This is a genomic window from Catenulispora pinistramenti, assembly GCF_018274385.1.
Classification (GTDB): domain Bacteria; phylum Actinomycetota; class Actinomycetes; order Streptomycetales; family Catenulisporaceae; genus Catenulispora; species Catenulispora pinistramenti.
This window is the reverse complement of record NZ_JAAFYZ010000002.1, coordinates 1-115,343: the sequence shown is the minus strand read 5'-3', so window position 1 is coordinate 115,343 and position 115,343 is coordinate 1. Positions and strand designations below refer to the sequence as shown.

Here is a 115,343-nt window from a genome sequence, read left to right as displayed (position 1 = left end):
CGCTGCTGCAAGACGAGCGCATCGAGAACATCTTCGTCAACGGCGGCCAGACCTGGGTCGATCCGGGGAACGGCCCGATGGTCCAGATCGGGCCGTTGGCTGACACCGATGCCGACCTCATCGAGCTCGTCCAAGACCTGGCTCGTACCAACGGCAACAGCGAGCGGGTGCTGTCCACCGCGCAGCCTCTGCTCGGTCTCCGACTCGGCGACGGTTCACGTCTGCAGGCGATCACACATGTCACCCCCCGCCCGTACGTCACGATCCGTCGCCACCGAACGCTCGCCATTACCCTCGACGACCTGATCAGGCTCGGGGCGATCGACAGCGTTCTAGCCGGGTTCTTGTCCGCCTGCGTCCGCGCTCGTCTCAACGTCATGATCTGCGGCAGCCAGGGTGTCGGCAAGACCAGCCTTCTTCGTGCCCTGATCGCTGAGATCCCCGCTAGCGAACGGTTCGCGACGCTCGAGACCGAATTCGAGCTGTACGCGCACGAAGACAACTACCACACCCAAGTGCTGCCGATGGAGGCGCGGACGGGCAACGGTGAAGTCGTCGACGGCCGCGCCATCGGCGAGATCACGCTCGCGGACCTGATCCCGGCCGCACTCAGAATGTCGCTCACCCGCCTGATCGTGGGGGAGGTCCGCGCCGCCGAGATCCTGCCCATGCTCGACGTCATGCTCAACAGTGAAGGCGGATCCATGTGCACCCTGCACGTCCGCCGCCCCGAGCAGGTGTTCCGACGCATCGCCACACTCTGCGCGCGCTACGCTCCCGGTGGCATGGGCACAGACCTTGCCTTTGAAATCGCCGCCGACGCCCTCGACATCATCGTCCACGTTCGGATGTGGGACGAGTCCGCGATCGGCGGGAGCCGGCATCGCTTTGTATCCGACGTTTTGGAAGTCACCGGCATGGGCGACCATGGCAGGCCCGCCACCAACGTCATCTTCGGTCCCAGGGATCCAGAACCGCGCGCCGTACCGCGCATCCAGCCATCGTCCCGGTTGCAATCCACGCTGGCTCGTGTCGGATTCGATGTCACCGAGTTGGATCGGCAGTACGGCGCCTGGGCCAAGCCGTTGCAGACCCGGACCCAGGTGGTTTGACATGGGTGTCGGAGCGTTGATAGCGGCCCTGGCCGGTGGTGCGGTTATCGCCGGCGTCTTCGTAATCGTCGCTGGAATCAGGGGAACGGAGTTCGACCCTGCCGCACCGCCCAGGCCTTCGGGCCTTGCCCGCGCGCTGGCCGCGATCGGTCTGTCTCGCCAATCGAGCCTGGGCCGACGCTGGCAACTGTGGGTCGCCGCTGCGGTCTTCATCCTTGTCTTCCTCGCCACCCATCTGCTGCTGTCAGCAGCGCTGCTGACCTCCTTCATATGGGTCCTGCCGTGGTTGATGGCCCCGACTCGCAGCGACAAGACGTTCATTGTCCGCCTGGAGGCGCTGGAAGAATGGACGCGTCGCTTGGCAGCGATGGCGCAAATCGGCGCCGGGCTGGAGCAGTCGCTCCACGATTCGCTGCCGACCGCGCCAACGTCTATCAAACCTGCGATCGCAGACCTGGTGGCGCGGCTGGATTCGAAGATGGCACTGCGGGACGCACTGATGTACTTCGCCGATGACCTGGCGATGGTCGGAGGCGACACAGTGGTTCTTGCGCTCGTCGCAGCGTCGGCTGACCGCGGTCCGGGCCTCACGGCGACGCTGAACTCCCTGGCTGATTCGCTGTCCGAGGACTCGGCGATGCGCCGTGAAGTCGAGGCCAAGCGGGGCGAGTCCCGCACCACCGTTCGCTATCTCACGCTGACCCTCGTCGCTGTCGTCGGCGTGGGCGCGCTGGACACCGGTTACGTACGGCCTTATCAGTCGCCAGTGGGGATAGCCGTTCTTGCAGGCTGTCTTGCCGCATTGTTCGGAACCTTCTGGTGGATGCGCAGCCTCATCCAAGGACCGCCGGAGCCCCGGATCCTTCTGCAGAAGGACGGTCGCTGATGATACCGCTGCCATACCTCGGCGCCGGCTGCGTCGCTGGGCTCGGTCTCGCTGTGCTCACCTCCGAGTTTCTTCCTGCGCCGCCGAAACTGACGACCGCCTTGGACCGGATGCGTCAGACCACCGCACCGCAACCCACTTCCGATGATCGCGGGCTGCGCATGCGGTTCGGGGCATGGCTGGCCGAACGTGCAGATGGACTCCCTGGGCTTACGGTCCCCGTCAAGGATCTGGCGATCCTCAACAAGCCACGTGAGCTGTGGTTCTTTGACAAGATCGGCTCAACGGTCCTGGTGCTGCTGGGTGTGCCTTATGCCATGGCGATGTTCTACCTGATCGGCTTCCAACTCCCGCCGGTGCTGGCACTGGTCATTGCGGTGGTGGGTGCCGCCGTCGCTTGGTTCGGGGCTGACTACGATCTCGCAGCCAGAGCTCGCAAGGCCCGCCGCGAATTCGACTGGGCCTTGGCTTCATACCTCGACTTGGTCGCGCTGCGCAGGCTTGGTGACGCGGCCGCCGCTGACGCACTTCAAGGTGCCGCGGAGCTCGGCGAGGGCTGGGTCTTCGTACGCCTACGGGAAGCGTTGCACCATGCGCGATTGGAACGCGTGCCCCCATGGGACGGCCTGCGCAAGCTGGCCGATGAAGTAGGCGCCGGCGCGCTGCGAGACGTTGCGGACATCATGTCCTGGTCCGGGTCTGATGGCGCATCGGTCTATACGGCGCTGCGGGCTCGCACCAAAGCGCTGCGGGTGACCCTGGGCAACGCCCAGGCGGAGGACGCCGCGGCGGCAACTGTCCGACTCACGATGATCGGCGCGTTCCTCGCTCTGGTTCTCATGATCCTCATCGGCTATCCGGCGTTCTCCCGCATTCTCTCGACCTGATTCACACAGCCAAACCGTCAACCCAGGAGTAGGAGCACTGATGTCCGACAAGATGTTGAAGGCGCAAGTCAAGGCCACGATGCTGCGTGCTCGGCTGCGGCAAATCCGCGACGACGATTCCGGCGAGATCCTCCCGTGGGTGTTGCTCACACTGGGCCTGCTCGGTGTCGTCGCTACCGTAGTCGCCGCCATCACGACCTGGGCCACCACCAAGTCCGGCGATATCACCAGCCACTAGGCCGGGGCTACTCATGCACTCCGCACGGCGGATCATCCAATGGATGCGTAGCGACGATTCTGGGTCCGCGCCGATCGAGACCGTCCTGCTGTTTCCCGCCTTCGCTCTCATCACCCTGATGATTGTGCAGGGGTGCATGTGGTTCTTCGCGCGGGAAGTCGCCATCGCCGCGGCGACCGAAGGCGCCCGCACTGGATCTGCTTACAACTCGGGGCCTGCGGCAGGGGTAGATCGCGCGAACGACCTTCTGAACCGCACAAACAACGCCAAGCTCTTGTCCGCTCAAGTCTCCGCGGCCGGCAGTACGGCGACCACTGTCCAGATCACAGTGTCTGGACATGCACCCTCCATCCTCTTCGGCTTCGCTGCTCCGTCAGTGACTGCGGTTGTTGACATGCCCGTCGAACGACTCACCTCGGGAGCGAACCCGTGACCCGCTTTCGTCGCGATGACGGCAGCGCAGCCATCGAACTAGTGCTTGTCGCACCTGCGGTGATGATGGTGTTTTCTATCGCGGTCGCAGCCGGACGGATCTACGTGGACCACAACGCCCTGGACACTGCAGCCCAGGCCGGTGCACGACAGGCATCCATCAGTCGCGATGCGGTCACCGCGGATGCTCAAGCTCGTGCTGCCGTAGGTGCCTCCCTCTCGTCCGACGGGCTGCACTGTTCCGGTGTCCCGGACGTCACCGTCGACACCAGCGGGTTCTCCGCTCCCATCGGCCAACCCGCGACCGTCACCGTCACTGTGGCGTGCACTGTCCCACTATCTGATCTTGTAGTGCCGGGACTCCCGCTACCCGGCACCCACTCCGAATCTGCATCCTTCACGTCGGTGCTCGATCTGTACCGGAGCCGCTAATGCGCGTACTGCTACGCCGCCTAGCCGGCGACGACCGGGGCAGCATCTCGATGATGGTCGCCGTGATGTTCTTCGGATGGTCGGTCATGATCGGGCTGGTCGTGGACGGCGGCGGCAAACTCGCCGCGATCGAGCACGCCGACGCCGTAGCCAACGAAGCAGCCCGCGCAGGAGGCCAGGCCATCGACCCGACGAAAGCCATACCCGGAACGGCCATCGTTGTCGACCCGACCGCCGCGGTCAGCGCCGCCCAAACCTTCCTGGCCAATGCCGGAGTCAACGGCACGGTCGTCCCGGCCGCCGACGGCAAGTCGATCGACGTCACCGTCGACACCTCCTATCAGCCGCTGTTCACCGGCGCTTTCGGTGTCGGCTCGTGGTCGGTTACCGGACACGGGAGTGCACAGCTACTCACGGCGGTGGTCGCGCCATGAGCGCCCGTCAGCCCCGTCGAAGCCGATTTGCCGAGATCCTCGTCGGACTCGCAAGCCTCATCGCGTTGGCCGCGATGCTCGTCGGCTACCCGATCGCGATGCTCGCGGCGACCCGGGTCCTGGCCCCGGCGCTGCCTTCGCTCAGCCACCCAGGTGACCTCTTCCACCGCACCGACTCCGACATGTTGGTGTTGGTGATGCTGGCCGTCGGCTGGCTTGCCTGGGCGCTATTCACCCTGACCGTCATCATTCAGATCCCGGCGACGATCCGCGGTATCCGCGCCCCACGACTGCCGGCGCTCGGCAGCATGCAACGCACCGCCGCGGTTCTGCTTACTGCGATCGCGGCCATCTTGCCCGCAGCGGGGTCTGCGATGGCCGCCGATTCTTCCTCCGGCCTGCCGATCACCCACAGTCCCGGGTCTCAGGTCGTGGCGTCCGCGCCCGCGCGCCCGGCACCTGCCACGACAAGCAGCATCGAACACGAGAGCCGGCAGGGTCAGAGCCGCGCAGCAGCGACAAGGTCCTACACCGTCCAGGACCGGGACACCCTTTGGAGCATCGCGGAACACGAGCTCGGCGACGGTGCGCGTTGGCGGGACATCGCCCAGGAGAATCGTGGCCGCACGATGCCGGGTGGGGCCGTCTTCAGCCCTAGAGAACCGATCCACGCCGGCTGGGTCCTCTTGCTACCTGAGCATCAGGGACCGACACCGCACTCTGCCGCTGATAATGGACTCCAGCACACTGCGTCCCATGCGAGCCCAGAAGCCCGGCACGAGGTCGTTCCTGGTGACACCCTGTCGAGCATCGCAGAACGAGACTATGGCGATCCCACCTTGTGGCCCGTGATCTTCGACGCCAACAAGGGCGCCGCACAGAATGGCGGGCATTTCGACAACCCGAATCTGATCTATCCCGGGGACGACCTGACCATCCCGCATGCGGTCGTGCCGACCAGGGAGGACCGTCCATCGCCTGCACCACCGACAACGCCTGTGACGGCATCGTCGGCGACGGGCTCACCCCGGTTTGAGGAACCGATTCCGTCCTCATCGCCGGCAGCCCCGACGATGGGATCTACACGCATGGAGACGTCGATCTCGTCTTCGTCACTGGCAAATGGAACGGCGTCGGTAGCCTTGTCGGTGGATCGATCCGATCAGGCCATGATCGAAATAGGGATCTCGGCCATCTCGGCGGCTGCGTTCCTGGCGCTGTTGGCAGAGCGCAGGCGTCTGCAGCAAGTTGCGCGCCGCGTCGGACAGCGAATCGCGATGCCCCCGCCACACCTCGCCGCTGTCGAACACCGACTACACGCGGCGGCGGACCCAGCTGGCCGTGAGTTTCTAGATCGAGTCCTGCGCTCCCTGGCCCACCACTCCGCCACCACCGGCCGGCTGATACCGGAGGCCAACGCCGCTCTGCTGCGCAGCGATGGCGTCGAACTCAGGCTGACTCAACCGTGTCCGCCGATAGCCCCCTTCAGCGCGGTCAGCGAGACCGCATGGTGGTGCCCGCGGAGCAAGGCAGATCTGCTTCCGCGCGCCGTTGCCAGAAAACAGCCTCACCCTTACCCGGCGCTGGTCACTATCGGAACCACCGATGATGGCGACGGCGTCCTCGTTGACCTCGAGCATTATGGCGTCCTCGAAATCGGTGGTGACCGGGCGCAATCCGCCGATGTCATTCGCTCGCTCGGTGTGGAGCTGCCCTGGTCGGAATACGTTGCCGTCACGTCCGCCGACCTGGAACTGTCAGAGCATTTGACGCCGAACCCGGTGCACGTCGACCCGGACACGGTGTTGCCCGCCTTTGAACAGTGGACGTCCTCTGTGAGCGGGGTACTTCCGGACGGCTCGGGCAGCGAGCCGCTTCGAACGGCGAGGATTGACCAAACTCATCCTGACGCGACTACCTCCCAAGTGGTGCTGGCAACTGCGGACTGGACCACGCCGCAGGCTGTCGATCGTCTGAACGCTGGAATCGGCCGCGACCCCCGCCCCGGCGCAGCGGCTGTTGTCGCCGTCGGCGACGACGTCCCTGCCGGGACGCATCGCGTCACGATTGACGCGGAAGGCAAGGCGCTACTGCCAGACCTCAATCTGGCGGTGACCATGCAGCGCGTAAACGAAGGCCAGTACGGTCAGTTGCTGGGCATCATGGGAACCACAGCGGGGCAGGCCGTTGAAGACGCTGAGTGGCATGACTGCGTCGTGGCGTTTGCTGAGGGTGCGTCACAGCAGATGCGCCTGAACAAGCTGGAAGCTCGTCCTGTGGCCACTACAGGCGCGGTTCGACCGAGCGTTCATCTCTTCGGGACCGTAAATGTAGTGGACACCGCCCCGATCGTCGATCCGAGACACCTGGAGATGGCCGCCTACATTCGCCTGAACCCAGGGGCGGACATCCGGACGATGAGCGCCGACATGGTGGCCACCGTTCCTAGCGTGGGTACGGGGCTGGCTCAACTGCGCAATCTACTCGGCAACGACGCCGACGGGTCGGCATTTCTCCCCCTGACACCAGACGGCCGCCTCACCTTCACCGGTCGCATGGGCTGCGACTGGACAGCCTTCGAAGAGCATCGCCGGGCCGGGCGGTTCTCCGAAGCGCTGATCTTGGTGAGGGGAGAGCCGTTCGCGGATGCTTGGTCAGGCCGCTTCGGATGGGCTGAGCCATTGCGTCAGTCGATGGTCTCCACGGTCATCGACGTCGCCCACGTTCTGGCCGAGTCATACCTGGCAGCCCGCGACTACGAAGCCGCACGAGCCGCGGTGTCGCGAGGGCTGGTTGGCGTTCCGTTCTCCGAACTGCTCTACCGGGACCTAATGCTGATCGTGACTGCCGAAGCCGGCCGAGACAGCAATGATGAGTTCGCAGCGCTTCTCGCAGCCTTCAACACCATGTGTGCCGACTACAACGTCAGCCCATCTCAAGAGACGGTGACGGTCATCAATCGCATCGGGAGCCGAGTCCGATTCACTCATGAGTCCCATCTTGGGGCGCCGACCCGCCGATGACTACGACCTCGCTGCCAAGGCTTACGCCCACGGGTACCGTGTGTCCGCGGCCGCGAAGAGGATTAGTAGCCGCCCGCGTTAGCGACGACTGCAGGAGGATCGAGCGCATGCCGGAGGTAGTGAACCTGGTGCACTCGCTGAACGGGCGTGTCCGTAAGGCCGCGCTCGCCATTCTGCGATCACGGTCATGACCTCCGTCGATGACACGCCCGCGCTCGGCAGTGGTGCAGCGGTTGCCTCCGAGACAAAGCCGGCGGGACGAGACCTTGTGGTTTCGGTGCTGACGCGGCGTTGGCCGGTGCTTCTGGTTGCGGAGATCGGGTTGATCGCAGGCCTGGTGCTGCGTGGGGCGCCGGCACTGATGTGGCCTGTGCTCGCCTACGTCACGGCGGTCTGCGTAACGCTGGCTGCCGTAGACGTGCGGTATCACCGCCTCCCAAACGCCCTTACGGTCGGGTCCTATCCGCCAGTCGCTGCCTTGTTGCTCATTCCCGCGATGGCCGACGGCCGGTTCCAGGCGTGGGATCGAGCGTGTATCGCGTGCCTGGCGGTGATGATCGTGCTCGCGGGTCTGAGCCGCGTGCTCGGCTACGGTGCAGGAGACGCCAAACTTGCCGGACTACTTGCGATGCCGCTGGCCTGGCACAGCTGGGGAGCGTGCCTGGCTGGAATCTGGGTCGGATTCCTGATGACGAGTGTCTTCGGTGCGGTGCTGCTCATTACACGCAGAATCGGCCGCCGCGATCGAATCGCCGCGGGGCCGCCCTTGATGGCCGGAGCGTATCTCGTGCTTCTGGCGATCCTCTGAGTGGATCATCCACGGGTAGTCGGATGCGTAGTCCGGCGTTCACTGATGGTGGTTTCGGCGTTGCCAGTCCGTCAGGTTCTCAACTAGGTTGGTCGGCGCTGCCTGACGGGAACGTGAGTTTCGAAGGCTTCTGTGATTCGGGGGAGAACGTGGCAGATCTATATATCGATGGTCAAGCGCTAGCTGACTTCGCAGGCCAGCTCAGAGGGTTGCTCGCGGACTTCTCAACGTCCATTATGCCGTCCTGGCAAGGGGTGTGCGACGGATCGATGCTGGACGAGCTCACGAGCCTGTCCACCACCGACCACACCTGCGGCGCCCGTCTGAACAGCTACCTCACAGGTCTGGCCAAATACACCGACCAAGCTGCACAAGCCGCCGAGAAGGCGGATGGCGACATCGCGCGAGCGGCTCCTTCGGTGCCGCACGGTCGATTGGCGGCGTCGTTTTGAAGCCAATCGATCCCGACGGCACCACGACGCTGCCCACCTACGACCCCTGGGACGGGGATCCGGCTCAGTTCGACACTGTCGTTGCCAACCTGGTCAAGCGCGAGGGCGACGTTACGGAAGTCCGCCTCGGCATCGCCAGTCTGCTGGCCGATCCGAACCTGTCGCTGTGGCTCGGTAGGAGTGCCGACGCGTTCCGCAACACACTTGGTCCTCTACCGGCGATGCTCGATCAGATGACCAGCGCCTACACCGACGCCGCAGACGCCGTTCGGGCCTATGCCCAGGCTCTGCGCGACGGCAAGGCCGCGTTCGCCAAGGTCCAGTCGAATCTGCAGGCGCAGGCGTCTACAACACCGGATGGGCTGTCGACGCTGCTGGCATCCCAGGCCAGTGACGCGTCGGCCGAGCACGACACGGCGAAGCGGACGTGCGCGAACAAGCTGGCAGTGGCGGATCAGGACCTGCGCGGCGTGGCGGCCAAGCTCGCGGCGACGAGTTTCAATGATTTCGACGCGGCCATAGTCGCCAACGGCGGGAGCCTGGCGGATCTGGCCGGCTTGGCGAGTATGGGGATGGACCGGTACAACGCCCAGGTGGATGCGGTCAGGTCGGCTCTGGCCGGCGACAAGGGAGCCATCCCGCCAGACGTGCTGAGCACCGAGGTCGAGAACATGCTCAACGCCTACGGCGGAAACCCGGACTTCTGGGTTGCGTTCGGGCCGCTAGTGGGCAAGTTCCCGGCCTATCTACTCAGTCACGACAGGTTGCCGGACGGAAGCCTGCCGCCAGCGGACCAGGCGCTGCTCACACAGCTTGGCCAGGCCGCTGCGAAGGCCGCGGATGCCGGGAGCATGGCCTCGGTGGTCGCCGCCAGCAGCGTCTCGGACCTGCTCGGGCTCAGTACCGTCGTGGCCGCAGCCGGCGGTGGGCAGGCGTTCGGGAAGGGCCCCGGCGCCATGTTCCTGAGCGACCTGGTGACGAAGCTCGTGAATACGAACACCTACAGCGACCCAATCAGCTACAACACGGCCCTGACCCAAGCGCTGCAGGCCGCCGCAGAGAACGGCGACGCCGTTCGCCTGGCTCTTTCCAGCGCCGAAGGGCAGCAACTGGCTACAGAGCTGTTGCAAGGATCGGTCTCGCTAAAGGAGCAGGTCGGCACCGTCGGCGGCTCCTACACGAACACCGTGGGGCCGAAGTTCACGGACCCGGCGGCGATTTCGGCTTTCCTGAACGCCGGCCTGATGGGAAAGCGCGGCTCCGATCCTGTGGCGATGCAGGAGATCCAGGCTGCGCTGAACGTGGTCCGGGCGGCTGCGGCGTTCCACGGGTGGGATCCGTCGGATCCTTCTATGCCAGCCGAGGTTGGGCCGCTGCCGGAGTCCATCACGCAGGCGCTCATTCACTTCGCGAGTAACAACTCGCTAGATCTGGCGTTGTCTACTCAGGGTAGCAGCGACGGCCTATCAACGGTGCAGTACGGCCCAAATGCACCCTTCTACAACTTCACTGTAACCCAGGATGAATTGAAGTCCTTTCTCAGCCTGGCTCTGGCGGATCCGAAGAACGCTGCCGCCTACCGGGGTTGGCTTCAGGGATCGTATACAGGGCTGGTGCAGGCTGCCATCCAGGATGGCCCGAAGAGCGACTGGACGCAGCCCTACTCACAACTCATCATCGCCACTCAAGCGGTCATCGATAAACAGCAGCTCGACGCGGCCGGGCATGCGGACGCTATGGCAGCCAATCACGTAATGGTGTTCAACATGCTCACCGGCGCCCTCGGCAACGCACCCGGCGGGGAAGCACTGGGCATCGCGCAGACGGTCGACGGCTTCCTGCAGCCACTGGCTGGATCCCCGCCGACGACCGACGGTGGCCTGCTCCACCAACTATTCGACCAGTCGCACACCGCGACGGTAGCGCTGGGCACCCATCAGGACGACATCAACCAGATCCAGCATATGCAGGTTCTGGTGGCTCAAGGAGCCCTGGACTCCGGACGGTTAACACCTGACATGCTCAGCCCCGGTGTCGTCGTGGACGGCAAGGTGCAAGACAACACCGCGTTTCAAACCTGGTATGGCACGCTTGGATCGAAGCTAGTCCTGGGCCCGCCGGCGCCCCCACACCCAGACGCTCTCGACAAAGCGCTCACACCGCGTTCGCTACAGGAATATGTCAATGAATTTACGAACGCGCTGGAGCTTCACTGATGATTACCATCCATCGCCGTAATCTCACCTGCGTTGCTGCGGTGATAGTGGTGGCGTCTTGGACCACCGGGTGCGGCGGCGGGAGCCAAACCGGTGGGTCGCAGCCGTCTGCAACGATCAAGATACCCAGTCCGGATTCGACGGTGGTCGTCACGCAACTGGTTTTGGACACCGGGGTTCTGCCAGTCAATGATGTTGATCCCGGGGTTGTGGTGGATGGCGTCGTCAAGGATGGCAGTCAGTTCACCACGTGGTATGCAACCACAACGTCCGACATGTTGTTGTCCCAGAACTCAAAGGTGAAGCTCTGGGACGAGGCCGGCAAGGTTACAACGGCGATCAACAGCATGGGGAAGGGGCGGACCTCGGATAGCCTGCACTCCACGGCGTTGGGGATTCTTGCGCAGGAGCTGGTCGACGCGAATTTGATCAATGCTCAGACGCTCGGCGGTGCCGTCGACTCTGCGGGCAAGGTGAATCTCGGCAATGGCTTGAACACCTGGTACTCGGCACATCAAAACGACGTCCTGCCCGGTGGTACGGGCGTGACCTACGCGACCGAGGTTACGCGGATCGTCACAGTGCTCCAGGGCGCGCCTTCCTGACCGTACTAATTCTCGACGTACAGGTTCGGCTAGACGATTGATTCCTGGGGGTTCCGGCATACGAGACCGCCAGCCGACCACGAAAGCTGCGAAACGGCTCAGCAGCAAGCATGGGCGACCTTGGGCTGTCCGCGTTCGGTTGCTTCAATCACAGCTACTCATCGTGACGGCGGGCGGCGCGTCAACTGGTCTGCCAACGTGTACGTGCTCGGATCGACCTCGAACCCTGCCGCCTCGTACCGTACGTCGAGCAGATTGAGAGTCCGGCGGACGGCATCGCGGCGGCCGAGGCTTGCCTGGGCTCTCATAATGCGACGGTACAGGTCCTCGTTGAGTAGGTCCTGTTCCAGCAGCGCGTTGAGTGTGGCCAGGCAACGGTCGGGATCGTCATGGCTGTAGATGCGGGCGAGGTCGCCGGCGGCGTCGCGGTAGGCACGGAGGCGTCCCTCGCGGTGTTCGAGGAGCCAGTCGGCCTTGATGCTCTCGTCGATCGGCCCTCGGTAGAGTGCGCAGGCTGCCTCCATCAGGCCGGTCTTGTCTTCGTCCTGGTGAGCGGTGGCTGCCTTGGCGATGAGGCTGTCGAAGTACGCGAAGTCGGTCGTGACTGCGGCCGGGTTGAGGCGGACGATGCCGCTGCCGCGTTCACCAGTGATGAAGTCGGCGGTCGCGCCTGCGGCCTCTCGTAGTTGCTTGCGGGCGATGGATAGCGCTGAGTCGAAGCTGGTAGTTCGGAGCTTCTGCTCGACGTTGGGCCACAGGGTCTCGGCCATGTTTGCTCGGGCGACGCCGCGCGGGTGTAGGGAGAGGTAGAGCAGGAAGGTGCGGGAGCCGACACGGATGGTCTTGCTGACGTCGCGGCCGTCGATCGCTGCTGAGAACGGGCCCATCAGGTTCAGGACCAGGGTTCCGGGCGGGGCCTGGACTCGGCAGGCGGCGCGCTCAGGCCGCGGTGGGGTGGTTGGTCCCCAGATTTCTTCTTCCTTTGTGAGCGTTCGAGGTGCCAGCGAGGCGGCGGCCTCGGCGTCTGTGAAGGGCTCGGACGTCGTTGGCTCGGGCGGCAGGATGGCTCGCAGCAGTTCGCAGGCCTCATCTGCCGAGAGTGTGAACGCGCGAAGCCCAGCGAGTTCGGCGGATCCAGCGCCAGTCACGTTCGCCGCCGCATCGTTGGCGTAGAGCGTTGTGGCGGCGTTCCATGAGCCGAGACCGACGACGCGGATATCGACGGTGCGGCTGGCGGCAGCCAGTGCTTCGAGACCAGCCATCCCGGATGTTGCCTCATCGGCGAGGACGACCAGCGGAACGAAGGGCTGCTCGTGTGCGTAACGCCGGACCTCGTCGGCGTCGTTGTAGCCGTACTCGGCGACGATTTGCTGACGTGCGTTCATCTCGATCGAAAGCGTCGCGAGCAGATCCTCAGGATTCTTGGCCACGACGAGCCGAGGTGTTTCGGGAAGTACGGTGCTTGGTCCGAGTAGGCGTTGCAGCAGATCACCAGTGAGTCGGACTTCAGCGGTCTGGCGGGTCTCGCCGGCTCCGCCAGCTGCCAGTGCAGATACCAGAAGCGCGCGGGCGACCTCCAGAGCCTTGTCGCCGGCCAAGCCCAATCCACCCGGGGCTGCCGTGTCCAAGGAGATGGCGGTGTTCCCACGTGTACCGATGCAAACGTCGGTCGCCGCGTCGAGGGACTTCATCAGCGACGAGAGCGAGGGGGCGTGGGGTGACCGATCGTGTGAGTCGTCGGGGACCTCGGTCAGGGCCGGCTCGCCAGCGGCTGTCATCTCGATGCCGTCGGCAGGCAGCAGCTCGTCGTCGACGTACGGATCGGTGACGAAGTCCTGCTCGTCCTGAAAGTATCCGCGTCCCGGTGCGCACAGTGTCAGATAGTGGTCCCGTTCGAGGACGGCCACGGCTTCGCGCGGCTCCAGTGGCGGGGCGTCAACGCCGCACGCTTGGGCAATATCGCGGAATCTGTCCAGTGAACGGTTCCGCAGTCTGACGAACGCGAGAGCGGCTGCAACACCCGAGGCGAGTTCGATGCCAACGTAGCCGCCGCCCGGGAGCTCGATGCCAGTCCGGTCTCTCGGAGCGACATGGTGCTGAGTGCGGACCACCACCGCCCTGTCAGTAGCCGGTGCGTGCTGAGCTGCCTGCGGCTGGAGTGTCAGGGGAGGTGGAGCCGGGACTGTGATCGAATGCGGCGCAGCAATGGAGGTGTGCGCTGAGGACGAGAGCGCCTGCGCGTACGCGGTGTTCGAGGCCACGGCTGCCGGAGTGGCTTCGGTATCCGGCAGTTCCAGGACCCAACCGGGGACGATCACCTTTGGATCGGTGAGTGCACGCCCGTCGCTCTGCTGTCGGCCTCGGTTGAGATCGAAGATCTCCAGCCAGCGGTTCGCCTTCCCCAGGTGATGTTCGGCGATGTCCCACAGGGTGTCGCCGTGAACCACGGTGTAGGCGTTTTGCGCTTCCGTGGTCTCCGTAACGACGGCCTCCGAAGGTTTCGCCTCCTCCCGGGCACCGGGGACTGCTGGAGCCACAGAGACCGGCCGCACCGTGCCGACGTGGAAGTCGACGGCGGCTTTCGCCACAGCTTGCGGGGCGACGGACCGCGGCGTGATCAACGCGATGGTGAACGCCGCGATGAGCCCGCGCACCAGCGTTCCGCCGGGGCCGCCGGCCATATCACGACGCAGCGGCTCACGGTGCCGGACCACGCGCAACAGGTCGGCGATGACGCCCGGGATCTGTACGGCGATCTGGACGACGAACACCACCCAGACCAGCCACAGCAAGTACACGACGATTGCGAGGAACACGTGGATGTCGACTCGGGTGGACAGCCAGTTGCTGACCGTCGCCGTCGTCGGCACGCGCTTCGGGATCGGGCTCCCGATGTACGTCAGTAGCGCCCAGGGAACCCCGGCGCTGATCCCGACGGTGACGGCCAGCGCCGCGACGGCCCTGGCCAGTCGCCCAAGCAGGCTCACGAAAGCCTCCCGGTCTCGGGCCGCACGGTCGCGGTGACGGTCTGGCTGATGGAGCTGAACCCGACCATGAACAAGAACTGGGTCTTGACCGTCCGTGTCACGGACACCGTCACCGACGGCCCAGATGTCGCCGCGCCCGTTTCGACGGTCCCAGGCAGCTCCTGCTCGATGTGGACAGTTGCTTTGTCGCCGGTGGAGGCGATGTAGTCCTGCGCTGCCTTCTTCGCCGCTTCCGGGTTCAGAATCACTGTGTTGTCCCGCAGCAACGTGTCGGCATCGATCATCTGCGCGGCAGCCCGCCCGGCGGCGGTGGCCTCGTCCAAAGCCTCGGCGCGAGCGGACGCGACCGCCCCACCGTCCACCACGAGCCCGATCACAAGCATCAGCGCGGTGGCCATGATGACGACGAACAGCGTCGCGAAGCCTTCGTCGTTGTTCCGGAGCTGCCGAAGGCTCATTCCGTGACCTGCCGGAATCTGTCGATTGGCTCGGAGGACGACCCGGTGATCGCGGTGTTGAGCGGGAGATAGCCCATGCCTGCGAGGTCTCCGAGTTCGGCGTGGCAGGTCACAGCCACCTTTACTGTCCCGCCTGCTCGGAACGACGAAAGGTCGATGTGGACTTCTCGAGTTGTGCAGGCGACGCCGGAGCTCGCCAGCGACTGTTTGACCTCGGCCTCGGCGTCCGCCCGCGCGTCGTCGGGGCTTCGGGCCAGCGATGCCGTACGAGCTGCCATCGAGGCTGCGGTGTCGACGTGCATCTGTGCCGATTCGAATCGTGCGACGGTGACCAGGACCAGAAAGAAGATCATCAGTGACGGAACCAGAATGGCCAGCTCTAGCGTGATCGAACCTGCCTCGGGATCGAGCGGCTCACCCATGACGGTCTGCCTGTGAGTACTGCTCAGTCGGTCCGGACGAGGCAACGATGACGCGGCTCGGAAAGTACGGCAGGAAGTGCGGCACGTCCGCTGCGACTGTCACAGTCACGGCGCGGCCGCCCCGCCCCACCTGCACTTGGGCATTGGTCAGTGTTCCGTCGCCGACGAGGTGCAGCACGTGCTCAGCCTCAGATTGGCCGAACTGGGAAGATCCCTCGTAGCTGCGCGCTGCGGCGACGGCTCGGTCAGCGACGAGCTGAGCGATCTGCTGGGCGTGGAAGTAGGCGCCACCCTGCACAATCAGCATGATGGCCAAGACCAGCACTGGCATATTGATCACAGCCTCCAGCGTGGTGGAGCCGTCGTCGTCACGGAGTACAGCAAGTAGTCGCATCGGCTCAGAAGTGCAGGCTCTGAGCTTTGCTGATCACCAGGTTCTTGACGATCTCGCCGACCGTAATGGCGATGAACATGATGATGCCGATCCAGATGCACATCTCCAACGTGGAGTTGCCGGCGTCCTCGTGGAACCGCTCGTGGAGCGCGGCGTTGCGGACCTTGATACCGATCCACAGGCGGGTTGCGGTCTTGGACAGGTGGCTCTTCATGGGGCAACTTCCTCGTGTGCGTTTTCAACAGGTTGTGGATAAGTAGTCAGGCGTGTCTGGAGGCCGCGATCAGCACCGGGTAGATGAGGAAGAGGATGAACATCATCCCCATCAGAGCTCCGGGCATGGCCAGGCGTGTCGTTGCGGATTTGGCCTGAGCGACGCAGCAGGCGAGTTCGCGCTCGCGCATGGAACGGGCCTTGGCAGCCAGGGATGACTTCACCTTCGCGCCTTCGGTGCCGGCCAGCGTTCCGGCCGCCGCGAGCTCGGACAGTTCCTCGATTCCTACCTCGCGACCGAGCCGGTCAAGGTGGGGCCAGGCGCTCTCACGGTGCAACTGCGCGGCGTCCAAGGCGTCTCGGATGCGTCGGAACATCGGGCCCCGTCCGTCGGCTGCGGCGGCGACCATCGACTGCTCGATGCCGCCACCTCCGGCCAGCGAGGTAACCGCTTGGTCCAGGAACACACGGACAGCCAGACGTGCGGAACGGCGGAACTCCTCGGCGTCGGTGTGAACAGTCAGGTCGAAGATGAAGAAGCCCGCCGCGCCCAGCACGGCTGAGCCTGCCGCGACTTCTGCTACATCTAGGTGGATTCCGAGTGTGGCCAGTGTCAGCAGCGACGCGACGGGGATCATCGTCCCGAAAACGGCGGCCACGGCCTTGTCCGACAGCACCTGCTCGACCGAGCGTTCCATCAGCTCTAGCTCGGTACGTACCCGATCTCCTGGAACACCGACGCGCTGCAGTGGCCTGACCGCGCGTCTTCCGAGACGACTCAACGTGGAGGCCTGCGAGAACGAGGCCTGAGCTGACTGCGGGGCTGGTGTCCCGGCTTGCGCCCGAGCCAGGATCTCCGTCACAGACAGTGCGGCCGGAAACAAGCCGGCGATCATCAGCCACAAACCGACACCGAGGCCGGCAGCCGCGAGGAGGAGTGTCAGCATCTATCGGCCTTTCCAGTCGTCGCCGACCAGCAGCCGGGGGAGTGGCTTCGGCCGCGTGATCACACGCATCCACGCAAACGACGCTGCGAACCCGGCGACGATGACGAGCATCACCATCTGACCGGAGAAGGTTCCGTAGGGCTGGAGGAACTTCGGTTCGAACAGCTCCAGGCCGAAGGCGATTACGAAAAAAATCCCGATGACGCCGCGCTGCGTCGTGCGGTGCTGTGCACGTTCGGCATCGACTTGCACCGCCAGAGTCACCTGGGCGCGAGCGGCAGCGGCCAGTTCGCCAAGCAGGTCGGCGAGGTTCTTCGCCTGGTTGCGTTGGGCATTGACCAGGGCCATCACCACCTGGTCGGCGATCGGGTCCGCCAGCCGGTCGCCGAGCGCCGTCATCGCATCGCTGAATGGTTGGCGTGAGCGTAGGTCCGCTCCGAGGGTCGCCATCGGCTCGGCCAGTGCCTTCGGGGCGACGGAGGTCGAGGCCAGAACGGCTTGCTCAAGCCCAGCGGACGACGACAGCGTGTCCCGCAGCAGCTCGGACCAGTTGGCCAAGCCCTCGACGTTTGCAATCCGGGACTTTTCGGCGACGTCCTCGCCAGCTAGCACCGGCGCGAACCAGACCCCGCATGTGACGGCGAGCGCGGCCACCGGCCAACCGGTGAACAACCCGGCTGCCAGGCCGACGCCTACCGACACGGTGAGCCTCATGGGCTGGCGGATCACCGAGCGCAGGTCGAGGCGCCGATGCCACGCGCTCCCGGCGTCTCGGATCGTCGGTTCGCGGAAGGCCGACACAAATAGGAAAAGGCCGGCAAGGAGAGTGAACGTCGCACTCCCGACGGTCAGCAGCAGAGTTCCGTTCCCCACACTGATCACCACGGATTTCGGGCGACCAGGATCCGCCGATCGAGCCCGGCGGCCTCCAGTCGCTTGGCCCGGGCGGCGGTCAGCGCTCCGGTCGGCTCGGCACGTCCTGCCGGGTCCGGACGGTAGACCTCGTTCGTGATCAGCTGCGACCCGTCCGCGTCGACGATCTCTCGGATCGAGGCTACGACGCGGGTGGTCAGGTCGTCGGTGTAGTCCAGCTGCACGATTAAGTCGATGGCAGAGGCCGCGTAGAGGTTCGCCTCTTCCAGACGCAGCCCTTCCGGTCCCTTCGCCGCGTAGGCGGCGATCCGCATGAGAGCTTGGCGTGAGCTGGAAGCGTGGATTGTTGCCATCGAGCCGTCAGAGCCCTGGGACATCGCCGCGAACATGGGCAGGATCTCTTCGCCGCGTACCTCGCCGACGATCACTCGGTCCGGTGCCATCCGAAGCGCATTGCGCGCCAGGTCGGCCAAGCTGACCGCGCCTTCGCCCTCGATGTTGTCCAGGCGGGCCTGGAAGGACTTGACGTCGGGGTGCTGCTCTGGATCGGCGCCGAGGTTCAACTCTCGGCTGTCCTCGATCGTCACCAGGCTTTCCCACAGCGGGATCTCCGACGCGAGCGCACGGAGCAACGTCGTTTTGCCAGTCTCTGGGCCACCGGATACCAAAATATTCATCCGAGCCTTCACAGCCGCGGCAAGGAAGGCCGCGAGGTCGGGGTCCATGACGCCGAGCTCCACCATCGTTGCCATGGTCGCTGTGGGGAACCGATGGATCCTGATGCTCAGGCTCGGGCGGTCGACGACCCAGCCCGAAGCGTTCAACCGGGAGCCATCTGGCAGTTGCAGGTCAAGTAGCGGGGAGCGACGACTGAACAGCCGTTCTTCCTCCCCGGAGTGTGCGGCGATCTCACGAATCAGCTCGATCAGCTCCTTGTCGGAGCGTGCGACGGGCCATTCACCGCGGGCCCGCCGGTTGCCGCTGAGTCGGAGGAAGATCTTGTCGCAGCCGTGGGTGTTGATGTTCTCGACGTCCGGCATGTCCAGATAGGGCTGCAGACCACCGAGACCGAAGAGGTGGTTGCGCGCCTCTTTCGCCCAGGAGCGCTCGGATTCTGCATCCGGCAGCGGTCGGCCGGCGGCTAGCTCGGAGCGGGCATACGCCTCTAACTCCTCGCCGAGGAACGCCTCGGCGATCTCGTCACGGCGACGCTTGTCGATGTGGCCGTCGATTGCAGCCTCCTCGACTCGCACTTGCTCTCTCAGGCGATTCCTGACGTTGCGAATCAGCGTGGGCGCTACATCGGGGTTGGCCTCTGCCTTCGTCCCCTGCGATGGAACGTGTCGAGCGGTGAGGGCGTCAGCGGTCATCGGTGGATCAGGCTCCTGGCATTGGTATCGGTGGGTCGGAGAAGCGCGAGCTGAGATGCGAGGCCGTCCGCTTGGGTGCCGAAGGACTGCCTCGCCTTCCGCTCCGACCAGCGGGTGAGGATCGATCCGGAGACGGCGATGGACGGAATCGTCGCGGCGATAGGGAGCCCGGTCAGGTTGTGGATCTCCCTGGCCTTCCCGCCGCCGACCAGGACGACCTTGGTGCTCTTGTTCACGGCTAGCAGGTCCTGAGCAGCCGACTGGACACGTTGCACCTGATCCGGTGCCGAACGGCTGACAACCAGCACGACTGCGCAGTTGGTGAGGAGGTCAGCGGTGTTCAGATCCTTCGGGTCGATTTGGCCCAGGTCTAGTAGGGCCGGCTCGGGTGTCTCCCGTAGCAGGTCCAAGAGCCCGTTCAGCGCGGTCACCGCGTGCCGTGCCTGCTCCGTCTCATGGGGCGCGGTGACCATGGGGAGTGCGGCCGGTCCGAGGCGCCGCGTGTGAGCATGAAGGAGCGCCGCGTCTGGCTTCAACCGCGAAGCAGCGGCAAGTGAGCGGAGCCCGGGGTCCTCTGCAACATGGAAGCGCACTGCGATGTCGCCGCCATGTGCGTCCGATTCGATGATGGTCGGCTTCGGATCAGTGGCTGGCCACGCTGCAGCCAGCGCGATGGCGGTCGTGGTGACGCCGGGCGAGGACTTTAACGAACACAGGCCGATTAGCACGTCAGCCTCCCGCCGGCTGGAGCACCAGCGCAAGCGTGTCTGTCTGGGCCGCGCCGACATGCTGCGCAGAGGTCGGGTCCGTTAGGACACTGACGACTGCCGAACCCTGGTCGTCGGGCGTGGAGATCTTCGTGACCGTCGCAGTGTCCGCGACGATCTGCACGGGACTCGTCGGAGATGCGGACGGTGCAACGACCTGCACGTGGCTTCCCGGCGTCAGATCGGGCGGGAAGGAGCCGGATTTCAGGTGCATCGAGGCGACGGCCTGATCGGTGGGTGGGAACTGTGCCACGCCGATGAGCGACTGCGTCAGCACCTCGCCGGGCACCAAAGGTACGGCTGCGGGCTGACCGAGGATCGTCGCTTCGCGCTCGGATGGCACAATGCCGGTCAACGTTCCAGGTGCGATCTCCACGACCTGCAGGTCTGGCGCGGTGAGGACCTGGCCCGCTGGTACCGACTGCGCGACGACGAGAACCGGAATCCGGCCACCGACCTTCAAGAACAACATGCCCAGCACGCCAATCGAGCCGAGCGTCACCACTGCTCCCGTCGCGGCGCGCGGGATGCTGCGCAGCCGCTTCGGTGATGCGGCCCGGACGGGGTCGATAGGAGTACGCGCAGGTGGGACTTTCTCCCGGCTGCGGGAAGGCACGCTGAACGGTGGCACGGAAACAAGACCTCGATGTTGACGAATCACTGCGGAGCTATCAGGGATGGACGTTGGTCACGAGAGCCTGGATCTCGGAGACCTTCACGCGTGTAGTGGCTGTCGCGGTCAGGTCGGGTTCGGCCCCCGATAGGCCGCCGGACGTCGACCATGTCACCTTCCAGTGCGTCGTCACCGACACAGGGAACCTGCTGTCGGGTTGCGAGGACGATGGTGTGGAGTACGTGTAGCCGCAGTCCGGCGACTGAGGCAGGTCGCCCGCCGGCCGGGTGGCCGGATACGGAGTTCCGGGTCCGCTGCACGTCATCGAGCCACCGTCGCCCATCGACCAGTCCGAGACGACCGGTGCCGTGGTCATAGTCAGCGTTACGCCACCAGCTGTCGCGGTCGTCGCCTTCGGTTTCCAAGCTGAGGCCGGGGACCAGGCCCATAGCGGCATACCGACGTACTGCGTTGCGTCGGTGGCCGGGGCCATCACGATTGGCGGGGCCAGTATGCGCAGGGTCGCGTAGGTCTGGTCAGCGAGGGATTTCGCCGCTGCCGCAGGGCTTGTCGGCGTTACCGGTAGAAGGTTGATCGGTGGTCCGACGTTGGTGGCACCGTCTGGGCACGATTCGGCCATTTGGACATCGACCGGTTGCGATCCGACCGTCCCATCCTGCTGAATCGCGGGAGGAGGCGTGTACTGGAATGTCGCCCCGTAGCCGCAGCTTGGAGGTGGTGGAGGAGGGGGCGACGGCTCTTTCGGAACGGCTTTGTGGACGGGAGGCGCGACCGTCATCTTGTACTGGCAGAATGCGCTGCTTGGATCCTGCTGGCAGACATGGCTGACCACGGTATTGGTATCAGTGGGCGACTGGTTCTTCTCGTTGACGGTGTTGCCGCTCGCGTTCGCGTTAGGCGAGACGAGAATCGCAGCCAGTAACGGGAGCACGCCAACCGATACTCTCTTCAGCACGATCCGGGCTGACCCATCGTGATATCCGAGACCTTCCAGACCCCGTCCTTGAATGTCATCTGGGCTTGCACGAGGTGCGTGCCGCCTGGGGCCGAATCCTTCAGGGCGCCGGTGGCTGCGACATACTTCAAGAAATTCGTAAGATCGGCGCAGTCCATCACGCTTGCAGCCGTCGGATAAGTGCTCGGCGTCATGGAGACTACGGCCGGGTGCAGCATGGCGTGCCCTTTGCCGATCCACCCGAAGTGATGGTCCGCCGCGAGGCTCTCGTCGAGTGATAGCAGAGCCTTGCTGGTCGCGTGGTTCACCACAGTCGGGTGCTCCCAGTTCGCGGTCAGCTCGTCTTTCTCGTAGTCGCTCCACATCCCGCTGTAGCCAGCGAGGATGGCCTGCTTTGCCGCTGCCGTCGAATCCGTTGGCAGTGTGGACGAAGCCGGTGTCGGGATCGGTGCGGCCTTCTGCGTGGCATCGGAGCATCCACCGACGAGGCCGCAGATAGCGGTCGCGGCCGTAACCAGCGACTTCCAGGTCTCGTCCCTCACCGCCGTGCCTTTCGCTGCCGCGTGTCCACCGAACGTCTCGCGAGTAACCGTCACATCTCGAAAGCGGCGCTGATGGGCGACACGCCGAAAGGATCAACCTTTGGTGTGATCGATTACTCTTCTAACGGAAAGGGAACGATCTGGCATCGAGTCTGTCGATTCTGGCGGCCATACCTATCGTGACTGCGTGTTCGTGGACGACGTGCTTTGCTAGACGCCGGCACCGTGGAATGATTCGGGCGCAGCCGCAGCTAAGCCCCGCCTGCTCCTGGAGGCGCTACTGCTGTACAGCTGTTCCTACAGGCCACGCCCGACACCGTGCGGCGCAAAGGACTGCTGCGCGCATTCTTGAGTAGCTTCGTTCCGTATGTCCGTCTCAGTGGTTACGGCCGATGCTCGCCCGAATCCGTGGCGGAGCGTCCGTCTCGGACGCTCCGCTGCATGGCTGGGTGCAGATATTCGGAACCCCTTACGAAGATCTTTGTCTCACTTCGATCTGCCTTCGAACCTGGCTTGGTGGAGAGCTCGGAATCTCTGCGTAATGATCTTGTGGGCCCGGGGCAGGAGTCCGAGACTACGTGCCGGCGGGGCCCAGCCGCGTCTCGATCAGCGCCATTGCGGCTTCTTCCTGACCGTCTAAGCACTTCGCGTAGACATCCAGCAGCATCTTCACGCTGTGGCCGGCCCATACCGCGACCTGTGCAGCTGCCACACCGGCGTTCAGCCAGGTCGAGACCGCGGCGTGTCGCAAGTCATAAGGGCGTCTGCCCAATGGAGACCGGACTTGTGGAGGGGTGAGAGCGACGTTGCGTGCGGCGTGCCAGACCTTGTTGTAGGAGGCGTAGGTGTACGGCAGGTCCCGCGTGTTACGGAACAGCCGGCCATCGTCGGTGATGCCGAACGCGGCGATGTGCGCGTGTAAATGCCTGACCAGTTCGGGATGGGCCGGAACGTGGCGCTCGTCGCCATCTACGCGGTGCTTGAGAGACTTGCGCTGGTGCCCGGTTGCGTTGTCGGTCCAGGCGGGGCCGGTGTACGGCGTGGCGCCGTCCAGGGTAAGCCAGCCCCATCCGGACTCCGGCAGCAGGCAGTCATCGATCCGGAGGGCCAGGATCTCGCTGGGCCGCAAGGCGGCGAAGTACATGGTTGCGAAGAACGCGACCAGACGTTTGCCCGGGAGCCCTTGAGCGGCGACGGCGTCCAGAAGAGCCCTGGCTTGGTCTGGGTTGACTACGCTGCGCCGGTCGACGCCCGCCGCGCGCCAGGTCATGGCGTCTTTGATCCGGTCCATCGGATTGCGATCGAGCAACTCCAGCTCTACTGCGTAGTTGAGTGCTGAGACGAGTACCGAGCGCTTGTTGCGGCGGGCCTTCGTCGAGTACGGCCGACCGTCCAGCGTGGTCAGGGTCGTCGCGAACGCCGCGCGCGCGATCCGGGGATCCAGCAGGTCGGTCAGCGGGCGTGAGCGTTGTTCGATCCAGGTGATCGCGTCGGTGTACATACTCGGTGGAGGGCCGGCTTCCCTGGCGGTCTTGTTGAACGACCAACTAGCCAGCGCACGGAACAGCGTTCTTGGGTTGGGCGCGCCGACCTCGCTCGTGACGATGCCCGCAGTGACGGTGGCCAGACACTCTGCATAGCTGCGACGTGAACCGCACTGCAGGAATGGCCACTTCATGTCGTTGAACGCAATCGCGTGCTGGTACCACGTCAGCTCCCGCTCCTCGACTGGCTGGGACGTGGGCGCGCTGACGACTGTGTCGAAGTAGGTGCTCGTGGCGGATCCGGAGCGTCTCGGCGTCGGCCATGAGGGGATGTCGCGTTTTGTCATGCCCAAAACCTGACATTCGCGATTATTCAGGGCAAGGCCATGCGTGTTACGAGTGGGCCAAACGTGGGCTGCTCGGTGGCGTGGCGCAAGCCGGCCTCGAACTATAAGACGATGGGTGTCAGGCTGTTGGGCCTTTGGAAGCGATAAGTGGGGCGCCATTGGTGCCCTACTCGTAGGGAAGACCCGCGCCTTCGGAGCATACGTCGCGCATCGGGCAGCAACGCGTGGGCGCGTACCTCGGCTGGAGTTCGCCCATGGCCTGCTGGTAGGGAAGATCCTCGCGCCTGCGGGCTGACGCGCGAATCGCAATGCTCTACGCCGGCGGCTTCGGAAGATCTCTACGCCTGCGGAGCCGACTCCCGGACCGAAGGCACCACCGGCAACATCGAAGGAGATACCCGCGTCTGCCGGGCAGACGCAGCCTATGCGTGGCTGTGGCCGCTGGGAATGGGAAGATCCCGCGTTTGCGGGACCGACCAGGTCCGCGCCGGACGGCGAGTTGAACGACACGAAGATCCCCGCGCCTGCGGGACCGACGGGCATCCGGTCTACAGCGAGCTGATGGTGTACGGAAGATCCCCGCGCGTGCCGGGCCGACATGACCGGTCAAGGCGCTGCCCGTCTCGCGAGGAAGCTCCCGCGCCTGCGGGGCCTACACCATGCCGTTCACCGTTGCGGAGCTGCAGGAGGGAAGACCCCTGCGCTTGCGGGGCCGGCCACGGAAGGAGTCCCTCTCCAATCCAAGTGATGAGCCGGGAAGCCCCCCCCGCGCCTGCGGAGCCGACGGATACCCGTAGACCGACACCAACGACGGCATGGGAAGACCCCCGCCCCTGCGGGGCCGACCAGTTCCGGGCGTACCGCGCAGTGCGGAACCGCGGAAGACCTCCGCGCTGGCGGGGCCGACGTAGTCGACGAGCGCAGCGCGGGTCTCGCGGAGGGAAGAAAGACCCCTGCGCCTGCGGGGCCGACAAGCACACCTGCCACGTCGACCGCCGCTGGCGAGGAAGACTCCCGCGCATGCGGGGCCCACAACCCCGACGTGTTGCTCGCGACCGGGGACGAGGGAAGATCCCTGCGTGTGCGGGGTCGACTGCCGGAAGCAAGGCCGCCTCGTCACCGCTGCAGGAAATCCCTGCGGCTGCGGGGCCGACGCGGGACCGGCACAGGATTTGGATGTCGTGGAGGAAAGATCCCCGCGCCTGCGGGGCTGACAGCTCGTTCCGGGCCAGCCACTCCACCAGGACAGGAAGATCCCCGCGCCCGCGGGTCGACGTGGGATAAGTGCTCATCCATGAGCCGGGAAAGATCCTCGCGTTTGCGGGGTCGACACGGGCGAAGAGCTCGCGCAGTTCTTCCACGGGGGAAGATCCCCGCGCCTGCGGGGGCCGACGTCTGAACGGCAATCGCCATCAGCGTGCCGACGGGAAAATCCCCGCGCCTACGGGGCCTGCACGTCGATGCTCTGGTTGAACGTGTCCTGGATCGGAAGATCCCCTCGCTTGCAGGGCTGACGGTAACAGCGCGCCAGGCATCCCCCCGGCAGTGAACACCCCGCACCTGCGGGGCCGACGGGCATCCGGTCTACAGCGAGCTGATGGTGCATGGAAGATCCGCGCGCGTGCGGGGCCGACAAGAAGGCCGAAGCGGCGATCACCTTCATGCTGGGAAGCCGCCCCGCACTTGCGGGGCCGACGAGGTGCTGTTCTTCCCCAACCAGTACCAGCTCGGAAGACGCCCGCGCCTGCGGGGCCCCGGCAAGTGTCAGGGTGCCCTCGGCAACCTGATCGAGGGAAGATCCCCGCGCCTGCGGGGACTAACGGCTGACGACGGACCGTGTCAGACAGAACAGCGGAAGATCCCCGCGCTGGCGGGGCCGACTTTTTCCTTAGTTTGGGCCTCGTCCAGCGTGAACGGAAGATCCTCGCGCCTGTGGGGCCAACTGTAACCGGCGCCAGACCCGACTGGCGGTGATGGGAGGATCCCCGCGCTCGCGGGGCCGACGCGACGAAAGTCATCGGATTGGTGGCGCCGGCAGGCAGATCCCCACACCTGCGGGGCAGGCAGGCGGTGCGGACACCGGCGTGTGGGCCCATCCAGTACGGAAGATCCCAGCGCCTGCGGGGCCAGTCACGGCGGCTGATGCCCCGACTACGACCCGGATGGAAGATCCCGGCGCCTGCGGGGCCGGCCCTGCGATCTGAGCGCCCTGCGACTCGGCCAGCGGAAGATCCCCGCGCCTGCGGGGCCGACAGCGACCCGAACCAGTTCTTCGCCGGGAACGGGGGAAGACTCCCGCGCCTGCGGGGCCGACTACATGGGCGAATGTGACAAGGACGCGGGGAACGGAGGATCCCCGCGCCTGCGGGGCCGACGAGGCGCAGTCTCTCGGGCTCGACATCATCCAGGGAAGACTCCGCGCCTGCGGAGCCGACAAGTGTCAGGGTGCCCTCGGCAACCTGATCGAGGGAAGATCCCCGCGCCTGCGGGGACTAACGGCTGACGAGGGACCGTGTCAGACAGAACAGCGGAAGATCCCCGCGCTTGCGGGGCCGACACGCGACCGGTGTTGTTCGCTATGCAAGGCACTGGAGGATCCCCGCGCCTGCGGGGCCGACTGAGCCAGGGCCTCATCGAGCCGACCAGTCATCGGAAGATCCCCGCGCCTGCGGGGCCGACCTGTTGCTGCCGGATAACATCGACGCCGAGACGGGAAGACCCCCGCGCCTGCGGGGCCGACGAGGTCCGGGGCCGGGCCGCGTCCAACGCGAGCGGAAGACCCCTGCGCCTGCGGGGCCGACGACCGACCCGAGGCGAACCCATCATCGATAACGGGGAGACCCCCGCGCCTGCGGGGCCGACTCCGGCCCGTTCGCACTCGTCGCCTCCTACGACGGAAGACCCCCGCGCCTGCGGGGCCGACCTGACCGAACTGTGGAACGACACCGGCGGGAAGGGAAGATCCCCGCGCCTGCGGGCCGACGGCATTCCCAGCATCATCGCGGGCACCTCCGTGGGAAGATCCCCGCGCCTGCGGGGCCGACCACAGCGGCAAGATGAGGAAGAACCATGTCGACGTGTCGACGGAAGATCCCTGCGCCTGCGGGGCCGACACCATCATCGAGGAGGTGAACTTCTGTACCTCGGGAAGATCCCCGCGGCTGCGGGGCCGACTTGACGAACTTCATGATCCCCATCCACAGCACCGGAAGATCCCCGTGCCTGCGGGGCCGACGGACCTGAGTACAGCCATGCCGTCGCCACGTAGGGAAGATCCCCGCGCCTGCGGGGCCGACACCTCGATCGAGCACCCGCGTACGTCGGTCCTGGGAAGATCCCCGCGCCTGCGGGGCCGACAGGGCGTGCGCGGAGCGAGCCTCGGCATCCGGGGGAAGATCCCCGCGCCTGCGGGGCCGACACCTCGGTCACGCTCATGCCGGATGCCGGATCAGGAAGATCCCCGTGCCTGCGGGGCCGACAACGTGGTCGCGGAGCTGGAACCGAGAACGAGGGGAAGATCCCCGTGCCTGCGGGGCCGACGGCTTCACAAGCCTTCGCTTCAGGTCGTGCATGGGAAGATCCCCGCGCCTGCGGGGCCGACTCCTGATCGTGATCCTGTTCGGCTTAGGCACGCGGAAGATCCCCGCGCCTGCGGGGCCGACGGCGACAAGGGCAGTGCTTTTGCCCGCGCTGGAGGAAGATCCCCGCGCCTGCGGGGCCGACGCGGTCCGCCTTCTGGCACATCGCGACGATCAGGGAAGATCCCCGCGCCTGCGGGGCCGACAACGGGTCGGTGTGGTCGGCGTCTATCCCGGAAGGAAGATCCCCGCGCCTGCGGGGCCGACCGCACCTGCTCACCCCGGGTGGTGGTACATGAGGGAAGATCCCCGCGCCTGCGGGGCCGACCGCGGGAAGGGCCTGCCCTCCCGAATGCACAAGGGAAGATCCCCGCGCCTGCGGGGCCGACGTTCCGCGAGTAGCCGTCGTAGGGGCCAATGGGGGAAGATCCCCGCGCCTGCGGGGCCGACTTTTTGCCTGCATCATCCAGGCTGCGGCCTGCGGGAAGATCCCCGCGCCTGCGGGGCCGACCCGCAACCGTTACCGCCGCCGTCGCGGCTGGCGGGAAGATCCCCGCGCCTGCGGGGCCGACGAGGCGCACCGGCTTCTCGCCCACGCCGACGAGGGAAGATCCCCGCGCCTGCGGGGCCGACAAGAAAGCCGAGGCCGCGATCACGTCGATGTTCGGAAGATCCCCGCGCCTGCGGGGCCGACAGGTTGTGTAGTGGTCATCCCGACCTCCTTCTGGGAAGATCCCCGCGCCTGCGGGGCCGACACCTGAAGCTGGAGCTGGCGGGCGGTGTCCAGGGGAAGATCCCCGCGCCTGCGGGGCCGACTGAGCATGCCCCCAAACTACTCGATCAGCTACGGGAAGATCCCCGCGCCTGCGGGGCCGACGCGGTGGCGGCGTCATTGACGGCCAGGGTGTGGGGAAGATCCCCGCGCCTGCGGGGCCGACGCGGTCGCGTCGTTCCAGCCACCGATGGCCAAGGGAAGATCCCCGCGCCTGCGGGGCCGACTTCGCCGACGCACGCACCGCACGCGTCTGCCACGGAAGATCCCCGCGCCTGCGGGGCCGACACCGGCCTGCGGTACACCAGCCCGCGACACACGGGAAGATCCCCGCGCCTGCGGGGCCGACGGCCCGCATCACCGTGTTCTGATGCGGCACCGGGGAAGATCCCCGCGCCTGCGGGGCCGACGGCCTCGGAGACGGTCTGAACCCACGCGTGGTTGGAAGATCCCCGCGCCTGCGGGGCCGACACTTCGTGAGCTGTGGCTTTTCTAGGGAGGCCGTTCGTTCTTCTTCACTGCGAATTTAGCCACGGTGAGCCAGACTCTTCTGTTGCCTCGTGTGATCCTGCTGGCGTGCGGTAGACGGCTCGGAGCGAACGGGCACGTGTGATTTGTCACCGTCGTTGACTTGTGGCCCTGACCAGCAGTCCGACCTTTTGGTCGTACTCGACGTGGAAGGTTTTGCGTCCGTCGACCAAATGTACTGCGTTGTGCTCGTCGAGCTCTAGAACACTCAGGTACTGCAGCCAGGGGTGGCTGCAGCCGTCCAGCGGTCGTAGATGCTTCGTGGCAGCGGCGACTCTCCTGGGTAGTCGGACCGTGTCGGCGAGGACTTCGTCGATGGCGTCGGAGGCGGCTTCGCCGTTGATCCCGAGGCGTGTGCCGCTCAGCGTGGTGAGTCCGTGGGGTGTCCGGCGGACAAGGAGCACTTCGATCTCGGGTTCGGAGTCGCGGACCAGGTTGCTGATCTCGTTGTCGTCGGCTGGGTTGGCGTCCATGTGGTGCAGCCCGGCCAGTGTGGGTGATTCACGGTTGGTGTGGTTGGCCAACAGGTGTGGTTCGGCCTTGGCCGCGCGGCTGGCCTGGTCGGCGGCCCAGTCGGCGGCTGCGTCGGCTGCGAACTTTGCCCATCCTGCGGGGGCTATGTTGTCGTCGCTGTAGCCGTGTGCGACGAGGTCGGGGATTTGGTTGGGGATCAGCCAGCCGCTTTCGGATTTTTCGGCATGGAGGACTTGCGCTGCCGCTCGGGTGAGCCGGTGGGGGTGGTAGATGTATTCGCTGCCCGGATCGGCGTGCGGGCCACCGGGGCCGGGGGCGAAGCCGGTGATGACGGCGTGCGGTTGTGTCGTTCCTGGCGGGCGGGGGGTGCTTTCGAAGCGGTGCAGCCGGCCGATGCGTTGCAGCAGCAGGTCGATGGGGGCCAGGTCAGTGATGAGTAGGTCGGCGTCGATGTCGAAGGATTGTTCGGCGATCTGGGTGGCGACGACGAACAACAACTCGGGACGGTCTTTCCCGGCGTCGGGTCCGAGGAGACGGAGGCATTCAGCGGTGCGGTCGGCGCGGGCGCCGGTGGTGAGCCTGCTGTGCAGGAGCCGCACGTGTTCGTGCCCGTATTTGTGGTGCAATGCGGTGTAGGTGTTCTGTGCGCGGTCGACGGTGTTGCGGATGATCAGGACTACTCCGTGCGGCGCGTTGTGGTCGAAGTACCCGGTCAGGGTTTCGCCCGGCTCTGCCTCCGCGGTCTCGGGCAGGACACTGATTTTGACCGGTTCGGGTGTTCGCCACGGTTTGCTGGAGGTGGTGATGGCTCCCAAGCCGCGGCCCGGCGCGGGGTCGTCGAAGACTGCGGTCACGCTCGGATAGCTGGACGGGGCTGGCAGCATGATGTCTTCGGAGTTGTCAGGCCCGGCGGCGCCTGCCAGATAGAGGCGCATCAGGGTTTCCCGTTGCCGGGGTGCAAGGGTGGCGGTGAGCAGGATGACGGGGACGCGGGCTTGGCCGAGCCAGAACAGGGCTTCGCCAAGGAACTGTTCCATGTAGATGTCGGCAGCGTGGACCTCGTCGATGATCACAACTTTCCCGGCCAGGCCGGCGAAGCGCAGCATTACGTGCCGGGTGCGGGTGGCGGCAAATAGCAGTTGGTCGATGGTGCCGACGCCGATTCGGGCCAGCAGCCCGCGCTTGGGGCCCAGGAACCACTGCACCGGGCCCGTGGCACTGTTCGTCGCTGTGCCGTCGGTGCTCGGGCTCATTCCGTATTCGTCGCAGCCGTCGATGCCGATGTCGACGAACGTTTCGGAGGGCTCGGGGCCGGCTTGGTCCAGAAGACGTTTCCAGGCCGGGTGGAACATGTTCTTGCCGTGCAGCAGGACGACGCGGTCGGCTTCGGTGCCGCCGAAGGTGCGGGTCCATACGGTGACCGTGTCGTACATGGGATTGCAGGTGGCTTGGGTGGGCATGGCGACGAACAGGCCGTGGGTGCCGAAACGGCGTGACAGGACTTCCGCCGCGCCGAGAGCGGCTTTGGTCTTGCCTTCGCCCATCGGAGCTTCGATGACGATGAGTCCGGGGGCTGGGATGGCGTTCGCTGCATCGAGCACCGCTTGTTGCAGTCCACGGGCCTCGTGCCCGAACCGGACGGGGAACAGCTCCGCGCCCGGATCGGACAGGTCCCGGTCGTCGGGGAGCATGTCCAGCTTCCGCCAGGCGGTCTCGGCTCTGTGTCGGGCCGAGGCGATGCTGATCTGGCTCAGGTCGTCGATGCCTTCGAAGAGTTTGTTGCTGGCTATCCAGTCGGCCATGACGATGTAGCCGGCCAAGGCCAGCTGTTCGGCTCGACTTGGTCGGGCGGACGGCTGGACAGCGGCCGTGTCCGGGTAGCCGAGCAGGACGCTGATGGCGTCCACGACCGCGGTCTGTGCTTTCTTCCAAGCTGGGCCCAGGCCGTGGGCATCACCGTGGGCTTCCCGGCAGTCGAACACTTCCAGCCCGTGGCAGCGGCCGTGGTGGGAGATCGCCAATGGCCATACCCAGTCGGCTTGCTCCTTGCTCCACAGCCCGCCTTTGCGTCCGCCGAGCATGGAGCGCAGTAGTTTGCCGCCGGCCTTGTCGTGCCGCCAGGAAGCTCCGGCCAGCTGGCGGGGATCCCAGCGTAGCCCGTGCTCGCGTACCCGTTCTGCACCGTGCTGCCACATCGATTGGAAAGCCGGAGTGGCCTTGCCGCAGTCGTGCACCGCGCACAGCCACTGAAACAGTCGCCGCCCCTCGCCGGGCGCGGCGCGGTCCATCATGGTGCGAACTGACGGCTGTAGATGTTCGTCCCACATACAGCCCGCCACCATCGCAGTGTCCAGCAGGTGGCTGATCAGTAGGTTGGCCCGGCCGCCTGCGTTCTTCGGGGACTTGCCCCAAAGCACTGACAACGCCGTGATCGCGTTCTGAGTTAGGCCGCAGGCCGCCAGGTAATCGGGCAACGGCGAGGCATCGCTCAACCGACCCATCAGCCCACCCCTCAAGAGCGCCCTCGGCTTGTCCGCCGGAGGTTGTCAGTACGGTCTGCGAACATGAAAACACCAGCGGTTACCTAGAAGTCTAGACATAACAGGTTCCCTCAGGCGTAGTGTATAGCCACCCTGCTCCATCGCAGGGCTCTGAGACAAGGGGGTGGGCTGCTTGCGCTTCGACCTCATCGACGACCCGTGGATACCCGTCATCGACGGCGACGAGCGAATACGGGCCGGGATCCGGCAGGCGCTGCTGGAATCCCACCGGTTCACCGGCCTCGCGCCGGATGCGCCGATGCAGGAACCTGCGATCCTGCGGCAAGTGCTGCTCCCGGTCATGCTGGCAGCGCTCGGTCCGTGCCGTGACCACGACACCTGGGCCGACCGCTTCGAGCAGCCCGACGGGTTCAGCCCGGCCGAGCGAACCAAGATCGAGAACTATCTGGATAGGCATCGCAACCGGTTTGATCTGTTCAGTGCGACTGCCCCCTTCGCGCAGGTGGCCAGGTTGCAGGCGACTAGCGGCCAGGCCAAATCCGCGGCGTTACTGATCGCCAAGCTGCCCAGCGGGAACAACGTTCCGTTGTTCGCAGCGACAACCGAAGCCGACCAGGTGGAACTCACCCCGGCCGAGGCAGTGTGCTGGCTGCTGAACACCCTGTGCTGGGACACTGCGGCCATCAAGACCGGGGCCGTCGGCGACGACAAGGTCAAAGGCGGCAAGACCACCGGGAATCCGACCGGGCCGCTTGGCCGACTGGGCCTGACCTACCCCGTCGGCAGCACCCTGTACGACACGCTTCAGCTCAACGCCCCCATCGCCCCGATACGGAAGGGCGATGTCCCGGTGTGGGAGCGCGAGCCGGCCACCGCCCAATGGAACCCCCGGCCGGCGACGGGAATCCTGGACCTGTTCACCTGGCCCTCACGCCGCGTCCGCCTGATCCCGCAGCAGGGCATTGACGGGATCGGCGTCTCGCAGGTGGTGGTCGCCGCGGGCGACCGCATGTTGGCTGTCCCCGAGTTCGAGCCGCACACCCTTTGGCGTCGTGAGGCCAAGCCCAAGGCTGGCGAACCCACGTGGCGGCCTCGCCGCCACCGCCCCGGCCAGACGGCCTGGCAGGGCCTGGCCGCGCTACTCGCCGTTGACCCCGGTAACGACGAGGTCGCCACCAGCGGGATGCTGACACAACTTGCCCGGCTGCGCGTCGATGAATGTATCGACGTGGCCTACCCGCTCCAGATCCGCACCGTCGCGGTCGAATACGGTGTCCAGTCTGCCGTCATCGAAGACATCGCCATCGACCAGATCCCGCTGCCGGTCGCGGCTCTGCTGACCGACACCCAGGTCCGCTACGAAGTTCTGCAGATCGCCGAGCAGGCCGGGCGCCTGGCGCGAGCCGTCGACCGGCTCGGGGCGGACCTGCGCCGGGCCTGCGGAGGCCAACCGCTTCCCTGGGATTCCGGCGAGCACCCCGGAGACCGACTGTTGTATGCCTTGAACGTGCCCGTTCGTCGAGTCCTGGCGGGGATCCAATGCCACGCTGACGACGCCGAAGCGATCGCGGCCGGCGTCCGGGCCTGGCAGCAGGTGGCCCGCGCTGCGGCACTGCGTGTCGGGACCGAGCTTCTCGACGCCGCGCCTCCCGAGGCGTTCGCCGGCCGAACCATCGCGCCCAAGCCTCGCCCTGGCAAGGCCAGCGTCGCCAAGACCTACCGCAGCTCGACCGCTGAGGCAGGGTTTCGGCGCGAGATCAACAAGACGCTGCCGTTGGCCGCGCCGCCGACGAAGGAGGAAGAAGAGCCGTGACGACCCTTGAACACCGCGGCAGATGGTTCTGGGAGAGCTTCGACCCCACCAGTAGGAGCGCTGGAGCAGACCTGGCTGCTATACGTAAGGGGGCGAACAAGGCCCCAGGCGATGTCCCGGGCATGTGGCAGCACTACCGAGTCGTGGTCCCCAACCCGAGTCAGCAGAACCTGGAGCCGCACCCGGCTCTGAGCGCTGAGCACGCCACCCTGGTGATCTTCAGTCTTCACCAGCAGTCCCAGAACACCCGCATGCACAAGTCCGGCATGACGCTCGGCAAGGCACTTCACCAGCTGAAGAAGGCCGACAAGTTCTCCGAGGACGCGGTTGATCGGCGGGTTAACCGCATGGCCACCGCCGGTGATGTCACCGAACTTATCGAGCATCTGCGCCACCTCATCAGCCAGCTGCGCACCGTCGCCCAGCCGTTGGACTACAACCAACTGGTCCAGGACCTGCACGACTGGCACCGCCCCGAACAACGCCCCCGAATCCGGCGCGCCTGGGGCAGCCAGTACTACCTCTGGTCCGGTGCCAAAGCCACATCCGACTCCGACGCGCCAGAGCAAGACGCCGACGGCGCGGCCGATTCGAATCCCTGAAGCTCTCCGACCGCCATTTCACCAAGGAGCACAGCGTGTCCTCTCGCCTGTATCTCGACGTCCACATTCTCCAGACGGTCCCGCCGGCGAACCTGAACCGGGACGACACCGGCAGCCCGAAGAGCGCCATCTACGGCGGCGTCCGACGCAGCCGTGTCTCCTCCCAGTCCTGGAAGCGGGCGACCCGGCAGATCTTCGCAGACGAGCTGCCGAAGGCAGACCAGGCCACCCGCACCAAAAGGATGCAGGCACTGCTCGCCAACCGCCTGGCGGCCAAGTTCAACCTGCCGGATCCCGCGGCCACCAACCTGTCCGAGGCACTAGTGAGCCAACTCGGCATAAAAGCCGGCGCCAAGAAGGGTGACACCAGCTACCTGCTGTTCTTCGGCTACCAGCAGCTGGACGCCATCGCCGATCTGGTTGCCGACCGCATCAGCGAGCTAGCAGCCCTGCAAGGGGACGCGCTGGCCGAAGCTGTGAAAGACCTGCCGGTCAAGGAACAACTTGGCAGTGGACACCCGCTGGACGTGGCCTTGTTCGGCCGCATGGTCGCCGATGTGAAGGGCCTGAACGTCGATGCCGCCGTCCAGGTCGCCCACGCCCTGTCCACCCACGCCGCAGCCGTCGAATTCGACTACTTCACCGCCGTCGATGACGAAAACGCTGCGGACGAGTCCGGCGCCGGCATGATCGGCACGGTCGAGTTCAACTCCGCCACGCTCTACCGCTACGCCACCGTCGGACTCCACCAGCTGCGCGACAACCTCGCAGACACCGCCGCGGCCGTCGACGCCCTGGACCTGTTCACCGACGCCTTCGCCCGCTCCATGCCCACCGGCCACCAGAACACATTCGCCCACCGCACCCTGCCCCACCTGGTCATCGCCTCCTTGCGCGAAGACCAGCCGGTCAACCTCGTCTCCGCTTTCGAACGCCCCGTCCGCACCGCCGACGGCATCGCCGAGGCTTCCATGTACCGACTGGCCGACGAGCACAAGGCCGTGACAGCCAACTGGTGCAAGGCCCCGCGCCTGCTGGCTGCCACCGGCCACACCACCGACCCCAAAACCGAGGCCGCCCTCGCTGACGCCTTCGGCCCTCTGGTGACCTTCGCCGAGTTGCGCGAGAAGATCCGGCAGGAGGCCACCGCCTGGTACGCCAAGGAAGCCTCGTGACTACCAGCCACACCCAGCCAGCCGACCAAAACGTGTTGCTCCTACGCCTGGCCGGGCCCCTGCAATCCTGGGGAATCGCCGGCGAAAACAACCGTCGCGACACCGCCAGCGCACCCACCAAATCCGGAATCCTGGGCTTGCTCGCCGCCGCCGAAGGCCGACGCCGCGAAGACCCCATCACCGACCTGCTCAGCCTGCACATGGGCGTACGCACAGACCAGCCCGGCAGCCTGCTGCGCGACTACCACACCGTCAGCGACTACCGCGGCGTCCCATTGCTGTCTGCCGCCGTTACCACCGCCGGCGTGCAGAAGCCCACCTCACCAAAGAAGCCCACCCACGTCACTACCCGCTTCTACCTGCAAGACGCTGTCTTTCTCGCTGCTATCGCAGGCCCCGCAGCCACCATCGAGACCCTGCACCGAGCTGTCACCAACCCGGCCTTCCCACTGGCCCTGGGCCGCCGCAGTTGCGTCCCGGCTGGCCGCCTCGTCATCGGCGTCCAGGCAGGCGGGCTTATGCACACTCTGCAAACCACCCCGTGGCAGGCTGGCGATCTGGCCAGGGCCCGCTACCGGCATTCCAACATCGACTTGCCGATCACCATCGACGCCGAGGCCGCAACCGTAGACGGGACCGGCACCACCCGGCACACCGTGTTCGACGTCCCAATCAGCTTCCACCCGCGCAAACGCGGCTTCCGCGAACGCGACGTCATCCACACCTGGACCACGGTCCCCACCGGACACGCCTTAACAGACGAAACCAGCTCCTCTGCCCACGACCCCTTCGCGCTCATCGGATGGTGACCGTGTCCTACCTGTCCAGAATCCTGATCAACCCCCGCCGCCGCGACGGCCAGGTCCTGCTCACCAACCCCCACGTCGCCCACGGCATGATCACCGCCGGCATCGTCGACCCCGATGCCGACCGGCCCCTGTGGCGTATCGACGTCGACAACCCCCACCGACCCCACTTGCTCGTCTTGACGCGCACCAGCCCCGACTGGACCCACATCATCGAACAAGCCGGCTGGCCGGCCTCTGACACCGAACAGGTCCTCACCCGCGACTACAGTCCCGCTCTCGCGCACGTCCAGATAGGCCGCCAGTTCGGCTTCCGCCTCGCGGCAAGCCCCACCCAGAGCCTAAAGAACCCCCAGAAGCCAGGCCCCAACCACCAGCCACCAGCCCACGGCGAACGCCGCCGCGGCCAGCGCGTCGCCCACCGCACCGCTGCCCACCAACTCACCTGGTTCCTCCAACACTGCCAGCACTGGGGCTTCGAAATCCCCGAAGCCCGCACCGGGCCGCTGTCCGCACCCGATGCAGAAGCGCCCCGCAACATCCGCATCTCCGCCAGAGACCAGAAACGCTTCCAGAAGCAACCGGGCAGCCCCGCCACCATCACCATTACCACCGCGACATTCGAAGGAGTCCTGACAGTCACCGACCCCGAAACCCTCCGCACCGCCATGACCACCGGCATCGGCCCGTCCAAAGCCTACGGATGCGGACTGCTCACCCTCGCACCCCTTCCGCCCTCAGCACATGGCTGAACCGTGGTGGAAGGCACTGCCCCAGGACCTGCACCGCGTCGATGAACGCGTCTCCAGCTTGTACATCGAACGCTGCCACATTGATCGAGACGACAACGCCGTCATCGTGATCAATAGGGAGCGCATCGTCCATGTACCGGCAGCGCTGATCGCCACTCTGCTCATCGGGCCCGGGACACGCATTACTCACGCGGCGATCGCGCTGTTGGCCGACTCCGGCACCGCTGTGTGTTGGGTCGGCGAAGGCGGAGTCCGCTTCTATGCCTCCGGCATCGGTCAAGCCCGCGGGGCCCGCCTCCTACTACGACAGGCCTGGCTCGTCACGCGGCCGAAAGAACGCGTTGCAGTCGCCCGGAACATGTACGCGATGCGTTTTCCTGGCGAAGACGTCAGTGGTCTGACCATGCAGCAACTCCGTGGGCGAGAAGGTGCCCGCGTTAAACGCCTCTACCAGGCCAATTCGCAGCGCACCGGCGTTGCCTGGCAGCGCCGCGACTACAAGCCTGGCGACGCCTTTGCCGCTGGCGACGACGCCAATCGCGTCCTGTCCGCCGCAAACGCGGCTCTGTACGGGATCTGCCACGCGGTCATCATGGCCATCGGCGCCAGCCCAGCACTCGGATTCGTACACACAGGATCGGCGATCTCCTTCGTTCTGGATATCGCTGACCTGTACAAGGCCGACTACACAATCCCCCTGGCGTTCGAACTCACCGCAGCCGGCCGGACAAGCGAACGCGACGCCCGAATAGCGCTTCGAGACAGGATCACGGACGGCGGACTGTTGGCGACGATCGTCCACGACGTCAAGACCCTGCTCTTGCCTGCCGGCGATGACGCATCCGATGAAGACCTCTCGCAACTGTGGTCCGACGGTGACGCCGTCGTTGCAGGCGGTACCAACTGGGCTGGTGACCCGCCCGAAGAGATCAACGAAGCAGTCGGCATGAACCTCGTCGTATCTGGGCCGGAACTCACCACAACGGAAGGTGGCACGTGATGACGGTCGTAGTTCTAATTGCAGCCCCCGAAGGATTACGTGGTCACCTGACCCGATGGATGGTCGAAGTCGCCGCAGGAGTCTTCGTCGGCCGTGTCAGCCGCCGGGTCCGTGACCGAATTTGGCCCCTGGTGGCCGACCGAATCGGGACCGGCCAAGCCATCATGATCGAAAACGCCAACAACGAACAACGCTGGGCCATACGCACCGCTGGCCGCGACCGCTGGACACCGACAGACTTCGACGGACTCATCCTCATGGCCCGTACCGTAAGATCGCCGACGGCGTCTGAGGCGACTCCTTGAGCAACTGATTGCGAATACGTCGCCCATACCCGGGGAGCGAAGACTCCCACAGGGCGCGAGCCATACGCAGGACGATCATGGTCGCGATCACGTTGCAGCCGGTGCGTCGCAGGTCGGATCCACGATGTTCTGAAATCGGTCAAGGCTTCGAGAGCCATCAGTCTACCTGACGCTTAGACGACGTAGCGTTCGTGGAATTCGAAATGCCCGCCACCGTGAAACCGCAGGTCGACACCCGGGGGGTTTGTAGCGTGCCCCACCGGGGGCACCGTCAGGATGGGCACAGATGAGGAATTATTCCGGTCTGTGCCTTTTCGCTTTTCTGGATACATGCATTCCGGTGGCACGACGAATCCTGAGGCCGAAAGTTCACTCTGAAGTGTGGGCAGGGCCTCGGGCGTGAGTGTGATCGTGCAGTGCGCGCGGTTGCTGAGCTTGTTGTAGCGGACCTCCAGGCGGAACAGCCTGAACAGCTTGAACCGCAGTTCGTGATCCAGACCCGCGAGATTGATCTGTCCCATGGGCAGCGCTCGGATCAGGGTCGGGTCTACTGTCGGCGGGCGTTCCGCGTTCAAGGTTTCGAGGGACGCGACCAGACGTGCCCGCTCGGTGCCCAGCTCAGCTACACGGCAGCGGATCTCGCGGATGAAGCCTTCGTCGTCGTCGGAGAGTTCGAGCGCGCGTACCTGCCGCGAGCGGCGTTTGTCGACGTCCGCGATGGCCGCTTCCAACTCTTTGGCGCGGTGCTCCTGGTCTGCCGCTGCTGATGCGGCTTGATGATCGGTGAGGGCATACAGCAGGGACTCGCGCTCGTCGCCGAACACCCGGGCCAGGAAGAAGCGGTTCACGCCGTCGAGGATCCTGTCTTCGCGAACGTAGAGCGTTGCCGGATGGCCTTCAGGCCTGAGATGCCGGGACGGGTTGCAGCAGTAGTACGGGACGCCGTGGCGGTGCTTGCCGAACATCGCGTGCTCGCAGAGGGCGCAGACCATGTGTGTTCGTAGTGCATAGGTGTGGGCGGTGTCCGGGTGGTTCTTGTTCGGGCCGGCGCCGCCGCGGGTCCGCTTCGGGTACGGCGTCTCCTCGGCCGCGACCACGAACAGTTCCACGTCGATCAGCGCTGGATGCGTCGGCTCGGCGGACCAGATCCACTCGCTGGGAGGGTTGTGCTTGCCGCCGCCGCTCTTGGTCGCGCGACGGTTCCACACCATGTGGCCGGTGTACTTCGGGTTCTTAAGGATGTCGCGGACGGCTTGTCTGGTCCAGTACCCGAGTGCACGCGAGGGGTCCGGCGGTTCGGGAGGCGGATACCGGACGAGGTCGGCGTTCAGGTGCGACGTGATCTGTTCGTGGGTCATCCGGTCGATCGCACGCCACCTGAAGATCTGCTCCACAGCTGGTCCGCGCACCGGGTCCGGAGCCAGTCGGCTCTTGTACTTGCCCTCGGCACGTTTTGCCGGTACCGGGTGCGGGATCTTGACTGCGATATAGCCGTACGGCGGCTTGCCGACGTTGAAGCCCTGGCGAGTGTGCTCCTCGAAACCGCCCCACGACTTCTCCAACATGTCCAGGACGTACCACTCGGCAACGCCCTGCTTCACCCGACGGGTCAGTACCTGCGTCGCGCTGCGCGCGGTTCGCCCCGTCAGCACAATCGGCTCATCGGAGGCCAGCAGTGGGACCCCGGCGCGTTCCAGGCGGTGTTCGATGAGGGTGCCGTAGTAGGTACGGCGGGCGATGCGCTCGACACTTTCGCAGATCACAGCGTCGAAGCGGGCCTGGCCGCCTTCGGCCTCGGCGAGGAGGTCTTGGATACCGCCGTCGCGGGGGACCGGGATGGCCATGAGCTCGTGACCGCGGCCGCGCCCGCGTTCGCTGAGATCCTTGCGCCCGGATTCGATGTCGTAGAAGTAGGCCACGATCACCGGACCGTCAGGCAGCGCATTCAGACAGTTCCGGAGCTGTCGGGGAATCGAGATCGTGGGGTCCTGCTGGTCCTCGGTCGAGGTACGGCCGAGGAACGCGATTCGGGTGACTGCTGGTGTCGTCGGTGGGCCTGTGCCGGCGTCAGCCGACTTCCCCGCACGCATCAACCAGCTCGGTGGGGGGCCGCCTCCCTTTTTGCCTGCTCCGAAGCTGCCCACGTCAGCACCTCCATTACTACTTGTGCCTGATCTCGCCGGAGTGCGTCGGCGAGTGCGCCGGTTACTACTTCCACGTGGAAGATGATTTGCGGAGGATCGGCGCGTTTGAATTGATCTCGACCGTAGGACTCCGTCATTGGCGGCGGCTACGATTGCTGCCGATATTCCCCTCATCCGGCATTTCTCGGATCGAATCTCCTCGGCTGAATAGCAAGAGGCTGACAGATGTGCTATGGACGGTCTGGCGGTCAACCAGCGTGAATCCGACAGCGGTGAAGACTTCTTCGATCGCCCAGGGGATGTCGACGCTTGGGACCGGCCAGCAGATGACGCCATAAAGACTCTGCGCCGCTGTCACCTGAGTGCAGCGAGACACGGACGAGACTGAACCCGCGATGAACTCGGCGAGGTTCGAAGTGGTGCCCTCGTCGTCGGCGCGCAGCGTCGTTCCGGTTTGAGGCGCCGTCAGCACCATCGAGGCCTGGTCGGGGCGGCCTTCGTCAGCCAGCATCCTGACGAGCGTGTCGACACTGCCGTTCACTACTGCTGCGAATCCTTCGCGACCTGAATCCGTGGCCCGTTCGATGCGGGTTCGCGCCATGTCCACCCAGTACGGCTCGTGCTCGACGCCGATGGCCATGCGGCCGGCGCGTACGGCCTCGACCAGGATGTCGCCGGAGCCGCAGATCGGATCGAGAAGCAGGCTGTCCTGGTCGGTGTAGGTCGTGATGGTCTGTCGAGCGAGGGTGGCGACGGACCTTTGACGGCTGGCGTGCGGTCGCATATGCAGTTGTCCTTCGGGCGAGGCGGATGGTGTTCCGATCGCTTCCGAAGTCCGGTTTCACGGCATGAAACTGTCTGGGCTCGTCCTGTTTCACTCCACTGGCCGCTCACGGCTGCGTGAAACGGGCGTGAAAAACGCTCTCGAAGCGTGATCATCGATCTGGCGCGGTGGTGTGGATGGCTAGGTCACGATCGGGCGGACGAGTGAATCCCAGACGTCTTAAGTTGACGCTGGGCCGTGTTCCTGGCAGCGGGCCACCAGCGTGAAATGGCCAGGTCTACGCGATCGGCCGAGCTCTTGGTGGTCGGACTTTGCTCGTCGACGCTGGTCGTCAGCGCGTAGGAAATTGACGGTAGGCGCTTGCGTCCGTCACTTTCTCGCGACAGATATTTGATCGCGGTGGTCGTACCTGGAAAGGCAATCACCTTTCCGGCGACCACGGAGGTCAACGAAATGACGGGTATCACAGTTCTCGCGGAAGCCTCGCGCGAGTTCGATTCGCTCGTGGCTCTTCCTGTTCTCGTGGGCGGGCGTGCATTCGGTGAAGATCGGGATTACCTCCTGGATGAGGTCAAGGGCCTGCTTCTCGCCCGCGCTACCTCTCCTGCGACTCGCGATCTGATCTGGTGCGAGATCGTCGAGGGCACACGTTCACGCGGCGATATCTGGAAGACGGTCGCCCTCGGCATGGCATTGCCGGGCCTGGCAAACCTGGCAAAGCAGTTCGCCCGCGACTATGCCGACACGAGTTACGAGGACTTGTGCGCCGAAGTCGTGACTGCGTTCTTGGAGGCACTGCGTGCGGTCGACGTCGATCGGCCGGCGATCCTGACGCGGATGTACTGGTCGACGTACCGTGCCGTCCGGCGGTCGGCCTATGCCGAAGTTCTTGCGGCAAAGGCTGTCGCAGCCGCGACCATGAATGCTCACGTCGAGTCCGAGGCCGGCCATCCGGATTTTGTTCTGGTCAGGCTCGTCTCCGAGAACGTGATTACCGAGGTCGAAGCGGGTCTGATCTCTGCGGTGCGTTTGGACCGGCGTCCGCTCGGGGACGTCGCCGAGCTGCTGGGGATCAGTCCGAACGCGGCCCTGCTGCGGCTGCGAAAGGCCGAGATGCGCGTCGCGGCGCACCTCACTGGGACCACGGCCAGCTCCCGCAGGGCCTTCAAACAGGGCCGAAAGAGTGAAGCCGGAAGCACGTCGGACAGTTCTGAGTCTTCGAGCCGGACTTCTTGCGTCGAGGAACCGCCCGGGGACCTCGCCGCCTAGCGCGGATCTGACGAAGGACGATCTCCATGACCCTGACTCCCCAGACCCGTCCACGCCACGGCTACCGCCGTCCGAGCGCAGTCCATCACCGACGCCGCGCCGCGCTGCTGCTGGTCGTCTCGGCGGTACTGATGATCTTCGCGTGTACGCGGGCTTCGGCGGCGACTGTCTCGTACGAAGCCGCGGCAACGCTTCCCCAGGTTGTCGGCAACATCACTGGGTGGGTCGTCGGGATCCTGGCGGCGGTGGCGACCATGTTCGTCACGATCGGCGGGCTTCGCTACGTGATGGCCGGCGGTGACCCGAGCGAGGTCGAGAAGGCTAAGCGGGCGCTGAAGTCTGCGATGTTCGGCTACGGGCTCGCGATGCTGGCGCCGACGCTGGTGACCGTGCTTCAAGGGCTCGTTGGGGCCCGTTGACCGGCATGTCTCCGATCACGCGGCGTACGGCAGCAATGGGCCGACCAGTTGTCTTGGTCGTTGCGGTGCTTGTCGCGCTTCTGCTGTCCGGTGTCGGGTCCGCTGCTGCGGATCCGGCGCCGGGACCGCCAGCACCTTCGCCAGTGATGCCGTCGCCGCTGCCGGGGATCTACGGGCCCGGGTTCGGCCCGGGCTCATCGGTTCCTGCTCCAGGTGGGCCGATCCCGGGCCAGGACGAGCCCGACAAGCAGGACCCCGGTCTCTTCGACATCCCGGGCCAGATCGAGAAGGCGATCGACACCTGGTTCGGTCACCTGGTCAAGCAGGCCCTCGATCCCGTGCTGAAGTTGCTCGGGACCACGCTTCTGGCCTCGCCGAACCTTACCGACGGTCGCATCAGCCAGATCTGGGACGGCGTCCTCATCACGGCAAACACCGTCTACGTGCTCTTCATCCTGGTGGGTGGGCTGACCGTGATGGGCCACGAAACCGTCCAGTCCCGATACGCGGTCAAAGAGATCATCCCGCGGCTGGTCATCGGCATGATCGCGTCCAACGCCTCGCTGTGGCTGATCAACCAGCTCATCGGTATCGGAAACGCGTTGTCGGCGACGCTCCTGACCGGTCCGGTCTCTGCCCAGGGCGTGGGCAACGCGCTGACATCGACGCTGACGGACCAGGTACTGCTACCTGGCGCAGGCAACCTGTTCTTGATGCTCATCGGCCTGGCGATCGCTGTTCTCGGCGTCGCGCTGCTGATCACATGCCTGATCCGCTCGGCTGTGCTCATTGTGCTGACCGCCGGCTCGCCGCTGGCGTTCGCTTGTCACGCCCTGCCGTGGACTGAGGGCGTCGCCAAGCTGTGGTGGCGAGCGATCTTCGGGTGCATCGCGATCCAGGTGTTGCAGGCGTTGGTGCTGATCACGAGCATCCAGATCTTCTTCGATCCGCAGGCGACCAACGTCTTCGGGCTGCCCACTGGCGGTGGCCTCCTCGATTTGCTGATTTGCTTGTGCCTCTTCATCGTCCTGCTGAAGATCCCAGGATGGGTGCAGCGCGTCGTGCTGGGACGCTCGCCGTTCCACACCAGCCCGGTTGGCCGCATGGCCCGCGCGTTCCTCTACTACAAGACCTGGGGCTTGATGCGTCACGGCTTCCGGCTGCCGGGGCGTGGCGGAACGGGGCCATCGCCATCCCGATCGGGGCCTCCTCCCGCCGGAGGCGCCGTCAGGCCGTTCATTGGCCCACGCCCCGGCGGAGGCGGAAGCGGTTCGGGAGGGTGGCGCCCCAAGCCACCCACCATGACCGTCACCCAGGAACCACCGCCCGACATGCCGCCAAGCGGCGCACCCCCAAATCCGCGCCCGCCAGCCCCGGCGCCGCTGCCGCCGCCCGGGCCGATGCGCCGGCCACTGGCTCTGCCGCCGGGACGCAGCACCCGCCTTGACCAGCGGCACCGCGCCACGGTCGCGAACCCGCCCGCTCGTGGCGAGCAAGCCCCACTCTTCTCGGTTCCCGAGCCTCCGCGACGAGTCCCGAAGCCACCAACGACGCAAGGAGTCCGAGAACGTGGCAGACAGCATCGATGACGACGCGATCCCGATTGTGCGCATCCCAGCTGATGTCGACCAGCCTGACAAGGTCGTCGCAGGACTCACTGCTCGCCAGGCCGCGGTGCTCGGTACCGTCACCGTGGCGCTCTGGCTCGGGTACCAAGCCTGCCAGTGCGCAGTTCCGCCGACTGTCTACCTGGCCTTCGCCGTCTTGGCATTGCTTGCGACAGCCGGCGTGGTGACAATGTCGCGCGACGGTGTCCCGCTGGACCGGCTGCTGGCCGCATGGCTTCGCTTCACGAGAACGCCGAAGCGACAGGTGTTGGCGCCGGAAGGCCTTCCCCAGGTGCCCGCGAAGCTCTTCCGGGAGCGAGGGCCGCGCGTTTCGGAGTACGCCTCGCCAGTGCATGAGGTGACTGACGCTGGGGTGCTGGATTTGGGTCCTGATGGAGTCACTGCACTCGCCGAATGCACGACCGTGAACCTGTCCCTTAGGTCCCAGCGCGAGCAAGCCGTCATCCTGGCCGGATTCGCGCGCTGGCTGAACAGCCTGACCGGCAGCGTCGCGATCACCGTCCGAACCCGGCCGACAGATCTGTCAGCCTTCAGCGACTCGATTCGTGACCAGGCTGCCGGCCACCCGAACGAGAGCGTTCGCTGTGCTGCCCGCGAACACGTCGCGTTCCTCGCCGACCTGGCGACCGACGGGCACCTCTTGAACCGTGAGGTCGCCCTCGCCGTCCATGAACGCTCCAAGAACGCCGCATCGCGCCTTCACCGCCGTATCGAGGACGCAGACGCACTGCTCGGCTCCGCCGGTGTGTCCGCCGTATGCCTATCCGAGGCCGCAACGCTCTCGCTCCTCAACGAAGCGTTCAACCCCGTCGCGCCCCTTGCCACGACCTTGGAGGCCTGACCATGCTGACGAACCTCGTTCCACGCCGCCAGCAGCGAACAGCGTCCTGGATCGGACCGGCGAGCCTCGGGATCGGTACCCGCGCGCTCAGCATCGGCGACGACTTCGCGACGAGCTTTGCAGCGGTCGACTATCCGGCAGAGGTCATGCCGGGTTGGTTGGATCCGCTCACCTCGTATGCCGGGCGACTCGACCTGGCACTGCATGTCGAGCCCGTCCCGTCGAACGAGGCGGCCGATCGTCTGCGGCGCCAACGTGCCCGCCTGGAGTCCAGCCGTCGCCGTGGCTTCGACCGCGCGGCTCTGGACGATCCTGATCTTGAAGCAGCGGCGGCTGATGCGCGGGAGTTGGCCTATCGCGTCTCGTCCGGTGCGGGGAAGTTGTTCCGCGTCGGGATCTACCTCACCGTCCATGCCGCGAGCGAGGCAGAGCTGGCGATCGAGGCGGCCCGAGTTCGTGCGATCGCCGACAGCATGCTGCTCAAGCTCGTGCCGCTCACGTACCGCGCCGTCGCAGGCTGGTGCGCGACGCTCCCGCTCGGCATCGACACGGTGCTCATGCGCCGGACCTTCGACACAGAAGCACTGGCGACCTGCTTCCCCTTCGCCTCCACCGACCTCCCATTGCCGCGCGAAGCCGACTCCGCAGTCCTCCTCGGCACCAACGCAACGGGTGGCGGGGCCATGCTTTGGGACCGCTGGGCCCTGCCGAACTTCAACTCGGTGACCCTGGCCAGCTCCGGCGCCGGCAAGTCGTACGTCACCAAGCTTGAAATGCTGCGTTCGCTCTACCGGGGAGTCCGCGTCCTGGTCGTCGACCCGGAAGACGAGTACGACCGAGTGGCGGCGGCCGTCGGTGGTACCCGGATCGCGCTCGGTCTCGAAGGCGTCCGCATCAACCCCTTCGACCTACCCAGACAGTCGATCGGCGCTGGCGATGCGCTCAGGCGACGAGCAATGTTCGCGCAAACCATCGTCGCAGTGCTCCTCGGCTCGACGCTGACCGCCGACGAACGCGCGGCACTGGATGCCGCGGTCCTCGCGGCCTACAACGCCAAGGGCATCACCGAGGACCCGGCGACCCAGCATTTGCCCGTGCCGACGCTCGCCGACGTGGTCAACGAGCTCCGAGACGCTGAGCCATCGGCAAGTCGGTCCATCGCCGAACGACTGACGCCACACACGCAGGGCTCGTTCGCCGGCCTCTTCAACGGCCCGACCACAGTTGAAACAGATGGCCACCTAACGGTCTTCGCGCTGCGTCACCTGCCCGACGAACTCCGCGCCGTGGGCATCCTGCTGACCCTCGACGTGATCTGGCGCGAGATCTCCGGTCCGCAGGAACGCCGCAAGCGTCTGGTCGTCGTCGATGAGGCCTGGCAGCTCATGTCCTTGCCGGACGGCGCCCGATTCCTGTGTCGGATGGCGAAGTCGGCACGGAAGTACTGGGCCGGTCTCGTCGTGGTTTCCCAGGACGCCGCGGACTTCCTCGGGACTGATTTCGGGCTGGCCGTCGTGGCGAACTCGGCCACCCAGATCCTCCTCCGCCAGTCTTCGCAAGCGATCGATCACGTCGCGAACGCCTTCCGATTGTCAGCGGGGGAGCGCGCGTTCGCCCTGTCCGCCGCCCGTGGGCAAGGGCTCGTTCTATCGGGGTCCACGCGTGCCGCGTTCGCATCGGTCGCCTCGGCAACTGAACACGACCTCGTCACAACAGATCCCGCCGAGATCGCAGCGCTTTCCAGGTCAGCGAACATCGAGGAGCTTGCGTGATCCCGGGAACGGACCTCACTCACCTACTGCTGGCGGACCTTAACCAGCTCGCGGCCTCTGCGTCGGCATGGTGGCCACTGGCCACAACGGCGGCGGGCACGACGGCTTCAGCGACGGTCGCGGCTCGCCGCGCGCTGCGAAGGCTTCGCGTGCATGCCCAGCTGCGGGACGCACGGCTCATCCGAATCCTGATGCCACCGACAGTCGATCCCCACGCCGGCCCTGCGTTCTGGGCGAACCTCCACGGCTTGGTCAGGTCGCCGCGGCAACGCACGTGGCCCGGCCAGCCACACCTCTCGTTCGAGTTCTCCTTCAGTTCCGAGGGAACACAGATCGGTCTGTGGGTACCTGGCCGAATCCCTCCCGGCATGGTCGAGCGCGCAATCGAGGCTGCCTGGCCGGGCGCTCAGACCGAGACGGTTCTGTCGGCTGGTGCCCCCGTCCCTACCCGCGCGCTCGCGGCGTCGAAGGAGGCTGGCGGAGTCTCGGAACTGCGTCCAGTCCGCGCCGTTGGCGGACGCCTCCGCCTGGCACGGCCCGAGATTCATCCGTTGCAGGACCGATTCTCGACCGACCCGCTGCGCGCACTGCTTGGCGCCTGCACCGACCTCGGAGCGGCCGAGTACGCATGCGTCCAGGTGCTGGCACGTCCTGCTGCCGGTCGCCGGCTGCGGCGTTTCCGCAGGACCCTGCGAGGCTTTCACAAGGCCCCGACATCCAGGACCGCAGCGAAAACGACGTTGTTCGACTTGACGACGCGCGGACCGCGTGGCCGCACCACCGCAGTGCGCGCAGACCTGGAACACTCCGCGGAACTGCGTGCTGCGATGACGAAGAGCGTAGGGCCACTCTGGGAAACAGCTATCCACTACGCGGTCGTCACCACTGCGCCGGTCCCGTCGCACACGGCAGAACGACGCTCGGAAGCCGGTCGCCTTCGGGGCCTGGCCCATGCTCTCGCGTCGGCCTTCGCCGTCCACGCCGAGCGCAATTGGTGGGCTCGCAAGCGCATGCCGCACCTGCTGCGGGCGGTCGCTGAGCGACGCTTCCTCCGTGGTGAACTGCTCAACCTGACCGAGCTGGCTGCTATCGCCCACCTGCCGTACGACACGGACGCCCCGGGCGTGAGCCGGGCCGGCGCCAAATCAGCGGCGGCCCCGCCCTCGGTGGTCCATCCATCTCGCTCGGCGAAGCCGCTGGGCCGGTCCGATGTGGGTGGTTCCCGTCCGGTGGGTCTGGCTGTCGCTGACGCACGCCACCACCTCCACATCGTCGGCAAGACAGGCTCCGGCAAGTCGTCGCTGCTCGCGAACCTGATCCTGTCCGACATCGAGGCCGGTCGTGGTGCCGTCGTCATCGACCCGAAGGGCGACCTGGTGTCGGCGCTTCTCGACCGGCTCCCGGACCGGGCCGTCGGCCGCACCGTGCTCATCGATCCGGAACGCGACGCGATCCGCCCGGCGATGAACGTCATGGGTGTCGGGAGCGATCAGGAAATCCCGCTCGTCGTGGACAACCTCGTCAGCATCTTCCATAAGATCTACGGCGCCTACTGGGGCCCTCGTACTGACGACATCCTCCGCTCGGTCACGCTCACCCTCCTGAAGAACCGCGGCGATAGCGTGTCCCCGACGCTCGTCGACATCCCCGGTGCGCTGTTGTCTGGCGACGTCGCGCGGCTATCGATCACCGGCGGACTGCGCGATCCCATGCTGGCGAGCTTCTGGGACTGGTACGCGCAACTCTCTGACGGTGCACGCGCACAGGTAGTCGGGCCGCTCATGAACAAGCTGCGAGCGTTTCTCCTGCGTGACTTTGTCAGACAGACCGTCGCTGCTTCGACATCGAACTTCGACATGGCCGATGTCCTCAACGGAGGCGTCCTGCTCGCCCGCCTGCCCAAGGGCATCCTCGGCGAGGAGACCACTCGGCTTCTTGGCTCGCTGATCGTGGCCGGAGTCTGGCGCGCGGCCCAGGCTCGTGCCAGGCAGACCGAGGACCAACGCCGCGACAGCTCGCTCTACCTTGACGAGGGCCAGAACTTCCTCACGCTGGCGCACCCGTTGGAGGACATGTTCGCTGAGGCCCGCGCCTATCGACTGTCCATCGCCTTTGCCCACCAGAACCTCGGCCAGCTCTCGACGGAGCTTCGTGAAGCTCTCTCGGCCAACGCCCGTTCCAAGATCTACTTCAACGCCTCACCTGAGGACTCCCGCCTCATGGAACGGCACACTGTGCCGACTCTCACGGCTTACGACCTCGCACACCTCGGCGGCTACCAGGTCGCCGCGCGGCTTGTGTGCGGAGGACAGGAGACTCGGGCGTTCACGCTGAAGACTCAGCCCATGCCAGCGGCGGTATCCGGCCGCGCGGACGAGGTGCTGAACGCGGCCGCCACGCGATGGCCCGCGGTATCGGAGGTACCCGCACAGCGCTTGGCTGCCGACCCCCGTGCTCAGCGCTCACCGGCACCGGGGTTGGCCGACACCCTCGAACTCGAACTCGATCCCCAGTTGCTGCGCAACGAAGGCGGTGAAGCGTGACACCGAACCGACACGCGCTGCTCGCCGCTGCGAATCGGCTCACGGAACGCGATCGGCAAATCCTCCGCCTCCTCGGTCATCACCAAGTGCTGACCACTCACCAGATCACCCGAGGCTTCTTTGACAACCCGAGGGTCGCTCGTCGCCGAGTGCAGATCCTGGCCGACGTCGGACTCATCGACTGCTTCCGACCGCCGTTGTTGGTTGGTACCAGCCCGAAGCACTGCGTCCTGACACCTCTTGGGTTGAACTTCATCGCCGGGCTCGATGACACCAGCGAGCAGCCGGCGCCTCGTGCAGGGGCTCTGGGACGGATCGTCTTTCGGGCTGACCTCAGGCACCTCGTTGGCGTGAACGACGTTTTCTGCGCGCTCCACGGCGCGGCGCGAACGATGGCCGACGCCTCGCTGGAGATGTGGTGGTCCGAGCGCGCGTGCACCAAGGCCTGGGGCTCCTACGTCCGCCCCGACGGGTTCGGCCGCTGGCGCGAGGGACTGCGTACCGTCGACTTCTTCCTTGAGTACGACACTGGTGTCGAGCACAGCCCGCAGATCCTCGCCAAGCTGCCGGGCTACGAAGCCGTGGCCGCCGCCACCGGCATCGTCACCCCGGTCCTGTTCTGGCTCCACTCGCCGCGCCGAGAACAGGCCCTGCACCAGCGCCTAACACGCAGCCACCGCACCATCCCCATCGCCACGGCAGCCGGCGACTCAGCAAATGCCGACCCTTCGAGCGCCATCTGGCGTCGCGTCGGCGCCAATTCCGATGCTCGCGTATCCCTCATCGATCTGGCGGGGGAGTGGGCATGACGGCAGGACGCATTGCAGCTGCGGCCTCGACGGCGCTGCTGTTCGTGGTGCTGCTGCTGTCCGCAGCGGCTGCCGCGGTCGTGGAATCGCTGGCAGCGCCGTGGGACTCACTTGACCTGTTCTCCAACTCGGGAGACCAGCGGCTGCCCGACGCCGACGGCGAGATCCCACTGCGCATGTACGGGCTCTACCACGCGGCGGCGGCCGGCTGTCCCGGCCTGCCTTGGACAGTGCTCGCTGGCTTCGGAAAGGCGGCGTCCGATCACGGCCGACAGATCACCGATCGCGGCGTCATGGACATCTCCCGCGAGCAGTTCGACCGCTACGCCGAGCCTGTCCCGGCCACCGGTGCTGTGCCAGCCTCCCCACTCGATCCCGTCGACGCGACGTTCGCCACCGCGAGAGCGATCTGCGGCTCGGGCCCGGTGCTCGACGTCAAATCTGCAGTGAGCCGGACGGTGAATGATCCCGTTGCTGCTGTACGGATCGTCGAACTCGCAGACGTCTACTCTCACGCGCCTGCGGCCGACTCATTCCTCGGATCCGTAGCACGCTCAGCGCCCAACTCGGCCGCACGGCTCGCGGTCGAGTACGCGGGTGCTCAGCTCGGCCGTCCCTACGTCTGGGGAGGTAACGGACCCGACCGCAGCGACGGAAACGGCTTCGACTGTTCCGGCCTGACCCAAAGTGCATACCAAGCGGCAGGTATTGCCATTCCCCGCACTGCTACGGAACAATTCCATACAGGTCGAGCGGTTGACGCGCCGGACCTGCAATCAGGAGACTTGGTATTTTACGGCGACCCAAATGGTTTTCTTCACCATGTCGCTATCTATTTAGGTCGTGGGATAATTATCGATGCACCTCACACCGGCGCCGTGGTCCGGTTCGACCCGGTCGCAGCCGCCGACTACGCCGGCGCGCGGCGAGAGTCCTGATCGGCGTTTCACGTGGTCCGATGGCTGGTCCCATGCCCTGGCCTTAGGGGTCCGCTTAGATCGGACCGCCTATCGCCCCCATGAAACACCAGGTGGGCAGCCCATTTGACGCCGTCCGCGTAAAGCGGACCGATTGTGGCTTCCCGATGGGAGTCTCTTCAGCCTCGGCTCGCCGGCTAGGCCCTGCCGCCCTCCGGCCTGCCGTCGCGACGCCCCTCCCGCTGCTCGCGTCCGACATTACTCTCGATCTCTCCGAATTGTAATTCGCTTCTTCTTCGAGCAGGGTGCGGAGTTTCTCAATTCCCCGCCCGGAAGTCAAAAACTCGTGCTCCGAATGGGTGAAGAATGGGGCGATTTGCGCTTGCTTGGGGGATTTCGATGGTGAATGATGGGTATATCAAGAAGTGAGGGGAACGGGAGAACGTCGAATCCCGAAAGGGCTCGGCAAGCGCGCTCCAACGCGCTCACCGAGCGACGGGCTCCCTGACCGCTCCACCAGTACGCCGTCAAACGCCCAGCAAGGAGCAGCCATGAACCCTGACCACATTCTCTCGCAGCTGCGCGAGCTTTCCGCGCACGCCATGCTGAAGAAAGCCGAGCCGTCCTCCGGCAGCTGTCAGCCCCCTGACTGCCAACACAGGTACCGCGCCGAGACGATGGCCGCGCGGTTCCTGGAGCTCGACGAATCGCTTTCCCACGGCGGCATCTACCCGACCGACTGGGCCACCCCGCTGATCCCGGCACAGCGCACCAAACGCTGATCCCCGCGCGGCCTGACGCCGCGCCCTTCAGACCGGCCGCCGGGCCGACCCCTTCCCCCTAGAGCCCGGCGGCCGCCCTCCCCACCACTTCACGTGCGGCGGCGCAGCCATGCCCGAAAACGGCCGGCGCGCCCCCCCGGAACGGAGCTTCGTCATGCCTGTTTTCACCCCTGAGCAGCAGCCGGACGTTTGGCCTCTGCTGCGCGCGGCTGGTTTCCAGCAACGCCAGGTGCCTGCGCGAACCGGTGCGCGTACGCAAGCGCCGATGCGCATGTTCTACCAAGCCCCGGATCACCTCGTGGTGCTTCTGGAGTACGTCGTCCAGCGCCCGGCGGGAGACGTCAAGGTGACGGAACTCGCCGTCTACCCCGAGCTGACCGATCTGCGGGTGGCCACTGCGCCTCCCGTAGAGCGTGCCCATGCCAGGTTCTTCGCGGTCCCGTTCGAACCGCGTACGCCGGTCTCCGTGATCGGCGCTGCCACCATCGCCGCGCTGACCGTGAGCGTCCCGCGCCGGACCAAGCGGTACTGAGGGAAGGGGCGAACACTCATGACCTCAGCACGCACTGCAAAGACGGCCGTGGCGCAGTCCGTCATGCTCGTCGAGGAGTTCATCACACGCGGCTGGACCGTGAATCAGCATCCAGTCCGCGACGACGCCGACGTGTCGCAGGCAGCGCTTCTCACGCCTCCGAGCGGGGCTGTCCCGGTAAAGCTCGCGATCGTCACCGAGCCGAACGGCGGCGCCAGACTCGCGGAATTCATCTACGAGCCGATGCGCGGCACCGGCAAAGGGAGCAGCAGCGCACACCCCTTCTGGCGCATGAGCATCTTCGACGCTCCCGCCTCGGCGATCCTCGCGGCCTCGCGTGTCGCGATCACCGCTGAGCGCGGGCCGACTTTCAACACCGCCACCCACGAGGGGTGGGAGGCCTGCTCCACCCACACCGCCAGCGGTCATCTGGCCTCGACGACTTTCGTCCACCCCACCGGACAGGTGGCTGCTTCCTACGTCTACCCGGACGTCCCCGGGGAGTGCGGCGCCTGGCTGATCTACGGCCCGGTCTGCTACGCGGACGCCACCGGCCACACACCCGGACCCGTCATCCGCGAGTTCGCGGAGCGCCTTCTCACCAGCTGACCTCCTGCCGCCGGGCGCAGGAGCGCTCGGCGGCCCCTGAACGTATGGGAGCCACCCTGAAATGGAACTCAACCCGGATGTACAGCGGCGCATCAGCGAATCCTTGATGGCCGATCGCTGGCAGGCCCGTGAAATGGCCCGCCCAGGCCACCCCAGCTCGAAGTGGATCCTTGTCGGCCCTCAGATGCGGGGCCGTCTCGTGATGATCAACGACCTGTTCGGCACAGGCGCGCACCTAGCGTCCAGCACAGCGCCCTACTCCGGCCGTATCGTGCCGAACTGGCAGGTCCGCGCACGTTTCGCGTCGGCCGAAATGATCCTGGCGATGGCGCGGGTCGCCGAGACTGCTTCCGACGACGAACCTGTGGCCTGGTCGCGGCGACGCCTGCACCGACGCCTGCGCGATGTCGGTTGGAAGCGCGCTACTAGCTGTCTTCGTGCGCTCTTCGGAACGACTACGCAGTGGACGACCCCAGACGGGACCTACCGGCTCACCGTGTCAGTTCAGTCCGGATACCGCGCCCGGTCGGCCGTACTCACCGGCCCCGATGCGCGGGTCTCGATCGCGCCGACCACCCCCGTCGCGGTCGTCGTCAGCTTGGCCGAAGCCGTCGCCAGCGGCCAGCGCGACAACGGAAAGGACGTCGCCTGATGGGCCCGGACTCGACTGATCTCGCCCTGCTGAAGTACCTCGACGGCGAGCCCGACGTGGTGCGAGCTGCGGCCGCGCTGTGTGGCGCTGCCGCACGCTTCCGCGCAACACAGGACGCGCTCACCACCGCAAATACGCGCCTATTGGCGGCGCTGGCTGACGCGGGAGTTCCGAAGGACGACCGCGCGGAGATCGCGTGCGCGTTCCTGTTCTTGAACCACCGCATGTGCGAAGTGAGCAGTGCAGCTCACGCGGAGGAGGGTCACGATGAACGCTGAGCAGAGAGCGGCGAAGCGGACGGCGTTCGGCGCGGTACACACGATGCCGACCCGCGAAGAGGTCCGCCAGCAGCCAGCCGCCGACAAGGTTCCGGGTCCTGGCACCGTTCCGCAGGCGCTCCTCACGACCGCCGGACCACCTGTCCGCGTCGTGCCGGAGAGCTGTCTGAACTTCACCCTGCCGGGAGGCGGCACCCTGCTCATGAACGTGCCAACGGCGCTGTCGTGGCAGGACGCGCTGTTCGCGGGCAGCGTCATCGGGGACTTCCTCACCGCACTGGCCGAACGGATGAAGGCATAGCGGCACCCTCAGTGGGCCCGACCAGACCGGTCGGGCCCACCGACCCCAACCGCCTGACCGTCCAGAACGACCAATGGCCGGAGGAACCCGTGAACCCTCTCGTTCTCCTTACACGTCTTACAGCAGTACCGGCATCCTTACCGACCGAATCGGAACCGGCCGAGACGCCGCGCTCGGTCGTGATCGCTCTGCGACTCGGCGGGACCGTGTCGTTGATCGCGATCGCCGTGATCAGCTTCGACGTCCTGACCGATCTCGGCCGCAAAGCTGGCCTGCACCAGCTGGCTGAGCTCTTCCCAATCGCCGTGGACGCGTTCGCGGCCTCGACCCTCTACGCCGCCTATCGACTCCCGGGCGGCCACCCCGCACGCGAACAGGCGAAACGCACCGCGCGCTCCGCCCTCGCGCTGACCGTCTGCTGCAACGTCCTGGACCACGTCCTGGCGCTGGCCGGCTTCCTGCTTCCCGTGATCATTCGTGACCTGGTCCTGGTGGCCGTCGCTTCGCTGCCGCAGCTGGTCGCGGACCGCGAACTTCACCTGTTGGTCGCCGTTACTGCCCACCGGCAACGCCGGACGCCGACTGATGCAGCCGAACCTGTCCAGGAACCGGACGCTTCTATGGACGACGCGGCCGGTGAGCAGGACGTCCTGACCGCGCGTGAAGAGGCATGGCTCAAGATCGGCGCTCCGGTCTACCAGGAACTGCTGGAACTGCACGGCCGACGCCCGAAGGAAAAGGCCTTCCACCAAGCCCTGGCTCAAAGACTGACCGTCCAGACCGACGATGACGCGGGCCTGGACGACCAGCCGGACCCCGCGCTGATCCTCGGCAACGGAGTCTCACTGTCCACTGCCAAGCGGATCCGGGCCCTCGTCGAGTCCCGCCACCCGCCCGATGAGCAGGCAGCGACCAGCGACGAATCCCCAGAACCGCAGTGATCAGCCGTGACCACGTCGATTCGCGGCAGTGCCGGCCGCGCTGACGGTGCCGCTGTGGGGCCGCGCCTTTGACCATCTGCGAGCCCACCGGCACGCGAATGCGTGCCGGTGGGACGTAGCGGCCAGCGATCGGAATTGGCGGGATTCGCTGTTCGCCTTGGGGGAGCATCGTTGCGTCAGAGCTTGAAGAGCGGGATGGCGACGGCGTCCAGCGTCAGCATCCAGCCATCGGCGACCCTGTCCCCGCCCGGGCCTCTCCTCTCCACTCGATGGGCCAACCCTTGCTTCTCCAGAGCGCCCAGCATCTGTGTGACACTCGTGCGGGATAGAGCGGTAGCCCACGCAATATCTCCGATCGGCAGCTTCGGCCGGAGCGCGAGAGCAGTCAGAACCTTGTCGCGTGCACAGGGCGCGAGGAGCGCCCGGGCCATAGGCAGCGCACCAGAGCGTGCCAGCAGATCGAGAACGGTCGCTGACGCAAACCAGAGAGAACGAACAGAACGTCCATCGAGGCTGGTCCCACTGACACAGACGACCGCGCCAAGCGATTCGAGTCGGCGCAGCGCCTGTCGCGTCGTGGCCAGCGACAGCTGCGTTGCCCCGGCCAGGCCGGCCGCGCTGACCCTGGGACGTTGGACGAGCGCGACCAACAGCGCACGCTCACTGGCTGAGAGCTGCGGAACCGCTTTGGTTTTGCGAATGCTGGGCACGGAGCGCACCTTTCGTCGTTCGGACAGGTGCTCTCATCCGCGCACATCGAGGTGGCCGCGATCCCAGCTCGACGAGCTATCTGTGGATAACTACCGGCCGGAGAGTGACAAGCTGTTGATCTCAGAGCTCTCTAGGCGCGACGGTGGAGAGTTGCCCATGGAGACTCGGTGTACAGCTCGCGAGCCGCCCCGCACGTAGTCGCATACGGCGCGGTAGCCCGATCTGCGGCTCCCCGCGCTCTAGCCTTTCAAAGGTGATGAACGCGAAATACCGTGTCGATCCTGGCGACGGGTTCTTGCAGGAGCTTGCCGCCACGGATGTGCTTCGCCTCGGGTCATGTGGCCTCCGAGTCCGACTGCGTCGGTGGGTGAACATGCTCGTGACGCCGATCCGTTTCCCGGAACAGGGCGAGATTAGCTGGAGGGTGTTCCTCTTCGTGTCGTGCCTGCTGGGCGGCTACGGAGCGCTGCTGTGGGAAGAACGCTCGTCTAAGGTCGCCGCGGTCCTTCACGCCGATCGGCACGCAGGGCTCGACCTCCGCATCGTGACGGCCGGCGATGAGCCCGCCTGGAAGATCACGAGCTTCTGGGCCTGGCCGACCGGCCGTGGACGCGGGCTCGATGTCATCACCGCGGTCTTGGCCGCAGCGGACGCGACCGGGACCACGTTGCTGCTGAACGCCGCCAACCGACGGCTGGCCGCCGAGTACTACGCATCGCTCGGCTTTGTCGTCCGCCCAGGACAGGAGCAGGCCAAGCGGCCCTGGATAGAGCGCCTACCCGGCGTAGTGCATGCAGAGGCTGCATCGATCACGAGTGCTGACGCAGCCTAGGTCCTTCTTGCCGTTTCAGCGCTCCCGCAGTTCGCGTGGGCGGGGTGAGGACCGGTCCTGGAGCGATAATTCTAGACTCGGGGCCCATGAAGATCGTCTCAGTGACAGACATCTCCGCCGAGGCCCGTGAGGCCGCCCAGCGCCACGGATTAGGCGAGCTTGAGCAGGCCTTCGCTGAGATACCAATCAAGATCAAACTGTCCACCCTGCTCAAGGGCGGCGGGGTGAAAGATGTCGGGAATCGGCTCTGCCTGTTCCGGAACGGGCTGATCCGGCACAGCGCCGCAGACGGGACGGCGCCGGAGGTCTTCCGGTGGGACCAGATCGAGACCACCTACCAGTTGCGGGAGATCAGGTACCACAGGCAGAGGCCTGAGCGGCACTACAGGTACGACGGGACTAGGTACCAGTACCGGTTCATCAAGCCGGGCGGAGTCGAACTTCGCGTGGGAGAAGGAGTCTTCCACGACCCGACGAAGTTCAATAAGGAGAAGTCGGGCAACTTGTTCAACTCCCATGACGAGCAGCAGTACGCGGATGCCGGACAGATCGCGTGTGAGCGGGTCGCCCAGGTGCAGCTGCCCGCGGCGATGCGTGCGCTTGAGGCGGGCGGAACCCTGTCCTTCGGTAAGGCCTCGATCTCGATGGCCGGCGTCGATACCGGGAAAGGGATGGTGCCGTGGCAGGACCTCAGCGAGCTGCAAGTGAAGAACGGGTCTGTGGTGATTAAGAAGCAGGGGAAGTTCTTCTCCCTGTTCGACCAGCCAGCAGCGGCGATCCCGAACTTCCAGGTGTTCGTCGTGCTCGCTAGTGCGATGCGCCGGCAGAGCATCTGAAGGCTGCCGGGCTTCGGCGCCAGGCGGTCCGGGCGCTGGACACGGGTCGGCGCTGACAGCGCTCGCGGCAGACGGCCGCACTCCGGTCGATCGCGGACGCCTCCCGACAGGTCGGCCGCGTCGTTTGGCAGCTGTGTTCGAATGTGCGCTCGGGCTGTTCCTGGATGGCGTGCAGGCGTGACGAGGCGGCGCAGGACTGCCTGTACCCCTTCACGACCTGCACAGATCCGACGTGGCCGCATGTCAAGCTGGGATGGCTGATCGCCTGGTGGGCGGTGGACAAGGCGGCGCGCGAGGGCCGCAAGTTCGTCCGGTGGAGCGCATGTTCATGGCGGGCACGGCGGCTCTGGTCAGCTGAGGAAGCCGCAGTGTCAAGGAGAGCGCCTGGGTGTCGCAGTTGCAGTCTCTGGCGATCAGATCAGGGACTCTAATGTCCCTGTCGGCCAGTGCCCGAGCCAGAAAGCGATGCGAGAGGGGTCCTTCGCGATCAGGGTGGAGCCGTCGTGTGGAACGAGCTCTGTGGGCGTGATGTACGCGTCCCCGGGATCCAGGCGGATGCGCAACAGGCGCAGTAGCCCTCCGGCGGCGACGTGGCGGCGGATGTCGTTGGTATGTGGGTAGTACCGCCGGTCGGCGCCGTTGGCGGCGCAGATGTCGAGGACATCGGTGGTTCCGAGCAGCAGGTAGCGGTGTCCGGGGCCGAGATTGAGGCCGACGCGGCGCCTGCTGGCGGTGCGCTCGGCCAGTGGCAGCTTGTCGTGGTTGTCCAGGTGGATGCCGAGGCGCAGGCCGACACCTGGGTCGATGGTGGTCGTGGGCTGGCCGGGTTGCTCGTCGACCGCAGCCAGGAAGTCGGCGCCGTAGCGGCCGGCGAAGGGGTCGAAGCCAGCGACGTGCTCAATCAGTGGCCGGCCGGGGGCGGCGACCGACCAGTCGGCCAGGACGCTGACGATCTCGGTCACGGTGCTCGGGTTGTCGCTAGCGGTGGCGCGGAGGCGTTGGGCCTGTACCGGAGTGAGCGGACGCCAGTCGTCGGTGGGGATGACGGCGCTGTCCTCGACATCGTCCAGCCCGGCCGCGATGCGGACTTCGGTGGTGTCGCAGCGTTCGATCAGAGCGTGCGGGTCGGTGAAAGCGATGCGGACACTCAAAGTGATCTTCCCCCTCGTGGGGTGTCAGTCGTCGTCGGGCAGGCTCAGCTCCAGGTCGCCGACCAGGGCGCGGCCCAGTTGCATGGTCTGGGCCGGTTCGATGACGGCGTGCTTGAGTGAGGCGATGCCGCGGATGCCGGACAGGTCGTTGCCGCGCAGGTCCAGGCCCCGGGCTGTGGTGCGTTCGAAGGTGGTCAGGTCCATGCGGCAGTCGTCGAACGCAGCCTTTGACAGGTCGCAGCCGGAGAACTCGGCCTCCTCCAGCGAGCAGTCCCGGAAGATGACCGGGCCTTTCGCGGTGACGTTGCCGAAGACCGCGTAGTCCAGTTTGCAGCGGTCGAAGATGACGTCTTCGAAGGCGAGGCCGTCGAACTGCCCGGAGAGGATCTTGCAGTTGGCGAAGCGGACGCGTGACCATCGTCCGCCGGTGAAGGCGGCTCCCGACAGGTCGCAGCCGGTGAACTCGACTGAGTCCATGCGAACCTCGTGCAGCTTGGCCCGTTCGACCCGCAGACCCTCGACGCGGCCGGTGGTTAAGCGCTGGTCGGAGACTTCCAGAGACCGCACCTCGGCGTCGGCCAGGCGAAACTCGGTCAAAGCGCCGAGCCGGTTGACCAGGGTGTCGACGTCCTCCAGGCCGGCGTCGTCCAGGTTCGGCAGGGCCGCGCGGGTGGCCCGGATCTCAAGCTGCTGCATGTTCCTCACCCTAGGTGTCGGCGCTGACCGTCCCGCGTAACGCGCGGCCCGGCCTGGCGGACCGAGCCGCGCAGATCATGGGTCACTTCTTCTTGTCCCAGTTATCCCAGGTGGGGCGGTTGTCGAAGGCGGGAGTGTTGTTGTCCCAGCTGGCGCGGTTGTCCCACTTGCCTGCTGTCGGGGCCGTGGCGTCGGCCAGGGCCAGGACGGCGGGGTGTTCGGATTCGATGAGTGTTGCCAGTGGGTTCACGGTTCCTCCTTGCGGGTTGTGTCGATGAGGGCGTTGACGAGCTCTTGTCGGGAGACCCGGCAGTAGTTGGTTTCGGTGGAGGCGAAGGTGCCGTTCTCGAAGTAGCGGTTCCCGGCTGTCGCGCCGCGACAGAAGTCGAAGAAGCCGCAGGTGGCACGGCAGGCCGCCAAGCCGTCGATGAACTCGGTGACGTAGGGCAGCTGCCAGGCGCGGGCCACGATCGACCCGAGGTCCTGCTCCAGGACGTTGCCGGCGACGAAGTCGCCGTAGTGCTCGTCACGGATCCCGGCCAGTTCTGGGGAGAGCAGGATGACGTCGCCGTTGAAGGCGATGGTGGGCAGCGGGTCGAAGCTGTGAGCCTCCCAGACCGCGCGCTCTCCGGCCCGGATCGTGCCCAAGTAGCCGCCCAGCCGGTCCAGCTCCCGGATTCTGACGCCCGGGTGTGCGGTGGACCAGGCGATCGCCGCGGTCCAGAATCCGCGGGCTTCGGCCGGCCTGGGCTGGTCGCCGGCGTTGCTGCCCTCGAACTCCTCGATGTTGAAGCCGATCTGGGTCGCGCCCAGGCCTGCCAGAAAGTCCAGCAGGTCCTCAGCTCGGCCGATGCCGTCGGTGCCGACCACGGCGATCACCGAGAACTCGATGCCGCGCTGGCGCAGCCTGCCGATCCCGCCCATGATCCGGTCGTGCGCGGGCCGTCCGGCCCGGTCGGTCCGGCGGGCGTTCAGGTCGGCCGGGCCGTCGATGCTGACCCCGACGCTGAAGCTGTAGTGCTGGAACAGGTCGCACCAGTCGTCGTTGATCAGCGTGGCGTTGGTCTGGACGGAGTGGTGGATCAGCCCGGCGGCCCGCAGCGGCTCGAACGGGGCCAGCAACTCGGTCATCGCCTCAACGCCGACTGCCAGGGGCTCCCCGCCGTGCCAGCAGACCTCGACAATCTGCCGCTGACCAAACTCGTCCGGGCCAAGGCTGGTCAGGGACGCCGCGACTGCTTGCGCGACTGCGACCGGCATCCGGTTCCGCCTCTTGCGCTGCGGCAGGTAGCAGTAGGCGGCGCAGTCCATGTTGCAGAAGGTGTCCGGCTGCATGACCACCAACGACGGTCGCGGAGCGATCCAGCGAGCGAAGACGGCGGCAGTAGCGAGTTCGGCCGTGGGGGCGATGCTCATGACGCGTTCTCCTCCCAGCTCAGACGTGGCTGGACTCGGCGTCGGGCGATGATAGACGGGTCTCCTGGGAGGTGATCCGTCGGCAGACAGGCCGGTCGGAGGCGAGTGTCCAAGAGGACGAATACGGAGGCGGGACGGCGAACTCGATCACCGTCTTGGGCCCGGCGACGTTGCCCTTCCTCACCGGCCGCCAACGGCCCGGTGTCGGGTCGGGAAACCAGATGGTCATGTCGCTCCGGACCAGGCAGGCGTCGATCTCCTCGACCGGGTCGCCTTCTGCGGCGGCCGAGGCGGCTCGAAACTGCTCCAGGTCGCGCGGTGGGGGGAAGGCCTCGCAGGTCACTGTTGGCAGGTCGGGGATCGCCAACAGGTGGTCTGTTGCTTCAGGGCGTGTGATGGGCGCGTCGGTGCGCGCTGTGTCAGTGCTCATGGTCGCCTCGCGCTCTCAGAAGGGTCGCGTATGTCAGAGCACTAACTAAGGTGGACCAGTCCACCAGTCCAGTCAAGGCCTTATGCGGCTTCGCCGCCATCGAGGGTGATTCAGGCGCTGTCAGACGTCCATCGGGTACTCGTCGACGCGCTCGGCGAATCCACCGCCGGTGAAGCCCTCCTCGACCACCACCGCAGTGTCGTCGGCGGTTTGGGCGATGTGCAGCACCACCAGCACCGCCGCCTCGGCGGCCAGGCCCAGCGCCGTGCGGACGTCGGCGGCCAAGTCGGCAGCGACGGTCGGAGTGGTCACGTCGCGGCCGAGCACCGGGCGCAAGCCGGTGCGGGCGGTGATGTGCCTGGTGGTGCCGCCCGGAATCGGTGCGGTGCGATGCAGCAGTTCGCAACGCTCGGCGACGCTCCGGGCGAACCAGGCCGTGACCACCGACACCGGCTCGCCGCCGGGCAGGTGCAGCAACCTGATGCGGGCCAGGGCTTCTTCGTCCTCGGCGATGCCCAGGGCGGCGGCGACATGCGGCGGCGGGACCCGGTAGCCGGGTCGGCCAAGGATCTTGAACGGCAGCGCCCCGTCGACGCGGGCTGTGCCAGCCGCGCGTCGCCCGGCTGGACGTGCAACCGGGGTGTCAGTGACGAAGAACCCCAGCCCCTTGCGATCGAGGATCTGCCCGTCGCGGGCCAGTGCCCGCAGCGCGTCCGAGGCGGTCACCCGCGAGCAGCCCCACTGGTCAGCCAGAGCCCGACTGGAGGGAACTGGCGCGCCTGGCGGCAGCGTCCCGTCCTCCATCTGCTCGCGCAGCTGTCCCGTGATCTGCTCGTGCAGGGTCGGCGCCATCGAATCTCCTGACATGGTGGACTGGTCCACCCCCACTTTAGCGGGCAGAATCCATCCCATGGACGGACTCTCACTAGCTCCCGAGATCGCGGACTACTACGGCGGCAAGGACGAGGCCAGGCGCCTGCTAGACGCGGCGGATGGGCGGCTGGAACTGCTGCGCACCCAGGAGATCCTGCGTCGCTTCCTGCCAGAGGGGGGCTTCGACGTCCTGGACGTCGGCGGAGGGACCGGCGTCCACTCGTCCTGGCTGACCGACGACGGTCACCGCTGCCTGCTTATCGACCCGATGCCCAAGCACGTGGCCGCGGCCCGGGACGCTGGCCTGCCCGCTGAGCTCGGCGACGCGCGCGACCTGCCGGCCGAATCGGCGTCCTTCGACGCGGTACTGCTGATGGGGCCGCTGTATCACCTCCCCGATCCCAAGGATCGGGCTCTGGTGCTTTCTGAGGCGGTTCGGGTCGCCCGCCCCGGTGCCGTAGTCGCCGCCGCCGCGATCGGACGCTTCGCGTCCCTGTTCGAGAATGCCGGCCTCGGGATCCTGGCCCGGCCCGGCGTGCATGCCTCGGTCGCCGGCATCATGGCCTCCGGCGAGCTGATCAAGCCGCCGCCGGGCCGGTTCACCACCGCGTTCTTCCACCCCCCGGCGCTGCTGGCCGACGAGATGGCCGCCGCCGGCATCGCCGACGTGCAGGTGTTCGGCGTGGAAGGCCCGGCCTGGGGGATGCTGCGGGCCGCCGAGGCCCGGGGCGTGGCCATCGGCGAGGTCGATGATCCGCTGTTCGCCTCGGTGCTGGCCGCCGCCCGGCTCGCCGACGGTCATCCCGAATTGCTGGCTGCGGCAAGCCACCTGCTGGCCGTGGGTAGAGCAGCAAACGATGTGCCCTGAGCGGCGTTCGCTGCGTCGGCGATCAGCAGGGCACGATGGCTCGGCTGGCTCTAGAGACGAATGAAGTGGGGAACCGCTTGTCAGGGACAGCGGCTCTCCAGGTAATTCAGCAGTGGGAAGTACGCCTCGCTCTCGTCGTCGGGGCTGACGCTGTCAGGAATCGGGACCTCGGCCCACACACCGCGTGCGCGGTAGTCGCCGAAGACACCCCACCTCAACGACAAGCTGGCGACCATGGCCAACCCTCTGCCAGCTTCGTCATGGTCGTCGTCAACTGTTTGGATCCGGGGCACGCTGAGCCCGCCAGCGTCGTCCACGCGCACGTGCCAGCGATCGGTGAAGGCGGCAACGTGCAGTGTGAAGGTGCCACCGGGCCGGCCGCTGGCAGAGTGCCGGATGGCGTTCGTGGCGAGTTCGGACGCGACCAGCACCGCGTCATCGACGCCCTGATTCTCGCCAAGCGTGTCACGGACCCACGTGCGCGCCTCGTGAATGCACTCTGTGCTGCCTGGGAGCGTGATGGAGTGGTGGGACACGGCTCACCGCGCTGCGTTCGTTCGAGCGCGAACTATGGCTTCGAAGCCCTCGCGCTGTGCCTTAGAGACGTCCCGGCAGTCCCGCCCTTTGTCGCAGCCGTAGACGTCCTGGACGATCGACCAGTCCGGCGCAGCGACTTCGAAGCGATCACCGGCGCACTCGATGTGGCTGTGACCTGCCTTGACCTGTCCCACAGCCGCGTTGATCGTTTCTGGATGGACGCCGCGGAGGCGGAATACGTCCAGACGTTCAAGGATCTGCCGCTCCGAGCCCCGGAACGCCATCGACGCACCTTCGATCTGCTCGTTCATGACGTCACCGCGGCCTTCCCTGGATGACCCAGACCTGGGCGCCGGTCTCACTTTGGATGTGCTGCTGCATGGCCTCTTGGAGCCCGGGAAGCCGGGCGAAATGCCACAGAGACGGAACGAGTACGTTCCTGGTCTCAGACCTCTTGAGCCGTTCGACCAGACCATCGAACGCCGGGTTCTTCGCTCCGAGGTGCTCTATGAACACGTCCTCCAGCGAGAACCCCTCCTGCCGCGCGAACGTCTCCAGCTCTGCTGTGACGCGTGCGGTCTCAGCCGGACAGTCAGTGTCCGCTGCGATCCGCATGTAGCCGTAGATGGGTAAGGCCATGGCTGCCCCTTGTCATCGCTGACGGTGATTGGTGGCGGCCGGGTCGACGTTCCCCGCGGGATTTGGTGAGCTGTCGACCCGGCTAATACTCAGCAAAGCCCTCTGATCGGCGGTGTCCCACAGCAGCCATGCGGCACTCCTGAGGCGTTTTTGAGGCAACCTTCGGTTTGACCAGCGGTTACGCAACGGGGTGACTACGCTACGGAAGGGTCCGGATGAGTGAGGTGATCGAGGTGGCCGGCAAGCGGGTCAAGTTCGCGAAGCGGCGGAAGGCCGCCGGATTCACCCAAGAGCAGCTGGCGCTGTACCTGGGCGTCGAGCGTTCGACCGTCGTCCGATGGGAGTCGGCTGAGAACGAACCGCAGGCTTGGCTCCGCCCCAAACTCGCTCGCGCGCTACGGGTGTCCGCTGATGAGTTGCAAGCCCTCTTGGACGACATCGCGGTCATCCAGAGCGAACCCGGCGAGCGACTGGCCTACGTGCTGCAGCACCCATCGAGCGTCGATCTGGTAGCCGTGGCGCACCTTCACGAGCGGATCCGCCAACTCGATGAGTCGTACGACACCGCGACGTCGACCGCACTTGTCGGAGTAGCCGGCCACGTTCACGGACAGATCACATATCTCCGCCAGGGTGCCACGGGCGGCCGAGTCCGGAGGGCACTCGGGGAGGTCGAGGCCGAATCCGCGACCTTCATGGGCCAGCTGGTGTGGGACGTCAGCCAGCGACGTGATCACGATGGGCCGATCAAATACTTTGACCAGGCAGTGAACGCCGCGCGCCAAGTCCGCGACCCGTTGACCGAGTCGTACGCGGTACTGCGGAAGAGCTTCGTAGCGCTCTACGGAGACAAGGACCCCGCCAAAGGACTGGCGCTCGCCGACGAAGCCGCCGAGGTGGCGAGCCTGTGCAGTCCCGCGCTCACCGGGCTCAGCCTGCTGCACGTCGCGGAAGGCTGCGCGATGGCCGGCGACCGTAAGGAGACCGAGGCTGTCCTTGGGAAGGCTGAAGCCCAGTTTGATCGTGTCACGCCGGACGATGCAGCCGCCGACAACTTCGGCCCCAATGAGTTCAACCGGCTCGCCGGGTCGTGCTTCCTGTCCCTAGGCCTGCCCAATCTCGCTGAACCACTGCTCCGCAGGACGGTATCGGCGCTCCTGACGAAGAAGAAGAGCCAGTCGATCGCCTTCGGCAACCTGACGCTGAGCCTCATCCGACAGGGGAAACGGGACGAGGCTCAAGCCGCGATGCACCACACGATCGATGCCGTCGAGCTGACCCGCGGCGGTGGTGGCCTGAACATCGTCTTCCAGGCTGGCCGCGAGCTGCGTCCCTGGCGCAGCGAACCCTGGGTACAGGAGATTAACGATCGGCTGCTTGCGTTGATGGCTGCCATCTAGGTAGTGGTGGACGATGACCGACATTCTTGGAGCCAAGCAAGCCGTTCGCGAGCGAGTCTGGCGCATGCTCATCGACGCGTCGGCTGTGCCTGCCGACTCTTACGGCAAGATCCCGGGCTTTTACGGCAGCGAATGTACAGCTGAGCGTCTTGCGGAGACGCCAGAGTGGCAAGCAGCGCAGGTGGTCAAAGCCAACCCTGACCGGGCTCAAATCGCCGTTCGAACGCGCGCGCTCGAAGATGGCAAGTTGCTCTACATGGCAGTGCCGAAGATGGCGACCGCTGAGCCCTTCTATCTCCTCGATCCTCAGACATTGAGCGTCTCGGCGCGAGAAGCGGCCGAGAAGCGACAGACCGCGCAGCTCGCCCCCCACATCGGTACGAACGCCATGCAGCACATCGACGTGGTGATCTGCGGCAGCGTGGCTGTGAACCGGTCCGGAGCCCGGATCGGCAAGGGAGCCGGCTACTCAGATCTTGAAGTGGCCCTGCTTACCGAGGCCGGACTGGTGACAGCCGAGACGGTGATTGTGGCGCCCGTTCACGCTCTCCAGGTCATCGACGAGCCGATCCCCGAGACCTCGCATGACTTTCGTGTGGACTTGATCGTGACGCCTGATGAAGTGATTCGCTGCGAAGAGCCGCGCCGACCTACGGGCCTCGTGTGGAGGGACCTTCGCGACGATCAAATCGCAGCTATACCAGCGCTCTCCTTGCACAGGCATCGGAGCGGCAATCCGTAGTCTGGTCACGTCGCGCAGCTGACGGCGTAGTCGCGGCAATCAAAATCTCCTCATCACTCGATCGAGTGATCTTGACCTTTCTGTCGCGTCCATCCTTTACTTCATGGATCGCTATAGAAAGTCTAGATCTCCGCGAGGTGAGAGCGTATCCGTTGATCGCGGATACAGGAGGTGAAGGAGCGTCCCGGCTTGGTCTCGTCGAGACTCGTTGCGTCCTGCGCAATCGCAATCGCTTTGATGACTGCCGGGTGCTCGGAATCCGGGTCGAAGCCGGCGGTGAGGGCGACCACAGGACCTGGCAGTTCGCAGGCTTCAGCTGTGTCCACCCCGACCGACCAGGCACGCAATGCCGCCCTGAGCGCCTACGCCGGCATGTGGGCTGACGCGGCGGTTGCGGGTCGGACGGCGGATTGGAAGGACTCGGTTCTCACTCACCATGCCACTGACCAGGCGCTGGCCGAGCTTGTAAGGATTCTGTATCGGGAGCAGGCCCAAGGGCTGGTCTCCGGCGGTGCCCCGGTGACACATCCCCAGGTGACTCAAGTCTCTCCAAGCGCAGCGCCCACGGCGGCCATGATCGAGGACTGTGCGGACACCTCGACGGCTCCTGAGATCGATCCGAGGACCGGCCGCCCTCCGGCCGGAGCGGCAGCTGGCGGCCGACGCCTGATCCGGGCGAGGGTGGCAGAGGCCGATCTGGTGTGGCGGGTTACTGATCTAGCGATTTTTGCGATCGGATCGTGCTCGTGAGAGGGCTGCCGATTCCCGTCGTCGGCCTACTCGCCGCAGTGGCAGCACCCTCCGGTTCACCGTCTCCGGCTCCGCCCGCAGCCCATGCGCCAGCAGCCGGTGATTGGGTCGTGGGCGCGGATTGCTCGACGAACCCCGACGCACCAGAGTGCCATTTCAGTATCGATGGCAGATCCTCAACCAAGCCGGCGAGCACCTCGAAGGCCGTACCGGCGAACGCATCGGACGTGCGTGTCTGCCGGGAGGTGCCCGTCTTCATCCCGCTGGTGCAGCGCCTCGTTACGGTCGGCGACCCATCCGCACCTGAAAAGATGACGCAGCAGGAGTGCACCGTAAACGGGCGCATGGTCGACTCCTCCCTCGTCTTCGCCCCAACGGATCCTGCTGTCCCGACGGTCAGTGCTCAACAACTCGCGCAGCACGCGTATCAGGCGTTGGTGATGCCCCAACCCGACGTAGGGATGAGCCCGAGAGCTGATGTGCCGCAACTGGCGGGCTTGCCAGTGTGGCTGTGGCTGAAGCCCGGTTCGTGGAGTTCGAAGTCGGTGACGCTGACGGCCGGTGGCGTGACAGTGACGGCAGTGGCGACGCCATGGCAGGTCGCGTGGTCCATGGGGGATGGGACGACCGAGACTTGCGCTGGTCCCGGTACCCCATTCCCGGAGCATCCGAACGGCGATGGGACGGCACCGTCACCGACCTGTGGACATACTTACCGCCGCACATCCGCAACCGAGCCCGGCGGAGCCTTCCACGCCACGACGACGATCGTGTGGCGCGTGGACTGGACCGGGTCCGGGCCTGGCGGGACGTTTCCCGAGGGTGCAGATGATTCTCAGGGAGATCAGTGGTCAAGCTGCGAGGTGGTAGCGGGACTTGTGGTTGCGCTGGTGTTCCTGCCGGAGGTGGTAGGTCCAATAGACCTCGAAGTCGTGGTTGGCAAGCAGGGCCCGGAGTTTCAGGACGGCTTCGGCGCCTTCTAGGGACCAGCGGGCTCCGGTGATGTCCAGGCGGTCGGCGACCAGGTGTCTGCAGGCGCCCTCGATCACACCGCTGGCGATGGGCCAGCCGGCGGCCAGGGCATCGTCGTAGCGCAGGTAGTCGTGCTTGTTCCGGAGATAGGTGACGGTCTCGCCGATCTTCTTGCGGTCCTCGGGGCTGAACCGGGCGTCGCAGGCGGCTTGGTCGAGGTCGTCGGCGACGTCACTCGATCGTCCGTTCAGCACCGTCAGGGCGTGTTCGGCGACAGCGGTCGCGGCTTTGTCGCCGTCGCCGTGCAGGACGCGGGCGGCGGTGTTGAGGTATTGCAGCACGTGGATGAAGTCGATCACGAGGTGGATGTCGATGCCGCGTTCGGCGGCCTCGGCGCGGATGGCATCGATCTGCGGGTTCGCGCCGTCAACGAGTACGACCCAGGTCCGCAGGTGTCCAGGGTCTCGGGCCTCGGCTTGGTCGAACACCGCGGCGATGACGTCGGCGGCGTCGTCGGCGATGGAGGCGGTGAGCCACTTGCGCACGGCTTTCGGGCCGGTGCGCTTCTTGCGGTCCTTCTTCGGCTTCTTCTTGCGCTTCTTCTTCCCGGCCTTGGCCAGGGTGATGATGTCGTGCGGACGGCGGACGACCGGCTCGGCGTCGTAAACGGCGCCGACGGTCGCCATCCGCTTGCGATTCGGGCGGTCGCCGTCGGCCAGGCGGCCGGCCCTGGCCGCGCGCTCGGCCTTCTTGCGGGTTTCCTCGCGCAGGTCTTCCGGGCGCATCACGATGCCCTTGCCGTCCACGGTGAGCACCAGCAGCGTCTTCTTCGTGCTCATCATCGGCGCGGCCTGGTCGTAGAACGCGGCGAAGTCGGCCGCGGCGGCGATCGCCATGGCCCGCACCGCCTGCGGCGCGGCGACCGGGGCGCCGCAGGTGCGGGCCATGGCCTCGGCGGCGTCGTGGAACGAGCCGCGGGCGGACTCGATCGCGGCGAGCTTGGCCACCTCGTGGGAGTGCAGCCCTGCCGGAAGGTTCAGCGCCGCGTCGGCTGGATACAGGTTCTCGGCGCCCGGAGCGCGAAACGCCAGACGGCGCACGATCACCGTGCCGACGGTGCAGGCCAGCCGGCGGGCGTGGCCGGGCTCCACCCGACGATGCTCGCACCCGGCGGCGTCGACGGGCACGGCCAGGCCGCCGGCGTCGTGGGCCGCTTGTTCGGCCAGCGCCCGGACGTCGTGGAACCCCTGCAACACGTGCAGCTGAACATCCCGGCCGGCCGCCACGACGTGCCGCTCGGCGGCGTCGGCTGACCAGTCCCCACACCAGCCGTGTTCACGGGCGGAGGTGATCATCTGCTCGGTGCGGGCGCGGGCGGCGGCGAAAGCGGCTTCAGGATCGGGGGCGAAAGCGTACTCTGACACGGCGGGCTCTTCCTTGCGGCGCGAACGGTTCTCGCCTTCGACGCTGAGGGAAGGGCCCGTCGGCCGCGGCCTGATCAGGGCATTCGCCCGGCTACGCCAGGGGCCAGGGCATAGCGGCCGGTCTCCGGGCTCACGCACCAGCCCCGCTCGACCAGCCGGTTCAGCTTCCCGCGCATCGCCTCGGTCGCGGCGGCCTTCACACCCAGCCCCAGCGATCGGCACAGGTCCACCGACCGCAGCGACTGGTCGGCGTCCTCCATCGCCTCCAGCACGTCCCGATACGACTGCGGCAGCGAGGCGAGATCCGGATCGTCCGACCGGTGCGGCACCGTCTGCCACCGCCGCCCATCGCGCTTCGACGCCCGGGCCGCCGGCGCTGGCGGTGCGATCCCAGCCGGCTCGACGTCCTCGGCGAGCATCTCGGTCAGCACCTGGCGTCCGATCCGCAGCCGTTCCAGCTCGGCCTCGGCCTGGCTCAGCTCGCAGGCCAGCACCGCGATCTGCTCCCGGATCTCCTCGATCCGCCCAGACGCGGCCTGCTCCCGCGCGGCCAGCCGCTCCAGCACCGACCCCATCCCGGCCTCCCCACCCCGAGTCAGCCAACGAGATCCAGGATAGAGAACAAACCAGGACTCAAACGGGCGAACCGGCGAACGCGCCGCCCCCTTACCCCGCCGAGGCCGCGGCGCCATCGCCGACCTGCGGCGCAGCCGCCGACGCCGCCCGCCAGACGGCCTCCCGGCGACCGGCCGGAAGTCTCCCACACCGCGCGACCGCCTTCCGCATACGGAAGATTATGCGGAGGCTGATATATGCCCGAATCGGGCGGGCCGGAACGCCGTTCGGTAAGGAGCGCCAACCCAACTACGAACCAACCCCGATTCGATCTCCCTGAGCATCATCTGCACCCCCTGTGGTCTGGCCCGTCGCAGGCAGTGCTGACGTTACGGTCCCGTCTGCTTCAACGTCAGTGAAGGCTGTGTCCGCGGCTTCGCAGTCGGACCTTGTGCGGGCGGCCGGGCTTCCGATTCTGATAGGTCGAGCCAGACAGCAGGGCGTACCAACTGGGCTGACAACGTCGGCTACCCCTACTTCTGACGTGCCTGCGAAGGTGCACATCCAGATCGCTGACCACGCTTCGGCTCTCAACGCCGGCGTCAACGGGGTCTTGTTCAGCGCAACGGCTACCAGTGGCGGTGGGAAGGCGCGGGTGGCGCTTGACTACTCATCATTCGCTGCGGCATTCGGCGGCGACTACAGCGACCGGTTGCGCCTTATCCAGCTTCCGGCCTGTGCGCTGACCACTCCCGGGGTTCCGGCGTGCCGGGTGCAGAGCCCGCTGGGATCGGTTGTCGACTCTGCGACGAAAACAGTCGGCGCGGATGTCGATCTGCCCGCCTCGCCAGCGGTCGGCACAGCCAAGACTGCTACGACCGAGGCCGCGGCTGGGGCGACAACGGCTCAAGCGGCGGTGGTCATGGCAGCGACGGCCGCTCCGGCAGGATCATCCGGTACTTACACCGCGACGTCTCTGAAGGCCTCAGGGGCGTGGAGCGCTGGCGGCTCGGCAGGTAGCTTTGATTATTCCTACCCCATCAACGTGCCGCCGGCCCTGGGCGGTCAGGCGCCCAAGCTGGCGTTGTCGTATGACTCCGGCAGTGTCGACGGCCAGACAGCTGCAACCAACGGGCAGGCGTCTTGGATCGGTGATGGTTGGTCATATGACGCCGGGTACATTGAGCGTTCCTACAAGCCGTGCTCTAAGGACGGAGTCACCGGCTCCGCTGACTTGTGCTGGCCAGGTGGCGACACCACTCTGAGCTTTTCGCTGGGCGGCCACTCGGGGGACATCGTCCGCGACGATGCCACTGGCGCGTTGAAGATGTCCGGCGACGACGGCAGCACCATCACCAAAATCTCTAACGCTGCCAACGGCACTGCCAACGGCGAGGCGTTCCTGGTGACCACGGCAGACGGCACTAAGTACTACTTCGGTCTCGGGCATCTGCCGGGTGGGAACAACACCGACGCTGCGACGAACTCGGTGTACACCGAACCGGTGTACGCGCCGAACTCGGGCGATCCTTGCCACACAGCCTCTGACGGTCAGGGCTCGTGGTGCCAAATGGGTTGGCGTTTCAACCTCGACGCCATCGTGGACCCTCGCGGCAACCTGACCCAGTTTACGTATACACCGGAAGCCAACTACTACAACCGCGGCTACGGGCAAAACAACGGCAACGGCACGGCGACGTCGTACGTCCGCGGTGGCGTGTTGAACACCATCTCCTACGGCTGGAGCACGGTTGACGCGTTGGCCGGCGTCAAACCCGCTGCGCAAATCGTGTTCGGCAGCACCGAGCGGTGCGTCAAGGACGTGACCACCTGCCAATTCTCCAACTTGTCGAGCTCCACCGCATCGAACTGGCCGGACGTTCCCTACGACCAGAACTGCACGTCGAGCGGCAACTGCACCAACTACTCGCCGACGTACTGGTCGACGAAGATGCTGTCCACGATCACGACCCAAGTCCTCGTCGGATCGGCCTACCAGCAGGTTGATCTGTACACACTGAACCACCAGTTCCCCGACCCTGGCGATGGCACCGCCCCTTCGCTGTGGCTGGCGTCGATAGGTCACCGTGGCCTGGACGGCGGCTCGCTGGATGCCCCTAACGTCGTGTTCTACGGGACACTGCTGGCGAACCGTGTCCCCGGGTTGACTGTCGGTGGTCAGGGGCTGCCGCCGATGAACCACTGGCGCCTGCAGACCGTCGCTGACGAGACCGGGTCGACCATCACTGCGAACTACGCCGCAACAACGTCAAGCATCGGGTCGTGTTCACAGTCGGCAACCGGGGGTCTGCCGAAACCGGACGCCAATGGCGTCCTGTGCTTTCCCCAATACTGGACACCAACCGGGCAGACGACCCCCATCCTGGATTGGTTTTTCAAGTACGTCGCCACCCGCGTCAGCAACGCCGACGATTTCGGCCAGAGCCCGACCCGCACAGTCTCGTATACCTACCTTGGCCCTGCGGCCTGGCACTCCAACGACTCCGAACTCACCGACCCTGCCCGGCGCACCTGGGACGAGTGGCGAGGGTTCGGCCAGGTGATTACAGAATCAGGCACCGCCCCAGATCCCATAACCAAGACGCAGACCACGTACCTGCGTGGTATGGACCAGGACGCGAACGCCGCAGGTCAGGATCCGGCTGTCACTGTCAGTGACTCCCAGGGTGCCGTCTACACAGACGACAACGCGCTGGCCGGGTTCACGTTGGAGACTCAGGTCTTTACCGGCGCCGGCGGAGCCGTAGACAGCGACAAGATCAGTGTGCCGTCGTTGACGACCACTGCCACGCATACCAGGATCTCGCCGCTGCCGAAACAACGGGCTCGCCTGCAGGCCGTGGTCAAAACTCTGTCGCGTGATCTCCTATCCAACGGCACTTGGCGGACCGCAGAGGTCGACTCCACCTATGACCCCGACCACGGCAATCGCCTTACCGAAACAGACGACAAGGGCGACGGTACGTCAGCCACCCCAGAGCTGTGCACCGATGTGTTTTACGCGTCCTCGGCTGCGAACCCGCAGATGCTTGACTACACCGCCGAGACGCGCACCATCGCAGCTCCTTGTGGAACCGCCCCGACGAGTGCGAATACGGTTTCAGACGCGGTCACGCTCTATGACAACAACACGTCGGTGCTCGATCCGGCACTGGACAACAGCGGCCAGGCGCTCGGTGAAGCTACCGGCACGATGGTTCTGAACAGCTATACCACCGACAACCCGCCGGTGCCGCAGTACGTGCTGACTGGAACCACCGCCTATGACAGCTATGGCCGAACGGTATCGATAACGGATCCCAATGCCACCGACGCAGCCCATCCGTCGGGGGCGACCACAACCACGACCTACAATCCTGCGACCGGGTCACTGCCGGCGGTGACGATCGTCACCAACCCAATGGGTTGGGCCACCATGACCACGCTGGACCCAGGCCGTCAGCAGCCGACCCAGGTCGTGGACATCAATGGCGCCGTCACAAATGTCGCTTACGACCCGCTGGGACGCACCACAGCACAGTGGTCGGCCACGCACACGCAGGCAGCCAACCCCACCACCCCGAACCAGAAGTTCATCTACAGCCTGGGCGGATCCGCCACGTCGTCATGGGTTCAGACGCAAACGCTGCGTGAGGACGGCTCGTACGGCAACTCCTATCAACTCCTGGACGGCTTTGGCGAGGTACGTCAGACGCAGTCCGATTCCCCGGATGGTTCAGGTGGTCGGCTCATCGCCGACACCATGTACGACTCGCACGGGTGGACGGTGAAGACCTCCAGCCCCTACTACAACTCCACAGCCCCGTCTTCGGCTTTGTTCGCCGGCGCCGACAACGCGATCGCCGGACAGACCGTCACCGCCTTCGACGGTCAGGGCCGCGCAACCTCATCAACTTTCTTCTCTTACGCGAACCCACAGTGGACTACCACGACCGCCTATCCCGGTGTGGAAAGGACCGACGTCACCCCGCCGACGCCTTCCGCGCCGACCTCCACGTTCACCGATGCTCGCGGTCGTACCGTCTCCACTTGGCGCTACAAGACGCCGACCGCGACTGGCAACGCCGCCGACGCAGACGTCATCAACAGCACTTACACACCCGGCGGTCTCAAAGCGACTGTCACTGACGCCACCGGAAAGAACACCACTGCCTACACCTACGATCTGCGTGGTCGCCAGATCCAATTGCAAGACCCCGACACCGGTGTAAGCACACAGGCATACAACGCTGACTCCAAGCTGGCTGCCACAACCGATGGCCGTGGGCAGGCCCTGTCGTACAGCTATGACTTGCTCGGCCGAAAGACCGGCGAGTACACAGGCACCTCGATCACAGACCCGACACAACTGCAGGCGTCGTGGAGTTATGACACGGTGGCCAAGGGCCAGCCCACGGGTTCGACCCGCTACGTTGGCGGTCAGGCGGGCGCCCAATACACCAGCGCCGTGACGGGCTACACCGCCGACTACAAGCCGACCCGATCGACCATCACGATCCCGAGTGTAGAGGGCTCCCTGGCCGGCAGTTACACCACCAACCTGTACTACACACCCACGACCGAACTGCCTCTGGCCACCAAATTCCCAGCAGCCGCCGACTTGGCAGCCGAGCAGGTCACGACGGCTTTCACCGAGCAGGGTCAGCCGCTGCGCATCTCTGGTGCCAGCGACTACCTCAGCAACGTCCAGTACGACGTCCACGGCAATCCGCTGCGCGTGACCATGGGCGACATGCCGCTGCAGACCGTGCAGACGATGACTTATGACCCGGCGACCAACAGGCCGCTGAGCGACACGGTTGACAAGGAAAACGGCTCCACCAGCGTCGACGTCACCAGCTATACCTACGATCTGGCGGGCCGGATCACATCGACCAAGGACCTTGAGGACGGGACTACCACCGACCTGCAGTGCTACGGCTACGACTATGCGGGCCGTATCAGCACTGCGTGGACTGATACCGGATCCACGACGACGGCCGCGTCGCCAACGGTCGCCGGCATCGGCGGATGCGCAAACCCCGCGCCCACCGCTGCTACCGCGAAGAACCAGATCGGCGGTCCTGCGCCCTACTGGCAGAGCTACACGTATAAGGTCACCGGCGACCGCGACACCGAAGTCGACCACGACATCACCGGTAACGCCACCAATGACGCCACGCGGACCTACGGGTACCTGCCGTCGGGCACCGTCAACACCGGCACCGACAACGGAGGCACGGGCGCTGGTCCTGACTCGTCCACCAGCACCACCCTGTCCGGCAAGACCAACGGCACCGACACCTTCTCCTACGACGCCGCTGGCAACACGACAACGCGCCACCTGGCAACTGGCGCAAACCAATCACTCTCATGGGACGCCGAAGGCCACCTGAGCCAGGTCAAAAACGTCGCCACCGGCAAGCAACAGGCCTCCTACCTCTACGACGCCTCCGGGGCGCTGCTCATCCAACGGGATGCCACAGAGACCGTGCTGTACCTGGACGGCCAGGAAATCCACCTGCCTGTCGGCGGCACAGCCACCGGAGTCCGGCACATCACCGCACCCGGCGGAGTCACTGTCGCGGAAACGGCTAATACCTTCGCCTACCAGTTTGCGGACCCCCAGAACACTGCCGAGCTATCGATCGACGCGGTCACACTGAGCGTCACTCGCCGTTTCTATGACATCTACGGGCGTGCTCGCGGAGCCACGCCGGGCTCATGGCCCGACGAGAACGGCTTCCTCGACAAACCTGCTGACGGCAGCACCGGCCTCGATCTCTTGGGAGCCCGAAACTACGACCCCACAGCCGGCAGATTTGTCTCTGTCGACCCCGTTCTGGAAGACAGCGACCCTAACCAAATGGGTGGCTACACCTACGCCGGTGACAACCCCGTCAACCACAGCGACCCAACTGGGCTGATGATCCCGACCGATGACGGTTCGTTCGGGAACATGACGAGCTACGAAGCCGCGACCAGTGGGACTACGAGCTCTTGTACGACGTTCGGTGTGGATGGATGCGAGGGGCCGGTAGTCCCTAATGGCACCGGTGGCTCATCGGGTGGCTCGACGAGCGGCTCCACCAGCTCTACAAGCAACTTCACCTACCCCCTTACGCCCTGCGTATCGGATCCTCCCAAGCACAAATCCTGGTGGGACACTGCGCTTCAGTGGGGCAGTGCAGCAGTCGCCGGAGCTGCGGTTGCCGCAGCCTTTAGCGAATGCGAAGGCATTACCCTCGGGATAGCCACCCCCGGCTGCGTGGCAGCCGGGGGGGGCAGCGCTCGAAGGCATCGGCTGCGCCACCGACACCATTTGCGCCCCCGGTGGCGAGAACTCTGAAGCGGTCCCTCGCAGCGACTCGACCCCGGAGCTGCCCGTCCGGCAAACCGAGGTATTCCAGGGCGGTAGGTCGGACGGCGAGGTTGTATTCTCGGGGCACGGCGCATGGAATAGTAATATTTTCGGGCGCTATACTACGACGCGTGTTCCGGATGGTACCTCGGTCGCCGTATACACTGAAAATGGTGCGACGATTGACGACCTGTCTGCGTTCTTGATTGAAGCAGGAGCTTCGGATGCGCCGCCGCTTGTTAGGATGTATGGTCCAGGCGATAGGATGCCGAACTTTACTCTTTACCCCCCAGAGGGGCTGACTATTTTTTCGCGATCAAAGACGGTATCCGACCCGACCAAGCTGTCTGACCTGCTTCAGTCCAACATGGGGACCTGTCATTGGGCGGCGTGCGCGGTTCGTAGTGGAGGTAACTGATATGCCAATCTATGTGGACCTGTCGCCGTATTCCTACGGCCGGTCTCAGTCTCCGATGAAGAATATTGGATGGATCGGCTATTCCGGATCGCCATTTATCCACCGTCGACGTCGTACGGGGATGTCCATCGGGGTCTGCCCTCCTGATGTGACGGACGAATTGGCGCTTCTTGCGGGTAAGCCAGCCAATCTGACTCGCGGCTGGCATGAGTGCCAGTACTGCCGTAGGGCCGTCAAGAGGAGGGCGTCCAAGGCGGGTGACCCGAGGCTCACACCCTTCGGGAATGGCGAGATTCGCATCTACTCGAAAGATGGCAACTACTGCTGTCCGCTAATGATCGTTCACTATATTTACACTCACGGTTACTGTCCGCCCGATGAGTTCATCGATGCTGTTCGGTACGGAGTAAACCGGAGATCGGTTGTCTAGCCCTATTTTTTAACAGGGCGGATTGCGGGTCGGCGTGGACGTGGATTTCCCTGGGCCTCGGTAATTCTGATTTGACTTTGCACGCTGGCGTTCTTGACGATTCGTCTCGTTCGTATTGGCGGTCGACTACTGACATTGAATGGGCGATGCCGTGTACCGGCAGGTCGTGATCCTTGCGGTATGTCGTGGCCGTGAGGTGTCCGCAAGGTGGAGGTCTGCCCGCCAAGCAACGCGAGTTACGCGAGCAGGTCCGGCTGTCCGCGATCGACTTCTTCGAGACCGGTGACGATAACAAGGCTGTGGCCAAGATGCCGCGGGTCTCGGCGAGGTCCATCGAGCGTTGGCGCGTGGCCTAGGAAGCCGATGGTAAGCAGGGCTTGTATCCAAGGGGCCGGCCTCGATGCTGAAGGTGGGTTCGGCGCAGTTCCAGGTCCTGGAGGACGAGTTACGAATGGGCTGACCGCGCACGGCTGGGCCGACCAGCGCTGGACGTTGGCCAGGGTCAAGACGGTGAACGGTCGCGGGTTTCACACGTCCTACACGATCCGTGGCGTGTGGGGGTGATGCGCTGTAACGGCTGGTCCTGGCAGTCTCTGGCTCGCCGCGCTGCTGAAGGCGACGAGGCGGTGATTGAGCTGTGGTAGGGGGAGGTGTGGCCGCACGTGGAAAGACGGCTGTGGCCTCGGGGGCGTGGATCCTCTTCGAGGACGAGTCCGGGTGCGTCCTGCGCCGCAGGCCAAGACCTGGGGCAGGCGCGGGCAGACGCCGATCGTCACGGGTTTCGGGCGTGGCTCGGGCCGGGGGAAGGACGCTGGCCCGACCTCCTATCGGGGCTCATCGAACTTGGTCGTGACGTTGGCACTAGCGTTGCGCCATGACTGTGTACTTGAGCAAGTAGAGACCTTCTCCAACCCCTGCTTCAACGGCCGGCTCGGCTCCGAAGGGGTCCGTCACTACGCGTGGGCCATGTCAGGACCCGCACAAGAGGGTTCATCACCACCCAGTAGGCTGGGTGCACCCAGCCCGCCCGCTTGTCGATAGGGCCTCGTCCGCCACGGCACAGGTAGCGCATGAAGTGCTCATAGGCGGGGCCACCGACAACGAGTAGCAGTGGGGCCGTGATCACCGCGCCAACCCAAACGGCACCTTTGAGCGCGATCTGTGGGTGACCCCCGATGTGCATGGCACGAGTATGTAGTCGCAGCCACGGATCCGGAAGAAGCAGCTCGTGAGCTCCTAGATCAGGACGAGTGGACCGAGGGCTTCATCATGGTGTCAACGAAGGCGTGGATCAGCGTATAGACGATTGATTGAGGCCCGTGACGTTCCGTGATCATTCGAGTTGCTGAGACTTGCCGGATCGACGGAAGGCCACGGGCTTGGTGAACGATACGACGCGCTTGCTCGGGCTGGCAGGGGTGGAGGTCATCGGTGTCGAGCTCGATGCGGATGACAACCCGATGCTGGCGCTGGTGACTGTCGATGAGCAGGCCAACTGCTGTCCCGGCTGCGGCGTCCGGTCGGAGAATCCGCACGGCTGGGTACGCACCAGGCCCCGGGATCTGCCAGTGGCCGGCCGTCGCACGGCGCTGACGTGGACCAAGCGGCGGTGGAAGTGCCAGAACCCCGGTTGCCCGCGGCGGACGTTCACCGAGTCGTTGCCGCAGATCCCGCCGCGGTCCCGCCTGACGGGCAGGCTGCGCGCTTCAGCTGGGGTGGCGGTCGCTGACCCGGGGCGGACCGTACTTCAGGCCGCGCGTGACCATGAGGTGTCCTGGCCGGTCGTGCAGGCTGCATTCGTCGAGCACGCTGCAGCCGTGCTCCCGGAGGTGACGCCGGAGGCGGAGTGTCTCGGGATCGATGAGACCCGGCGCGGGAGAGCGAAGTACCGGCTGAACGAGGCAGAAGACGGCTGGGAGGTTGTGGCCGACCGGTGGCACGTCGGCTTTGTGGACCTGCGCGGCGGGGCGGGGCTGCTCGGGCAGGTTGAGGGCCGCACCGCCGCGTCCGTCTCGGCGTGGATCGACGCCCAAGAGCCCGGCGTGGCGCGACGCGGTCGCGTTCGTCGCGATCGACATGTGCACCATCTTCAAAGCCGTTGTCCGTGCCTCACTGCCGAACGCCACGCTGGTGGTGGACCGGTTCCACGTCGCGCAGCTGGCCAATGCAGCGCTCACCGGGGTCCGGCGCCGTGTCACCGTCCAGCAACGTGGCCGCCGGGGCCGCAAGGGAAACCGCGAATGGGAACTGTGCAATCGGCTGACCCGCTCGGCGGCGCGGATGCACGCCAACCAGCTCGACCCGATGGTCGAGGACCTGGAGAACCTGCCGCAGAAGATCGGCGCACCGATCCTTGCGGCCGGAACTGCAAGGAAGACCTCATGGACTTGCTCTCACTCACACATACCGACCCCGATCGCACGACCATCGCCGACAAATTGTTCCGGTTCTATGCGGCCTGCGCCGAGTCTGGGCTGGTCGAGATGGAACGCCTGGCCACGACGGTCGAGACGTGGTGGCCTCAGATCGAGGCCGCGATCCGGACCGGCATGAACAACGCCGGCTCGGAGGGCACTAACCGGGTGATCAAGACCGACGCCCGCGCTGCCTTCGGCTACCGCAACCCCGCCAACCAGCGACTCCGCGCCCGTTGCACCACGACCCGCCGCTCACGCGGACACCTCAGCACTCGGACGAGCGGTCGTCACGGACAACTTCGATGAGCCCCTATCGGCCCGGCCGCCGCTCGCGGTTGTTCTTCTGGCTGCTGGTCTACCACGGTCGCAAGAGCGAGAAGAAGGGCTTCGGCTGGAAGGACTACTGACATTCGGTAGCTGGCATAGGAATGGTGATCGCGCAGTGCGGGCTGCGCAGCCACGGCTCAAGCCACCGGCACTAACGGTTGATGGTCGATTGCGCGGACGTCTCCTCACGGTGAGCGTGGTCACCAGTCCGGTGCCCAGTCTGTCCAAGGCGTGCCTCGTCTGGGCGGCACCCGCACGAACGCGGCTGACCAGACCGGCATTGCCGCCTCTCTCGGCTAACGCTTTGGAAGTCAGAGAAGGATCGTTCCTGTAATCATCAGCTGTGAGCTCGATGGCTGGTAAACGCTGTGCCCATCCTGACGGAACCCCTCCGGGGGCACATACGTTCGACAGGCACTTTAGGCCCTTCACCTGTGTGAAGGGCCATTTTCATGCCCACCATGGTGAGTCACGGTATGACAGACCGAGACAGCCTGTGCCTCGGTCTGTGGATGAGCTGTGGATGAACGGTGGATAGGGCTTGTCTCGCGACAGCCTGCTCTATGGGCGCGGTTCTGGATCGGATCGTCGTTGATGCACGGCGCGAAGGAGCGGCAGGTTACCGCCGCCCTGACCCGCGTAGAGTCTGTCAGCGCTGGGTCGCCGACGTGAATGTAGAAGCTGCGCTCGACCGGATCTACCAGCGTGAAGGTCAGCCCGAGCCGCTCTCACATTTCGCAGACCGCCTGCTCGCCTTCGTCAAGTAAGGCAAGTTCGCGCTTTCGGAACCCCGACAAGGACGGAATGACCGCGCCGACCGCACTCAGGATCCTGTCCCATGCCGGACCGAGGTATAAGCCCATACCCGGATGAACCATCCCCTGTTCATTAGCCGGCCAGGCTGATGCGTCGAGTCGGCTCGAGCCTGAACGCGGGCTAGGAACGTCATCATCTGCCCGGTGTCGCCGCCGATTCGATTCCATAAGTCGTCAGGTCAGTGCGTTGGCTTTTGAAGGAATCCACCGCGTCCAGTCAACCCGGATAGACCACTCGGCCGAGCGTGGCTGGCTACCGCTGGGTCGTGGCCGGATGACGCGGACAGCCCTTCCAGCGTCACGAGGCCGGGCGCCCGTAGCCGCCGAGCGGCCCGCCGCTCTGCTGGGGCGGTTCCAGCGGGCCTGTGGCGGAGCCGATAGGTGCCCAACCCGATCACCAAGGTATGCCCATCCGCAAAAACGCTAGATCATATAGCTGTACTTTCCCTGGTCGGCTCAGTTTGCGACCCCGCAAATAAATCGGTGCCAGACGCCCGGCGCAGTGGCATGATACGGATGCCATAGTGCGGAGGAGGAATCGCATGGGGAGAGCGAGCCAGCGTAGGCGAAAGCTGCGTGAGTTGCCCGGATCTCAGCAAGAAGAAGAACGAAGGCTAGCGCGAGGGGCGCGTCGAGCTCAACAGCGAGCCTTTCGGCACGGTTCCTCTCTCGCGGAGTACGAGGCACTGGCTCGACTCGATAAGCGGCACGTCATCGACGCGCTAATCGCACGCCATAACAAGCGAATGCTCAATATGGCGGATAATGCACCCGATCTTGTCGTGCCTGTGATGTCCGCTCTTCTCTCCGTCGGTATTATGGATCCGGCGCTTCACGAGCTTGGAGTCGATCTGGAGAGGGCTCCGTTCGACTACGAGTCAGCGACGTCCTCGTTGATGCGTCGACTCGCCACGTACAGCGACGCCGCGACGTCCTCGTTGATGCTGTGGGCCGCATAAGAAATCGCGGATGCTATATCCGGCGAGATCACCCCCTCACGAAGCGCCCGCTCCAGGAGCTTGCCCAGTGCGGGAGCCTCAACGAGAATCTTGGCAAGCAGCTCCTTGGTCTTGGCATCGACCGCCTGGATGGGCCCATAATTGTCGCGGCCGATGAACGTCCCGGAGCCGTGGTTGTTCTGCTCGGGCGGCGGGTCGTCCTCGGAGAAGGACGTGGATATCACGGCTTGTCAGCCGCAGTGTGAATGCCGCCGTAGTTGTCGCCACCGACGAAGGTCCCCGAGCCGTGGTTGTTTTGCGAGCCGATGTACACGGTTTTGGCCTCGACTGTCGTGGACGCGAGCAGCTGCGGGGCGAGGAAGGCGGGCGCCGCACCGAGCAGGTCGGTCAGACAGGCGCTGAGAGTGAGGGCACTGTCATACGAGCGGCGTAGCCGGGCCAGGGCCAGTGCGGCCGCGGCAGCCGTGACCGAGGTGCCGTTGACCAGGGCGAGCGCATCCCGCCCGTCGAGTTTCAGGGGGAGAGAGCCCGGCCCGCTGGAGGGCTACGCCGGCGGGGAGCCGTTCGCCGTTGAGATAGGCATAGCCCACGCCGCGCAGGGATCGGGCGGCGTAAGCCAGTGGAATGAGATCACCGCTTGCGCCGACGGAGCCGTACATCGGGATCGCGGGCGCGAACGAAGTACGCAGAGCGGCGCACAGGGCGCCGATGACCTAGGGCGATACGCCGGAGCGCCCTTGGCACAGAGACCACAGGCGCGCGGTGAGCGCGGCACGGGCGACGGCGGGTGACAGGTCTTCCCCATGCCCGGCGATCAGATGGTTGATCGCGTTGTCGCATTGATCGGCGTACTCGGCACGACCCGGGAATGCGACCAGTGGTCCGAAGCCGGTGGTCGTGCCGTACACCGCCCGGCCATCGCCCATCGCCAGGGTCGTGTACTCGTGGCATTCGGCAACCCGCCTGCGCACCTTGTCATCGACGGCGAAATCGACCGGCAGGGCAGCCTTTTCCAGGATGGCGGGAGTGAGCTCGTCCGCGAGCGAGATCTGGACCAAGGACGACGTCACCGGTACCGACGGAACAGCAGCCGGACGGACGGAGTCGTCGAGGAGCATCGCTCAATCCCCTATGCGTTCAAATGACCGGAAGCCCTGTGCTCGAGGTCCGGTCAGCGACGAGCCCTCGCCCATCCCCGCAAAGGGAATGACCTGCCGGCGCAGGCTGCGGGACTGGAACGAGACCGGGGTGTGGCAGCGGCTGCACGAGTTGCTGATGACCGAGTTGCGCGGCGCGGGACTGCTGGACTTTACCCGCGCCGCCGTCGATTCCAGCCACCTGCGGGCCATGAAGGGCGGGCCGGCTACCGGCCCGTCCCGGGTGGACCGGGGTAAGACCGGTAGCAAGCACTACCTGATCGTCGAGGCGTACGGCCTCCCGCTGGCCGTGGTCACCACCGGCACCTGTATGCCGGTCGAGGCTACGACCACGAGAGCTACCGCGACCGCGACCGCGTCTGTGCCCTGCAGATCACCCCGCACATCGCCCGGCGCGGCACCGAACACGGCTCAGGCGTGGGCGTGTACCGATGGGTCATCGAAGGCACGATCGCACTGCTCCACTGGTTCCGACGCCTGCGCATCCCGCGCATCCGCTGGGAGATCCGCGACGGCATCCACGAGGCCTTCCTCACCCTGGGCTGCGCCATCATCTGCTGGCGACGACTCCACGCCCATTTTTGATACGAGTCCTTAGCCGGCTCCTACTGAGGTGCCGGGACTTCCCTGACCAGGCGCGAAGACCAGTCGCACCAGACGTTCCCGGGAAGGAAGGCGCCGCCGGCCTCGTCGAGGTAGTCCTCGACGTAGGGAATCGTGGCGTCGCAGACCTCGATGGCGACATCGAAGAATCCGATGGTCTCCGGGGCGAGGTGGTAGCTCCAACGAGGGTTGTACGACGCTGTGTTGTGCTTGATACGCCCGAGAATGTGTGGCCGGTCAGTGGTCTGGCCTGACAGCAGTTCCCGCGCGTGCTCGATGTCCGCGGGCTTGTCCAGCTTCACCACGAACTCATTGCGGGTGTAGTCGGTCATGACGAAGTAGGCCGGGGCGCTGTCCTTGGCGGGCGCGGTCGAGACGGCGTACGCCGGTGCGGAAGTAAGTGCGATCATCGCCACGGAGGCGAGTGCGCCGATGGCGGCTTTGAACGTACGGTGCATGTGTTTCCCCTTGTCAGATGGGCTTTGCACACGTACCGTAGCCGATCGGTGACCGATAATGATCTTCATCTCGTGGTGTCGGGCCAGATCAGTCCGTCCCGGCCACAAAGTCCGGCGGTAGCGCATTCCATACAGGTGGCCGCCCTTTACTATGACCGTGACTTCGACCACCGTGCGTTCTTGGTCGAGGGCCGTCGGGGCGACGCCGCGCAGGTTCAGGCGTTTGCGGGGGACCGTGCGGGCGGCCTGGGTATCCGGGATTACGCTCGACCTGGGGCAGCAGCGGCTCGATCCGCTTCCATAGCCGTCGTCGGCCTCCCACGGCCGATGTGTCTTCCTCTTCGTCTCGGCTGTCTCACACCTCCGAGAGCATCAACGACAACTGATACAGCCCTCCTGAGGGGCTTGAACCCGGCCCCGTGCTCATCGTGGGTTGCCGACGTGGCTGCAAGGCTGAGCAGGGGGCCGAGTCCGTGCTTGATCTGCTGTGCCGGGGTCAGATGTTCTTCGTCACGTCGGTGACTTCGGGCAGCGGTCGGGGGTAGGGCGATCCCAGGCCGAATTTGCCGGCCAGGGCATCGGCGAAGGCGGCGGCGATGCGGATCTCGCCGTGGCTGTTGGGGTGGGTGCCGTCCCAGGTGTGGAGTGCGGGGTCGAAGCCATCGTCGTCCTGGGCCACCACGACCGGGGAGAACGGCAGGCTCAGTTCCTGGGCGAGGGATTCCAGCCGGGTGTTGAAGTCGTTGACCCGGGTCGCGAATTCCGCGTCCTGGGCGCCGCGCTGGGTGGGGAGGACCCGGCCGAAGACGAAGCCCAGGTTGGCCTTCTTCCGTCGGGCTTCGGCGATGTAGATCCGGACGTCCTGTTCGACTTGGAAGGCGGTTTCGCCGTACCAGGCGAAGTCGTTGATCCCCAGTAGGGTGACCACGACGTCGGGGTCGCAGTCGCTGACGTAGTTCCCGATGCCTTCCATGACTGCCGTGAACGGTTGTCCCCACAGGGCCAAGTGGTGGGTGTCGAAGTCGGGGTCGGCGTATTGCTCGCTGTCCTCGTTCGCCTGGGCCTGGGTGAGGTCGTCGAGCCCTTGGCGTGGCCCGACGAAGTGTGCCTCGGAGACTTCGTTGGCTTTCAGGTGCTTCCACAGGCGGTAGCGCCAGGTGTAGTCACCTGTGCTGCCTTCGGTGATGGAGTCCCCGACGATCATGAATTTGGGCATGGTCCCTCCCGCGCTGCTGTTCCTCGGCGTGGTGGGCTCCGTTGTCGCGTGCCCACCCATATCGGTCTTTTCTCACCGATAGCGGTCGAATGCGGCGAACGCTTCCGGATCACCGGAAGGAGTGGGCGCGCCGATCATGCCGCTGGAACTTTCGCCGAGGACCACGCCCGCCGGGTGATGGATCCGGCCGGCGCGGGGGTGCCGGGCTAGGAGGCCTGCTCCAGGGTCTTCACCAGCCCGATCACGTTTCCGTTCGAGCAGTTGTTGACGTGGTCGCTGACGTAGTCGCCGAGGACGGGGACCACGGCCACCTCTTGCAGACACACGGCGGCGGCGGTGAAGTTCCAGTTGTTCGCGGCGTTCACGCCTCCGCCGAAGTTGCTGTCGTTGTCCGCCTGCGCGGGCGAGGCGGCCGCGAGCCCGGCGATAGTCGACAGGGCCCCGAGCGTCAAGATCGTTCTCATGTCCGGTCAACGATCCCCTGGTGAGGGGGTTACGAAGGGTACTGCGACGCGTTCACTCGATCGGGTGAACCTGTCCGACTCCGCAAAACCGCCGCCGCGTGGACCTCCACCCGCCCGCTTAATGTGATCATGGCCGTGCGCTGCGGCTTCCTGGCGGAGACGACGGACACGGGACGGTCGTGGAACAGCAGAACACAGGCAAGCCCCCGCGGAGCTGGCTGCCGTTCGCGATCGCGGGGCTGGCGGCGCTGACCGCGCTGTACGTGGTCGTCATCACCAGCTTCGTGCACTCCGGCGGGGCACAGCGGGAGACGTTCCCGCCGGCCGGAGGAGCGGCCGCGGACCGGCTGCAGATGGAAGTGAACGTGCTGACCATCGACCCGGTCATGAACTCCTACAAGCTCCGCCTGAAATTCACCCCCAAAAGGCTCCTGGGCCGGCGCCGCGCGCGGAACCCTGGCCCGGCCGGTCACGATCGTCACCAACGACGTCGGCGGCGCCAAGCCCCAGGAGAACCCCGCGGGACAGATGATCCCGACCAAGGATGTCACCCTGGACGCCCTCGGCGAGACCGCGCACTACCCGCTGGACCACCACACCTTCACCCTCGACGTCCGCGCCTACGACACCGCCGGGGCCCCCGTACCGATCGCCACCACCTGGATCTCCTCGGTCGACGACTGGAAGCTGGTCCCACGCTTCTCACCGGCCTCCGCGGTGGGCGACGTGATCCTGGACGTCGACGCCGGCCGCTCCACCTCGGTGCTCATCATGGCCTTCGGCCTGATGACCGTCCTGGGCCTGCTGGTCGTGGTGAACGTGGCGATGGTCGTGCGCGCCATCCACCTGCACAAGGTCGAGTTCACCACCCTGGCCTCACTGGCCGCCACACTGTTCGCGATCCCCGGCATCCGCAACGGCATGCCGAACACCCCGCCGGTCGGCACCCTGGCCGACTTCCTGGTGTTCTTCTGGGCCCTGATGATCGTCGGCCTATGCCTGGTGTCGGCCACTCTGGCGTGGCTGCGCGCGGCTACGGCGAAGCCACCGGAGAAGTAGACGAGGTGACTGCTCAGACCGAACGCGTTGGCTGTCCACCGGCTGCGGGAAGTTCAAGTCTGCCTCGCGCTGTCGGCCCCGGCCCCGGCCGCTGCTGACGGCGTTCGACGTCAGCAGTACGCTCTCGGAGCTCAAGCAGCCTGCCGCGGTTCCACCTCAGGGAGCGCCTGGTCCATGTGGCTGATCCTTGTGGTAGCAGCTTGCATTCGCTAACCGACCTTATGTATCAATCCCCTTATTCGTCGCGTCTCCATCACCGTGTTCATCGCGGCCGCCACCCTCATCGGGGTTGCCACCGCACCCGCCCAGGCTGCCACTGGCAGCGTCGTGGTCTTCTCGACCGAGCTCCAGCCGCTGACGGTCTACACGAACCCGCAGGGCTGCCAGCAACTGCCCACGCTCGCGCATGTGCTGGACAACGAAACCAGTAGTGACATCCAGGTCTTCGCTGACCCCTTCTGCGCCATCCCCGTCACGCTGCCGATCGGCGGTAACGGTGTCCTCCCCGCCGGCTGCGGCACGCATATCACCGGTGGCGGCAGCTTCCGGGCTTAGCATTCCAGTAGCGGCAGCAGCTCGGCGACCTGTGCGGTTAAGCGGCCTCGTCCTGATCGGAGGGCGGGGCCGTGACCGTTAGGGCGAGTCGGGCTCCGGCGGCGGCTGCCAGAGGTGGCGTGGCGGAGTGGCCTCGAGCCGCTCCCTGGGTGATCGTGCAGTGGGCACGGTTGCTGAGCTTGTTGTAGCGGACCTCAAGGCGGAACAGCCTGAACAGCTTGAAACGGAGTTCGTGATCCAGCTTTGCCAGGTTGATCTGTTCCATCGGCAGCGCTCGGATCAGCGCCGGGTCCGCAGTAGGCGGACGCTCAGCGTTCAATGAGAGGCTGCCATCCTGAATCGCTTGGTCGGGATACTGGTGTGTCAGGGTTCGTTGGTGCTTGTGCTGGTCGTGCGCGGCTGTCTGGGGTCTTGATCGTCCGTCACCGGTCGACTTCGAGGTTCGTCAGGACAAGCAGGGCGCGGAGCAGGCTGGTGGCGCGGGTGGGATCGGTGCGCAGTTTCGTGAGGACGCGCCAGTTTTTGAGGTGGGTGAAGCCGTGCTCGGCGGGGGCGCGTCCGGCGGCGATCACCTTGTTGGCGGTTTTTTGACCGGTGGTGAGTTTGCGGTAGCGGGTGGCCTTGTAGCCGGTGACGATGACCAGGTCGTCAGGGTCGGCCGGCTTGTCCACGCCGTAGAAGCCGAGGTCGGCCGGGGCGCCGAGGCCGGCGGCCTTCAGGTGGGCGACGATGTGGTCGTGGCGGGCGGCGGTGGCGTCGTGGGTGCGGCCGGGTCTGGCGGCGGAGATCCAGATGAGCCGTCCCCTCTCGTCGGTGAGTGCGAGGAAGTGCAGGGGCGTGACGGTGGTGCTTGCCCGAGTAGTTCGGTCTGTTCGCCTTCCCGGTGCGGCGGCGGGTGGGGATGAGGGTGCCGTCGATCAGCACGACCTCGCCGCCGCGTTTCGCGATCTTGGCCAGGGCGTGGTCCAGACGCGGGGCTCTGGCCGCGAGCAGGCCGATCACCTCGTTGATCCAGCGGCGCATCGTGGTCGCCGAGATGCCGTTGCCGCCGGCCAGGTCGGCGGCGCGCTGGTCGTGGCGCAGCACCGCCAGTACGAGCAGCGCGATCCGGCCTGCCGGTAGGGACCGCCAGCGGGAGCCGATCGCCTTCAGATGGGCGGGCAGCAGGTCGGCGACGTGGTTCAAGGTCGTCGTGGACAGCGACAGGCGGCAGGAGTGGACAAGGGAGACGGCGTCCCTGGGCTGTTCGTTGGTGTTCGTCACACAACGTCGATGAGTACCGGGGACGCCCCTTACCCGTGGCTCCGATCGCCGTCCCACTGTGGGATGAAATCAGAGGCCGCATGATCACTGCTATGCGGGACGCCATCCCGCTGGCCCCAGCACCTTCCGACGCCCGGGGCATGAATGTCTGGCGGGCCGTATCCACGTCTTCTATCCAGGTCAGTGTGTGTTTCGTTGTCCACGGCGGACCCGATAGCGGTAGGGGATGCTCAGAAGGCGATCGTGAACCGGCCGTCACCGAGTTTGCGCAGCCAGCCGCGATCGGCGAGCTTGGTCATCTTCCCGCGCAGCGGCTCCAACTTGCCGCGCACCTGAACCGGCAGACCGAGCTTGGCGCCGACCTCCTTGACCTTCACCGGCCCGGCCGCATCGCGCACGATAGCCAAGATCCGCTGGTAGTCCGGCGGCAGCGCCTCGGCGTCGAGGCTGCCGACACGGGCCGGGATCAGCAGCACCGACCGGCCGCCCACTTGCGCCTCCGGCGGCGCGGGCGCCGGCGACAAGTACTCACCGAAACCCTGCTCGCTGATCCGCTGCACGACGCGCTCAGCCACCACAAGTTCGTCGCGCTCGACGCGCACGTCGGCCAGCCGCTTGGCCAGCTCCTCTTCCAGGAGATCCAGCTCGGCACGCCGAGCGGCGATCCGGCCCAGCATCACGGAATCCGTCATACGACCGAGCGTAGAAACAGCACCACGCCCCGCGACCCCGAAACGGCGGAACGGCGGAACGGCGGAACGATCGAGACCACGGACAGCCGCCCACGACCAGCACGAGCACCCACAAACCACGCCATGCCAGCACTCTGAACAGCCACTTCAGGATGGTGGATCTTCAGTGTGCGGGGTGGAGCAGCCCTCGAAGCAACAAGCGGAGCTTCGCGCGCTGCCGGCTGCATCCGACACGCCCCGTGCTATCGCGGCGCGGGCACGGATGGTGCTGCTACGTGGGCAGGGCCACACTCGCGGCGACGTCGCCGCGCAATGCGGCGTGTCGGCTACGTCAACTGTCGGCCGCTGGGCGGCCTGGTGCGCCGAGCGCGGCGCCGGACCTGGCGCCGGTACTTGTCGTGGTTATCGCTATGGTCGGCGTACACCCGGTCCGGGTATCCGGACCTGCTCCAGATCGAACCCCGAACCCGCGGATCAAGAGCTTCTTGCTCGAAATCTGCTGATTGGTTCCCGAGGCTGCCCACGGCTTGCAAGGTTTTGTCGCGGCTGAGGGGGATGGCGTCGGTCCCTAGGCGCCGCTGGCTACGTCGGCTCGGGACACGGTCAGGCTCCTGGCGGAGCGTGCGGTGTTTGTAGTCGGTTATGAAGGCTCCGGCGTTGGCTCCGTCTTCGCCGAAGACGGAGCCAACGCCGGAGGGCGAGTTCGGGTCGATCCGGGCTCAGCTCGATGCTGTAGAAGATCTTGTGTTGTCCGGGATCATGATGGAGGCGTTGGCCTAGAGATTGCCGAGGCCTGAGCCTTCATTGAATGCCGCGGCGCTGTGGTATGTCGGCCAGGTTGCTGCGGCGTAGGAGGGGCTGGCTGTGTTGGCTCCCGCCGAGTTTTGAGCCGTTGCCACGTTGTTGCCGTTGAGTTTCCGGTGGCTGGCAGGTCCGTTGGTGACGGTGATGTTGCTAGTTGTGGTGGAGGAGCCGGTGGCGTTGCTTGCGGTCACTTTGATTGTGTATGTGCCGGGGGTGTTGTAGATGTGGGTAGCTGTCGCGGCGGTTTGAGATGGCAGGACTGTGCCGTCGCCGAAGTCGAAGACGTAGCCGGTGATGGGCGGTGCGCCTGGTGCTGTGTTTGACGCATCGGCAGTGATACTCGCGCCCGCTGTCGTAGATGCCGGGGTTGAAAGTGCAGCTATCGGCGGAGTGGTGAATCCAGAGCTGGTGTAGAGCCAGTTTGCCAGGGTCTGGTCGAAGGCTTTCGGGTAGGTGCGAACGTCGGCGACGGAGCCGCTGAAAAAGTTGTCAGGGGTGCCGTTGTAGAAGCCTTGTCCGATGACCAGTGGCCCGGTGGAGGCGATGGGGCTGGTATCGGTCGCGGTACCTACCTGTTGTCCGTTGACGTAGAACGTCATCGTGCCAGCCGATGCGTCGTAGGTGCCGATCAGCTGAGCCCAAACGCCTGCGACCGCTGGCGAGCCGGCGGCGATGCTAGCGGTGGAGGAGTTGGTCGTGTCGGAAAGGGCGCGGGCGAACTGCCAGGTGGAGCCGTTGTATTCCAGGTAGAAGCCGGAGGCGGTGCCGGCCTGTTGGACCAGGACGGTTTGGGTGCCTGTGCCAAGGGACGCGGCGTTCACCCAGGCGGCTATCGTGAACGATTTGGTGGTGTCGAGGACTGGCCCGGTGGTGCTGATGGTTCCGCCGGTTCCTGCGAAGGTGGCGTAGCTGGTTCCCCAAGACACTCCGGACGTTGACAGCGTGGCTGGGTGGTTGCCGGGTGGGCTGGAGTCTGCGGCGGTGCTGCCGGCGCCGTCGGCTAGTTTCCACCATCCGGTGGGGCCGCCAGTGAGCGTGACTAGTGTTGTTGTGCTGCCCGGGTTACCTTCGAAGTCGGTAGCAGTGGCTTTTACGCTATAGGTGCCTGCGGTCCCGTAGACGTGGGTGGCGGTCGGGGTGGTTGTTGTGACGGCGGCTGTTCCGTCGCCGAAGTCGAAGGTGTAGCTGGCGAGCCTGCCGTTACCGCCATAGGAAGACGAAGCGTCTGCCGTTATGGTTAAAGGTGTGACACCACTGGTGGGACTTAGGCTTAGTCCTGCGGTCGGGCCGAAGCCTGTGATCGGGATGAGGTTGAGTGCGTCCACACCGAGGTTGTATCGATTTCCAGTTGAGGCCGGGTTCGTAAGATTGACGTGGAACAAGAAGGTGTGTGTACCGGCGGCTAGCGTGAATGCTCCGAGGTCGACCACCTTGGCGGATACTCCGGATGCCTGGAAGCTGTCGTATTCGCGCCCTAGCTGTTGGCCATCCACCACGAGGTCGAATTCACCGTAGTCCGGGGCCATGGTCAAGATTGGAGCGACTTGGTAGTCACCTGCGTTGGCAACGTAGTAGTTGAGTGTCAGGGACGCGTCGCTGACGGTACTGGTGAAGAATTCTTGCGCCCCGTTGGACCAGTTGACGCCGCAGCAGCTGGTTTGGATCTGCATGGTGCCGTTTTCTGCCGTGCCCGTCATCGATTCGGCTTCTGCGGTCTGGGTTTCGTTGGTCCCGGTGGGTAGTGCCCATTGCTGTGCTGCATTGTCGAGACACTGGTCGAGTTGCAGTGGGTTGCCGTTGGTCGTGGATGCTTGAGTGTCCTCCAGGCAGAGCCCCGAGGCCGGGTTGAAGATCCAGTATTTGCTGGCGGCGGATGGAGAGGGCAGGAGGCGCCAGGTCTGAAAGCCGTCAGTGGCGCCGCCGCACGAGTTCAGGGTGATCTTCGTGCCCTGTGCCAGCTGGCCGCCGGTATCCAGGCACAGGTTGGGTGGAGTGGCGGGTGCTGAGCCCATGAGCTGGATGGTGCCGTCTGCGGCGAAGGACCATTGTTGGGGCCAGGTGGCGTTGCAGTCCCACAGTTCGATGACCGCGGTCGCCGGGGTGAGCGATCCTTGGAGGTCGTCGAGGCAGCGTTGTCCGCTGGGGCCGCCGGTGATGCTGGAGAGGACCTGTCCGGCGATCGTGTTGGCGGCTTGGCCTTGCAGTTTGGTGGTGCCGGAGGTGCTGTTCCAGCCGACAGCGGTAGCGCTGGTCAGGGTTTGGGCTCCGAGTGCGGTGCCGATGGGGCCGTTGATCACGTTGATCTGGCCGTCGGGGGTCATGGCCCACAGGTCTGGGTGGCTGTCGCCGTTGAGGTCGCCGGCTGAGGAGATCCATGTGTAGTGGCTGAATTCGCCGGTGGAGCCGAGTTGTTGGCGGGCGGTGAGGTCTGCGAGTCCGGAGCCCAGGGTGCCGGTGTCGGAGTGGTTGGCGAATTGCCACAGTGTGCCGTCGGGGGCCTTGGCCCACAGGTCGGATAGTCCGCCGGGACCGCCGGGGTGTCCGGTGGCGTTGCCCGGTGCGATGACTTGGACGGTGGACCAGTCCCAGTCTGGGGTGGAGGTGGATAGCAGGATCGGGTTGCGGAGCTGTCCGCTGCCTGCGGGGGAGAACAGCCAGACTCGGGTGGCGTCGGTCCCGTCCTTCTCTACCGTGATCAGGCTGGTTTTACATGCGGTGGTGGGGGCGGTGATAGTGCAGCCGCCGTTGGTCGGGCCGAGTGCGATGACTTGCTTGACGCTGTTCCACGTCGAGTCGTAGCCGGCGCACAGGCCGGTTTGGATGGAGGGGGTACAGGTCGGGCGGGTGATTGTGACCCTTTGGGTCTGGCTGAACTGGTCGGGAGTCAGCGGCGGTTGATAGCCGGGCTGAGTGGTCGCGGACGCGATCTGGGAGTTGAGGTAGTAGTAGAGGTGGCCGTTTCCGCCGCTGTCGGCGTCCCAGGCGAACAGGTCGTCGGTGGGCTGGACCCGTTCGGAGCCGCGGTGTGTGAACAGAGCGCTGGCCCAGCTCTTGCCGTTGGGGGCGGCCGTGGCCGTGGCGGCTTGGATCGCGTTGACGGATCCTGCCGGGTCCAGGTTGGCTGGGTATACGACCAGGTTGCCGCTGGCGTCCACCCCCATCAGGTTGGGGATGCCGTCGCCGGTGACGTTGCCGAAGGATACCGGCGTGAAGGCCTGCGCCAGGAAGAAGTCATAGCGGGCGTACGGCGAGATGTTGCCGGCGCTGTCGACGGCGGCTGCGTAGAGGGTGTTGGTGCCCCAGCGTTCGCCGTCGCCGGTACCGGTAGCCAGGCTGATCGTCGCGGTGGCGTTCAAGCCGCCGGTCGCTGCGGCGGTGCCGCAGGCGGCGTCCGTGAGGTTGGTGCAGTTTCCGGTGCCTGCGTCGTTGGCGGTGGCGTTGAGTGCCCAGAGGAAATGGTCGATCGGCGTGGTCGCCGCGGTCGCGCTGACCGTGATGGTTCCGGCGGTGCCGGTCTGCGGATAGGACGACAGATGCTGGCCGATCCCAGGGAAGACAGCGGACTGAAACGTGGGCGGGTTTGCTCCCGTCGCCGTGGCGTGCGGTGTTACTGATCCTTGCTTGACATGGCCGCTGGCTGTGTGCTTCGGCGGTGCAGGGGTGGGTCTGCCTGCGGCGGGGACGGCGGCCGCGGCCGTGCTTGCCGCAGATAACAAGAGACTGATGCTAGCGATGCAGATGAAAGCCGGTTGTGTCAGCCTCCTGGCTCTTCTGCGCGTGCGTGACAGTGGTTCCATCAACGGTCCTCCTCGGCGCTGAACGCGCGCCAGCGTGCGCGCGTGCGCAACCTACGGGGCGGATCAAGGGTCGACAACCGATCTACGCTGTCGAAATCGTTATAGATGACAGTGACAGATTCACGCTGCGAGATGATCTCGGTGGTCTAAACCAGTCGAAACCGACCTGTATCAGAACACTGATATGACGCTAGGTAGCCAAATGGTTGAGCTGAATCGTTATAAACGGGCGTTGAGTCAAGGTCCGTATGTGGACGATCTGTTCGAGTCTGGCTATCGTCCCTCGCGCCGCCTTGATCGCTTTAGGCGGTGCTTTGGCACGATTTGATCATCTCAGGGGGTGCCTGGTGGGGGCATGGGGTTCGTCGAACAGTTCCCGCGCTGTGCAGCGGCGGCTGCGCTATCTCGCAGCGTGTGTAGCGATCGGTTCCATGGGACTGGCTGTGGTGTCCGGCCCAGCAGCGATCGGGGCGGCCCACGGGCCGCACAACCCGAAGGTGTGGCAGCCACGGCCAGTGACGAAGATGCCGTCCATCGCTGCTGTGAGCCGCAATACGGTTCATTCTGCTGCCGCGGTTCAGCCGATGGCGGGGTACACGGTCCCACCGACGGTTTGGCCGAAGGCCGCCTCGGTCGTGGTCGATCTGTCGTCGGCATCGGCCCACCTTGATGCCGGGTCCCCGGCTGGGGGAGCCGGTCAGACAGGGTCCTTGATTCCCGTACCGGGGACGCCTGTCAGTATCGCGGCAGCCCCAGCAGGGCAGCCTGGTGCTGCGCGCTCGTCCGCCACAACTCCAGCACCGAAGGTCACAGTGGCGATCGCTGATCATTCGACGGCATCCAGTGCCGGGGCCAGCGCTGTGGCGATGACGCTGGTGCGGGCTGATGGCGCGAAGACCGGGGCACCAGCGCAGGTCGCGCTGGACTACTCCGGATTCTCCGATGCCTTCGGCGGCAACTTCGCTGATCGGCTGAAGCTGGTCGCTCTGCCGAGCTGTGCATTGACCACTCCGAAGGTGCCAGCCTGTCGCACCCAGACGCCTGTCACGTTCACCAACGACCGCGCACATCACAGGCTGGTCGCGACGGTTACCGTCCCCGCCGATGGTGCAGCCGATGCAAGCGGGCAGGCTGGCTCCAAAACCAACGCGCCGATCGTGCTGGCCGCGACGTCGGGGCCAAGTGGAGCCAACGGCGACTATTCGGCAACACCGTTGAAGGATTCGGACACCTGGTCCGGAGGCGGCAACGAGGGGTCATTCACTTACAGCTATCCGATCGCTGTACCGCCCGCACTCGGCGGCGCCACCCCCACGATCGCGTTGAGTTACGACTCTGCCAGTATCGATGGCCGCACCTCGGTGTCCAACGCGCAAGGCTCATGGGTGGGCGATGGCTGGGACTACAGCCCCGGCTACATCGAGCGTTCCTACAAGCCGTGTTCGAAGGCCGGGTTCCCAACGTCGAGCGATGAGTGTTGGGGGACCCCCAACGCCACGATCTCCTTCGGTGGCCGCAGCGGGGAACTGGTCAAGGACCAAACCACGGGCGCCTGGCGGATCGCCGGGGACGACGGATCCCGAGTGGAGCTGCTGTCGGGTGCGAGCAACGGGAACACCGGCGACGGCGGCCAGTACTGGCGGGTGACCACCACTGACGGCACCCAGTACTACTTCGGTGCCAATCGGCTGCCCTATGACGGCGGCGGGGACCCCACCTACTCGGCCTGGGGTGTGCCGGTTTTCGGCGCCGGGTCTCCGGCTGGAGCAGCTTGTGCCGACCCGACGAAGTCGGATCCGTCGGTGTGCCGGACCGGCTGGCGGTGGAACCTGGACTTCGTCGTCGACTCACACGAGAACCTGACCCGCTACACCTATGCCCGGGAAGAGAACTTCTACCTACGCGGCACTACCGCGAGCCCGACCGAATACCAGGCCGGCGGCTACCTGGCCCAGATCGACTACGGCTGGGACACCAGCAACGTCAGCTGGACGCCGCCCCCCGCAGCCGCAACTGCCAAAGGCCTGCGGCCGCATATCGCTGTCTTCCCACCAGCTGAGAACGTGGTGTTCACCCCAGCTGCACGTTGTATCTCCGATAGCGGCGAGGCCGGATATAGCTCCTTGTGCCCAACCGCAGCGGTGACCGTTGCTGACGGTATTGCTTCCACCGGAATCACTTCGGCGAATGCTGCCGCGTTCGTGGATACACCGTTCGACCAGCACTGCACTGCGGCCGGGACTGTGGACGGTACCAGCGGTGGCGCGGCCTGTACCGACTACACGCCGACATTCTTCAACACGGAGCAGTTGTCGCAGATCACCACCAACGTGCACAGCAGTAGCAGTGGCGAATATCAGCCGGTAGACGAGTACGGTCTGCCGCACCAGTTCAACGCCGTAACCGGCGGCTCCACCGATGACCGGCCGTCTATGTGGCTGGCTGGCATCACCCACACCGGGTGGGTAGTGAATCGCGACGGATACCTTGCCAAGTCCACCGATCCAGAGGTGTACACCCATGGCACCTTCATGCCCAACCGGGCGAAGGCCTCGCCCTACCTTGCTGGCACGGCTTACCAGCGACTACGTCTGGACCGGATCAGCGACACCCTCGGTTCGCTTGTCGAGGTCACCTATGGGCTGGGAAATCCGGGCGGCACGAGTTTCGACTGCGGCACCTCAGTTGCGCCGACGGTGACTGCGAACAATACCTTGTGTTATCCGGAGTACTGGACGCAGCCCAACGCCACGGCGCCGACGCTGGACTGGTTCAACAAATACATCGTGACGTCTGTCCGGACTGTGGACACGACAGGAATCTCGCCAGACCGGGTCTCCAACTACACCTTCCTTGGTACACCGGTGTGGCACACGAACGACTCCGAACAAGCTGACGCCGCCTACCGCACCTTTGACCAGTTCCGAGGCTTCTCCCAAGTACAGACCGTTACCGGTGCTGCGTCAGCAGGTGGTAACAGCAAGATCCTGACCACGTACTTCCGCGGCATGGACCAGGACGGCAACGCCTCCTACCCGTTCCAAGACTCCTCGGGGCACGTGTGGGTGAACGACAACCACGGCGACGTGTTCAAGGCGGGGGATCCCGGGCTTCGCGACGACAACGCCCTGGCCGGACAGCCAGTCGAAGTCCAGACGTTCGCTGCCGACAACTCCTCGACTGTCCTCTCCGATGTGGTGAATGTGCCAGTCGATCCCATGACCGTTGTCACAGCAGACCACCCCCGGCCGCCGGGATTGCCTGAACAACGCGCGCACTTCGACGAAGCTGCCAAAAAGGTCACGTACGACCAGGTAAGCACTGGAACCCGCCGTGCAGAGATCGACTACACCTATGACAACAGCCTGCCGAACTTCACGACCGGCACCGTCGGTGGCAACGGCCACCTGATCCTCACCGACGACAAGAACGACGGAACCCTTCAGGAACTGTGCACCACCACCAAGTACGCCACCGAGCAGAGCGACCTGGAGCACACCGCAGTCTCCTACTGGCAGAGCACGATGACCGTGCCGTCTGGCGGAACATGCACAACAGGAACCGCGCCGACCAAGGCGAACCTCGTCTCGGCACAACAAACCCTGTTCGACGGATCGACCACCCCCGGTGTAATCCTCGGTCCGGCGGATCCAACCAGCGTGCAGAAGGCAAGCAACGTCGACGCCTCCGGCAACCTGACATGGATCACCACGAGCTCGGCATTCGACAACTACGGCCGTGTCACTTCCACAACTGATCCGGACAACAACACCACCCAGACCACCTACACCCCGGACCACTACGAACTACCGACCAGTATCCAAACCACAAACCCAGCCGGCTGGGCTACCAGCCAAACCATGGAGCAAGGCCGGCAAGTAGTCGAGCAAACCACCGACGCCAATAGCAGATCCACCTACCAGTACTACGACGGAATGGGCAGGCTCACCTCCGTCTGGCTGCCCGACCATCTCACCGCCTCGAGCCCGAACAAGCGGTTCACCTACAGCCTGGTCGGTGTAGCGCCGACGGTGCTCAACGGCGGCGCCCCGCCGACGACCCCGCCGCCGAACAGTTTCGTGCAAACCGAGGCCCTGCGGGAAAACGGGTCCTACGGCGAATCGTTCTCAGAGCTCGACGGGTTCGGCGACGCGGTGCAGACCCAGTCCACCCCGGTCGACGGCTCGGCCGGTACGGTCATCAGCGATCAGCAATACGACAGCCTCGGTCGGGCGTACAAGACCTACAATCCGCACTGGGACAGTGGCCCAGCCTCCAGCGGACAGTGGCTGCAATTCGCAGAAAACACCATGCCCTCCGAGAGCGTCACGACCTTCGACGGGATGTCCAGGCCGCTGACGGTCACCCAGCAGTCAATGGGCAAGCCGATACCCGGCGCCGTCACCACCACCGCCTACCCGGGCATGGATCGCACCGACGTCACCTCCCCGGCTGGCAACGGCCTGTCCACCGCGGGCGGATCCTCCACCTTCACTGACGTCCGCGGCCGCACCACCGCGCTGTGGACCTACCACGACGCCGCAGGCAACCCGATCGCGCCAGACGGCAACTCGGCCCACGCCGATGTCACCAGCTATGGGTTCACCTACAACCCAGGCGGCAATGAGGGCACTGCCACAACGGTCACCGACGCCACCAAGAAGAACACCTGGACCACCGACGTCACCGACCTGGCCGGACACAACGTCACCACCACAGACCCGGACACCGGGACCACCACCACCGTGTCCGACCCCGCAGGGCTCCTGCTCGCGACCGCCGACGGTCGCGGCCACGCATTGGCCTACACCTACGACAACCTGAACCGTAAAACCGGCGAATACGACGCTGGCACCATCACTGACCGCACAACCTTGGCTCAGGCCCGCACCACCGCGATCGCCAACCCCAGCTCGCAGCTGGCGGCCTGGACCTTCGACAGTCTGGACAAGGGCCAGCCCGACGCGTCCATCCGCTACGTCGGCGGCGCCAACGGCAACGCCTACATCATGCAGACCACCGGGTACGACACCGACTACCGGCCCACCGGCACAAAGACTGTGATCCCGAGTGCCGAAGGCGCGCTGGCAGGCACCTATCAAACCAACATGTACTACACCCCGAACACGGGGGCGCTGGATCACCTCGATCTGCCTGCCGTCGGGGGACTGCCGGCGGACACCGTCTACAACGCCTACAACACCGACGGCCTGCTGCTGCAAGCCAACGGCACCAATGACGACGTCCTAGACACGCAATACGACCAGACCGGCAAGATCCTGTCCCGAACCGTCGGCGACTACCCGCGCCAGGTCGTGACCCAAAACCTGTACGACCAGGCCACCAACCGCATCACCAACACCTTCACCGACGCCAGCGCCGGGACGGACCCGAACAACACCGCCCAGCTCAACAAATACGGTATCGACGACGTCTCCTACACCTACGACGCCGCAGCCCGCCTGACCTCGACAACTAACCTGCAGAACGAGAACGTCACCGGCTCCTACAAGCCCGGCGTGCAAGCCCGGGACAACCAGTGCTTCACCTACGACTACGCAAGTCGTCTCACCAACGCCTGGACCGACGCCGGTGACCAGACACCGGCTGCCACCACAGACCCGACCAAGCCCACCGCTGCGGTCGGCGGCCTCGGCTCCTGCGCATCATCGACCCAGAACAACCCGCCCACCGCGGCTACTGCACAGGCAGGCCAGATCACCGGCACAGCCACCGGCCAAATGCCCAGCCCCGCCGCCTACTGGCAGGCCTGGACCTTCGACGCCACCGGCGTCGCGGGCCTTGGCAACGGCGCGCAAACCGGCAACCGCTCCACCCAGACCGACTACGATCCCGCTGGCAACACCACCAACGACACCACAGCCACCAGCAACTACCCAAGCGCCGGAACCACCAACACCGCAGGGGCAGCCACCACTGGCGGCAACGGCCCTCACCTGCTCGGCCAAGTCACCCGCACCGGGCCGACCACCGGTACCGACACCTATAACTACGACGGCTCAGGCAACACCACCAGCCGCCAACTCGCAGCGGGCCCCAACGAAACCCTCACCTGGGATGCCGAAGACCGCCTGGCCACGGTCACCGACTCCAGCGCCAACGACTCCTCTACGTACCTGTACGACGCGGACGGTAGCCAGCTCATCCGCCGCGACACGGGCGGCGCAAATGCCGGCGTCACGTTGTACCTGGACGATGCCGAGATCCACCTCACCGGCAGCGCCGTCTCCGGAAACCGCTACTACAACTATCCCAACGCCGCAACGATGACCGTCTCCAGCAGCGGCGCCATCACCTACGAAGTCACCGACAGCCAAGGCACCGGCGACACCACCATCAACGCCGCTAACGGCCAGATAGTCGCACGCCGTTACACCACGCCCTACGGAGAAGCCCGGGGCAAGGCCGCAACCACATGGCCGGACGACCACACGTTTCTCGGAAAAACCACCGACACCACAACAGGGCTCGTAGACATTGGTGCTCGCAAATACGACCCGAACACCGGACGCTTCATCTCCGCAGACCCTGTCTTCCAAGGTACTAGCCCACAAGCCATGGGGGGCTACGCCTATACGGGCAACGACCCGGTCAACGCGTCTGATCCCTCCGGCGCAGAGGGTGTATCCCGCCTCGGTGATGGCGGCACCACGCCCGTCGTTAACGGCCAACAGATGTACCAGATTTCGGCGCATGTTTGGGTTAGCGGTCAAAGCAAGTATTTCATGGATTATTACGACGCTTGGGCTAAGGCGGCAGCTGGTGACAACGGGGCCGATGAAAACGGAGATTGGGCTAAGGCCTGCGCTTCGGCCCTCAACGGCACCTGCCAACAGGACGATCTAGGAACTGCGCTTTCAAATTTCGGCGGTCCGACCAACAAAAACGTCGGCCCAGCAGCCATCAGCATTTCCGCAGGGGCTACCGGGGACAACACGATCTACACCACGGCGTCCGGCGTCACAGCGGACTATTCGGGGCTATACCGTGGTATGAGCTTCACCGGCGCTCTTGAGGCCGGTACCGCGCTCGGCGAAGGTGCTGCTGAGGTGGCGGGCTTCGGTCGCCAATTCGAGGAATCCATCGATGGTGAAGACGCCGCCAGCTGCCCAACGGGGGCGCACTCGTTCGCGGCCAACACCGATGTACTCATGGCCGATGGCGCTAGAAAGCCAATTCAAGACGTTGCGGTAGGCGACGAGATCGAAGACGCCCAACCAGGGGGTGCGGTCGAACACCATCGCGTCGACGAAATACACAAGACGCTGACCGACACGGACTTCAGCGACGTAACCGTCAGTACCCGCAATGGGCCAAAAAAGATCACGGGTACCCAGAACCACCCGTACTACGACTTGACTGCGAAGGCTTTCGTCAGCGCCGCGCAGCTCAAGCCCGGTGATCGCCTCCAAACGGATGACGCCGAGACCGTTACTGTACTGGTCGTACGTAACTACACAAGCTCGATGGTCACGTACGACCTGACGATAGACGGGCTTCACACGTACTATGTGGTCGCGGGCGCTACGCCGGTATTGGTTCACAATTCCTCCAGCTGCTTTAATTCGGCAGAAGTGGGTGCTGGACTTCCGGAATATGCAGGTGGCGCCACATCGGGCACTGGAGTTGCCGCGGACGGCACCTCTTATGATCTGGTGAGTGGAAACAAGGCTGCCGACTCCGATTTGCTGCAGATAGTCAACGATAGACTTCGTGCAGCGGGACGGCTGCCGGGGGCGGCGAATTCCGCTCGCGCCAGTGACGTCGAACAGAAGTTTGCGGCGACCATGATACGAGATGGGATCGACAACGCGAATCTTGTGATTAACAACCCGGCTGGCCCCTGTACGGTGACGCTCGGCTGTGACGATGTTCTGGGCACTATCCTCGGCGATCGGACGCTTACCGTACACTGGCCTGACGGGAACGGGGGATGGGATTCACAGGTCTATGGAGGAGCCGGATGATGCAGCACCGTGTAGAGGCGCGGTACCGACGGGATCATGGCAAGGAGCCGGTGATACTCACCACCAGCGAGGATGTCGATACTCTGATCGAGTCGCTCCTTACGGGTCCGGCGTACCACAATATGGCCCAACTGCATTCATTGGAGCGCTCGCTTCTTCCTTCCGGATACCCTGATCACGAGTTGCTGATAGGGGTAAATAGGGATCGTCCGGTAGGTGTTCTTGCGTTCATGGATGCAGATTCAGGTAATCTGGTGACTCAAGGATCATCGAATGGGCAAAGCGAGGCAGCTTACCTGATCATGGGTCAGCTGACAGAGTTCCCGGATCGCTCGGAAGTTCCGATTGAACTTGTGCGCCAAGCAGTTAAGGAGTTCGTCGATAGTGGAGGGCAACGCCCGTTGTCCGTTCAATGGCAGGTGCCGGAGGTTTGGTGAATCCGGATATCTGCGTGAGCTCGTTAGTATCACGGGATATGATTTCAGCGTCTATTTCCCAACGGATTTCTGAGCCTTCGTAATGCTACGACTATTGCTGGCATATCAATAAAGCGAAGCACCGCTGAGTATGCTTCAGTGGTGCTTCGCTTTGGGCCTTGACGGCTACTTTTGACGGCAACGTCGGTGGACGGTTGCCGTCAGGTCACTCGGTTGGCGGCGGTTTGGGTTCGGTGCCGAGCGCGTCGGACAGTCGGTTGACGGCGTCGTGCTGGATTCGGAGGCGGACATGGGCGTAGACGTCGGCGGTGACGCCGATGTGGGCGTGTCCGAGGAGTTCCTGGCGACGCCCTGCGCCGCTACGCAGCCGACGTCCCGCACCTGTCCCAGGACTGGCTGAACGTCACCATGTCCAGCGAACGCTCCCTGCGCCTGACCCCAGCGCAGCTCACCGAGCTCAAACGGGACCTCGTCGCGGTGATCGACCGCTACCGCGACCTGCCGGAAGAACCCGACGCGCGGCCGGTGTCCCTGCACATCCACGCGCTGCCGCCGCCAGAGCTGCCACCCGAACCGCGCCCAAGACAATGAACACGCGGCCAAGACGATGAACACGGCCAAGGGAATCAACACGGCCAAGGCATTGAACACGGCCAAGGCATTGAACACGGCCAAGGCAATGAACGGCAGCGTGTTGCGCTGGCTCGCGGCCTACACCTGCTCGGTCACCGCGGACTCCGTCTACTTCATCACCCTGTCCTGGGCCGCCTCGCGCGCCCTCGGCCCGGCCGCCGCAGGCCTGATCCTCGCCGCCGGAGCGGTGCCCAGAGTGCTGTTGATGCTCGGCGGCGGTGTGGTCGCCGACCGCTTCGGGCCCTGGCGCGTCCTGATCGGCAGCGACCTGGTGCGCTGCGCTCTGGTCCTGGGCGCGGCGCTCGCCGTCGCCAGCCGGGTCCACGAAGGGGCGCTGGCGGCGCTGGCCGTCGGCTTCGGCGCCGTCGACGCGCTGTTCATGCCCGCGGTCGGAGCCCTCCCGCCGGTGCTCGTCGACGCGGACCTGCTGGCGCGGGTGCAGGGGATGCGGGTGCTGGCCGTGCGCGCCGCCAACCTGGCCGGGCCGGTGCTCGCCGGAGCCGTCCTCGGCGTCGGTGGCGCGTCCGCGTCGTTCCTGGCCGCCAGCCTGCTCTTCGGCGCGTCTCTGGTGCTACTCCTGACCCTGCGGATACCTCGCACAGCCGCTCTATCCGATCACGGACAAAGCCTGTGGCAGCAGTTCGGCGAAGGACTGCGATACGTGCGGCGCCATACCGAGCTACGCCGCCTGGTCATCGTCATCGGACTGAGCGAGCTGTGCTTCAGCGGACCGATCGCCGTCGCCGTCGTCATCCTGGTCACCCAGCGGCACTGGGGCGGCGCCACCGCCGGCTGGATCCTCGGCGCGTTCAGCGTCGGCGGTGTGGCCGCCGCCGCGATCCTGGCGGCGCGCGCCGACCGCCGGTACCCGCCGCGCCCCATGATCGCCGGATCGCTGATGCTGACCGCGGTGCTGCTTCTGGCCTGGGGCACGCTCGGCCGGCCCGGCGCCATCGCGGTCGCCGCCGCTCTCGGCGCCACCACCGGTGTGACGATGGTCGTCACCAACGCCCGGCTGCAGACGGTGGCCGCCCCGCACCTGCTCGGCCGGGTCACGTCGGTGACGACGCTGTGCACGCTGGGGCTGAGCCCGCTGCTGTTCCCGCTGGTCGGCGTCGTGGCTGCGCGCTGGGGCAGCGGAGCGTTCTTCGCGCTGTGCGCGCTGGTGTGCGGGGCGGCCGCTGTAGTCGGTTCCCGCTCTACGCCTTCTGGGCGACCGGCTGGGCGACTGACTGAGCGACCGACAGCCGCTGTCGCGGATGCGCTCCGGACTCCAGTTCGTCCACGAACGCGATCGCGTAGTCCTCGGCGCTGATGTGGCCCGCGTCGGGCAGGAGATCGTCGCCCACGCCGAGCCGGAACTCGCCGGTGCGCGTGCCGGGGCCGATCTCCGGGGCGGGGGAGATGTAGGTCCAGGTCGGCAGGGCCGGGTCGGCGCGCAGCATGTCCAGGACGGCGCCGTGGGCCAGGGCCTCGGGCTTGTAGGTGTCCGGGAAGTCCGGCAGGTCGACCAGGCGGGTGCCCGGGGCCACCAGCAGCGTGCCGGCGCCGCCGACGATCACCGTGCGGGGTGCGCCGCCGTCGCGGACGCCGGACAGGAAGTCCGTGTAGAGCCGCACGAGGGGCCCGCGCGGGTCGGTGCCGTCACGCGGTCCCACCAGGGCGGCGGCCACCACGTCGGCGTTCTTGACCAGCTCGGCCACCCGGGCCGGGTCGCCGGCGTCGCCGACGGCCGGGGCGACGCGCGCGCTCTGGCCGTCCGGCTGTGCTCCCGACCGCGACACCGCGGTCACGTTGTGCCCCCGGGCCGCCGCCTCCGCGGCGATCCGCGAACCGATCATGCCGGTCGCGCCGAACAAGACGATGTCCACCGGACTCCTCCTCAACCTCGCGGGATACCTCAGCTCGAACGCACTCTACTCGAACATGCGTTCCATTGAACGTCCCATGCCTCACCCATTGGACATCGCCCCTGCTCGCACTGCCACCGCGGGCCGCGGGACGACGATGAGGCCGCGGTATCAGGACCCGATGACCATCGGATAATCTTGCGCACCACAGGCACCCGCCACCCCACCGCCACCGATCTGGGAGGGCCACACCGCATGACCGAGGCAACCGCATGACCGAGGAACTGGGCCCGTCCACCGGACCGCTGCTGCCGGACTGGCTGCCCCCCGAGATCGACCAGACCAAGGCCCACCCCGCCCGGATGTATGACTACATGCTCGGCGGCAAGAACCACTTCGAGGTTGACCGCGAGGCCGCCGAGGTGGCCATGCGCGGGAACCCCGCCGCCCGCGCCATGGTGCTGGAGAACCGCGCCTTCCTCGGCCGCACCGTCCGCCACCTCGCCGAGGCCGGGATCACCCAGTACCTGGACATCGGCACCGGCCTGCCCGGTGCGGGCAACACCGGCGAGGTGGCGCGCGCCATCCAGCCCGAGGCCCGGGTCGCCTACGTCGACTACGACCCGATCGTCGCCGTCCACTCCCGCGCCCTGCTCGCCGGCGATGAGCAGCACACCACGGTGGTGCTCGCTGACGTCCGCGAACCGAAGTCGATCCTGGAGCACCCGCAGGTCCGCGAGCTGCTGGACTTCGAGCAGCCGGTGGCGGTCCTGATGGTCGCGCTGCTGCACTTCGTCGCCGAGGACGAGGACGCCGCCGGCATCGCCGCCGCGTTCCGCGACGTCCTGGTCCCCGGCAGCGCCCTGGTCATCTCGCACGGTACCGACGGCGGCCAGCCCGAGGTCTCCGCGGCCGCCCGCAAGGGCTGGGACAACGCGAAGTCGCGGATCACCGTGCGCGAGCACGAGGAGATCGCCGCGTTGTTCGGTGATTTCGAGCTCGTCGAGCCCGGCCTGGTGCAGCTGCCGCTGTGGCGGCCGGACGGGGCGGTGCGCGAGGACTGGGAGACGATCTGGCTCGATGGCGGGGTCGGGTTCAAGCGCTGAGGCCCAAGCACTGAGCCTCAAGCACTCAGCCTCAAGCACTCAGCCTCAAGCACTCAGCCTCAAGCGCTCAGCCTCAAGCACTCAGCCTCAAGCGCTGAGGCTCAAGACGCCGCCGGGGCGCTGCTGATCCCCGGCGGTGTCACGATCCGCCGGGCCATCTCGTCCCGGGGAACGTGAACATCTTCCTGTGGATCCTGCAGGCGGCGCTGGCCGCCCTGTTCGCCCTGTCCGGCCTCGGTAAGGCCTTCCAGCCCAAGGACAAGGTGATCGTCAAAGCCCCGGCACTTGCCGACTACTCGCCGCCGATGATCCGTTTCATCGGCGGCGCGGAACTGGCCGGCGCGCTCGGACTGATCCTGCCGGCCGCGCTGGGCGTCGCGACCCCGCTGACCCCGACCGCCGCGCTCGGGCTCGGGGTCATGATGCTGCTCGGCGCGCGCGTGCACCTGCGGCGCGGCGAGACGCAGGGCGTGGCGGTCACGCTCGTGCTGTCCGTGCTGGCCGCGGTGCTGTGCTGGGGACGTTTCGGTCCATACAGCTGGTGATCGCGCGAGATGTCTCGGCGGTTCTTGGATAGTGGTTCCTGCCCGGTGTCGAGAACGCCGGGCCGGCTCCGTCCCAGGGGCACGAGCGGCCGCACAGGGCCGCGTGAGACACCGAGGAGAGCTGTCATGGGCAGGATCCGGCGCATGGACCACGTGAGCATCAACGTCGAGGACATGGACGCCGCGAAGGAGTTCTTCTTCGCGCTCGGGATGGAGCCGGTCGGCGAGGCGAAGGTCGGCGGGGAGATGGTGGGCCGGATCATCGGGCTGGCCGAGCCCATGTCCGACGTGGTCTTCGTCCGCACCCCCGACGGCCACAGCCAGATCGAACTGGTCAAGCACCTGGCCTGCCCGGACGAGCTGGGCCCGCACGCCCCGGCGTCGAACCGGCTCGGCCTGATCCACATCTGCTTCGAGGTCGAGGGGCTTCAGGACCTGCTGGCCGACCTGCGGGCCAAGGGCTACGACACGGTCGGGACGGTCGAGAGCTTCCAGGGCTACCTCATGTGCTTCCTGCGCGGCCCCGAAGGGATCATCGTCGAGCTCGACGAGAACACACAGTCATGAACACACAGCCATACACACAGTCATAAGGAGAAGCATCATGAAGTACCTGATCCTCAAGCACTACCAGGGCGGCCCGACCCCGGCCGTGGACTACCCGCCGATGGACCAGTGGACCCCCGAAGAAATCGACGCGCACATGCAGTTCATGCGCGACTTCGGCGCCCGGCTGGAGGAGACCGGCGAGTTTGTCGACGTGCAGGGCCTGTCCCCGGCCGGCGCCTTCATCCGCTACGGCGGCCAGGGCCGGCTCCCGATCACCGACGGCCCGTTCGCCGAGACCAAGGACGTGATCGCCGGCTGGTACATCATCGACGTCGACTCCTGGGACCGCGCCGTCGAGCTCGCCGGCGAGCTGTCGGCGGCGCCCGGCCCCGGCGGGGAGCCGCTGTATGAGTGGCTGGAGGTCCGGCCCTTCATGGGTGCCGAGGCCCCCAAGACCGCCGAGTGAACGACGACGCGCAGCTGCGGGAACTGGTCCCGGCGGTGATCGGCGTCCTCGTCCGGCGAGGAGCGGACTTCTCCTCGGCCGAGGACGCCGTCCAGGAGGCGCTGATCCGCGCGCTCCAGGTCTGGCCCGAGGACCCGCCGCGGGACCCGAAGGGCTGGCTGGTCACCGCCGCCTGGCACAAGTTCGTCGACGCCGCCCGCTCCGAGACCGCCCGCCAGCGGCGCGAGCTGGTCATCGACGCCGAACCGCCGGCCGGAGCCGTCCCGGCCGCCGATGACACCCTGCGGCTGTACTTCCTGTGTGCGCACCCGACCCTGCCCTCAGCCGCAGCCGTCGCACTGACCCTGCGCGCCGTCGGCGGACTCACCACCCGGCAGATCGCGCAGGCCTGCCTGGTCCCGGAGGCGACGATGGCGCAGCGCATCGTGCGCGCCAAACGCCGCATCGAAGGACTGCCGCTGGACCAGCCCGGCGACCTGGCCACCGTCCTGCGGGTGCTGTATCTGGTCTTCAACGAGGGCTACGGCGGCGACGTAGACCTGGCCGCCGAAGCGATCCGCCTGACCCGCCAACTCATCGCCCTCACCGACAACGACCCCGAAGTCGCCGGCCTGCTGGCCCTCATGCTGCTGCACCACGCCCGCCGCGACTCCCGCACCGGCCCCGGCGGCCAGCTCATCGCGCTGGCCGAACAGGACCGCGCACGCTGGGACACCGCCCTGATCACCGAAGGCGTGGCGATCCTGCAAACCGCCCTGGCCCGCGACCGGCTGGGGGAGTACCAGGCCCAGGCGGCCATCGCCGCACTGCACGCCGACGCATCCCAGGCCACTGAGACCGACTGGGTGCAGATCGTGGAGTGGTACGACGAACTACTGGCCCTCACCGACAGCCCGGTGGTGCGCCTCAACCGCGCGGTCGCCGTGGGCGAGGCCGACGGGGCACAGGCGGGCCTGAAGGCGCTCGCCGAGGTCGCCCCCGACGTCCCGCGCCACGCGGCGGTGGCCGCCTACCTCCACGAACGCGCCGGCGACCTGTCTCAGGCTGCTGACCTGTATGCGGAGGCCTCACACGCGGCCACCAACGTGCCGGAGCGGGACTACCTCGCGCGGCAGGCCGCACGGGTGCGGCAAGGGGTGCGGCGCTAGGACGACGGGTCGTTCGCTGCCGATCGAGCCTGCCGCGCGGCACTTCGATTCCAGGCACTTACTTGACATCTCGCGGCGCTGCTTCAAGAATCCAGGCATGTCCCTGGAATCAGAGCCCGCACAACCTCCGCACCGTGGCCGGCTCCTCAACGACCCGGTCGTCATCCGGGCCCTGGCCCACCCGCTGCGCCTGGACCTGCTCGCCGCCCTGGGCCGGCGCGGGCAGGCGACCACGGCCGAGGTCGCCCGAGAACTCGGCCTCGTCCACGGCGTGGCCTCGCACCACCTGCGGCTGCTGGCCAAGTACGGCTTCATCGAACAGATCCCGGGCAAGGACAAGCGCGAGCGCCCCTGGCGGCCGGTCGAAGACGGCTACCAGTGGCCTGACGCGCAGCCCACGCCGGAGGCGACCGCCGCGACCGAGGTGCTGGAGCAGGTGATCGCCGAGCGGGTGATCGAGGGGTTCACGCGCTGGCGGCGCAGCCGGCACACCTGGCCCGGGGAATGGCTCGACGGCTCCGGCGTCGCGACCGCGACCGTCTACCTGACCGCCGACGAACTGTCGGCCATCACCGCCGAGTTCGAGGCGATGGTCCGCCGCCACACCGACGCCCGGCCCATCGGCGACGCCGCGTCCCGGCCCGACGGCTCGGTGCCGGTGGACCTCGCCTACTTCGCGGTGCCCACCCCGGCCCCGGCGGCCGCCCCGGCGCGTGCGTCTTCATCAGAGTCAGAGTCAGAGTCAGAATCAGGAGCAGAGCCAGAATCAGCGTCAGGATCAGAGGCCTGAGGTGCGGACCACATGGCGCGTCCTGGCCGCACACCGCGATCTGCGGCTGGCCCTGTCCGCCGGCCTCATATCGATGTCCGGCGACTGGATCCTGCTGATCGGGCTGCTGTATCAGGTCTATGCGATGACCGGCTCGACCGTCGCCTCCGGGTTCACCATGCTGTCGGCCGGAGTGCCCCAGGTGCTCCTCGGCCCGGTCGCCGGGACGCTGGCCGACCGCTGGGACCGCAAGAAGACCATGGTCTACGCCGACCTGCTCCTGGCCGCCGGGCTGCTGCCGCTGCTGGCCGTGCACGGTCGCGGGGACGTGTGGATCGTCTATCTGGTCCTGGTGTGGGAGGGCGCGGTCCAGCAGTTCTTCTCACCGGCGCAGCGGGCGATGATCCCCAGGCTCGTGCCCGACGACCGGTTGCCGACCGCCAACGCGATCAGCGGGCAGGTCGGGGACGTGGCGCGGCTGGCCGGGTCGGCCCTCGGCGGGGTCCTCGCGGCCCTCGGCGGTCTGGCCGCCGTCACCATCGCCGACGCGGCCAGCTTCCTGGTCTCCGCGGCACTGCTGGCCGGGCTCCGGACCAGCGGCCGCGTGGCCCGCGAAGCGGCCTCGCGCACGCGGTTGGCGACCGTGGCCACGGACCTGCGGGCCGGGCTGGCGCTCGTCGGGAAGAGCCGGACCCTGCGGGCCCTGATGCTCTTCGGCCTGGTGACCAGCATGGGCGAAGGGGTCTTCGCCACCCTGGTCACGCCGTTCGTCGAACACACCCTGCACGGCACCAGCCGACAGTTCGGCCTGTTCGCCGCGGCCCAAGCCGTGGGCGGTATCACAGGGGGCATATTCGCCGCCTCCATCAGCCATCGAATATCCGCTTCGCGCCTCCTGGGCTACGGTGCCGTGGCCTTCGGCGCCGTGGATCTGGCGATCTTCCTGTATCCCGTCGTCTATGTGGCGCTGTGGCCCGCCGTCGTCGGCATGATCGTCGTGGGCCTGCCCTCGGCCCTGGCCGCCGCGGGCATGATGACGCTGCTCCAGCGTGGCGTCCAAGACGCGTTCCGCGGACGCGTGTTCGGCGCGCTCGGCGCCGTCCAAGGCCTCGCCGTGCTGATCGGCACCGTGGCCGCGGGCTACCTCAGCAGCCGCCTGGGCACCATCCCGGTCCTGGCCGCCCAAGGCGCCGTCTGGCTGCTGGCCGGACTCGCGGTCGTGGTCCGGGTTCGCCGCGCGGACCGGCGCCGCTTCCCTTGCCCGACCCTTGTGGCCTCCGAAGGGTCCTGACTCCCTTGACAGCCCTGTGGTCTAGTCCAATTATGACCCCTGCGGCTCCGGAGCCACCCGCCATCCGACGTCACTGGAGCACACCATGAGCTCGTTCCCCATCAGGCGACGAATACCCGAGCACGCCCCGAACCGCCGGCCGGGACGCCGGATCCGGGCGCTGCTCGGCGCCCTGGCCCTGGCCGTCACCGCGCTCGGCGCGGCCGGGGTCGCCGGCGCGCAGCCGGCCCGCGCCGACGGCACCTCCGGGCTGCCGACCTGTCCGTTCTGGACGAACGTCACGCCGCCGACGCGCACCGACACGCCCTGGGTGCCGCCGTTGCAGACCGCGCAGCCCGTCAACTTCGCCGCCAACCGGCTGCCCGCGCCCGGCGGGGTCACCGGGACCCTGACCGGCAACCAGGTCACCATCACCTTCAACCGCGTGCCCGGCGCGCAGGCCTACCGGGTGTGGCGCAACGGGCAGTCCGTGGCCTGGGTCACCGACTGGGGCCAGCCCGCGCTCACCGCGGTCGACACCGCGCCGTGTCAGAACGCTTACTACTCTTTCGAGGCGATGAGCGACCAGAGCGGTTCGGACGCCTCGCTGGGCCAGATGTCCGCCCCCTACGTGCTGAACACCGACGGCGCCGTGGTGCCCTGGCAGACCCCGGTCGGCAGCACCATCACCATGATGGTCACCTCCTACAACGACGGCGGCAGCACCGCCTCCGGCTACAACGCCCAACTCGGCGTGTGCGCGGTCGACCCGCGGGTGATCCCGTGGGGCACCTACTTCACCGTCCCGGGCTACGGCACCTGCTACGCCGCCGACATCGGCACCTGGATCCAGAACGACACCGTCGACGTCTGGCTCCCCGGCACCCAGGCGAACGGCTGGGGCGTGCAGCACCGCAGCGTCACCATCATCGCCAACCCGTTCAGCGGATCGACCGCAGCAGCACCGGCGCGGTAGGAGGAGGAGAACTGATGCGCATATCGTCGCGACGACGGCCGTTGCCGGTCGCTGCCCTCGCCGCCGGTGCCCTGGTGGCGGCCGGTCTGGCGCTGGCCACGCCGACCGCCTCGGCCACCCCCGCGGCCACGGCCGCCCCCGGCGCCACGTCGGCCGCCGCCGAAACCGCCGCGGCCCACAGCACCGCCCCGGCCGCCGGCAAAGCCGCCGCCACCCCGCTCCCGACCGCGGTCTACTCCAAGATCTCCGACTGGGGCAGCGGCTTCCAAGGCCAGTACGTCATCACCAACCCGATGACCGTCCCGCTGAACACCTGGTCGCTCCAGTTCGCCCTGCCCGCCACCGAGAGCGTCACCAGCATGTGGGGCGGCACCGAGACCGTCAGCGGCACCACCCACACCGTCGCCGCGCAGTCCTTCGACACCACGATCGCGGCCGGGGCCTCGGTCACCATCGGCTTCGACGCCAGCTACTCCGGCACCTACGCCGACCCCTCCGCCTGCCAGCTCAACTCAGACCCCTGTGACGGCAGTGCGGACCAGAAGCCCCCCACCGCGCCGTCCGCGCTGACGGTCCTGAGCACCACCTCCAGCGCCGCGTCCCTGTCCTGGACCGGCTCCACCGACAACGTCACGGTCGCCGGCTACAACGTGTATTCGGGCTCGACGATCGTCGCCACCTCCCCGGGCACCGCGGCGACCGTCACGAACCTGTCGCCCTCCACGTCGTACTCGTTCACCGTCCGCGCCTACGACGAGGCCGGGAACCTGTCGGCACCCAGCGCGGCGGTCAGCGCCACCACACTGGCGAACACCGGCGGCGGGCACCTGCCCGGCGTCGCGGCGCCGTTCGTCGACATCGGCGCCTGGCCCACCCCGGACCTGACGCAGATCGCCGAGACCACGGGCCTGCGCCAGTTCTCCCTCGGCTTCATCGTCAACGGCACCGCCACCTGCAGCCCCAGCTGGTTCAACGCCTACGCCATGTCCGCCGGCTTCGAACAGTCCGACATCGCCAGCCTGCGCGCCATCGGCGGCGACGTGAAGCCGTCCTTCGGCGGTGAGGCCGGCACCGAACTCGCGCAGTCCTGCACCGACGTGCCGTCCCTGACCGCCGCCTACCAGTCGGCGATCACCGCCTACAACCTCACCCAGATCGACTTCGACATCGAGGGCTCCGCGGTCGCCGACCCGGCCTCCATCGACCGCCGCTCCCAGGCCATCGCCGCCCTCCAGCAGAGCGCCGCAGCCGCCGGCAAACCGCTGACCGTCACCTTGACCCTGCCGATCCTGCCCTCCGGCCTCACCTCCGACGGCCTCTACGTGGTGCAGTCGGCGGTCAAGTACGGCGCCAAGATCGCCCTGGTGAACGGCATGGCCATGGACTTCGGCGACATCGAGGCCCCCAACCCCAGCGGCCAGATGGGCAAATACGCCATCGACACCGCACAGTCCCTCTACAACCAGCTGACGCCGCTGTACCCGGCGCTCACCCCGGCGCAGGTCTGGAACATGATCGGCGTCACCCCGATGATCGGCCAGAACGACGACTCCTCGGAGGTGTTCTACCAGAGCGACATGCAGCAACTGCTCACCTTCGCCGAACAGCAGCACCTCGGCGAGCTGGCGTTCTGGGACGTCACCCGCGACGGCAACGCCTGCACCGGTTCGCTGTCGAAGTGCACCGACATCACGCAGACGCCGTATGAGTTCTCGAAGATGATCGCGCCTTATCAGGGTTGACAGACCCTCCCCGGCCCCAGATCAGTGATCTGATCTGGGGCCGCTTCGGTCTTCGCGCCATCACCCTCACCCCGCGGCACGGCGCCGTCCCGCACGAGCGACATCAGCCGATGCACATCCCCGGGCCGCGCCGCCCCGGCGATGGCGTTGACGACGGTCAGCAGGTCGGTCACCGACACATCGGCGCGCGCGGCACCGGCGGCGACCGCCCTGTCCAACAACGCGCGGCCGGTTTCCTCTAAAACCTCAACGGACTTCGCCTGGTACTCCGGACTCGCCGCGCCGTCCCGGATCAACCGCGCGAGCGCGTCCTGCGCCGCACAGTGGATCGCGATCCATTCCAGCCACGTCCACAGCCCTTGCGAGGGCGGCACCGAGGCCAGGATCTCGCGGCCGTCCCTGCACAGCTGATCCACGACGCCGATGAAGACCGCGTCCAGGAGCGCCTGCCGGCTGGTGAAGTGCCGGTGCAGGGTCGCCGAGCCCACCTTGGCCGCCCGCGCGATCTCCTCCAGCGAGGCATCCGCGCCGTCCCTGCGGAACAGCGCCGCGGCAGCCGCGATGATCGCCGCCCGATTTCGGGCGGCGTCCGCGCGCAGGGGAATCAGAGGTTCGTGTGTCATGGTTCTATCGCATCTGTCGGCCATTAGTGTCCTAGGATAACTGGGGGACCACCCCACTTCACGTCCACACCGGCAGGTGCCGACAAACGAGGGAGTGCTCGATGACTCTGGCGCACGTGACACGCGCGGGGCAGGAGCAGCAGATCGCCTGGATCGCCGGCAGCGTCCACCGCATCGTGCTCGACGCGAACGCCACCGACGGCCGCCTCACAGCCTTCCGCTCAACCATGCGCGCCGGCGTCGCCTCCCCGGTCCACGTCCACGAGCGGGAGGACGAGACCGTCTTCCTCCTGTCCGGCACCGGCACCTTCTGGTCCGGTGAGAACCGCTGGGAACTGTCCTCAGGCGACACCGCCTTCCTGCCCCGCGGCCTCCCGCACAGCTACGTCTTCACCTCCGAGGAGGCCGAACTCCTCACCATCTGCAACCCCTCGGGCATGGAGGACTTCTTCCGCGCAGCCGGCTGGGACCTGTCGCAGCCGAAGCCGGAGGACTGGGCCGTCGACATCAAGAGCCTGGCAAAGATCGGCGAGGGCCTGGGCCAGACCGTCCTGGGACCCCCGCTGGCCCCCGACGCCCAGATGCCCGCGGAGTACCTGACGCCGGCGAGCCGCCCCGAGCGCGGTACCTCGCTGTACTAGCGCCGCATCAGGCAGCGTTTGCCCGGGAGTTTTCGCGACGTGGATCGCGATGTGCCGGTCGGCGGGCTGGATTCGTTGGCGGTGGAGTTTGCTGGGGCTGGAGTTTGCTGGGGCTGGAGTTTGTGGGCCGGGTTGCGGTTGGGCTGTGGGTTTTAAATGCCTTTTACGGCCTTCGGTCATAGTTGTGCCGGTTCGGGGTTCGGGGTGGTGGGTGTGTTTGTCGGCTGCCGGTTCACGCGTTCACGACCCCGCCCCACCTCAGGCCTCTTCAACTCCAGCAAGTCAGAACAAGAGCACAGTCAAAATCAACAGCAAGATCAAAAGCTGTGATGAAGGGCCGGGCCTCCGGCGGGCCTCGGCAACCTCAGGGAAACTAGCGCGGTTCCCTCGGGTGGCCGATCTAGTCTCAGCGGCTGCGGTCCCTGAGGTGGTGCGGTCCGTTCCCCTCGGTCGCGTCGTCAGCCCGGGGGGTACAGCACCGGTGTCCGGGGGTAAAGTCCGCGCGCTGCGGTGGTGCAGGTGGGCGGC

99 protein-coding genes, 6 pseudogenes and 1 CRISPR repeat array (1 of these 106 running past the window's edge) are annotated in these 115,343 nt (G+C 66.1%); of the genes and pseudogenes, 64 read left to right on the top strand and 41 right to left on the bottom strand.

The annotated features are described in order from the left end of the window. The 12 genes from KGQ19_RS00685 to KGQ19_RS00630 all read left to right on the top strand — a co-directional run. Positions 1–1,112, top strand: partial view of a TadA family conjugal transfer-associated ATPase gene (locus KGQ19_RS00685; RefSeq protein ID WP_212007041.1) — the 3' portion only. 247 nt of this gene lie to the left of the window's left edge; the window shows 1,112 of its 1,359 coding nt (coding positions 248–1,359); its start codon lies off the left edge, out of view; the stop codon is at positions 1,110–1,112. Position 1,113: 1 nt separating this feature from the next. After that, positions 1,114–1,998: a type II secretion system F family protein gene (locus tag KGQ19_RS00680; protein ID WP_212007040.1), complete on the top strand. Its 885-nt coding sequence runs from the start codon at positions 1,114–1,116 to the stop codon at positions 1,996–1,998. Beyond that, positions 1,998–2,885: a hypothetical protein gene (locus tag KGQ19_RS00675; RefSeq protein ID WP_212007039.1), complete on the top strand. Its 888-nt coding sequence runs from the start codon at positions 1,998–2,000 to the stop codon at positions 2,883–2,885. The genes KGQ19_RS00680 and KGQ19_RS00675 overlap by 1 nt, the downstream gene beginning before the upstream one ends. A gap of 40 nt (positions 2,886–2,925) precedes the next feature. Next, on the top strand, positions 2,926–3,123 hold the full coding sequence (locus tag KGQ19_RS00670) for a hypothetical protein (RefSeq protein ID WP_212007038.1): 198 nt from the start codon (positions 2,926–2,928) through the stop codon (positions 3,121–3,123). A gap of 43 nt (positions 3,124–3,166) precedes the next feature. Beyond that, the gene (locus KGQ19_RS00665) at positions 3,167–3,556 is read left to right on the top strand and encodes a TadE family protein (RefSeq protein WP_212007037.1); all 390 of its coding nucleotides are present in this window, start codon (positions 3,167–3,169) and stop codon (positions 3,554–3,556) included. After that, complete coding sequence (locus tag KGQ19_RS00660; RefSeq protein WP_212007036.1) at positions 3,553–3,987, top strand: TadE/TadG family type IV pilus assembly protein; 435 nt, start codon at positions 3,553–3,555, stop codon at positions 3,985–3,987. Before KGQ19_RS00665 ends, KGQ19_RS00660 begins: the two co-directional genes overlap by 4 nt. Further along, entirely contained in the window at positions 3,987–4,421 is a 435-nt protein-coding gene (locus KGQ19_RS00655; protein ID WP_212007035.1) for a pilus assembly protein TadG-related protein, read from the top strand. The genes KGQ19_RS00660 and KGQ19_RS00655 overlap by 1 nt, the downstream gene beginning before the upstream one ends. After that, positions 4,418–7,444 (top strand): LysM peptidoglycan-binding domain-containing protein, encoded by a 3,027-nt coding sequence (locus KGQ19_RS00650; RefSeq protein WP_212007034.1) that lies wholly within the window; start codon positions 4,418–4,420, stop codon positions 7,442–7,444. Before KGQ19_RS00655 ends, KGQ19_RS00650 begins: the two co-directional genes overlap by 4 nt. A 187-nt stretch (positions 7,445–7,631) precedes the next feature. Continuing rightward, positions 7,632–8,252 carry a prepilin peptidase gene (locus tag KGQ19_RS00645; RefSeq protein ID WP_212007033.1) on the top strand — a complete coding sequence of 207 codons (621 nt, stop codon included), beginning with the start codon at positions 7,632–7,634 and terminating at the stop codon, positions 8,250–8,252. A gap of 269 nt (positions 8,253–8,521) precedes the next feature. Next, on the top strand, positions 8,522–8,704 hold the full coding sequence (locus KGQ19_RS00640) for a hypothetical protein (RefSeq protein ID WP_212007032.1): 183 nt from the start codon (positions 8,522–8,524) through the stop codon (positions 8,702–8,704). Then, positions 8,701–10,920: a hypothetical protein gene (locus KGQ19_RS00635; RefSeq protein WP_212007031.1), complete on the top strand. Its 2,220-nt coding sequence runs from the start codon at positions 8,701–8,703 to the stop codon at positions 10,918–10,920. The genes KGQ19_RS00640 and KGQ19_RS00635 overlap by 4 nt, the downstream gene beginning before the upstream one ends. Then, on the top strand, positions 10,920–11,525 hold the full coding sequence (locus KGQ19_RS00630) for a hypothetical protein (protein WP_212007030.1): 606 nt from the start codon (positions 10,920–10,922) through the stop codon (positions 11,523–11,525). Before KGQ19_RS00635 ends, KGQ19_RS00630 begins: the two co-directional genes overlap by 1 nt. A gap of 158 nt (positions 11,526–11,683) precedes the next feature. On the opposite strand, the gene KGQ19_RS00625 is transcribed toward KGQ19_RS00630, so the two are convergent. From KGQ19_RS00625 to cas3, 14 genes are all read right to left on the bottom strand, one after another. Beyond that, entirely contained in the window at positions 11,684–14,512 is a 2,829-nt protein-coding gene (locus KGQ19_RS00625) for a BTAD domain-containing putative transcriptional regulator (RefSeq protein ID WP_212007029.1), read from the bottom strand. After that, positions 14,509–14,970, bottom strand: coding sequence for a hypothetical protein (locus KGQ19_RS00620; RefSeq protein WP_212007028.1), 462 nt, complete (start codon positions 14,968–14,970; stop codon positions 14,509–14,511). The genes KGQ19_RS00625 and KGQ19_RS00620 overlap by 4 nt, the downstream gene beginning before the upstream one ends. Continuing rightward, positions 14,967–15,392 carry a TadE/TadG family type IV pilus assembly protein gene (locus KGQ19_RS00615; protein WP_212007027.1) on the bottom strand — a complete coding sequence of 142 codons (426 nt, stop codon included), beginning with the start codon at positions 15,390–15,392 and terminating at the stop codon, positions 14,967–14,969. Before KGQ19_RS00615 ends, KGQ19_RS00620 begins: the two co-directional genes overlap by 4 nt. Next, positions 15,385–15,786, bottom strand: coding sequence for a TadE family protein (locus KGQ19_RS00610; protein WP_268907651.1), 402 nt, complete (start codon positions 15,784–15,786; stop codon positions 15,385–15,387). The genes KGQ19_RS00615 and KGQ19_RS00610 overlap by 8 nt, the downstream gene beginning before the upstream one ends. A gap of 4 nt (positions 15,787–15,790) precedes the next feature. Next, positions 15,791–16,000 (bottom strand): hypothetical protein, encoded by a 210-nt coding sequence (locus KGQ19_RS00605; protein WP_212007025.1) that lies wholly within the window; start codon positions 15,998–16,000, stop codon positions 15,791–15,793. A gap of 46 nt (positions 16,001–16,046) precedes the next feature. Next, positions 16,047–16,946, bottom strand: coding sequence for a type II secretion system F family protein (locus tag KGQ19_RS00600; RefSeq protein WP_212007024.1), 900 nt, complete (start codon positions 16,944–16,946; stop codon positions 16,047–16,049). After that, positions 16,947–17,831 (bottom strand): type II secretion system F family protein, encoded by an 885-nt coding sequence (locus KGQ19_RS00595; protein WP_212007023.1) that lies wholly within the window; start codon positions 17,829–17,831, stop codon positions 16,947–16,949. After that, positions 17,825–19,189: a TadA family conjugal transfer-associated ATPase gene (locus KGQ19_RS00590; RefSeq protein WP_212007022.1), complete on the bottom strand. Its 1,365-nt coding sequence runs from the start codon at positions 19,187–19,189 to the stop codon at positions 17,825–17,827. The genes KGQ19_RS00595 and KGQ19_RS00590 overlap by 7 nt, the downstream gene beginning before the upstream one ends. Continuing rightward, positions 19,186–19,917, bottom strand: a complete 732-nt coding sequence (locus KGQ19_RS00585) for a hypothetical protein (protein ID WP_212007021.1) — start codon at positions 19,915–19,917, stop codon at positions 19,186–19,188. The genes KGQ19_RS00590 and KGQ19_RS00585 overlap by 4 nt, the downstream gene beginning before the upstream one ends. 1 nt (position 19,918) lies before the next feature. Then, positions 19,919–20,458 (bottom strand): SAF domain-containing protein, encoded by a 540-nt coding sequence (locus KGQ19_RS00580; RefSeq protein WP_212007020.1) that lies wholly within the window; start codon positions 20,456–20,458, stop codon positions 19,919–19,921. A 169-nt stretch (positions 20,459–20,627) separates the two neighbouring features. Next, positions 20,628–21,545, bottom strand: coding sequence for a hypothetical protein (locus KGQ19_RS00575; RefSeq protein WP_212007019.1), 918 nt, complete (start codon positions 21,543–21,545; stop codon positions 20,628–20,630). Continuing rightward, positions 21,539–22,087: a hypothetical protein gene (locus tag KGQ19_RS00570; protein WP_212007018.1), complete on the bottom strand. Its 549-nt coding sequence runs from the start codon at positions 22,085–22,087 to the stop codon at positions 21,539–21,541. The genes KGQ19_RS00575 and KGQ19_RS00570 overlap by 7 nt, the downstream gene beginning before the upstream one ends. A 574-nt stretch (positions 22,088–22,661) precedes the next feature. Then, on the bottom strand, positions 22,662–23,918 hold the full coding sequence (locus tag KGQ19_RS00565; RefSeq protein WP_212007017.1) for a tyrosine-type recombinase/integrase: 1,257 nt from the start codon (positions 23,916–23,918) through the stop codon (positions 22,662–22,664). Between the two features lie 2,467 nt (positions 23,919–26,385). After that, a CRISPR array of direct repeats spans positions 26,386–28,739; the repeat unit is 28 nt; unit sequence GGAAGATCCCCGCGCCTGCGGGGCCGAC. A 146-nt stretch (positions 28,740–28,885) separates the two neighbouring features. Continuing rightward, positions 28,886–31,771, bottom strand: coding sequence for a CRISPR-associated helicase Cas3' (cas3, locus tag KGQ19_RS00560; RefSeq protein ID WP_212007016.1), 2,886 nt, complete (start codon positions 31,769–31,771; stop codon positions 28,886–28,888). Between the two features lie 172 nt (positions 31,772–31,943). Between cas3 and casA the strand changes: the two genes are divergently transcribed. From casA to cas2e, 7 genes are read left to right on the top strand one after another with little or no spacing between them, the layout of a single operon-like run. Further along, the gene (casA, locus tag KGQ19_RS00555) at positions 31,944–33,584 is read left to right on the top strand and encodes a type I-E CRISPR-associated protein Cse1/CasA (protein ID WP_212007015.1); all 1,641 of its coding nucleotides are present in this window, start codon (positions 31,944–31,946) and stop codon (positions 33,582–33,584) included. Continuing rightward, the gene (gene casB / locus KGQ19_RS00550; RefSeq protein WP_212007014.1) at positions 33,581–34,186 is read left to right on the top strand and encodes a type I-E CRISPR-associated protein Cse2/CasB; all 606 of its coding nucleotides are present in this window, start codon (positions 33,581–33,583) and stop codon (positions 34,184–34,186) included. Before casA ends, casB begins: the two co-directional genes overlap by 4 nt. A gap of 35 nt (positions 34,187–34,221) precedes the next feature. Continuing rightward, entirely contained in the window at positions 34,222–35,361 is a 1,140-nt protein-coding gene (gene cas7e / locus KGQ19_RS00545) for a type I-E CRISPR-associated protein Cas7/Cse4/CasC (protein ID WP_212007013.1), read from the top strand. Next, entirely contained in the window at positions 35,358–36,170 is an 813-nt protein-coding gene (gene cas5e, locus KGQ19_RS00540) for a type I-E CRISPR-associated protein Cas5/CasD (RefSeq protein WP_212007012.1), read from the top strand. Before cas7e ends, cas5e begins: the two co-directional genes overlap by 4 nt. After that, positions 36,164–36,919, top strand: coding sequence for a type I-E CRISPR-associated protein Cas6/Cse3/CasE (cas6e, locus tag KGQ19_RS00535; RefSeq protein ID WP_368862032.1), 756 nt, complete (start codon positions 36,164–36,166; stop codon positions 36,917–36,919). The genes cas5e and cas6e overlap by 7 nt, the downstream gene beginning before the upstream one ends. Then, a complete protein-coding gene (gene cas1e / locus KGQ19_RS00530) occupies positions 36,912–37,919 on the top strand; it encodes a type I-E CRISPR-associated endonuclease Cas1e (protein WP_212007010.1) in 1,008 nt (335 codons plus the stop codon). Before cas6e ends, cas1e begins: the two co-directional genes overlap by 8 nt. After that, entirely contained in the window at positions 37,919–38,224 is a 306-nt protein-coding gene (cas2e, locus tag KGQ19_RS00525) for a type I-E CRISPR-associated endoribonuclease Cas2e (RefSeq protein ID WP_212007009.1), read from the top strand. Before cas1e ends, cas2e begins: the two co-directional genes overlap by 1 nt. 173 nt (positions 38,225–38,397) lie before the next feature. Here the strand turns inward: cas2e and KGQ19_RS00520 are convergent, their stop codons facing one another. Together KGQ19_RS00520 and KGQ19_RS00515 are read right to left on the bottom strand one after the other, a co-directional pair. Next, positions 38,398–40,368, bottom strand: coding sequence for a recombinase family protein (locus KGQ19_RS00520; RefSeq protein WP_212007008.1), 1,971 nt, complete (start codon positions 40,366–40,368; stop codon positions 38,398–38,400). A 133-nt stretch (positions 40,369–40,501) separates the two neighbouring features. Continuing rightward, entirely contained in the window at positions 40,502–41,152 is a 651-nt protein-coding gene (locus tag KGQ19_RS00515) for a DNA methyltransferase (RefSeq protein ID WP_212007007.1), read from the bottom strand. Positions 41,153–41,605: 453 nt separating this feature from the next. On the opposite strand from KGQ19_RS00515, the gene KGQ19_RS00510 reads away from it, so the two are divergent. From KGQ19_RS00510 to KGQ19_RS00440, 15 genes are all read left to right on the top strand, one after another. Continuing rightward, positions 41,606–42,421, top strand: coding sequence for a sigma-70 RNA polymerase sigma factor region 4 domain-containing protein (locus KGQ19_RS00510; RefSeq protein ID WP_212007006.1), 816 nt, complete (start codon positions 41,606–41,608; stop codon positions 42,419–42,421). Positions 42,422–42,447: 26 nt separating this feature from the next. Continuing rightward, positions 42,448–42,840 carry a pilin gene (locus KGQ19_RS00505; RefSeq protein WP_212007005.1) on the top strand — a complete coding sequence of 131 codons (393 nt, stop codon included), beginning with the start codon at positions 42,448–42,450 and terminating at the stop codon, positions 42,838–42,840. Between the two features lie 146 nt (positions 42,841–42,986). Beyond that, the gene (locus KGQ19_RS00500; protein WP_212007004.1) at positions 42,987–44,429 is read left to right on the top strand and encodes a TrbL/VirB6 family protein; all 1,443 of its coding nucleotides are present in this window, start codon (positions 42,987–42,989) and stop codon (positions 44,427–44,429) included. Then, positions 44,410–45,309 carry a PrgI family protein gene (locus KGQ19_RS00495; RefSeq protein ID WP_212007003.1) on the top strand — a complete coding sequence of 300 codons (900 nt, stop codon included), beginning with the start codon at positions 44,410–44,412 and terminating at the stop codon, positions 45,307–45,309. Before KGQ19_RS00500 ends, KGQ19_RS00495 begins: the two co-directional genes overlap by 20 nt. A gap of 2 nt (positions 45,310–45,311) precedes the next feature. Next, positions 45,312–47,081, top strand: coding sequence for a VirB4 family type IV secretion system protein (locus tag KGQ19_RS00490; protein ID WP_212007002.1), 1,770 nt, complete (start codon positions 45,312–45,314; stop codon positions 47,079–47,081). Positions 47,082–47,449: 368 nt separating this feature from the next. Further along, entirely contained in the window at positions 47,450–49,624 is a 2,175-nt protein-coding gene (locus KGQ19_RS00485; RefSeq protein WP_212007001.1) for a type IV secretory system conjugative DNA transfer family protein, read from the top strand. Beyond that, positions 49,621–50,433, top strand: a complete 813-nt coding sequence (locus KGQ19_RS00480) for a replication-relaxation family protein (RefSeq protein ID WP_212007000.1) — start codon at positions 49,621–49,623, stop codon at positions 50,431–50,433. The genes KGQ19_RS00485 and KGQ19_RS00480 overlap by 4 nt, the downstream gene beginning before the upstream one ends. Beyond that, on the top strand, positions 50,430–51,371 hold the full coding sequence (locus KGQ19_RS00475) for a C40 family peptidase (RefSeq protein WP_212006999.1): 942 nt from the start codon (positions 50,430–50,432) through the stop codon (positions 51,369–51,371). Before KGQ19_RS00480 ends, KGQ19_RS00475 begins: the two co-directional genes overlap by 4 nt. A 530-nt stretch (positions 51,372–51,901) precedes the next feature. Then, on the top strand, positions 51,902–52,132 hold the full coding sequence (locus tag KGQ19_RS00470) for a hypothetical protein (RefSeq protein WP_212006998.1): 231 nt from the start codon (positions 51,902–51,904) through the stop codon (positions 52,130–52,132). A gap of 265 nt (positions 52,133–52,397) precedes the next feature. Then, the gene (locus tag KGQ19_RS00465) at positions 52,398–52,664 is read left to right on the top strand and encodes a hypothetical protein (protein ID WP_212006997.1); all 267 of its coding nucleotides are present in this window, start codon (positions 52,398–52,400) and stop codon (positions 52,662–52,664) included. Between the two features lie 18 nt (positions 52,665–52,682). Beyond that, positions 52,683–53,273, top strand: coding sequence for a hypothetical protein (locus KGQ19_RS00460; protein ID WP_212006996.1), 591 nt, complete (start codon positions 52,683–52,685; stop codon positions 53,271–53,273). Positions 53,274–53,334: 61 nt separating this feature from the next. Next, positions 53,335–53,925, top strand: a complete 591-nt coding sequence (locus tag KGQ19_RS00455) for a hypothetical protein (RefSeq protein WP_212006995.1) — start codon at positions 53,335–53,337, stop codon at positions 53,923–53,925. Then, positions 53,925–54,203, top strand: a complete 279-nt coding sequence (locus tag KGQ19_RS00450; protein ID WP_212006994.1) for a hypothetical protein — start codon at positions 53,925–53,927, stop codon at positions 54,201–54,203. Before KGQ19_RS00455 ends, KGQ19_RS00450 begins: the two co-directional genes overlap by 1 nt. Beyond that, complete coding sequence (locus KGQ19_RS00445) at positions 54,193–54,504, top strand: hypothetical protein (protein ID WP_212006993.1); 312 nt, start codon at positions 54,193–54,195, stop codon at positions 54,502–54,504. Before KGQ19_RS00450 ends, KGQ19_RS00445 begins: the two co-directional genes overlap by 11 nt. 179 nt (positions 54,505–54,683) lie before the next feature. After that, positions 54,684–55,445: a hypothetical protein gene (locus KGQ19_RS00440; RefSeq protein ID WP_212006992.1), complete on the top strand. Its 762-nt coding sequence runs from the start codon at positions 54,684–54,686 to the stop codon at positions 55,443–55,445. 176 nt (positions 55,446–55,621) lie between these two features. Here KGQ19_RS00440 and KGQ19_RS00435 read toward each other — a convergent pair whose 3' ends face one another. Then, positions 55,622–56,155, bottom strand: coding sequence for a winged helix-turn-helix transcriptional regulator (locus KGQ19_RS00435; RefSeq protein WP_212006991.1), 534 nt, complete (start codon positions 56,153–56,155; stop codon positions 55,622–55,624). A gap of 254 nt (positions 56,156–56,409) precedes the next feature. Here KGQ19_RS00435 and KGQ19_RS00430 point away from each other — a divergent pair, with 254 nt between their 5' ends. Both KGQ19_RS00430 and KGQ19_RS00425 read left to right on the top strand, forming a co-directional pair. Then, positions 56,410–56,988 carry a PHP domain-containing protein gene (locus KGQ19_RS00430; protein WP_212006990.1) on the top strand — a complete coding sequence of 193 codons (579 nt, stop codon included), beginning with the start codon at positions 56,410–56,412 and terminating at the stop codon, positions 56,986–56,988. An 86-nt stretch (positions 56,989–57,074) separates the two neighbouring features. After that, positions 57,075–57,824, top strand: coding sequence for a DUF6585 family protein (locus KGQ19_RS00425; protein WP_212006989.1), 750 nt, complete (start codon positions 57,075–57,077; stop codon positions 57,822–57,824). Between the two features lie 413 nt (positions 57,825–58,237). Here the strand turns inward: KGQ19_RS00425 and KGQ19_RS00420 are convergent, their stop codons facing one another. The 6 genes from KGQ19_RS00420 to KGQ19_RS00395 form a co-directional block, all read right to left on the bottom strand. Further along, positions 58,238–58,975, bottom strand: a complete 738-nt coding sequence (locus KGQ19_RS00420; RefSeq protein ID WP_212006988.1) for a hypothetical protein — start codon at positions 58,973–58,975, stop codon at positions 58,238–58,240. Positions 58,976–58,999: 24 nt separating this feature from the next. Beyond that, positions 59,000–59,671 carry a pentapeptide repeat-containing protein gene (locus KGQ19_RS00415; RefSeq protein WP_212006987.1) on the bottom strand — a complete coding sequence of 224 codons (672 nt, stop codon included), beginning with the start codon at positions 59,669–59,671 and terminating at the stop codon, positions 59,000–59,002. Between the two features lie 82 nt (positions 59,672–59,753). Then, complete coding sequence (amcA, locus tag KGQ19_RS00410; RefSeq protein ID WP_194924153.1) at positions 59,754–59,921, bottom strand: multiple cyclophane-containing RiPP AmcA; 168 nt, start codon at positions 59,919–59,921, stop codon at positions 59,754–59,756. Continuing rightward, entirely contained in the window at positions 59,918–61,087 is a 1,170-nt protein-coding gene (amcB, locus tag KGQ19_RS00405) for a cyclophane-forming radical SAM peptide maturase AmcB (RefSeq protein ID WP_212006986.1), read from the bottom strand. The genes amcA and amcB overlap by 4 nt, the downstream gene beginning before the upstream one ends. Positions 61,088–61,106: 19 nt before the next feature. Beyond that, positions 61,107–61,517 (bottom strand): hypothetical protein, encoded by a 411-nt coding sequence (locus tag KGQ19_RS00400; protein WP_212006985.1) that lies wholly within the window; start codon positions 61,515–61,517, stop codon positions 61,107–61,109. Positions 61,518–61,637: 120 nt separating this feature from the next. Beyond that, complete coding sequence (locus tag KGQ19_RS00395; RefSeq protein WP_212006984.1) at positions 61,638–62,369, bottom strand: GntR family transcriptional regulator; 732 nt, start codon at positions 62,367–62,369, stop codon at positions 61,638–61,640. A gap of 58 nt (positions 62,370–62,427) precedes the next feature. On the opposite strand from KGQ19_RS00395, the gene KGQ19_RS00390 reads away from it, so the two are divergent. Beyond that, a complete protein-coding gene (locus KGQ19_RS00390; RefSeq protein WP_212006983.1) occupies positions 62,428–63,258 on the top strand; it encodes a class I SAM-dependent methyltransferase in 831 nt (276 codons plus the stop codon). An 80-nt stretch (positions 63,259–63,338) separates the two neighbouring features. Here the strand turns inward: KGQ19_RS00390 and KGQ19_RS00385 are convergent, their stop codons facing one another. The 3 genes from KGQ19_RS00385 to KGQ19_RS00375 are packed head-to-tail and all read right to left on the bottom strand — an operon-like array spanning position 63,339 to position 64,434. Then, positions 63,339–63,794 carry an ATP-binding protein gene (locus KGQ19_RS00385; protein WP_212006982.1) on the bottom strand — a complete coding sequence of 152 codons (456 nt, stop codon included), beginning with the start codon at positions 63,792–63,794 and terminating at the stop codon, positions 63,339–63,341. 3 nt (positions 63,795–63,797) lie between these two features. Beyond that, on the bottom strand, positions 63,798–64,106 hold the full coding sequence (locus KGQ19_RS00380) for a hypothetical protein (RefSeq protein ID WP_212006981.1): 309 nt from the start codon (positions 64,104–64,106) through the stop codon (positions 63,798–63,800). A 4-nt stretch (positions 64,107–64,110) separates the two neighbouring features. Beyond that, positions 64,111–64,434, bottom strand: coding sequence for a recombinase family protein (locus tag KGQ19_RS00375; protein WP_212006980.1), 324 nt, complete (start codon positions 64,432–64,434; stop codon positions 64,111–64,113). 233 nt (positions 64,435–64,667) lie between these two features. Here KGQ19_RS00375 and KGQ19_RS00370 point away from each other — a divergent pair, with 233 nt between their 5' ends. Continuing rightward, positions 64,668–65,834 carry a helix-turn-helix transcriptional regulator gene (locus KGQ19_RS00370; RefSeq protein WP_368862036.1) on the top strand — a complete coding sequence of 389 codons (1,167 nt, stop codon included), beginning with the start codon at positions 64,668–64,670 and terminating at the stop codon, positions 65,832–65,834. A gap of 13 nt (positions 65,835–65,847) precedes the next feature. Next, the gene (locus tag KGQ19_RS00365; protein WP_212006978.1) at positions 65,848–66,576 is read left to right on the top strand and encodes a 5-formyltetrahydrofolate cyclo-ligase; all 729 of its coding nucleotides are present in this window, start codon (positions 65,848–65,850) and stop codon (positions 66,574–66,576) included. A gap of 1,601 nt (positions 66,577–68,177) precedes the next feature. Here KGQ19_RS00365 and KGQ19_RS00360 read toward each other — a convergent pair. Continuing rightward, entirely contained in the window at positions 68,178–69,722 is a 1,545-nt protein-coding gene (locus KGQ19_RS00360) for an ISKra4 family transposase (protein WP_212006977.1), read from the bottom strand. A gap of 74 nt (positions 69,723–69,796) precedes the next feature. Continuing rightward, positions 69,797–70,297, bottom strand: a complete 501-nt coding sequence (locus KGQ19_RS00355; RefSeq protein ID WP_212006976.1) for a hypothetical protein — start codon at positions 70,295–70,297, stop codon at positions 69,797–69,799. Positions 70,298–70,833: 536 nt separating this feature from the next. On the opposite strand from KGQ19_RS00355, the gene KGQ19_RS51610 reads away from it, so the two are divergent. The 4 genes and pseudogenes from KGQ19_RS51610 to KGQ19_RS53350 all read left to right on the top strand — a co-directional run. Further along, positions 70,834–76,626 carry an RHS repeat domain-containing protein gene (locus KGQ19_RS51610; protein WP_212006975.1) on the top strand — a complete coding sequence of 1,931 codons (5,793 nt, stop codon included), beginning with the start codon at positions 70,834–70,836 and terminating at the stop codon, positions 76,624–76,626. Next, positions 76,577–77,056, top strand: coding sequence for a putative adhesin (locus KGQ19_RS52510; RefSeq protein WP_368862035.1), 480 nt, complete (start codon positions 76,577–76,579; stop codon positions 77,054–77,056). Before KGQ19_RS51610 ends, KGQ19_RS52510 begins: the two co-directional genes overlap by 50 nt. Position 77,057: 1 nt before the next feature. Then, complete coding sequence (locus KGQ19_RS53615; protein ID WP_498038944.1) at positions 77,058–77,486, top strand: DUF7919 family protein; 429 nt, start codon at positions 77,058–77,060, stop codon at positions 77,484–77,486. 1,460 nt (positions 77,487–78,946) lie between these two features. Further along, a pseudogene (locus tag KGQ19_RS53350) lies at positions 78,947–79,234 on the top strand (transposase family protein); the annotation flags it as partial. Here KGQ19_RS53350 and KGQ19_RS53345 read toward each other — a convergent pair. Continuing rightward, positions 79,193–79,564 (bottom strand): hypothetical protein, encoded by a 372-nt coding sequence (locus tag KGQ19_RS53345; RefSeq protein ID WP_230417999.1) that lies wholly within the window; start codon positions 79,562–79,564, stop codon positions 79,193–79,195. The pseudogene KGQ19_RS53350 and the gene KGQ19_RS53345 sit on opposite strands and share 42 nt — an antisense overlap. Here KGQ19_RS53345 and KGQ19_RS53340 point away from each other — a divergent pair. From KGQ19_RS53340 to KGQ19_RS00340, 3 genes and pseudogenes are all read left to right on the top strand, one after another. After that, positions 79,563–79,685, top strand: a pseudogene (locus KGQ19_RS53340) (transposase); the annotation flags it as partial. The gene KGQ19_RS53345 and the pseudogene KGQ19_RS53340 overlap by 2 nt on opposite strands. A gap of 182 nt (positions 79,686–79,867) precedes the next feature. After that, positions 79,868–80,209: a transposase gene (locus KGQ19_RS50800; protein ID WP_268907654.1), complete on the top strand. Its 342-nt coding sequence runs from the start codon at positions 79,868–79,870 to the stop codon at positions 80,207–80,209. Between the two features lie 584 nt (positions 80,210–80,793). Further along, complete coding sequence (locus KGQ19_RS00340; protein ID WP_212006973.1) at positions 80,794–80,997, top strand: hypothetical protein; 204 nt, start codon at positions 80,794–80,796, stop codon at positions 80,995–80,997. 919 nt (positions 80,998–81,916) lie between these two features. On the opposite strand, the gene KGQ19_RS00335 is transcribed toward KGQ19_RS00340, so the two are convergent. From KGQ19_RS00335 to KGQ19_RS49125, 3 genes and pseudogenes are all read right to left on the bottom strand, one after another. Next, the gene (locus KGQ19_RS00335) at positions 81,917–82,228 is read right to left on the bottom strand and encodes a hypothetical protein (protein ID WP_212006972.1); all 312 of its coding nucleotides are present in this window, start codon (positions 82,226–82,228) and stop codon (positions 81,917–81,919) included. Continuing rightward, positions 82,225–82,491 (bottom strand): hypothetical protein, encoded by a 267-nt coding sequence (locus KGQ19_RS52500; protein WP_368862034.1) that lies wholly within the window; start codon positions 82,489–82,491, stop codon positions 82,225–82,227. Before KGQ19_RS52500 ends, KGQ19_RS00335 begins: the two co-directional genes overlap by 4 nt. Next, positions 82,421–83,122: pseudogene (locus KGQ19_RS49125) on the bottom strand (aromatic amino acid lyase). Before KGQ19_RS49125 ends, KGQ19_RS52500 begins: the two are co-directional and overlap by 71 nt. Before the next feature lie 85 nt (positions 83,123–83,207). Here KGQ19_RS49125 and KGQ19_RS49120 point away from each other — a divergent pair. Beyond that, positions 83,208–83,746 (top strand): annotated as a pseudogene (locus tag KGQ19_RS49120) (transposase family protein); the annotation flags it as partial. Positions 83,747–83,766: 20 nt separating this feature from the next. On the opposite strand, the gene KGQ19_RS00315 reads toward KGQ19_RS49120, so the two are convergent. From KGQ19_RS00315 to KGQ19_RS00305, 3 genes are all read right to left on the bottom strand, one after another. Next, a complete protein-coding gene (locus KGQ19_RS00315; protein ID WP_212006969.1) occupies positions 83,767–84,222 on the bottom strand; it encodes a BP74-related protein in 456 nt (151 codons plus the stop codon). 496 nt (positions 84,223–84,718) lie between these two features. Continuing rightward, positions 84,719–85,438, bottom strand: coding sequence for a GDSL-type esterase/lipase family protein (locus tag KGQ19_RS00310; RefSeq protein ID WP_212006968.1), 720 nt, complete (start codon positions 85,436–85,438; stop codon positions 84,719–84,721). Positions 85,439–85,644: 206 nt separating this feature from the next. Then, entirely contained in the window at positions 85,645–85,902 is a 258-nt protein-coding gene (locus KGQ19_RS00305; RefSeq protein ID WP_212006967.1) for a hypothetical protein, read from the bottom strand. Positions 85,903–86,334: 432 nt separating this feature from the next. On the opposite strand from KGQ19_RS00305, the pseudogene KGQ19_RS53610 reads away from it, so the two are divergent. From KGQ19_RS53610 to KGQ19_RS00295, 3 genes and pseudogenes are all read left to right on the top strand, one after another. Beyond that, positions 86,335–86,625: pseudogene (locus tag KGQ19_RS53610) on the top strand (DUF4436 family protein); the annotation flags it as partial. Beyond that, positions 86,620–86,961, top strand: coding sequence for a DUF8686 domain-containing protein (locus tag KGQ19_RS53605; protein ID WP_498038945.1), 342 nt, complete (start codon positions 86,620–86,622; stop codon positions 86,959–86,961). The pseudogene KGQ19_RS53610 and the gene KGQ19_RS53605, both read left to right, overlap by 6 nt. A gap of 258 nt (positions 86,962–87,219) precedes the next feature. Beyond that, positions 87,220–87,516, top strand: a complete 297-nt coding sequence (locus KGQ19_RS00295) for a hypothetical protein (protein WP_212006966.1) — start codon at positions 87,220–87,222, stop codon at positions 87,514–87,516. Between the two features lie 422 nt (positions 87,517–87,938). Here the strand turns inward: KGQ19_RS00295 and KGQ19_RS00290 are convergent, their stop codons facing one another. The 3 genes from KGQ19_RS00290 to KGQ19_RS00280 all read right to left on the bottom strand — a co-directional run bounded on the left by KGQ19_RS00290 (position 87,939) and on the right by KGQ19_RS00280 (position 93,991). Next, a complete protein-coding gene (locus KGQ19_RS00290; protein WP_307856306.1) occupies positions 87,939–88,304 on the bottom strand; it encodes a transposase family protein in 366 nt (121 codons plus the stop codon). A gap of 705 nt (positions 88,305–89,009) precedes the next feature. Continuing rightward, positions 89,010–89,456, bottom strand: a complete 447-nt coding sequence (locus KGQ19_RS00285) for a hypothetical protein (protein ID WP_212006965.1) — start codon at positions 89,454–89,456, stop codon at positions 89,010–89,012. 791 nt (positions 89,457–90,247) lie between these two features. After that, on the bottom strand, positions 90,248–93,991 hold the full coding sequence (locus tag KGQ19_RS00280) for a PKD domain-containing protein (RefSeq protein WP_212006964.1): 3,744 nt from the start codon (positions 93,989–93,991) through the stop codon (positions 90,248–90,250). An 893-nt stretch (positions 93,992–94,884) separates the two neighbouring features. On the opposite strand from KGQ19_RS00280, the gene KGQ19_RS00275 reads away from it, so the two are divergent. After that, a complete protein-coding gene (locus tag KGQ19_RS00275; RefSeq protein WP_212006963.1) occupies positions 94,885–102,060 on the top strand; it encodes an RHS repeat-associated core domain-containing protein in 7,176 nt (2,391 codons plus the stop codon). Next, a complete protein-coding gene (locus tag KGQ19_RS00270; RefSeq protein WP_212006962.1) occupies positions 102,057–102,497 on the top strand; it encodes an Imm1 family immunity protein in 441 nt (146 codons plus the stop codon). Before KGQ19_RS00275 ends, KGQ19_RS00270 begins: the two co-directional genes overlap by 4 nt. Before the next feature lie 205 nt (positions 102,498–102,702). Here KGQ19_RS00270 and KGQ19_RS53600 read toward each other — a convergent pair. Beyond that, positions 102,703–102,840: pseudogene (locus KGQ19_RS53600) on the bottom strand (site-specific integrase); the annotation flags it as partial. Positions 102,841–102,905: 65 nt separating this feature from the next. Between KGQ19_RS53600 and KGQ19_RS00265 the strand changes: the two are divergent. Both KGQ19_RS00265 and KGQ19_RS00260 read left to right on the top strand, forming a co-directional pair. Further along, positions 102,906–103,088, top strand: coding sequence for a hypothetical protein (locus KGQ19_RS00265; protein WP_212006961.1), 183 nt, complete (start codon positions 102,906–102,908; stop codon positions 103,086–103,088). A gap of 88 nt (positions 103,089–103,176) precedes the next feature. Then, positions 103,177–104,445: an MFS transporter gene (locus KGQ19_RS00260; protein ID WP_212007091.1), complete on the top strand. Its 1,269-nt coding sequence runs from the start codon at positions 103,177–103,179 to the stop codon at positions 104,443–104,445. On the opposite strand, the gene KGQ19_RS00255 is transcribed toward KGQ19_RS00260, so the two are convergent. Continuing rightward, on the bottom strand, positions 104,330–105,001 hold the full coding sequence (locus tag KGQ19_RS00255; protein ID WP_212006960.1) for an NAD(P)-dependent oxidoreductase: 672 nt from the start codon (positions 104,999–105,001) through the stop codon (positions 104,330–104,332). The genes KGQ19_RS00260 and KGQ19_RS00255 overlap by 116 nt on opposite strands. A gap of 251 nt (positions 105,002–105,252) precedes the next feature. Between KGQ19_RS00255 and KGQ19_RS00250 the strand changes: the two genes are divergently transcribed. From KGQ19_RS00250 to KGQ19_RS00210, 9 genes are all read left to right on the top strand, one after another. After that, positions 105,253–106,086: an SAM-dependent methyltransferase gene (locus tag KGQ19_RS00250; RefSeq protein ID WP_212006959.1), complete on the top strand. Its 834-nt coding sequence runs from the start codon at positions 105,253–105,255 to the stop codon at positions 106,084–106,086. Positions 106,087–106,259: 173 nt separating this feature from the next. Continuing rightward, entirely contained in the window at positions 106,260–106,631 is a 372-nt protein-coding gene (locus tag KGQ19_RS00245) for a DoxX family protein (protein ID WP_212006958.1), read from the top strand. Between the two features lie 126 nt (positions 106,632–106,757). After that, entirely contained in the window at positions 106,758–107,198 is a 441-nt protein-coding gene (locus tag KGQ19_RS00240; protein ID WP_230417997.1) for a VOC family protein, read from the top strand. A gap of 34 nt (positions 107,199–107,232) precedes the next feature. Then, complete coding sequence (locus KGQ19_RS00235) at positions 107,233–107,646, top strand: YciI family protein (protein WP_368862033.1); 414 nt, start codon at positions 107,233–107,235, stop codon at positions 107,644–107,646. Then, complete coding sequence (locus KGQ19_RS00230; RefSeq protein ID WP_212006956.1) at positions 107,643–108,794, top strand: RNA polymerase sigma factor; 1,152 nt, start codon at positions 107,643–107,645, stop codon at positions 108,792–108,794. The genes KGQ19_RS00235 and KGQ19_RS00230 overlap by 4 nt, the downstream gene beginning before the upstream one ends. 97 nt (positions 108,795–108,891) lie before the next feature. Continuing rightward, positions 108,892–109,584: a helix-turn-helix domain-containing protein gene (locus tag KGQ19_RS00225; protein ID WP_212006955.1), complete on the top strand. Its 693-nt coding sequence runs from the start codon at positions 108,892–108,894 to the stop codon at positions 109,582–109,584. A gap of 1 nt (position 109,585) precedes the next feature. Continuing rightward, on the top strand, positions 109,586–110,854 hold the full coding sequence (locus KGQ19_RS00220; RefSeq protein ID WP_212006954.1) for an MFS transporter: 1,269 nt from the start codon (positions 109,586–109,588) through the stop codon (positions 110,852–110,854). Between the two features lie 85 nt (positions 110,855–110,939). Further along, positions 110,940–111,809: a 3D domain-containing protein gene (locus KGQ19_RS00215; protein ID WP_212006953.1), complete on the top strand. Its 870-nt coding sequence runs from the start codon at positions 110,940–110,942 to the stop codon at positions 111,807–111,809. 14 nt (positions 111,810–111,823) lie between these two features. After that, positions 111,824–113,551 carry a cellulose binding domain-containing protein gene (locus KGQ19_RS00210; protein WP_212006952.1) on the top strand — a complete coding sequence of 576 codons (1,728 nt, stop codon included), beginning with the start codon at positions 111,824–111,826 and terminating at the stop codon, positions 113,549–113,551. On the opposite strand, the gene KGQ19_RS00205 is transcribed toward KGQ19_RS00210, so the two are convergent. Then, complete coding sequence (locus tag KGQ19_RS00205) at positions 113,542–114,174, bottom strand: TetR/AcrR family transcriptional regulator (protein WP_212006951.1); 633 nt, start codon at positions 114,172–114,174, stop codon at positions 113,542–113,544. The genes KGQ19_RS00210 and KGQ19_RS00205 overlap by 10 nt on opposite strands. A gap of 101 nt (positions 114,175–114,275) precedes the next feature. On the opposite strand from KGQ19_RS00205, the gene KGQ19_RS00200 reads away from it, so the two are divergent. Continuing rightward, positions 114,276–114,815 carry a cupin domain-containing protein gene (locus KGQ19_RS00200; RefSeq protein WP_212006950.1) on the top strand — a complete coding sequence of 180 codons (540 nt, stop codon included), beginning with the start codon at positions 114,276–114,278 and terminating at the stop codon, positions 114,813–114,815. The last annotated feature ends 528 nt before the right edge of the window (positions 114,816–115,343 follow it).

Coding starts and splice junctions, on each gene's coding strand:
- KGQ19_RS00415 (WP_212006987.1), bottom strand. CDS start 59,671: ATGCAGCAGCTTGAGATCCGGGCCACCCGCGCGGCCCTGCCGAACCTG.
- KGQ19_RS00470 (WP_212006998.1), top strand. CDS start 51,902: ATGAACCCTGACCACATTCTCTCGCAGCTGCGCGAGCTTTCCGCGCAC.
- KGQ19_RS00445 (WP_212006993.1), top strand. CDS start 54,193: ATGAACGCTGAGCAGAGAGCGGCGAAGCGGACGGCGTTCGGCGCGGTA.
- KGQ19_RS00505 (WP_212007005.1), top strand. CDS start 42,448: ATGACCCTGACTCCCCAGACCCGTCCACGCCACGGCTACCGCCGTCCG.
- KGQ19_RS00380 (WP_212006981.1), bottom strand. CDS start 64,106: ATGAACGAGCAGATCGAAGGTGCGTCGATGGCGTTCCGGGGCTCGGAG.
- KGQ19_RS00465 (WP_212006997.1), top strand. CDS start 52,398: ATGCGCATGTTCTACCAAGCCCCGGATCACCTCGTGGTGCTTCTGGAG.
- KGQ19_RS00665 (WP_212007037.1), top strand. CDS start 3,167: ATGCGTAGCGACGATTCTGGGTCCGCGCCGATCGAGACCGTCCTGCTG.
- KGQ19_RS00655 (WP_212007035.1), top strand. CDS start 3,987: ATGCGCGTACTGCTACGCCGCCTAGCCGGCGACGACCGGGGCAGCATC.
- KGQ19_RS00630 (WP_212007030.1), top strand. CDS start 10,920: ATGATTACCATCCATCGCCGTAATCTCACCTGCGTTGCTGCGGTGATA.
- KGQ19_RS00450 (WP_212006994.1), top strand. CDS start 53,925: ATGGGCCCGGACTCGACTGATCTCGCCCTGCTGAAGTACCTCGACGGC.
- KGQ19_RS00485 (WP_212007001.1), top strand. CDS start 47,450: ATGGTCGAGCGCGCAATCGAGGCTGCCTGGCCGGGCGCTCAGACCGAG.
- KGQ19_RS00600 (WP_212007024.1), bottom strand. CDS start 16,946: ATGCTGACACTCCTCCTCGCGGCTGCCGGCCTCGGTGTCGGTTTGTGG.
- KGQ19_RS00270 (WP_212006962.1), top strand. CDS start 102,057: ATGATGCAGCACCGTGTAGAGGCGCGGTACCGACGGGATCATGGCAAG.
- KGQ19_RS00400 (WP_212006985.1), bottom strand. CDS start 61,517: ATGAGCACTGACACAGCGCGCACCGACGCGCCCATCACACGCCCTGAA.
- KGQ19_RS50800 (WP_268907654.1), top strand. CDS start 79,868: ATGGACTTGCTCTCACTCACACATACCGACCCCGATCGCACGACCATC.
- KGQ19_RS00510 (WP_212007006.1), top strand. CDS start 41,606: ATGACGGGTATCACAGTTCTCGCGGAAGCCTCGCGCGAGTTCGATTCG.
- KGQ19_RS00215 (WP_212006953.1), top strand. CDS start 110,940: ATGAGCTCGTTCCCCATCAGGCGACGAATACCCGAGCACGCCCCGAAC.
- KGQ19_RS00615 (WP_212007027.1), bottom strand. CDS start 15,392: ATGGGTGAGCCGCTCGATCCCGAGGCAGGTTCGATCACGCTAGAGCTG.
- KGQ19_RS00395 (WP_212006984.1), bottom strand. CDS start 62,369: ATGGCGCCGACCCTGCACGAGCAGATCACGGGACAGCTGCGCGAGCAG.
- KGQ19_RS00310 (WP_212006968.1), bottom strand. CDS start 85,438: ATGCCCAAATTCATGATCGTCGGGGACTCCATCACCGAAGGCAGCACA.
- KGQ19_RS00565 (WP_212007017.1), bottom strand. CDS start 23,918: ATGACAAAACGCGACATCCCCTCATGGCCGACGCCGAGACGCTCCGGA.
- KGQ19_RS00315 (WP_212006969.1), bottom strand. CDS start 84,222: ATGCACCGTACGTTCAAAGCCGCCATCGGCGCACTCGCCTCCGTGGCG.
- KGQ19_RS00355 (WP_212006976.1), bottom strand. CDS start 70,297: ATGGGGTCGGTGCTGGAGCGGCTGGCCGCGCGGGAGCAGGCCGCGTCT.
- KGQ19_RS00365 (WP_212006978.1), top strand. CDS start 65,848: ATGACCGACATTCTTGGAGCCAAGCAAGCCGTTCGCGAGCGAGTCTGG.
- KGQ19_RS00205 (WP_212006951.1), bottom strand. CDS start 114,174: ATGACACACGAACCTCTGATTCCCCTGCGCGCGGACGCCGCCCGAAAT.
- KGQ19_RS53345 (WP_230417999.1), bottom strand. CDS start 79,564: ATGTCGATCGCGACGAACGCGACCGCGTCGCGCCACGCCGGGCTCTTG.
- KGQ19_RS00500 (WP_212007004.1), top strand. CDS start 42,987: ATGCCGTCGCCGCTGCCGGGGATCTACGGGCCCGGGTTCGGCCCGGGC.
- KGQ19_RS00210 (WP_212006952.1), top strand. CDS start 111,824: ATGCGCATATCGTCGCGACGACGGCCGTTGCCGGTCGCTGCCCTCGCC.
- KGQ19_RS53615 (WP_498038944.1), top strand. CDS start 77,058: ATGCCAATCTATGTGGACCTGTCGCCGTATTCCTACGGCCGGTCTCAG.
- KGQ19_RS00670 (WP_212007038.1), top strand. CDS start 2,926: ATGTCCGACAAGATGTTGAAGGCGCAAGTCAAGGCCACGATGCTGCGT.
- KGQ19_RS00645 (WP_212007033.1), top strand. CDS start 7,632: ATGACCTCCGTCGATGACACGCCCGCGCTCGGCAGTGGTGCAGCGGTT.
- KGQ19_RS00240 (WP_230417997.1), top strand. CDS start 106,758: ATGGGCAGGATCCGGCGCATGGACCACGTGAGCATCAACGTCGAGGAC.
- KGQ19_RS00340 (WP_212006973.1), top strand. CDS start 80,794: ATGGGCGCGGTTCTGGATCGGATCGTCGTTGATGCACGGCGCGAAGGA.
- KGQ19_RS00265 (WP_212006961.1), top strand. CDS start 102,906: ATGTCCAGCGAACGCTCCCTGCGCCTGACCCCAGCGCAGCTCACCGAG.
- KGQ19_RS00650 (WP_212007034.1), top strand. CDS start 4,418: ATGAGCGCCCGTCAGCCCCGTCGAAGCCGATTTGCCGAGATCCTCGTC.
- cas6e (WP_368862032.1), top strand. CDS start 36,164: ATGGTGACCGTGTCCTACCTGTCCAGAATCCTGATCAACCCCCGCCGC.
- KGQ19_RS00260 (WP_212007091.1), top strand. CDS start 103,177: ATGAACGGCAGCGTGTTGCGCTGGCTCGCGGCCTACACCTGCTCGGTC.
- KGQ19_RS00285 (WP_212006965.1), bottom strand. CDS start 89,456: ATGCTGGGCCGGATCGCCGCTCGGCGTGCCGAGCTGGATCTCCTGGAA.
- KGQ19_RS00200 (WP_212006950.1), top strand. CDS start 114,276: ATGACTCTGGCGCACGTGACACGCGCGGGGCAGGAGCAGCAGATCGCC.
- KGQ19_RS00375 (WP_212006980.1), bottom strand. CDS start 64,434: ATGGCCTTACCCATCTACGGCTACATGCGGATCGCAGCGGACACTGAC.
- KGQ19_RS00515 (WP_212007007.1), bottom strand. CDS start 41,152: ATGCGACCGCACGCCAGCCGTCAAAGGTCCGTCGCCACCCTCGCTCGA.
- KGQ19_RS00475 (WP_212006999.1), top strand. CDS start 50,430: ATGACGGCAGGACGCATTGCAGCTGCGGCCTCGACGGCGCTGCTGTTC.
- cas2e (WP_212007009.1), top strand. CDS start 37,919: ATGACGGTCGTAGTTCTAATTGCAGCCCCCGAAGGATTACGTGGTCAC.
- KGQ19_RS00490 (WP_212007002.1), top strand. CDS start 45,312: ATGCTGACGAACCTCGTTCCACGCCGCCAGCAGCGAACAGCGTCCTGG.
- KGQ19_RS00620 (WP_212007028.1), bottom strand. CDS start 14,970: ATGAGCCTTCGGCAGCTCCGGAACAACGACGAAGGCTTCGCGACGCTG.
- KGQ19_RS00460 (WP_212006996.1), top strand. CDS start 52,683: ATGACCTCAGCACGCACTGCAAAGACGGCCGTGGCGCAGTCCGTCATG.
- cas1e (WP_212007010.1), top strand. CDS start 36,912: ATGGCTGAACCGTGGTGGAAGGCACTGCCCCAGGACCTGCACCGCGTC.
- KGQ19_RS00640 (WP_212007032.1), top strand. CDS start 8,522: ATGCTGGACGAGCTCACGAGCCTGTCCACCACCGACCACACCTGCGGC.
- KGQ19_RS00455 (WP_212006995.1), top strand. CDS start 53,335: ATGGAACTCAACCCGGATGTACAGCGGCGCATCAGCGAATCCTTGATG.
- KGQ19_RS00680 (WP_212007040.1), top strand. CDS start 1,114: ATGGGTGTCGGAGCGTTGATAGCGGCCCTGGCCGGTGGTGCGGTTATC.
- KGQ19_RS00590 (WP_212007022.1), bottom strand. CDS start 19,189: ATGACCGCTGACGCCCTCACCGCTCGACACGTTCCATCGCAGGGGACG.
- cas3 (WP_212007016.1), bottom strand. CDS start 31,771: ATGGGTCGGTTGAGCGATGCCTCGCCGTTGCCCGATTACCTGGCGGCC.
- KGQ19_RS00225 (WP_212006955.1), top strand. CDS start 108,892: ATGTCCCTGGAATCAGAGCCCGCACAACCTCCGCACCGTGGCCGGCTC.
- KGQ19_RS00605 (WP_212007025.1), bottom strand. CDS start 16,000: ATGAAGAGCCACCTGTCCAAGACCGCAACCCGCCTGTGGATCGGTATC.
- KGQ19_RS00425 (WP_212006989.1), top strand. CDS start 57,075: ATGAAGATCGTCTCAGTGACAGACATCTCCGCCGAGGCCCGTGAGGCC.
- KGQ19_RS00390 (WP_212006983.1), top strand. CDS start 62,428: ATGGACGGACTCTCACTAGCTCCCGAGATCGCGGACTACTACGGCGGC.
- KGQ19_RS00305 (WP_212006967.1), bottom strand. CDS start 85,902: ATGAGAACGATCTTGACGCTCGGGGCCCTGTCGACTATCGCCGGGCTC.
- amcB (WP_212006986.1), bottom strand. CDS start 61,087: ATGAGCATCGCCCCCACGGCCGAACTCGCTACTGCCGCCGTCTTCGCT.
- KGQ19_RS00250 (WP_212006959.1), top strand. CDS start 105,253: ATGACCGAGGAACTGGGCCCGTCCACCGGACCGCTGCTGCCGGACTGG.
- KGQ19_RS00610 (WP_268907651.1), bottom strand. CDS start 15,786: ATGCGACTACTTGCTGTACTCCGTGACGACGACGGCTCCACCACGCTG.
- KGQ19_RS00675 (WP_212007039.1), top strand. CDS start 1,998: ATGATACCGCTGCCATACCTCGGCGCCGGCTGCGTCGCTGGGCTCGGT.